This window comes from Flavobacterium sp. GT3R68 (assembly GCF_007109225.1).
Classification (GTDB): domain Bacteria; phylum Bacteroidota; class Bacteroidia; order Flavobacteriales; family Flavobacteriaceae; genus Flavobacterium.
The window spans coordinates 57,672-173,014 of the sequence record NZ_VJZK01000004.1 but is presented as its reverse complement, the minus strand read 5'-3'; the positions used below and the strand labels follow the sequence as shown (position 1 = coordinate 173,014).

110 protein-coding genes (2 of these 110 cut by a window edge) are annotated in these 115,343 nt (G+C 37.3%); 62 read left to right on the top strand and 48 right to left on the bottom strand.

The window, feature by feature from the left end; genetic code table 11:
- Positions 1–785 carry the 5' portion of a redox-regulated ATPase YchF gene (ychF, locus tag FNW07_RS09365; protein ID WP_126742669.1) on the bottom strand. Its footprint begins 310 nt before the window's first position, so only the first 785 of its 1,095 coding nucleotides appear in the window; the start codon lies at positions 783–785; its stop codon lies beyond the left edge, outside the window.
- Positions 786–932: 147 nt separating this feature from the next.
- Between ychF and FNW07_RS09360 the strand changes: the two genes are divergently transcribed.
- Positions 933–3,563 carry a TonB-dependent receptor gene (locus tag FNW07_RS09360; RefSeq protein WP_126742670.1) on the top strand — a complete coding sequence of 877 codons (2,631 nt, stop codon included), beginning with the start codon at positions 933–935 and terminating at the stop codon, positions 3,561–3,563.
- A gap of 222 nt (positions 3,564–3,785) precedes the next feature.
- Complete coding sequence (locus tag FNW07_RS09355; protein WP_126742671.1) at positions 3,786–4,322, top strand: hypothetical protein; 537 nt, start codon at positions 3,786–3,788, stop codon at positions 4,320–4,322.
- 76 nt (positions 4,323–4,398) lie between these two features.
- Here FNW07_RS09355 and FNW07_RS09350 read toward each other — a convergent pair whose 3' ends face one another.
- Positions 4,399–4,749 (bottom strand): 4Fe-4S dicluster domain-containing protein, encoded by a 351-nt coding sequence (locus FNW07_RS09350; protein ID WP_126742672.1) that lies wholly within the window; start codon positions 4,747–4,749, stop codon positions 4,399–4,401.
- Positions 4,750–4,876: 127 nt separating this feature from the next.
- Here FNW07_RS09350 and FNW07_RS09345 point away from each other — a divergent pair, with 127 nt between their 5' ends.
- The 6 genes from FNW07_RS09345 (at position 4,877) to FNW07_RS09320 (ending at position 9,718) form a co-directional block, all read left to right on the top strand.
- On the top strand, positions 4,877–5,935 hold the full coding sequence (locus FNW07_RS09345) for an acyl-CoA reductase (protein ID WP_126742673.1): 1,059 nt from the start codon (positions 4,877–4,879) through the stop codon (positions 5,933–5,935).
- A 91-nt stretch (positions 5,936–6,026) separates the two neighbouring features.
- Positions 6,027–7,097, top strand: coding sequence for a 3-phosphoserine/phosphohydroxythreonine transaminase (gene serC / locus FNW07_RS09340; protein ID WP_126742674.1), 1,071 nt, complete (start codon positions 6,027–6,029; stop codon positions 7,095–7,097).
- Positions 7,098–7,233: 136 nt separating this feature from the next.
- Positions 7,234–8,196 (top strand): D-2-hydroxyacid dehydrogenase, encoded by a 963-nt coding sequence (locus tag FNW07_RS09335; RefSeq protein ID WP_126742675.1) that lies wholly within the window; start codon positions 7,234–7,236, stop codon positions 8,194–8,196.
- A gap of 67 nt (positions 8,197–8,263) precedes the next feature.
- Positions 8,264–8,824 (top strand): hypothetical protein, encoded by a 561-nt coding sequence (locus FNW07_RS09330; RefSeq protein ID WP_126742676.1) that lies wholly within the window; start codon positions 8,264–8,266, stop codon positions 8,822–8,824.
- Between the two features lie 121 nt (positions 8,825–8,945).
- Positions 8,946–9,383 (top strand): DUF6146 family protein, encoded by a 438-nt coding sequence (locus FNW07_RS09325; protein WP_126742677.1) that lies wholly within the window; start codon positions 8,946–8,948, stop codon positions 9,381–9,383.
- Between the two features lie 32 nt (positions 9,384–9,415).
- On the top strand, positions 9,416–9,718 hold the full coding sequence (locus tag FNW07_RS09320) for a DUF6787 family protein (RefSeq protein WP_126742678.1): 303 nt from the start codon (positions 9,416–9,418) through the stop codon (positions 9,716–9,718).
- A 9-nt stretch (positions 9,719–9,727) separates the two neighbouring features.
- Here the strand turns inward: FNW07_RS09320 and FNW07_RS09315 are convergent, their stop codons facing one another.
- Both FNW07_RS09315 and msrA read right to left on the bottom strand, forming a co-directional pair.
- Positions 9,728–10,030 (bottom strand): hypothetical protein, encoded by a 303-nt coding sequence (locus FNW07_RS09315; RefSeq protein ID WP_126742679.1) that lies wholly within the window; start codon positions 10,028–10,030, stop codon positions 9,728–9,730.
- A gap of 41 nt (positions 10,031–10,071) precedes the next feature.
- Positions 10,072–10,620 (bottom strand): peptide-methionine (S)-S-oxide reductase MsrA, encoded by a 549-nt coding sequence (msrA, locus tag FNW07_RS09310; protein WP_126742828.1) that lies wholly within the window; start codon positions 10,618–10,620, stop codon positions 10,072–10,074.
- 246 nt (positions 10,621–10,866) lie between these two features.
- Between msrA and FNW07_RS09305 the strand changes: the two genes are divergently transcribed.
- The 12 genes from FNW07_RS09305 (at position 10,867) to FNW07_RS09250 (ending at position 24,014) form a co-directional block, all read left to right on the top strand.
- Entirely contained in the window at positions 10,867–11,529 is a 663-nt protein-coding gene (locus FNW07_RS09305) for an ABC transporter ATP-binding protein (RefSeq protein WP_126742680.1), read from the top strand.
- Between the two features lie 128 nt (positions 11,530–11,657).
- Positions 11,658–13,124: an FAD-binding protein gene (locus tag FNW07_RS09300; RefSeq protein ID WP_126742681.1), complete on the top strand. Its 1,467-nt coding sequence runs from the start codon at positions 11,658–11,660 to the stop codon at positions 13,122–13,124.
- Between the two features lie 22 nt (positions 13,125–13,146).
- Complete coding sequence (locus FNW07_RS09295; protein ID WP_126742682.1) at positions 13,147–13,911, top strand: TIGR02757 family protein; 765 nt, start codon at positions 13,147–13,149, stop codon at positions 13,909–13,911.
- 144 nt (positions 13,912–14,055) lie between these two features.
- Entirely contained in the window at positions 14,056–15,237 is a 1,182-nt protein-coding gene (locus tag FNW07_RS09290; protein ID WP_126742683.1) for a hypothetical protein, read from the top strand.
- 41 nt (positions 15,238–15,278) lie between these two features.
- Entirely contained in the window at positions 15,279–16,667 is a 1,389-nt protein-coding gene (locus tag FNW07_RS09285; protein ID WP_126742684.1) for a glycosyltransferase, read from the top strand.
- Positions 16,664–17,914: a YaiO family outer membrane beta-barrel protein gene (locus FNW07_RS09280; protein WP_126742685.1), complete on the top strand. Its 1,251-nt coding sequence runs from the start codon at positions 16,664–16,666 to the stop codon at positions 17,912–17,914. Before FNW07_RS09285 ends, FNW07_RS09280 begins: the two co-directional genes overlap by 4 nt.
- A 23-nt stretch (positions 17,915–17,937) precedes the next feature.
- Complete coding sequence (locus tag FNW07_RS09275; RefSeq protein WP_126742686.1) at positions 17,938–18,327, top strand: response regulator transcription factor; 390 nt, start codon at positions 17,938–17,940, stop codon at positions 18,325–18,327.
- A 68-nt stretch (positions 18,328–18,395) separates the two neighbouring features.
- Complete coding sequence (locus FNW07_RS09270) at positions 18,396–19,748, top strand: DEAD/DEAH box helicase (protein ID WP_126742687.1); 1,353 nt, start codon at positions 18,396–18,398, stop codon at positions 19,746–19,748.
- 99 nt (positions 19,749–19,847) lie between these two features.
- Positions 19,848–21,776: a BatA and WFA domain-containing protein gene (locus FNW07_RS09265; RefSeq protein WP_126742688.1), complete on the top strand. Its 1,929-nt coding sequence runs from the start codon at positions 19,848–19,850 to the stop codon at positions 21,774–21,776.
- Entirely contained in the window at positions 21,773–23,023 is a 1,251-nt protein-coding gene (locus tag FNW07_RS09260) for a dihydroorotase family protein (RefSeq protein WP_126742689.1), read from the top strand. Before FNW07_RS09265 ends, FNW07_RS09260 begins: the two co-directional genes overlap by 4 nt.
- Before the next feature lie 10 nt (positions 23,024–23,033).
- Positions 23,034–23,360, top strand: coding sequence for a hypothetical protein (locus tag FNW07_RS09255; protein ID WP_126742690.1), 327 nt, complete (start codon positions 23,034–23,036; stop codon positions 23,358–23,360).
- A 6-nt stretch (positions 23,361–23,366) separates the two neighbouring features.
- Positions 23,367–24,014, top strand: a complete 648-nt coding sequence (locus tag FNW07_RS09250; RefSeq protein ID WP_126742691.1) for an alpha/beta hydrolase — start codon at positions 23,367–23,369, stop codon at positions 24,012–24,014.
- Positions 24,015–24,040: 26 nt separating this feature from the next.
- Here FNW07_RS09250 and FNW07_RS09245 read toward each other — a convergent pair whose 3' ends face one another.
- Together FNW07_RS09245 and FNW07_RS09240 are read right to left on the bottom strand one after the other, a co-directional pair.
- Positions 24,041–24,556: a hypothetical protein gene (locus FNW07_RS09245; RefSeq protein ID WP_126742692.1), complete on the bottom strand. Its 516-nt coding sequence runs from the start codon at positions 24,554–24,556 to the stop codon at positions 24,041–24,043.
- 70 nt (positions 24,557–24,626) lie between these two features.
- Positions 24,627–25,391 (bottom strand): MBL fold metallo-hydrolase, encoded by a 765-nt coding sequence (locus FNW07_RS09240; RefSeq protein WP_126742693.1) that lies wholly within the window; start codon positions 25,389–25,391, stop codon positions 24,627–24,629.
- Positions 25,392–25,481: 90 nt separating this feature from the next.
- Between FNW07_RS09240 and FNW07_RS09235 the strand changes: the two genes are divergently transcribed.
- Entirely contained in the window at positions 25,482–26,942 is a 1,461-nt protein-coding gene (locus FNW07_RS09235; protein WP_126742694.1) for a TonB-dependent receptor, read from the top strand.
- A 44-nt stretch (positions 26,943–26,986) separates the two neighbouring features.
- On the opposite strand, the gene bcp is transcribed toward FNW07_RS09235, so the two are convergent.
- A complete protein-coding gene (bcp, locus tag FNW07_RS09230; RefSeq protein ID WP_126742695.1) occupies positions 26,987–27,439 on the bottom strand; it encodes a thioredoxin-dependent thiol peroxidase in 453 nt (150 codons plus the stop codon).
- Positions 27,440–27,525: 86 nt separating this feature from the next.
- Between bcp and nth the strand changes: the two genes are divergently transcribed.
- Complete coding sequence (gene nth / locus FNW07_RS09225) at positions 27,526–28,185, top strand: endonuclease III (RefSeq protein WP_126742696.1); 660 nt, start codon at positions 27,526–27,528, stop codon at positions 28,183–28,185.
- An 18-nt stretch (positions 28,186–28,203) separates the two neighbouring features.
- Here the strand turns inward: nth and FNW07_RS13795 are convergent, their stop codons facing one another.
- Positions 28,204–28,347, bottom strand: a complete 144-nt coding sequence (locus tag FNW07_RS13795) for a hypothetical protein (protein WP_185964636.1) — start codon at positions 28,345–28,347, stop codon at positions 28,204–28,206.
- Positions 28,348–28,403: 56 nt separating this feature from the next.
- A complete protein-coding gene (locus FNW07_RS09220; RefSeq protein ID WP_126742697.1) occupies positions 28,404–28,988 on the bottom strand; it encodes an RNA polymerase sigma factor in 585 nt (194 codons plus the stop codon).
- 285 nt (positions 28,989–29,273) lie between these two features.
- Between FNW07_RS09220 and uvrA the strand changes: the two genes are divergently transcribed.
- Positions 29,274–32,060, top strand: coding sequence for an excinuclease ABC subunit UvrA (gene uvrA, locus FNW07_RS09215; RefSeq protein ID WP_126742698.1), 2,787 nt, complete (start codon positions 29,274–29,276; stop codon positions 32,058–32,060).
- 49 nt (positions 32,061–32,109) lie between these two features.
- Here uvrA and FNW07_RS09210 read toward each other — a convergent pair whose 3' ends face one another.
- Together FNW07_RS09210 and FNW07_RS09205 are read right to left on the bottom strand one after the other, a co-directional pair.
- Positions 32,110–33,306 carry a M28 family peptidase gene (locus tag FNW07_RS09210; RefSeq protein WP_255512740.1) on the bottom strand — a complete coding sequence of 399 codons (1,197 nt, stop codon included), beginning with the start codon at positions 33,304–33,306 and terminating at the stop codon, positions 32,110–32,112.
- A 27-nt stretch (positions 33,307–33,333) separates the two neighbouring features.
- The gene (locus FNW07_RS09205) at positions 33,334–33,822 is read right to left on the bottom strand and encodes a low affinity iron permease family protein (protein ID WP_126742699.1); all 489 of its coding nucleotides are present in this window, start codon (positions 33,820–33,822) and stop codon (positions 33,334–33,336) included.
- Positions 33,823–34,141: 319 nt separating this feature from the next.
- On the opposite strand from FNW07_RS09205, the gene FNW07_RS09200 reads away from it, so the two are divergent.
- Positions 34,142–34,789 (top strand): hypothetical protein, encoded by a 648-nt coding sequence (locus FNW07_RS09200; protein WP_126742700.1) that lies wholly within the window; start codon positions 34,142–34,144, stop codon positions 34,787–34,789.
- A 137-nt stretch (positions 34,790–34,926) separates the two neighbouring features.
- Here FNW07_RS09200 and FNW07_RS09195 read toward each other — a convergent pair whose 3' ends face one another.
- The 4 genes from FNW07_RS09195 to FNW07_RS09180 all read right to left on the bottom strand — a co-directional run bounded on the left by FNW07_RS09195 (position 34,927) and on the right by FNW07_RS09180 (position 40,516).
- On the bottom strand, positions 34,927–36,381 hold the full coding sequence (locus tag FNW07_RS09195; protein WP_126742701.1) for a lipopolysaccharide biosynthesis protein: 1,455 nt from the start codon (positions 36,379–36,381) through the stop codon (positions 34,927–34,929).
- Position 36,382: 1 nt separating this feature from the next.
- Positions 36,383–37,663 carry a glycosyltransferase family 4 protein gene (locus tag FNW07_RS09190; RefSeq protein ID WP_126742702.1) on the bottom strand — a complete coding sequence of 427 codons (1,281 nt, stop codon included), beginning with the start codon at positions 37,661–37,663 and terminating at the stop codon, positions 36,383–36,385.
- A gap of 21 nt (positions 37,664–37,684) precedes the next feature.
- Entirely contained in the window at positions 37,685–40,165 is a 2,481-nt protein-coding gene (locus tag FNW07_RS09185) for a YfhO family protein (protein WP_126742703.1), read from the bottom strand.
- Positions 40,166–40,240: 75 nt separating this feature from the next.
- Positions 40,241–40,516: a DUF4834 family protein gene (locus FNW07_RS09180; protein ID WP_126742704.1), complete on the bottom strand. Its 276-nt coding sequence runs from the start codon at positions 40,514–40,516 to the stop codon at positions 40,241–40,243.
- Positions 40,517–40,637: 121 nt separating this feature from the next.
- Here FNW07_RS09180 and FNW07_RS09175 point away from each other — a divergent pair, with 121 nt between their 5' ends.
- Complete coding sequence (locus FNW07_RS09175; RefSeq protein WP_126742705.1) at positions 40,638–41,603, top strand: transporter; 966 nt, start codon at positions 40,638–40,640, stop codon at positions 41,601–41,603.
- Positions 41,604–41,609: 6 nt separating this feature from the next.
- Positions 41,610–42,728, top strand: a complete 1,119-nt coding sequence (locus FNW07_RS09170) for a GTP cyclohydrolase (RefSeq protein ID WP_126742706.1) — start codon at positions 41,610–41,612, stop codon at positions 42,726–42,728.
- Positions 42,729–42,757: 29 nt separating this feature from the next.
- Here the strand turns inward: FNW07_RS09170 and FNW07_RS09165 are convergent, their stop codons facing one another.
- Both FNW07_RS09165 and FNW07_RS09160 read right to left on the bottom strand, forming a co-directional pair.
- The gene (locus FNW07_RS09165; protein WP_148110486.1) at positions 42,758–43,246 is read right to left on the bottom strand and encodes a hypothetical protein; all 489 of its coding nucleotides are present in this window, start codon (positions 43,244–43,246) and stop codon (positions 42,758–42,760) included.
- A 63-nt stretch (positions 43,247–43,309) separates the two neighbouring features.
- Entirely contained in the window at positions 43,310–44,569 is a 1,260-nt protein-coding gene (locus FNW07_RS09160) for an aminotransferase class I/II-fold pyridoxal phosphate-dependent enzyme (RefSeq protein WP_126742708.1), read from the bottom strand.
- 211 nt (positions 44,570–44,780) lie between these two features.
- Between FNW07_RS09160 and FNW07_RS09155 the strand changes: the two genes are divergently transcribed.
- The 4 genes from FNW07_RS09155 (at position 44,781) to FNW07_RS09140 (ending at position 50,300) form a co-directional block, all read left to right on the top strand.
- Positions 44,781–45,563: an NYN domain-containing protein gene (locus FNW07_RS09155; protein WP_126742709.1), complete on the top strand. Its 783-nt coding sequence runs from the start codon at positions 44,781–44,783 to the stop codon at positions 45,561–45,563.
- A 1,156-nt stretch (positions 45,564–46,719) separates the two neighbouring features.
- Positions 46,720–47,298 (top strand): non-canonical purine NTP diphosphatase, encoded by a 579-nt coding sequence (locus tag FNW07_RS09150; RefSeq protein ID WP_126742710.1) that lies wholly within the window; start codon positions 46,720–46,722, stop codon positions 47,296–47,298.
- A 162-nt stretch (positions 47,299–47,460) separates the two neighbouring features.
- Positions 47,461–49,449, top strand: a complete 1,989-nt coding sequence (locus tag FNW07_RS09145) for a DEAD/DEAH box helicase (RefSeq protein WP_126742711.1) — start codon at positions 47,461–47,463, stop codon at positions 49,447–49,449.
- A gap of 86 nt (positions 49,450–49,535) precedes the next feature.
- Entirely contained in the window at positions 49,536–50,300 is a 765-nt protein-coding gene (locus FNW07_RS09140; RefSeq protein ID WP_126742712.1) for a carboxypeptidase-like regulatory domain-containing protein, read from the top strand.
- A 17-nt stretch (positions 50,301–50,317) separates the two neighbouring features.
- Here FNW07_RS09140 and FNW07_RS09135 read toward each other — a convergent pair whose 3' ends face one another.
- Positions 50,318–50,980, bottom strand: coding sequence for an RNA methyltransferase (locus FNW07_RS09135; protein ID WP_126742713.1), 663 nt, complete (start codon positions 50,978–50,980; stop codon positions 50,318–50,320).
- 55 nt (positions 50,981–51,035) lie between these two features.
- Here FNW07_RS09135 and FNW07_RS09130 point away from each other — a divergent pair, with 55 nt between their 5' ends.
- The 4 genes from FNW07_RS09130 (at position 51,036) to FNW07_RS09115 (ending at position 55,849) form a co-directional block, all read left to right on the top strand.
- A complete protein-coding gene (locus FNW07_RS09130) occupies positions 51,036–51,728 on the top strand; it encodes an NAD-dependent deacylase (RefSeq protein ID WP_126742714.1) in 693 nt (230 codons plus the stop codon).
- A 68-nt stretch (positions 51,729–51,796) separates the two neighbouring features.
- Positions 51,797–53,146 carry an adenylosuccinate lyase gene (purB, locus tag FNW07_RS09125; protein ID WP_126742715.1) on the top strand — a complete coding sequence of 450 codons (1,350 nt, stop codon included), beginning with the start codon at positions 51,797–51,799 and terminating at the stop codon, positions 53,144–53,146.
- A 221-nt stretch (positions 53,147–53,367) separates the two neighbouring features.
- On the top strand, positions 53,368–53,973 hold the full coding sequence (locus FNW07_RS09120; protein WP_126742716.1) for an NAD(P)H-dependent oxidoreductase: 606 nt from the start codon (positions 53,368–53,370) through the stop codon (positions 53,971–53,973).
- Between the two features lies 1 nt (position 53,974).
- The gene (locus FNW07_RS09115; RefSeq protein ID WP_126742717.1) at positions 53,975–55,849 is read left to right on the top strand and encodes a monovalent cation:proton antiporter-2 (CPA2) family protein; all 1,875 of its coding nucleotides are present in this window, start codon (positions 53,975–53,977) and stop codon (positions 55,847–55,849) included.
- Between the two features lie 65 nt (positions 55,850–55,914).
- Here the strand turns inward: FNW07_RS09115 and guaB are convergent, their stop codons facing one another.
- The 3 genes from guaB to FNW07_RS09100 form a co-directional block, all read right to left on the bottom strand.
- Entirely contained in the window at positions 55,915–57,387 is a 1,473-nt protein-coding gene (guaB, locus tag FNW07_RS09110) for an IMP dehydrogenase (RefSeq protein ID WP_126742718.1), read from the bottom strand.
- Between the two features lie 175 nt (positions 57,388–57,562).
- Positions 57,563–58,426 carry a hydroxymethylglutaryl-CoA lyase gene (locus FNW07_RS09105; protein ID WP_126742719.1) on the bottom strand — a complete coding sequence of 288 codons (864 nt, stop codon included), beginning with the start codon at positions 58,424–58,426 and terminating at the stop codon, positions 57,563–57,565.
- A gap of 52 nt (positions 58,427–58,478) precedes the next feature.
- Positions 58,479–59,498, bottom strand: a complete 1,020-nt coding sequence (locus FNW07_RS09100) for a quinone-dependent dihydroorotate dehydrogenase (protein WP_126742720.1) — start codon at positions 59,496–59,498, stop codon at positions 58,479–58,481.
- A gap of 408 nt (positions 59,499–59,906) precedes the next feature.
- Here FNW07_RS09100 and FNW07_RS09095 point away from each other — a divergent pair, with 408 nt between their 5' ends.
- From FNW07_RS09095 to FNW07_RS09045, 11 genes are all read left to right on the top strand, one after another.
- On the top strand, positions 59,907–61,520 hold the full coding sequence (locus FNW07_RS09095) for an FAD-dependent oxidoreductase (RefSeq protein WP_126742721.1): 1,614 nt from the start codon (positions 59,907–59,909) through the stop codon (positions 61,518–61,520).
- 96 nt (positions 61,521–61,616) lie between these two features.
- Complete coding sequence (locus tag FNW07_RS09090; RefSeq protein WP_126742722.1) at positions 61,617–61,811, top strand: hypothetical protein; 195 nt, start codon at positions 61,617–61,619, stop codon at positions 61,809–61,811.
- Positions 61,812–62,125: 314 nt separating this feature from the next.
- Positions 62,126–62,506 (top strand): hypothetical protein, encoded by a 381-nt coding sequence (locus FNW07_RS09085; protein ID WP_126742723.1) that lies wholly within the window; start codon positions 62,126–62,128, stop codon positions 62,504–62,506.
- Positions 62,507–62,543: 37 nt separating this feature from the next.
- Positions 62,544–62,756 (top strand): hypothetical protein, encoded by a 213-nt coding sequence (locus FNW07_RS09080; RefSeq protein WP_126742724.1) that lies wholly within the window; start codon positions 62,544–62,546, stop codon positions 62,754–62,756.
- A 73-nt stretch (positions 62,757–62,829) separates the two neighbouring features.
- Positions 62,830–62,982 carry a lmo0937 family membrane protein gene (locus FNW07_RS09075; RefSeq protein ID WP_126742725.1) on the top strand — a complete coding sequence of 51 codons (153 nt, stop codon included), beginning with the start codon at positions 62,830–62,832 and terminating at the stop codon, positions 62,980–62,982.
- 358 nt (positions 62,983–63,340) lie between these two features.
- On the top strand, positions 63,341–63,808 hold the full coding sequence (locus FNW07_RS09070; RefSeq protein ID WP_126742726.1) for a PA2169 family four-helix-bundle protein: 468 nt from the start codon (positions 63,341–63,343) through the stop codon (positions 63,806–63,808).
- A gap of 97 nt (positions 63,809–63,905) precedes the next feature.
- Positions 63,906–64,928: a pesticidal protein Cry7Aa gene (locus FNW07_RS09065; protein ID WP_126742727.1), complete on the top strand. Its 1,023-nt coding sequence runs from the start codon at positions 63,906–63,908 to the stop codon at positions 64,926–64,928.
- Positions 64,925–67,270, top strand: a complete 2,346-nt coding sequence (locus FNW07_RS09060) for a glycosyltransferase (RefSeq protein WP_126742728.1) — start codon at positions 64,925–64,927, stop codon at positions 67,268–67,270. The genes FNW07_RS09065 and FNW07_RS09060 overlap by 4 nt, the downstream gene beginning before the upstream one ends.
- A gap of 151 nt (positions 67,271–67,421) precedes the next feature.
- Positions 67,422–67,829: a hypothetical protein gene (locus FNW07_RS09055; RefSeq protein WP_126742729.1), complete on the top strand. Its 408-nt coding sequence runs from the start codon at positions 67,422–67,424 to the stop codon at positions 67,827–67,829.
- 121 nt (positions 67,830–67,950) lie between these two features.
- Complete coding sequence (pepT, locus tag FNW07_RS09050; protein WP_126742730.1) at positions 67,951–69,228, top strand: peptidase T; 1,278 nt, start codon at positions 67,951–67,953, stop codon at positions 69,226–69,228.
- Between the two features lies 1 nt (position 69,229).
- Positions 69,230–69,817: a YdeI family protein gene (locus FNW07_RS09045; protein ID WP_126742731.1), complete on the top strand. Its 588-nt coding sequence runs from the start codon at positions 69,230–69,232 to the stop codon at positions 69,815–69,817.
- A 45-nt stretch (positions 69,818–69,862) separates the two neighbouring features.
- Here the strand turns inward: FNW07_RS09045 and yajC are convergent, their stop codons facing one another.
- From yajC to FNW07_RS09025, 4 genes are all read right to left on the bottom strand, one after another.
- A complete protein-coding gene (gene yajC, locus FNW07_RS09040) occupies positions 69,863–70,135 on the bottom strand; it encodes a preprotein translocase subunit YajC (RefSeq protein WP_126742732.1) in 273 nt (90 codons plus the stop codon).
- Between the two features lie 21 nt (positions 70,136–70,156).
- Positions 70,157–70,651: a DUF1573 domain-containing protein gene (locus FNW07_RS09035; protein ID WP_126742733.1), complete on the bottom strand. Its 495-nt coding sequence runs from the start codon at positions 70,649–70,651 to the stop codon at positions 70,157–70,159.
- Positions 70,652–70,670: 19 nt separating this feature from the next.
- Entirely contained in the window at positions 70,671–71,582 is a 912-nt protein-coding gene (gene nusB / locus FNW07_RS09030; RefSeq protein ID WP_126742734.1) for a transcription antitermination factor NusB, read from the bottom strand.
- Positions 71,583–71,808: 226 nt separating this feature from the next.
- Positions 71,809–72,915 carry a Glu/Leu/Phe/Val dehydrogenase gene (locus FNW07_RS09025; protein WP_126742735.1) on the bottom strand — a complete coding sequence of 369 codons (1,107 nt, stop codon included), beginning with the start codon at positions 72,913–72,915 and terminating at the stop codon, positions 71,809–71,811.
- 202 nt (positions 72,916–73,117) lie between these two features.
- On the opposite strand from FNW07_RS09025, the gene FNW07_RS09020 reads away from it, so the two are divergent.
- Together FNW07_RS09020 and FNW07_RS09015 are read left to right on the top strand one after the other, a co-directional pair.
- On the top strand, positions 73,118–74,878 hold the full coding sequence (locus FNW07_RS09020; RefSeq protein WP_126742736.1) for an ABC transporter ATP-binding protein: 1,761 nt from the start codon (positions 73,118–73,120) through the stop codon (positions 74,876–74,878).
- Positions 74,879–74,949: 71 nt separating this feature from the next.
- Complete coding sequence (locus tag FNW07_RS09015) at positions 74,950–75,327, top strand: PUR family DNA/RNA-binding protein (protein ID WP_126742737.1); 378 nt, start codon at positions 74,950–74,952, stop codon at positions 75,325–75,327.
- Between the two features lie 76 nt (positions 75,328–75,403).
- On the opposite strand, the gene FNW07_RS09010 is transcribed toward FNW07_RS09015, so the two are convergent.
- From FNW07_RS09010 to FNW07_RS09000, 3 genes are all read right to left on the bottom strand, one after another.
- Entirely contained in the window at positions 75,404–75,730 is a 327-nt protein-coding gene (locus FNW07_RS09010) for a four-helix bundle copper-binding protein (RefSeq protein WP_126742738.1), read from the bottom strand.
- A 43-nt stretch (positions 75,731–75,773) separates the two neighbouring features.
- Entirely contained in the window at positions 75,774–77,105 is a 1,332-nt protein-coding gene (locus tag FNW07_RS09005; protein ID WP_126742739.1) for an erythromycin esterase family protein, read from the bottom strand.
- A gap of 97 nt (positions 77,106–77,202) precedes the next feature.
- A complete protein-coding gene (locus tag FNW07_RS09000; RefSeq protein ID WP_370511505.1) occupies positions 77,203–77,535 on the bottom strand; it encodes a tRNA-binding protein in 333 nt (110 codons plus the stop codon).
- A 111-nt stretch (positions 77,536–77,646) separates the two neighbouring features.
- Between FNW07_RS09000 and FNW07_RS08995 the strand changes: the two genes are divergently transcribed.
- On the top strand, positions 77,647–78,201 hold the full coding sequence (locus FNW07_RS08995) for a thioredoxin family protein (RefSeq protein ID WP_126742741.1): 555 nt from the start codon (positions 77,647–77,649) through the stop codon (positions 78,199–78,201).
- A 54-nt stretch (positions 78,202–78,255) separates the two neighbouring features.
- Here FNW07_RS08995 and FNW07_RS08990 read toward each other — a convergent pair whose 3' ends face one another.
- The 3 genes from FNW07_RS08990 to FNW07_RS08980 form a co-directional block, all read right to left on the bottom strand.
- Positions 78,256–78,567 carry a PLDc N-terminal domain-containing protein gene (locus FNW07_RS08990; protein WP_126742742.1) on the bottom strand — a complete coding sequence of 104 codons (312 nt, stop codon included), beginning with the start codon at positions 78,565–78,567 and terminating at the stop codon, positions 78,256–78,258.
- A gap of 12 nt (positions 78,568–78,579) precedes the next feature.
- A complete protein-coding gene (locus FNW07_RS08985) occupies positions 78,580–78,873 on the bottom strand; it encodes a cytochrome c (protein ID WP_126742743.1) in 294 nt (97 codons plus the stop codon).
- Between the two features lie 72 nt (positions 78,874–78,945).
- Complete coding sequence (locus FNW07_RS08980; protein ID WP_126742744.1) at positions 78,946–79,878, bottom strand: peptidylprolyl isomerase; 933 nt, start codon at positions 79,876–79,878, stop codon at positions 78,946–78,948.
- A gap of 242 nt (positions 79,879–80,120) precedes the next feature.
- Here FNW07_RS08980 and FNW07_RS08975 point away from each other — a divergent pair, with 242 nt between their 5' ends.
- The gene (locus tag FNW07_RS08975) at positions 80,121–80,396 is read left to right on the top strand and encodes a DUF4242 domain-containing protein (protein ID WP_126742745.1); all 276 of its coding nucleotides are present in this window, start codon (positions 80,121–80,123) and stop codon (positions 80,394–80,396) included.
- Here the strand turns inward: FNW07_RS08975 and FNW07_RS08970 are convergent.
- Positions 80,391–80,837: a GNAT family N-acetyltransferase gene (locus tag FNW07_RS08970; RefSeq protein WP_126742746.1), complete on the bottom strand. Its 447-nt coding sequence runs from the start codon at positions 80,835–80,837 to the stop codon at positions 80,391–80,393. The two genes, FNW07_RS08975 and FNW07_RS08970, sit on opposite strands and share 6 nt — an antisense overlap.
- Before the next feature lie 222 nt (positions 80,838–81,059).
- Here FNW07_RS08970 and trmD point away from each other — a divergent pair, with 222 nt between their 5' ends.
- From trmD to FNW07_RS08950, 4 genes are all read left to right on the top strand, one after another.
- On the top strand, positions 81,060–81,737 hold the full coding sequence (gene trmD, locus FNW07_RS08965) for a tRNA (guanosine(37)-N1)-methyltransferase TrmD (RefSeq protein ID WP_126742747.1): 678 nt from the start codon (positions 81,060–81,062) through the stop codon (positions 81,735–81,737).
- A gap of 159 nt (positions 81,738–81,896) precedes the next feature.
- Positions 81,897–82,247: a 50S ribosomal protein L19 gene (gene rplS / locus FNW07_RS08960; protein ID WP_126742748.1), complete on the top strand. Its 351-nt coding sequence runs from the start codon at positions 81,897–81,899 to the stop codon at positions 82,245–82,247.
- Positions 82,248–82,472: 225 nt separating this feature from the next.
- A complete protein-coding gene (locus tag FNW07_RS08955) occupies positions 82,473–83,696 on the top strand; it encodes an isocitrate dehydrogenase (NADP(+)) (protein ID WP_126742749.1) in 1,224 nt (407 codons plus the stop codon).
- Between the two features lie 90 nt (positions 83,697–83,786).
- Complete coding sequence (locus FNW07_RS08950; RefSeq protein WP_126742750.1) at positions 83,787–84,449, top strand: thiamine diphosphokinase; 663 nt, start codon at positions 83,787–83,789, stop codon at positions 84,447–84,449.
- Here the strand turns inward: FNW07_RS08950 and FNW07_RS08945 are convergent, their stop codons facing one another.
- Positions 84,450–85,319 (bottom strand): alpha/beta fold hydrolase, encoded by an 870-nt coding sequence (locus tag FNW07_RS08945; RefSeq protein ID WP_126742751.1) that lies wholly within the window; start codon positions 85,317–85,319, stop codon positions 84,450–84,452.
- Positions 85,320–85,460: 141 nt separating this feature from the next.
- Between FNW07_RS08945 and rlmF the strand changes: the two genes are divergently transcribed.
- From rlmF to FNW07_RS08925, 4 genes are all read left to right on the top strand, one after another.
- Positions 85,461–86,405: a 23S rRNA (adenine(1618)-N(6))-methyltransferase RlmF gene (gene rlmF / locus FNW07_RS08940; protein ID WP_126742752.1), complete on the top strand. Its 945-nt coding sequence runs from the start codon at positions 85,461–85,463 to the stop codon at positions 86,403–86,405.
- Positions 86,406–86,656: 251 nt separating this feature from the next.
- Positions 86,657–87,190: a sigma-70 family RNA polymerase sigma factor gene (locus FNW07_RS08935; RefSeq protein ID WP_126742753.1), complete on the top strand. Its 534-nt coding sequence runs from the start codon at positions 86,657–86,659 to the stop codon at positions 87,188–87,190.
- Positions 87,191–87,236: 46 nt separating this feature from the next.
- Positions 87,237–89,228 (top strand): excinuclease ABC subunit UvrB, encoded by a 1,992-nt coding sequence (uvrB, locus tag FNW07_RS08930; protein WP_126742754.1) that lies wholly within the window; start codon positions 87,237–87,239, stop codon positions 89,226–89,228.
- Positions 89,229–89,337: 109 nt separating this feature from the next.
- A complete protein-coding gene (locus FNW07_RS08925) occupies positions 89,338–91,518 on the top strand; it encodes a prolyl oligopeptidase family serine peptidase (protein ID WP_126742755.1) in 2,181 nt (726 codons plus the stop codon).
- A 48-nt stretch (positions 91,519–91,566) separates the two neighbouring features.
- Here the strand turns inward: FNW07_RS08925 and FNW07_RS08920 are convergent, their stop codons facing one another.
- Positions 91,567–91,968 (bottom strand): excinuclease ABC subunit B, encoded by a 402-nt coding sequence (locus FNW07_RS08920; RefSeq protein WP_126742756.1) that lies wholly within the window; start codon positions 91,966–91,968, stop codon positions 91,567–91,569.
- Between the two features lie 138 nt (positions 91,969–92,106).
- Between FNW07_RS08920 and FNW07_RS08915 the strand changes: the two genes are divergently transcribed.
- The 4 genes from FNW07_RS08915 to FNW07_RS08900 all read left to right on the top strand — a co-directional run bounded on the left by FNW07_RS08915 (position 92,107) and on the right by FNW07_RS08900 (position 96,315).
- Entirely contained in the window at positions 92,107–92,523 is a 417-nt protein-coding gene (locus FNW07_RS08915; RefSeq protein WP_126742757.1) for a DUF1456 family protein, read from the top strand.
- A 113-nt stretch (positions 92,524–92,636) separates the two neighbouring features.
- The gene (locus tag FNW07_RS08910; RefSeq protein ID WP_126742758.1) at positions 92,637–94,370 is read left to right on the top strand and encodes an FAD-binding protein; all 1,734 of its coding nucleotides are present in this window, start codon (positions 92,637–92,639) and stop codon (positions 94,368–94,370) included.
- Between the two features lie 10 nt (positions 94,371–94,380).
- Positions 94,381–95,241, top strand: coding sequence for a class I SAM-dependent methyltransferase (locus FNW07_RS13880; RefSeq protein WP_126742759.1), 861 nt, complete (start codon positions 94,381–94,383; stop codon positions 95,239–95,241).
- Between the two features lie 3 nt (positions 95,242–95,244).
- Positions 95,245–96,315: a hypothetical protein gene (locus FNW07_RS08900; protein WP_126742760.1), complete on the top strand. Its 1,071-nt coding sequence runs from the start codon at positions 95,245–95,247 to the stop codon at positions 96,313–96,315.
- Between the two features lie 92 nt (positions 96,316–96,407).
- Here FNW07_RS08900 and sucC read toward each other — a convergent pair whose 3' ends face one another.
- Together sucC and FNW07_RS08890 are read right to left on the bottom strand one after the other, a co-directional pair.
- A complete protein-coding gene (gene sucC / locus FNW07_RS08895; protein ID WP_126742761.1) occupies positions 96,408–97,601 on the bottom strand; it encodes an ADP-forming succinate--CoA ligase subunit beta in 1,194 nt (397 codons plus the stop codon).
- 75 nt (positions 97,602–97,676) lie between these two features.
- Complete coding sequence (locus tag FNW07_RS08890) at positions 97,677–99,260, bottom strand: FAD-dependent monooxygenase (RefSeq protein WP_126742762.1); 1,584 nt, start codon at positions 99,258–99,260, stop codon at positions 97,677–97,679.
- Positions 99,261–99,485: 225 nt separating this feature from the next.
- Between FNW07_RS08890 and lysA the strand changes: the two genes are divergently transcribed.
- Entirely contained in the window at positions 99,486–100,691 is a 1,206-nt protein-coding gene (gene lysA, locus FNW07_RS08885) for a diaminopimelate decarboxylase (protein WP_126742763.1), read from the top strand.
- 42 nt (positions 100,692–100,733) lie between these two features.
- Here the strand turns inward: lysA and pafA are convergent, their stop codons facing one another.
- The 12 genes from pafA to guaA all read right to left on the bottom strand — a co-directional run.
- Positions 100,734–102,347 (bottom strand): alkaline phosphatase PafA, encoded by a 1,614-nt coding sequence (gene pafA / locus FNW07_RS08880; protein ID WP_126742764.1) that lies wholly within the window; start codon positions 102,345–102,347, stop codon positions 100,734–100,736.
- Positions 102,348–102,458: 111 nt separating this feature from the next.
- Positions 102,459–102,887, bottom strand: coding sequence for a hypothetical protein (locus FNW07_RS08875; protein WP_126742765.1), 429 nt, complete (start codon positions 102,885–102,887; stop codon positions 102,459–102,461).
- A gap of 20 nt (positions 102,888–102,907) precedes the next feature.
- The gene (locus FNW07_RS08870) at positions 102,908–103,870 is read right to left on the bottom strand and encodes a nitronate monooxygenase family protein (RefSeq protein ID WP_126742766.1); all 963 of its coding nucleotides are present in this window, start codon (positions 103,868–103,870) and stop codon (positions 102,908–102,910) included.
- Between the two features lie 21 nt (positions 103,871–103,891).
- Positions 103,892–105,508 carry a S8 family serine peptidase gene (locus tag FNW07_RS08865; protein WP_126742767.1) on the bottom strand — a complete coding sequence of 539 codons (1,617 nt, stop codon included), beginning with the start codon at positions 105,506–105,508 and terminating at the stop codon, positions 103,892–103,894.
- Positions 105,509–105,534: 26 nt separating this feature from the next.
- Positions 105,535–106,755: a tRNA 2-thiouridine(34) synthase MnmA gene (gene mnmA / locus FNW07_RS08860; protein ID WP_255512751.1), complete on the bottom strand. Its 1,221-nt coding sequence runs from the start codon at positions 106,753–106,755 to the stop codon at positions 105,535–105,537.
- A gap of 106 nt (positions 106,756–106,861) precedes the next feature.
- Entirely contained in the window at positions 106,862–107,581 is a 720-nt protein-coding gene (locus tag FNW07_RS08855) for a toxin-antitoxin system YwqK family antitoxin (protein WP_126742769.1), read from the bottom strand.
- Positions 107,582–107,683: 102 nt separating this feature from the next.
- Positions 107,684–109,585, bottom strand: a complete 1,902-nt coding sequence (gene yidC, locus FNW07_RS08850; protein ID WP_126742770.1) for a membrane protein insertase YidC — start codon at positions 109,583–109,585, stop codon at positions 107,684–107,686.
- Positions 109,586–109,601: 16 nt separating this feature from the next.
- The gene (locus tag FNW07_RS08845; protein WP_126742771.1) at positions 109,602–111,215 is read right to left on the bottom strand and encodes a CTP synthase; all 1,614 of its coding nucleotides are present in this window, start codon (positions 111,213–111,215) and stop codon (positions 109,602–109,604) included.
- A gap of 140 nt (positions 111,216–111,355) precedes the next feature.
- Positions 111,356–111,586, bottom strand: a complete 231-nt coding sequence (locus FNW07_RS08840; RefSeq protein WP_126742772.1) for a DUF3820 family protein — start codon at positions 111,584–111,586, stop codon at positions 111,356–111,358.
- Between the two features lie 77 nt (positions 111,587–111,663).
- A complete protein-coding gene (locus FNW07_RS08835) occupies positions 111,664–112,065 on the bottom strand; it encodes an OsmC family protein (protein ID WP_126742773.1) in 402 nt (133 codons plus the stop codon).
- Positions 112,065–113,975 (bottom strand): LysM peptidoglycan-binding domain-containing protein, encoded by a 1,911-nt coding sequence (locus FNW07_RS08830; protein WP_126742774.1) that lies wholly within the window; start codon positions 113,973–113,975, stop codon positions 112,065–112,067. Before FNW07_RS08830 ends, FNW07_RS08835 begins: the two co-directional genes overlap by 1 nt.
- A 16-nt stretch (positions 113,976–113,991) precedes the next feature.
- On the bottom strand, positions 113,992–115,343 hold the 3' portion of the coding sequence (gene guaA, locus FNW07_RS08825; protein WP_126742775.1) for a glutamine-hydrolyzing GMP synthase. It continues 178 nt past the right edge of the window; only the last 1,352 of its 1,530 coding nucleotides appear in the window; the start codon falls outside the window, past its right edge; the stop codon is at positions 113,992–113,994.

Sequence of the window (115,343 nt, the reverse complement as noted above, 5' to 3'; positions counted from 1 at the left end):
AATCCCATGTCTTCCAAGAACACTTGACGCTCTTCATAGCTTTCCAATTCGGTGATATCCGCTTCAGCACCAACAGAAAGTACAATTACCTCAGCGTCTTCGTCTTTGACCAATTCACGAACCTGATCTACATATTTGTTTCCGTCTACGGCAGAAGCCTCATCGACATTACAAACATACAATACCGGTTTTGCGGTGATCAACTGGAAAGATTCCATCAACTCTTCTTCATCAGCATTTTGAGGAATAACTGTTCTGGCTGATTTAGCCTGCAAAAGGTTTTCTCTGATTCTATTTAACAAGGCTTCTTCGGCCTGTGCTTCTTTATTTCCGGTTTTAGCGGCACGTTTTACTTTTTCAAGACGCTTTTCAATGGTTTCCAAATCCTTAAGCTGTAGCTCAATATCAATGGTTTCTTTGTCGCGGATTGGATTTACATTCCCATCAACGTGAACGATATTATCATTGTCAAAACAACGCAATACGTGAATAATAGCGTTACATTCCCTGATATTACCCAAAAACTGGTTTCCCAGTCCTTCGCCTTTACTTGCTCCTTTTACCAATCCGGCGATATCCACGATATCCACCGTTGCCATTTGAACACGCTCCGGTTTAACCAATTCCTCTAATTTTTCAATTCTGGAATCTGGTACATTTACTACTCCTATATTAGGTTCGATAGTACAAAAAGGAAAGTTGGCACTTTGCGCTTTTGCATTCGATAAACAATTGAATAATGTTGATTTTCCGACATTTGGTAATCCTACAATTCCTGCTTTCATGGCAATTATTTTTAAAAGTGTGCAAATATAAGGTTTATATCTTTTGATAACTCGTTGATAACATTTTTTATGTTTTGTTAACAGGCTGTTAAAAGAATATTATATTGCCAACGATTTAACTAACTCAAAACAAACTAATATTTTATTATGAAAAAATTCACATTAATGTTTTTTTTACTCAACATTACCATTCTTTTTGCTCAAAAAGAAGTCCGCGGTGTTGTAATCGATAATTCCGGAGCACCATTAATCGGTGTGAATGTGGTCGAGAAAGGAACGTCCAACGGAACTGCGACTGATTTAGATGGAGCATACAAAATCAAGGTAAAAGAAAATGCTACTTTAGTTTATTCCTATATAGGATATTCGAATGTAGAAAAAAACACAACTGATGCTTCTGTGATAAATGTGACGTTATTGGCAGGACAAGAATTAAAAGAAGTCCAAATCGTAGGTTCAAGGAATACGAAAAGAACGGTCGTGAATTCGGCAGTTCCTATTGATATTATAAACGTAAAAGATGTAACTACACAAAGTGGTAAAATTGAAATTAATGAATTACTTCAATATATAGCCCCATCCTTTAATGCCAATAAACAATCGGGTTCAGACGGTGCGGATCACGTAGACCCTGCTTCTCTAAGAGGTTTAGGACCTGACCAGACTTTGGTTTTAATCAACGGAAAAAGAAGACACCAATCGTCTTTGGTAAATCTTTTTGGAACTCGTGGAAGAGGAAATACCGGAACCGATTTAAATGCCATTCCTGCAAGTGCCATTAAAAGAATTGAAATTTTACGGGATGGTGCAGCCGCCCAATATGGTTCTGACGCAATCGCGGGAGTGATTAATATTGTTCTGAATGATAATATAAATGAAGTAACAGGAGCTATAACCTATGGCGTTTACAATGCTAAAGCAAAAGGCGATTTTCTGCCTGGAACACCAAATACTGACGGGGCTTATTTAGACCCAAATGGAAACGGGAATTCTATTGGAAAAGACAGGGACTTTGATGGTGGTTCCGTAAAAGCAGCGTTTAATTACGGTGTGGCTATTGGTGATAAAGGTGGTTATGCCAATATCACAACCGAATATCTTAGTAAAAACAAAACGTTACGTCCAGGGTATGATTTCAGAAAAGGCTTTGGAGAAGCTTCAATTGTAGGCTTTAACGTAATGGCTAATATGGCTATTCCGGTTACTACAAACACAGAATTCTATGCCTTTGGAGGTAGAAATTACAGAGACACTGATGCTTATGCCTTTACCAGAAATGATGGAGAAAGAGTTGTAGAGTCTATTTATCCCGGAGGTTATACACCAAGAATTACTTCAAACATTATTGACAATTCATTTGCTGCAGGATTTAGAACAAAAACCGCTAACGGGTGGAAAATTGACATGAGCAATACTTTTGGGAGTAACCTTTTCCATTACTATATTAAAGGAACCATCAATGCTTCTTTGGAAGATGCCTCGCCAACAGAATTTGATGCTGGTGGACACAGTTTAAGCCAAAACACTACCAATTTTGATTTTTCTAAAAATTACAGTTCCGTATTGAACGGAATGAATCTTGCTTTTGGAGCAGAATTCAGAACCGAAAACTTTATCATTTTTGCCGGAGAAGAAGGTTCTTATGCAACGTATGATACTAATGGAATGGTTATTACTGATCCTAATACGCAATCTGCTCCCATAGATCCTGTAACCGGAGAGCCAAGACCAGGAGGTTCTCAAGGTTTTCCTGGATATAGCCCGGCTAATGAAGTAAATCAAAGCCGTACCAATTTATCGTTATATGCAGATGCTGAATTTGACATCACAGATAGTTTCTTAGTAAGTACAGCAGCACGTTTTGAAAATTACAGTGATTTTGGAAGTACACTTAATGGGAAATTAGCAGCCAGACTAAAAGCCACTAATAATATTAATTTCAGAGGATCTGTCAGCACTGGTTTCAGAGCCCCGTCATTGGCACAAATTTATTATAATTTGAAATTCACCAATTTTAACAGCAGTGGAGCAACTGAAGTGGTGCTTTCCCCAAATAACAGCCCGGTTACCAGAGCTTTTGGTATTCAAAAACTCAATGAGGAGAAAGCAGTCAATGCATCTTTAGGTGTTACAGCTACTTTTGGAAGCTTTACCGCTACAGTAGATGGTTATATAATCAATGTAAAAGATCGTATTGTTTTGACAGGTTATTTTGATGCATCAGCACTAAACATTGGTGTTTCAGAAGCCCAATTCTTTACCAATGGTGTAGATACTGAAACCACGGGCGTGGATTTAGTTTTAGCCTGGAAGAAATCATTTGGTGATTCAAGATTCGGTGCCACATTTGTAGGTAACATTAACAAAATGGAAATCACAGATGTAAAAAATGGCTCTTTAGACGAACAGACTTTCTTTGGCGATCGTGAAAAAGCATTTTTATTGGCTTCTGCCCCGGAAAGTAAATTTGGATTGAATTTCACTTATGCAAAAAATAAATTTGATGCAGGTTTAGCGTTTACACGTTTTAGCAAAGTGGTTTTAGTTGACTACTCCGGCGAAGATGATGTTTATAACGCGAAAACTATTACCGATGTAACAGTAGGTTATAAATTGACTAAAAATTTAAAATTAAGCCTTGGTAGCAATAACCTATTCAATATCTATCCGGATCAACAAGATGAAGTTGGTGATACAGAAGCGGGAGGATACTGGGACGCTGTGCAGATGGGTTTCAGCGGTGCTTATTATTACGCCAGACTTGGATTTAATTTCTAACTTATTATTTTAAAAATTTATAAATCCTGATTGCGTTAATGTAATCAGGATTTTTTTTTCATTTCATCTCTGAAAAGGCATGTGTGAATTATGTAACAAATTGATTCTTTTGTGTAAAATTTTAAATTATAAGTAATTTTAGAATAATTTTAATAATTTTTAGTAGTCATTTTAACATTTTGGCTTTATATTTGTAATATACTAATCCTAAAAATTAAATATATGAAAACGATAATTCTAGGAATGTCTGCATTTTTATTAACATTAAACATTCAGGCGCAAAATCAAAATGTGAAAACAGAAGTTAAAACCACCACCACCACTGTTAAGGATTCCGAAGGTGAAAAAAAATTGGTGAAAAAAGAGGAAATTAAAGAAGTTCAGAATATTGAGTTGCAGGATGCGGATTCTAAAGTGTTGAATAAAGACATGAAAGAAACCCCGGTTCAGGTTACCGCCACTACTGCAGTTACTGCGAATGGGGTTACCAGAGTAATTGATGTTGACCGCTCCGCTTATTATAATTATAATGGTGGAAAATATCAGGTAGCGGTAGATAAAACCGGTTATACTATGTTCTCCCCAAGCGGAAAAAAAGCTGCTATCTTAAGAAGAACATCCAACAACAACTATATTTATAAAACAAAAAACAATACGTCATTTGGTTATTTTGATGCCAATGGGAATCTGGTTTTAGAAACTTATGATGACAAAACCGATAAAGTAACCGTTACGACTTATAATGTTATTAAAAACTAATAAGTAGTCTTAAATACCAATAAAAAATCCTGAACGATATGTTCAGGATTTTTTTTATTTCATGTTTTTACTAAACCTATTCGTTATGCAAAAATGCCTGTCTGTTTAATAATGTCTCGTCGCTTTCCACATGATCCGAATCCGGTATACAACAGTCTACCGGACAAACTGCAGCACATTGTGGCTCTTCATGGAAACCTTTACATTCGGTACATTTTCCCGGTACGATATAATAGATATCATCGGAAATCGGCGTTTGTGCATCCTCAGCGTCCACTTCGGTGCCATTGGGTAAAATTACCTTTCCGGATAATCTTGTACCATCTTTATACCTCCAGTCGTCAGCTCCTTCGTATATTGCTGTATTCGGGCATTCCGGTTCGCAAGCCCCGCAATTAATACATTCGTCCGTGATTATAATTGCCATCTTTATTGTTATTTTAATGTTTTAAGTATAACAGCAGTGTCTTTTCCTGTTCTGTTTTGACTTATAACTTATTATACCTTATTTTTGCACAAAATTACGTCCAAAACTCTTCATAAGCAAATCCACTATGACTTTAGAACACAAAAAAAGCGTTTTCATTGAACTCGGGAAATTTTTATCCCAATTTTCCGAAAATGCCAGCGTTAAAAACCCAGCTGTTTTAAACAATGATGTGTTTTTTGATACCTTTCAGGATTTGATTCAGCTTTCGCAATCACATAATGGGTGGTATACGCCTGAAAACGTATATTTTTCGGTGCAATCGTGGGCAATCGCTTTAGCAAAGGAGAATTTAGACCAATGGCTGGCTCCTTATGATTTGAATGTAACCGAGCCTAAAACTGTGGGTTTGATCCTCGCGGGAAATATTCCGCTCGTTGGATTTCATGATTTTCTTTCTGTTTTGATTGCCGGTCATAAAGTACTTTTAAAAACCTCATCAAACGATCAGCATTTACTTCCTTTTCTGGCCAAATATATGATTTCGGTCGAGCCGGAATTCGGACATTACATCACTTTCGTGGAAGGAAAACTCGAAAACTTTGATGCAGTAATCGCTACAGGAAGTAACAACACCGCCCGATATTTTGAATATTATTTTAAGGATAAGCCATCAATTATCCGAAAAAGCAGGAATTCTGCTGCGGTTCTGAACGGTCAGGAATCAAAGGAACAAATGATTGCATTGGGTGAAGACATTTTCCGTTATTTCGGATTGGGATGCCGTAATGTATCCAAGATTTTCATCCCGAGGAATTATAATTTTGATTTCTTTTTCAATGGAATGTTTCCGCATCAGGATGTGATTAAATATGAAAAATACGCAAATAATTATGATTACAATAAGGCAGTGTTCCTGATGAGTAATTTCAAATTATTGGATAATGAATTTTTAATCATCAAGGAAGATGCAAGTTATGCATCACCAATATCCAGTGTTTTCTATGAATATTACGATGATTTGGAAGTACTGAAAACCCGATTAAAAACAGAACAGGAACAGATTCAGTGCATTGTTTCGAATGGTTTAATCGAAAACAGCATCGATTTTGGCCAGACCCAGAAACCAAATTTATGGGATTACGCCGATAATGTGGATACCTTGGATTTTTTGTTAAAAATATAATGAAATAAATATGTTTTTTTAGTGCGGTTTTGGTTGGAATTTTGGAAATTTACTCCATAATTTTTGAACACAACACAACTACTACCAAACGATGAGGAAACACAACTACAGCGCAGGCCCCTGCATTTTACCACAGGAAGTCTTTGAGAAATCGGCACAAGCAATCCTAAATTTTAACAACTCCGGATTATCCCTTTTAGAAATTTCACACCGCAGTAAAGATTTTGTTGCCGTGATGGAAGAAGCCCGTGCCTTAGTTTTGGAACTTTTGGGCCTTGAAGGCAAAGGATATCAGGCCTTGTTCCTTGGGGGTGGTGCCAGTCTGGAATTCCTGATGGTTCCCTATAATCTGATGAAAGAAAATGGAAAAGCCGCGTATCTCGATACCGGGACATGGGCCAGCGGAGCCATAAAAGAAGCCAAATATTTGGGAGAAACAGTTGTTGTCGCTTCGTCAAAAGAAGAAAACTACACCCATATTCCAAAGAATTATACTGTTCCGACTGATGCTAATTACTTCCATTGCACCAGTAATAACACTATTTTTGGTACACAAATGCAGGAATTCCCGAATTTGGATATTCCTACGGTTTGCGATATGAGTTCGGATATTTTTTCGCGTCAGATGGATTTTTCACAATTTGACCTGATTTATGCCGGAGCCCAGAAAAATATGGGTCCAGCCGGAACTACTTTGATTGTGGTGAAAGAAGAAATCCTTGGAAAAACCGGAAGACATATTCCAAGCATGCTGGATTATGAAAAGCACATTAAAGCGGACAGCATGTACAATACGCCGCCGGTATTTCCAATTTATGCTTCATTGCTGACCTTGCAATGGCTTAAAAAACAAGGAGGCATCGCTGCTATTGAAAAAATAAACAATGCCAAAGCCGCTTTGCTATATGCTGAAATAGACCGAAATCCCCTTTTTAAAGGAACTGTCAATCCAGAAGACCGTTCCCCGATGAATGCCTGCTTTTTATTGGAAAATGAAGCCCATGCCGAAACATTTGATGCGTTATGGAAAGCTGTCGGAATCTCCGGATTACCGGGACACCGTTCGGTAGGTGGTTACAGGGCTTCGATGTACAATGCGTTGCCTTTGGAGAGTGTAAAGGTTCTGGTGGATGTGATGAAGGATTTGGAAAACAAAATATAGTCTTACAGTAACTAGCCCTGATAGAAACGGCATCCCACGCTTTTTTGCGTGGATATAGTGGATAGCAGGAATAGCTTCAAAAAAAATAGAGTACGATTGGATTGATTTCCAGTCTTTAAATTTTAAAATGCAAAAAATGAAAGTATTAGCCAATGACGGAATTTCTAAAAGTGGAATTCAGGCTTTAGAAAAAGGCGGGTTTGAAGTGATCACCACCAAAGTGGCTCAGGAACAGGTCATCAATTTTATCAATGCCAATGATGTGAGCGTTTTGCTGGTAAGAAGCGCGACAAAAGTCCGTCAGGATATCATAGACAGTTGTCCGAGCCTGAAAGTGATTGGTCGTGGCGGCGTGGGAATGGATAATATTGATGTGGAATATGCCCGTGAAAAAGGAATCCACGTCATCAATACCCCGGCTTCCTCCTCTGAATCGGTAGCCGAACTGGTATTTGCCCATTTGTTCACCGGAGTTCGCTTTTTACATGATGCCAACAGGAATATGCCTCTGGAAGGAGACAGTAACTTTGAAGCGCTGAAAAAAGCCTATGCTAACGGTATTGAACTTCGTGGAAAAACGTTGGGTATTATCGGTTTTGGACGTATCGGTAAAGAGGTAGCTCGAATCGGATTGGGATTGGGAATGAAAATTATCGCTTCGGATAAATTCGTTGGGAAAGCAGAAATTAAAGTGGATTTCTATAATGGCCAGTTCATCAATGTTGAAATTGAGACCGAACCAATAGATGATATTTTAAAACATGCCGATTTTATCACGCTTCACGTTCCGGCTCAAAATGGATATGTGATTGGGAAAGAACAATTTGATTCCATGAAAAATAATGTGGGTATCGTAAACTGTGCCCGCGGTGGGGTGATGGATGAAGTGGCGCTGGTAGAGGCTTTGGATAATGGAAAAGTATTGTTTGCGGGTTTGGATGTTTATGAAAATGAACCAAAACCGGAAATTCCGATTTTGATGCACCCAAAAATTTCGCTTACACCGCATATCGGAGCTGCAACATTGGAAGCTCAGGACAGGATCGGAACAGAATTGGCAGAGCAAATCATCAGCTTATTAAAATTAGAGAAACAATAATCTACTGATTTTCAATATTTAAGCTTATTTTTTATTAAATTTATGTTCAATTTAAAATCCGATAGCTATGTTTGAAGAGTTAACGCATTTAGTAGAACGATTTGGTCAGGACTCGATAGTGAACAATCAAGAAGTTCCAAACGAACACAATGAGGCCGTAATGAATGAAACCAGCACATCCATTCTTTCCGGTCTTCAGGCAATATTGGCAGCGGGTGGCGTGAAACAGCTTGCCGGTCTATTTGACGGAAATAATGCACAAGATAGCTCGAACCCTGTTGTGCAGCAATTAACACAACAGCTTTCCGGAAATTTAGGTCAGAAATTTGGTTTGAACGATGCAGCAGCAAACAATTTAGCGGGAGGATTGATTCCGAAAGTCTTAAGTTCCCTTATAGGAAATGCCAAAGACCCCAATTACAAAGGTTTCGGAGTATCGGATTTGGTGACTGCCATTTCAGGAGGTAATGGAAACTCGGGACTTATGAATGCGATCTCTAAATATGGCGGACAATTTGGATTGGATCAAAATGCAGATGGTCAGGTCAATATGCAGGATGCCATCACCGCGATAAGTAAAAAAAGCGGTGGACTGGGCGGACTGCTTCGAAAAATATTCGGAAGATAAACATCAATACTAAGAGACTAAAAGCCATTCTGCATTTCGTAAAATGGCTTTTTTTTATACATATATCTCCAAATCAGGCTTTTATTTTGTAACTTTAAAGTTAAATCATACTGTTTATGCCATGAAAAATTCAGTTTACATCGTTTTGTTCATTATTTCCATTCTGGTGGGTTGTACTACTTCAAAAACAACTACAGCTGCTCCGAGTAAACCTCTGACTACGACTAAAAGCGACACCATCCGCATAGCGAATGAAGAATTGAAATATGAGGTAATTATTGTGGATCCGGGCTTTAGCTCTTGGATTTATTCGAAAGCACATCCCCGTGGCTATCATTCTCAGAGTTATCTCGAAAACAAAAACCGTCTTTATGTGAGTGAATGGAATAATAGGGTAATGCAACCCTCACGCTACAATCCTAGTCTCTATGAGATGAACATTAATTACGACTATAACGTTAATTATGGTTATGAGGTGAATTATCTGATTTACAATTACATGATTTATTTTCAAAATACCTATAAACAAAAACTCAGCGGCTATGTTCCCATCCGATAATGTTAGTACCTTTGTAATCATTATTCACACAGATGAAGGAACTAAAGAAGCGTTGGGGAATTGAATCCAATTTTCAGCTTACCATGATTTTTATCGTTTTTGCAATTACCGGCTCCTCTTCGGCATGGTTGTCTAAGCCTGTCTGTACATGGTTGGGCATTTCCAAAGATGATTTGGGATTTTGGTTTACTCCTATTCGTTTACTATTAATTTTCCCCTTATATCAGGTCCTTTTGGTAGTCATTGGATTTCTTTTTGGACAGTTCAAATTCTTTTGGGCCTTCGAGAAAAAAATGCTGAAAGGTATGGGTTTGGGATTTCTACTCAAACAATAAAAAAACGCCCTATTGGGCGTTTTTGTTATTTATTACATATTTGTAAACCCACATCAGGGTAAAACTCGGAATAAAATCCGAAAACGGAAATATCTCCTCCACAAAGGAGAAAATACCCCCTAATTTCCCTAATGTGCCTTTGTACATTCTTGTCATCAGATAGGCTGAAACCGGAGCCCAAATCACATCTGAAAACTCTCCTAATAATGGAATCGTAAACGATAACATTCCAATTAAATCAAAAAGTAATCCGAAGATTAGATTCATTCTCTTGGTTTGGAGATGGCTGAGTTGTAATTTATCCTGTATCATCTTTCACTTCATTTTTATTATAAATACAAATTTAATGCCAACTATTTTTTGAGCTTGTCTTTATAGACCTTTTTCAATTTTTCAATTTTTGGCGTAATTACATACGAGCAGTAACTCTGCGTTTTATTTTGGTTGTAATAATTCTGGTGGTATTCTTCCGCTTCATAAAATTTAGGGGCTGCGGATACCTTAGTCATTATGCGCTTGCCGAAGGTATTTTCACTGGTCATCAAGGCGATGTACTCTTCCGAAAGCATTTTCTGTGCTTCATTGTGATAAAAGATTTCGCTTCTGTACTGCGTTCCTACGTCATTACCCTGACGGTTTAAAGTGGTCGGGTCATGCGTTGCAAAAAATATTTCCAGCAATTCTCCAAAACTGACTTCTTTAGGATCAAACGTTATCTGAATGGCCTCTGCATGGCCTGTTTCGCCAGTGCAAATGTCTTTGTAAGTTGGATTGATTGTTTTTCCGCCAATGTATCCAGAAACCACGCTTTCCACTCCGTCCAATTCCAAAAAAACGGCTTCGGTACACCAAAAACAACCGCCTGCAAACGTCGCTACTTCCATTCCTTTTTGTACATCCATTTTGATTGATTCATTAATTTTTGGCAAAGTCATCTCTTTTTCCTTTGATTGGCATGAAAAAGAAAACAAAGCCAATAAAATTCCGATTATTTTATTCATAATAATTAGTTTACGTTCAAATTTATCAATTAGTCAAGAACGAATTTTCATTCTTAACTTAAGTTTATAATTATATATACGAAAATTCTATTGCCAGGGATTTAATAATCCTCAAAATCTTTGTTTCTTTGTCAAAACCGTTCCAAAATGATACACGCAAAAAACATCCATAAATATTACGATCAGCTTCATGTCCTCAAAGGTGTTGATCTGCATATTCAAAAAGGCGAAATCGTTTCCATTGTAGGGGCATCGGGTGCCGGTAAAACGACGCTTTTGCACATTCTTGGGACTTTGGATAAACCGACGATCGAAAACACCATCGAATTACGTATCAACAATCAGGACATACTGGGAATGAATGACAAAACCTTATCAAGGTTCCGAAACCTGAATCTGGGCTTTATCTTTCAGTTTCATCAGCTTTTACCGGAATTCACTGCATTGGAAAACGTTTGTATTCCTGCTTTTATTGCCAACAAACCCAGACAGGAAACCGAAATCGAAGCAAAAAGATTACTGGATTACCTCGGACTTTCACACAGAATGGACCACAAACCCAATGAACTTTCCGGTGGAGAGCAGCAGCGGGTGGCCGTGGCACGGGCATTAATCAACAAGCCTGCGATTATTTTTGCCGATGAACCATCAGGAAATCTCGATACGCATTCGGCCGAAAACCTGCACCAGTTGTTTTTTAAATTGCGTGACGAATTCGGGCAGACTTTTGTTATCGTAACGCATAATGAAGAATTGGCTAATATGGCCGACCGGAAATTAGTTATGGTCGATGGCTTAATCAGTAATTAGGAGCTATTTCCAGCTATTCACTTGTATCTTTTCCTGCTTAAAGAAAGCAGAAAAAGGATACCGTTTCTATCTGGGCTAGTCCTGGTAACAATAAAAACACTGTCTTGTCAATTTACCGAATCATTACAATGAAAAAAAAACATTTTTGGCTAGTAGGAATTCTGACGATTATAGTTTTTATATCGTTTCCGATAATCCACATTTTAAAAACGAAGTGGAATGAAACGGACCATAAAACGGAAATTCCTGTTGGTTACACTAATGATGCCAGCCAACTCAATCTGACCAAAGTTGATACTACCATTCAGGTACCCAATGATAAAATTGAAATCCAAAAGCAATTAAGAAGCATTTTAAAATATGCTAAAGAAAATAATTTAAAAATCTCAATTGCAGGGGCTCAGCATAGTATGGGCGGTCATACGATTTATCCTGATGGCATTGTTCTCAACATGCTTAGTTACAAACAAATGAAATTGAATCCCGACACCAATATTCTGACAATTGGTTCGGGCGCACTCTGGGAAGACGCTATTAAATATTTGGACAAGTACGGTAAATCAATTGCAGTAATGCAGGCATTCAGCTCTTTTTCTGTAGGCGGCTCCATTAGCGTGAATGGACATGGATGGCAGAAAGACTCACCTCCTATTTCATCAAGTGTAGTTTCATTTACTTTAATGAATGATAAAGGAGAAATTATAAACTGCAGCAGAACTGAAAACAAGGAATTATTCAAATTGGTTATTGGTGGCTATGGGCTTTTCGGGATCATTTTAGATGTCAAACTCAAGGTAGTGGACAACGCGGCTTTACAATACAAATATGTTCGCCTTAATGCTGAAAATTACGTGACCAATTATAAAAAATTTGTTTCAAACAATCCAAATGTAGGATTGGTTTTTGGGCGGTTACGCATTTCAGATAAACTTTTTCTAGAAGAAGCTTCGTTAAACTTTTTTGAAAAGGTAAACGGCAAGCCTTTATTATTGCCGCAACAAGACCAGAAAGAAGAAACGAAACGATTGGTTTTCAGAAGTACCGTCAACAGTGAATATGGGAAAAGATTGCGTTGGGATTTAGAAACAGGAATGGATAAAGTCTCAAGAAATACTGTTTTTACAAGAAATGAACTGTTGAATGACCATGTCTCGTTAATTGAAAATAGAGAATCTAATTCAACCGATATTTTACAGGAATATTTCATTCCGGAAAAAAATTTCACTCAATTTATAAAAGACATGAAACCTATATTACGAAAATCTGAAATAGACTTGCTTAATATCACTATACGAGGTGTAAAAAAAGATGATGACAGTTACATGAATTATGCTAGAGAGAGTGTTTTTGGGTTTGTATTACTCTTTAATCAAAAGAAAACGCCGCAACAAGAAAATGAAATGAGAAACTTAACTAACCGGTTGGTTGACATAACGATAAAAAATCAAGGCACTTTTTACTTACCCTACCGATTACATATCGACAGAGAGAAAATGAGAAAAGTCTATACACAGGCAGACACTTTTTTTGCGCTGAAGAAAAAATATGATCCCAAGGAAATTTTCAATAATAAATTTTACCAACATTACAAGTAAAAAGTAATTATCTGTCCCGCTCATGACGAACTCCGAATTAAAATCCTTCCTAGACGAAAAAGTTGTTCTTTATAACAACCCAAATTTCATTGAAAGTGACCCGATTCAGATTCCGCATTTATTTTCCCTTAAAGAAGACATTGAAATTGCCGGCTTTCTGAGCGCTACGATTGCTTGGGGAAACCGCACGATGATTATCAAAAATTCGCATCGCATGATGGAATTGATGGGAAATGCACCGTATGATTTTGTGATGTCCCATAGCGAAGAAAATCTCAAACAGCTCGAATCTTTTGTTCACCGCACTTTCAACGGGCAGGATTTTACGAGTTTCATCAGAGGACTGCAACACATTTACAAAAATCATAATGGGCTGGAAGATGTTTTTACCAAATACCAGGAAGCGGATTCGATGCAAAAAAGTATTTCCGAATTCAAGAAAACATTTTTCGAAATTCCGCATCAGCAAAGAACGCAAAAACACATATCAGATCCGATGAGCGGTTCGGCTGCAAAGCGCATTAACATGATGTTACGGTGGTTTTGCCGAAATGATAATCGGGGTGTTGACTTCGGAATCTGGAAAAATATCTCACCTGCAATACTTTCGTGCCCGTTGGATGTTCATTCGGGGAATGTGGCCCGGAAATTAGGATTACTGACCCGTAAACAAAATGATGGAAAAGCGGTAAATGAACTCGATTTAAAACTTCGGCAACTGGACCCAAACGATCCGGTAAAATATGATTTCGCATTATTTGGATTGGGTGTTTTTGAGCGGTTTTAATTTTTTTCGTGATTTAACCCATTCTTTATAAGAATTTTATATATTTGTGACCCCAAAGAATAATATTACCTACGTTTACATTCAAATACCACAATTGAATTTTTATTAACAAACGTTAGTTTCATACTCGTACATTTTTTCTAAATGACGTCCGTATTATTATATTATATTTTAAGAATAGACACGTTCTACAAAAACATTGAATCCGGAGTCATCTCTATTTTCGATGACGGGCCGAACGCTGCTTTCATCTATAATTTACTCAAATATTTCGCAATTCCGCTCTTACTTTTAATAATAACTGTTTTTATTATTTCGCTGCTTATCACCAGGTATTTATTTGAAAAAAACATCATTCCTAAGGAAACTCTCGAAATAAAGATTGATACCTTCCTTACCGAAATCATCTTTTCCGATTACAGTATTCCTCTTATTAAGTTGAAAATTAAATCATTTATCGATGAGGAGCAGATTCCTTTTGAAAAGAAATGGTGCCGGGAATCGATCCTTTCGAAAATTATTACCGTAAAACAAAACATCAATAGTGTTAATCCGCATCAGTTATTGTTAGTTTACAAATATTTCGGATTCGAATTTTACAGCAAAAAACTCATTCTGAGCAGAAAATGGCATCGGAAATCAAAAGGTATCTATCATTACCAAATGTTGGATTACAAAATCAAAAAAGGATATATTAAACCTTATATTAACGATAAAAACAGATTTTTAAAATCAAATGCATTGATTGCGTTGATTTCGCTGTCGGATGAAAAATTTGATATATTAAACAATTATCAGGACAAATTATCCAAGGCTGACGAATTAAAAATTCTGGATATCATTTATCAAAAAAAGTCAACGATACCAAAAAGAATTGGCCATTGGCTTACCAATGAAAATACCTCGATTGTGATTCTGGCAGTCAAGCTGATGATTCAATACCGTGAAACATTGACAATTCCTCAAATTTGCAGTCTGTTGGCCAATCAGGATCTATTAGTGCGAAAGGAAACCATATTGGCGATCCGGGAATTAGTGACTGTGGAAGCGAATGATTGTTTAATGGCCCATTATCCCCATGAAACTGACAAAAGAAACAGAATTTCGATATTAAAGACTTTTGGCATCATCGGTAATATGCAAACGAATCGTTTTGTTTCCGGTTTATTATCCGAGGAAGAAGATTTGGAAATAAAGTTCGAAATCATCCACTGCCTTCTCAAAATTGACCGTACGTATTTCGAGGGTTATTCAGTAGAAGACCAAACAGAGGGCGACATTATCAACAGAATTGTTTTGCATGTCAATAATCCATATCTGATTTGAAAACTGTAGAGAATTTCATTAAAGCCTATGAAATATTTACTATGTACTATGCAATTAGTTATATAGCAATCTATTTTTTGCTCGCAATACTTTCTTACGTGGCTATCAAACATTACTTTAATGCAAAATACTTCTTACTTAAGGAAGTTCTTGTAAAATCAAATCATACTGTGGGAGTTTCAATTATCGCACCGGCATTTAATGAAGCTGCCACAATTGAATACAATGTCAAATCGCTGCTTTCCCAGGAATATCCCAAATTTGAGGTCATTATAATTAACGACGGGAGTTCCGATGCAACACTCGAAATCATGATTCAGGTTTTTAGTCTTGTAAAAGTGGATTTCTTTTATCAGGAAAAAATCCCTACCCAAAAAGTCCGGGGACATTATAAATCCACCAATCCCATTTATTCCAAGCTTATTATTATTGATAAAATCAACGGTAAAAGTAAAGCGGATGCTTCAAATTCCGGTATCAATTCTGCGAAATATGGTCTTTTTTTATGCACCGATGTAGACTGCATCCTTCGTAGGGACACTATTTCCATGTTGGCAAAACCTTTCATTGAAAATACAGAAAAAGTGATCGCAACTGGTGCTGCTATCCGAATTTCGAACTCGTGTGAATTCAAAGATGGCATGCTTCACAAATCACATTATCCTGATAACTTTTTTGCAAGGTTCCAGGAATTGGAATACATCCGCGCTTTTTTATTTGGAAGAATGGCTTGGAGCCAGACGAATTCTCTGCTCCTGGTTTCGGGCGGTTTGGGAATGTTCGATAAGGGAACTGTCATAGAAGCCGGTGGCTATTGGCATAAATCAATGGGAGAAGATATGGAACTGATTACCCGGATGCGAATATTAATGCATGAGAAAAAAGAAAAATTCCTCATTATTTATATTCCGGAAACACTCTGCTGGACAGAAGTCCCAAATACTATGGAACTGTTCATAAGACAGCGCACGCGTTGGGCCAGAGGGTTAGTACAGACGCTCTGGTTGCATAAAAAACTAATTCTGAATCCAAAATACGGAAGAACCGCATTTATAATTTTTCCTTATTTCATCATTTGTGAATTTGTTGTGCCAATACTAGAAGTAACCGGATTGATTGTTTTGCTTGTCGATTATTTATTTTTCGCAATCAATTATGACTTTCTATTAATTGTTAGCGTATTTGTTTATTTATTTTACACGTCCATAACGCTGATTTCTGTTTTTCTGGATCAATTCATTTATAAGCATTATGCCAATATGAGTCAGGTCACCACACTGATTATCATGATTTTTCTGGAACCTTTTCTATATCATCCCATCAATGTTTTCGCCTCGCTAAAGGGCTATTACTTCTTTTTCAGAAAAAAAGAGCAAAAATGGGGCACCATGCCAAGAAGTGGATTTAAATACGCCATTACTAAACCATGAGAAAAGTTTCCCTTTTTATTCTTTTAAATATATTTATGAACCTGAATCTATCGGCCCAGAAAATAGATTCCGACAGTTTGTTGGTACAGACTTTACACGAAATGAATTCGGCTAATAATTATTTAAAAGCGATTCAGATGGCAAAAAAAGGAATTCAGATTGCCCCTGATTATCTGGATTTTCATTTGGCTTTAGGCCGAAGTTATCAACTGATAAATGAAAATGACAGTGCCCGTGTTTCTTTCAATTATGTCATCAATAAAAATCCATCTTACAGAGATGCATTTGAGTATTTGGCGGAACTTGAAATAGAAGAAAAGAACATTCTGAATGCCAATACAATATTGGATAAAGCACTACTGCACTATCCTGAAGAAAAAGATTTCCATTTCTTAAAGTTGCAGGCAATAGAGTTGGAAAATGATGATGAAAAATTGATTGCCTATTTACTATCATTAATCCAAAAATACCCGGAGGACCAGAATATTAAACAGCAATTAACGGAATTACAGGCCAAATCAGTTTCAGATCGCGTGGGAGTAAATTATAACCACACTACTTTCGAAAGGAATGGATTCGGTCCGTGGCATTTAATGGGACTACAATATGTCCGGGAAAGAAAGAAATTTACAGCAATCGGGCGAATAAACTATGCTGACAGAAGAGCTTTAGGTGCGAGCATCAATACCGGGATTCAATATGAAATGGAGACTTATTTTGTGAACAGTAACAAAGGTTACTCATTTGTAAATGTGGGATATAGCAATGCTATAGTATTTCCTAAAGTCCGCTTTTCCTATTCTTATTTTCGTACATTGGCCAAAAGTTGGGAAGGCGAAATGGGAATCAGATATACAAAAACGGGAGCTTCTGATTTGTATGGCGGTGTGTTGGGAATTGGAAAATACCTGAACTCGTATTGGATTAATTTCAAATCCTATATAAATATAGATAAAAGTAATCTTTATCCTGCTTTTTCAGGAACGGTACGTTATTATTTTGGCACCAAATATGATTACGCCACTATTCTTGGGGGTTATGGAACGTCACCGGATGAAAAAGTTACCTTGGGGCAATTGGATCAAAGAGCGGCTTTGGATTCCTATAGAATTGGTGCCGGTTATTATAAACTTTTCTGGGAACATTACTTCGGCGGGATTCAGGCAATGTATAACCATCAGGAATATACGCCCGGTTCTTTTCAAAATGAACTGGACCTGTTTTTATCGATTCACTATAAATTTTAACAACCATACACAATAGCAAGCTAATGAAAAGAATTTTACTTATTGAAGATGACAAAATAATCATCAACATCATTGATTTCCTCTTAAAGAAAGAAGGATATGAAACCTTTATCGCCAGAGACGGCAATGAGGGCATAGAAAAAATATTTTCCCTTGAACCAGACTTAATTATCACCGATATTATGATGCCGTACAGATCGGGTTTAGAAATAACTGCTTTTTCGAAGAAAAACTACCCAAATATTCCTGTAATAATAGTCTCCGCTTTAGGAAAAGAAGAACAAACAGTGATTGAAGCTTTCAAACTTGGGGTGGATGATTTTGTCACTAAACCATTCAATCCTACCGAGTTAATTTTAAGGGTCAAACGTTTTTTTATCGAAAAAGAAACGCTAAGTCTTTATCACATATAGAGATAACCTATCGCCCGTAATGACTAATCCTCATAAAAAACCGTATCTTTGCACAAAATATACGTTTTATGACCACTTTCGAGCAATTCAATCTTCCAAAATCAGTCCAAAAAGCAATAGATGATTTGGGATTTGTAACACCTACTCCTATACAGGAAAAATCTTTTGCCGTGATTATGTCTGGGCGCGATATGATGGGAATTGCACAAACAGGAACCGGTAAGACCTTTGCTTATCTGTTGCCACTATTGAAGTTATACAAATTTACACCTACTAATACCCCAAAAATTGTTATCCTGGTACCAACGCGTGAACTTGTAGTTCAGGTAGTTGAAGAAATTGAAAAACTGACTAAATACATGTCGGTTACCACACTTGGTATATTTGGTGGTGTCAATATCAATACTCAGAAAAAAGCTGTCTATGAAGGAATCGACATCTTGGTGGGAACGCCTGGACGCGTCATGGATTTGGCATTGGACAGCGTAATACGTTTTGACGAAACCCAAAAATTAGTAATTGACGAATTCGACGAAATGTTGAATTTAGGTTTTCGTGTTCAGTTGACATCAATTTTGGCGATGATGACCCGTACCAAACGTCAAAATATATTGTTTTCGGCAACCATGACCGATGAAGTGGATGCCATTTTAAATGACTTTTTTGATTTTCCTGAAGAAGTTACCCTTGCTGCTTCCGGTACACCGTTGGAAAACATCAAACAAATTACCTATAACGTTCCAAATTTCAACACCAAAATAAATCTGCTAAAGCACTTGCTTGAAACGGATGAAACGATGGAACGCGTGTTGGTCTTTGTAAACAATAAAAAGATTTCTGATATGCTTCATGAGCGTATTGAAGAAGATTTTGAAGGACAATTTGGCGTAATCCACTCCAATAAATCCCAGAATTACCGTTTAAGTACTATGGCTTCATTCCAGGAAGGCAATCTAAGAGGAATTATCACCACGGATATTATGGCCAGAGGTCTGGACATTTCCAATATCTCCCATGTTATCAATTTTGAAGTTCCTGAATTTCCGGAATTATACATGCACCGAATTGGCCGTACCGGTCGCGCCGATGCTACCGGAACAGCGATAAGTTTCATCACACCTCGAGAGGAAGAATTCAAAATTCAGGCAGAATTATTAATGGACAGGGAATTGCCTACAGCACCGTTTCCGGAATCTGTAGAAATTTCGCTGAAATTAATTGAACCTGAAAAAGACAAACAGCCTATTAAGTTTTTAATGAAAAAACCAAAACTGGACGGTGATGGTGCTTTCCATGAAAAAGCTAAGAAAAATAAAAAAGTGAATCTTGGAGGACCGTCAAAAACCAAAAAGAAAATCTCAGGATCTGTCAACAGGAACATGCTGAAAACAAGAGACAAAAAACGGAAGGATAAGAAATAATTGATAATTGATTGATAATTGACAATTGATTGTTATTTTTGAACAATAAGCCAGTGAACGCGGTTTAATATTGACTTTTGAAGTAAACAAAAAATCGGAATGCAATTCAAACACCCAGAAATTCTTTATTTTCTTTTCTTGCTGGTCATTCCAATTTTGGTTCATTTATTTCAATTACGACGTTTCAAAAAAGAGTATTTCACGAATGTCCGTTTCCTCAAAGAACTTTCCATTCAAACCCGAAAAAGCTCCAAACTTAAGAAATGGTTATTATTAGCCACACGATTACTGATTTTAGCGGCCGTTATTTTTGCTTTTGCCCAGCCTTTTTTTGCAGCAAAAGATAATAAAAGCAGTGCCAATGAAATGTATATTGTTTTAGACAATTCATTTTCGATGCAGGCCAAAGGCCAAAAAGGAGAACTTCTGAAAAGGGCCGTTCAGGAATTATTGGAAAACACACCGGAGCATCAAAATTTTTCGCTGATTACCAACTCGGAGACTTTTTGGAATACCGATATCAAATCCATCCAAAAAGAATTACAAAACCTCAAGTACAGCGCTTCGCCATTTTTATTGGAAAGTGCCATGGCAAAAATAAAATCCAGAAAATCTCCGTTCAATAAAGACGTAGTTGTCATAACGGATGCTATCGGGTTGGAACCAAAACATCTGAAGAGTGTCGACAGTACTTTCAATACCTACTTCATTACCCCCAAAGCAGAACAAAAAAATAATGTCTCGATTGATAGCGTTTTTATTCACCAGACTTTAGAAGATTTCTATGAAATTGGCGTAAAATTATCCGCTTATGGTGAGAAAACAAATGATCTTCCGATTGCTTTATACAATCAGAACAAACTTATTGCCAAAACCCTTACTAAATTTGAAGGCAAAATAAAAACCATCAACTTTACCATTCCAAAAAAGGATTTTCATGGCTATGTTACCATTTCCGATAATGGGTTGACATATGATAACATCTTGTATTTCAGCATTTCAAAACCGGAAAAAATTAATGCAATCAGCATTGGTGCACCGGAAAAAAGCGATTTTTTATCGCGTATTTACACCAGTGAGGAATTCAATTACAACAATTCGGCGCTGGCATCTTTAGATTATAATTCCCTTGACAAGCAACACGCGATAGTTTTGAATGAACTTCCGGAAATTCCTCAGGCATTGCAAACTACCTTGAAATCTTTTGTTCAAAAAGGAGGTAATTTAATTGTAATTCCAAGTGCTGAAAATCCTGTGTCAAATATCAACAGTTTCCTGTCAAACTTTGGAAAAATACAATTTGGTTCCATTCAGAATAACGAAAAATTAGTTACCGAAATTAGTTTTCAACATCCGTTATTCCGTTCGGTTTTTGAGAAAAAAATTGATAATTTTCAATATCCGAATACAAAAACATCTTTTGCTATAAACAGTTCCAACGCATCCATATTGGGTTATGAAGATCATAGTATTTTCCTAACTTCATTGCAAAACCAACTGTCTTCAGTTTATGTATTTTCAGCTCCCATCAATAAAACGAATTCTAATTTCCAGAATTCGCCCTTGATTGTTCCGACTTTTTATAATATGGCCCAAAACAGTCAGAAGACCGGCGTGGTGGCACTGACTATCGGTAACAATCAGCCTTTTTTGGTAGATGCCAAGCTATCGAAAGATGAAATTGTCAATATAAAAAACCCTACTGAAAAGTTCATTCCGGTACAGCAATTACTAAACACGAAAGTCAAACTTACGTTTAATGATTATCCGGAACAAGCCGGGAATTACGGAATATTTAAACAGGACCAATTTCTGAAAAACATCAGTTTCAATTACAACAGAACCGAAGGAAATTTAGCTTTGGCCGATGATAATATCCTTAACGATTATAAAGTAATCGACAGTATCGAAACTGTTTTCAATACCTTCCAAACCGACCGGACCAACAATGAAATCTGGAAATGGTTTGTTATTTTAACCTTATTATTTTTAGTTACCGAAGTATTCATACAAAAATTTGTAAAATGAGCCTAATCATCAGAGAAGCTAAAATTATTGACTCCGCAAGTCTTTTTCACAACCAGATTGTAGATTTACATATTGCTGAAGGAAAGATTGCAAAAATCGGTACCCATTTACCCAATTTCGAGAATATTAAAGAAATCAGGCTTGATAACCTCCATCTTTCGGAAGGTTGGTTTGACAGCAGCGTTTCGCTTGGGGAACCAGGTTTTGAAGAAAGAGAAACCATTGCTAACGGATTGGAAATTGCGGCAAAAAGCGGCTTTACAGCAATCGCTTTACAACCCAACTCCCACCCTATTATTGATAATCAGTCGCAGGTGCATTTTGTAAAAAACAAAGCCAATAACGCCGCAACAGAATTATTCCCAATCGGTGCATTGACCAAAGGAAGTGAAGGAAAAGACCTAGCTGAATTGTTTGACATGAAAAATTCGGGAGCCATTGCTTTTGGGGATTATAATAAAAATATGGACAATGCCAATCTGTTAAAAATCGGATTGCAATATGTGCAGGATTTCGACGGATTAGTGATCGCTTATTCGCAGGATACCAATATAAAAGGAAATGGTGTTGCAAATGAAGGTGTGGTGTCAACTCGTTTGGGACTGAAGGGAATTCCTACTCTTGCTGAAGAATTACAGATTGCAAGAAACCTGTTCTTATTGGAATATACCGGCGGGAAACTACATATTCCAACCCTTTCATCAGCAAAATCCGTCCAACTGATTAAGGAAGCTAAAGCCAAAGGACTAAAGGTTACCAGTAGTGTAGCGGTACACCATCTGGTTATGACTGACGAAAAACTGGATGGATTCGACACCAGATTTAAGGTTTCACCTCCATTACGTGCAGAAGAAGACAGAAAAGCATTAATTGCCGGAATCCTCGACAATACCATTGATATGATTACTTCCGATCATAATCCGATGGATATTGAGCACAAAAAAATGGAGTTTGATGGTGCCAAAAATGGTACAATAGGATTGGAAAGTGCTTTTGGAGCGTTGCTATCAGTATTACCATTAGAGACAGTAATTGAAAAATTAACAGCCGGCCGGAAAACATTCAACATCAACAGTAATACTATCTCAGAAGGAAAAAATGCAGGTTTTACGCTTTTCAATCCTGATGGAAATTGGACCTTTACAAAAGAAAGCATTTTGTCAAAATCAAAAAACTCAGCTTTTCTGGGAATGGAAATGAAAGGAAAAGTATACGGAATTTACAATCAGGGAAAACTGGTTTTATAAATAAAAACACATGAACAATACAGTAGAAGAGGGAAAAACAGCCGCAATAACCAGTTATATTTTAATTGTTGGAGTTTTTATAGCCATGTCGATGAATGGGGAAACCAAGAATCCGTATGCGTCGTTCCATATCCGTCAGGCTTTGGGTTTGTCGATTACCTTTATTTCCTTGGGCTTGATCATCAGTAATTTTGACAGCATACTGATCTCCGCACCAATGTGGTTGTTTGTTTCCGTTTTATGGACTTACGGCATATTTACGGCAATAAGAGGCGAGACAAAACCAATTCCGTTATTGGGAGATTTTTTTCAGAAATGGTTAAAAAACGTAGCATAATTATATATGAATTTATCCTTACAACATCTTGTTAGAGAACCGAAAATAAAACTAGACAAAAATCCATTATTGCTTTTATTACATGGGTATGGCAGTAATGAAGCGGATTTATTTTCATTTGCCAGTGAGCTTCCGGAGCATTATTATGTGATTGCAGCCCGTGCTCCCTATGATTTACAATACGGAAGCTACGCGTGGTACGCCATCAATTTTGATGCTGATGAAAATAAATTTTCCGATCATGAGCAAGCGAAGGTTTCACGGGATCTGATTATCCATTTTATCGATGAACTGATTGCCAATTTCCCTATCGATCCTAAAAATGTAACTTTGGTGGGCTTTAGCCAAGGCTCCATTCTGAGTTATGCTGCCGCGCTTTCCTATCCTGAAAAAATTCAAAAAGTCGTAGCCATGAGCGGTTATTTAAACACCGATATTATGTTAGATGGCTATGAGAAAAATGACTTCAGTAATTTAAAAATATTTGCTTCCCACGGCACATCGGATCAGGTAATTCCAGTTGACTGGGCCAGAAAATCCCCTCCAGCTTTGGAAAAAATGGGAATCAACACAACTTATAAAGAATATCCGATTGGTCATGGAGTATCCCCGCAAAACTTCTATGATTTTAAAAATTGGCTGTCAGAGCAATAAAAAAGGTTCCAATTCGGAACCTTTTTTTATTTTAAATGTTGTTGTTTTTGGTAAATGATACTTTGATTTACTTCAAAAGAAATACTTTCATCTTCGTTGACGAAGTATTTCAATAATACTTCCCCCCAATATTCCCCGTCGCTGAAATCAGCAATTATCCATCGGTGATTCAAAACTTTCACTTTATTAATGATAAACTTATTAGCCCCTAATTTCTCCTGCCCTGTATAGGGATTCCCATTGGGATCAGCGTTAAAATCCTTTAATTTTTCGGTAACAAATGGAATCAGTTTTTCATATTGGATAATTTTATCTCCACTTAAAGACTCGAAGTAGTTCTGGGCATTATCATTGTTCTCCAATGAAAAATAATTGGCATCAGCAAATCTACTGTTAAGTGAAGCTATGCTATCAGTCAATTTTTTGTTTTTAATCTCAAGTCTCGATTTAACATCTGCTGAAGATTTAGTGTAATACATATAAGTAAACACATTGAACAATAAGGCTAAAATAAAAAGATAGAGTAATAATGATTTTTTCATATGGAGTTTGCATTTGTTTTTTGGTCACTTTGGAAATAAGAACTTTTGGATAATATGCTTCATTTCATATTTAAAAATTTATTTCTAAATTATCGTAAGCTAAATAAACATTGGCAGGTAATTTTCGCTGCACTTCATCATGTAATCCCAAAATATGACTAATATGTGTCAAATAGGCTTTTTCAGGACGGACCAAAGCTATGAAATCTATGGCTTCCTGCAAATTAAAATGACTGTGATGCGGTTCTTCACGCAAGGCATTCACAACCAGAACTTTTAATCCTTTTAGTTTTTCCAATTCCGATTCCTCAATTGTTTTCACATCGGTGAGGTACGCAAAATCATCAATCCGATACCCGAAAACCTGAAGATTGCCATGCATCACATTAACCGGAATAACAGTCTTGTCGCCGATGACAAATGGATTGTTATTTTTAACTTCAATTGGTGTTACCGTTGGTGCGCCAGGATATTTATTTTCGGTTTCAAAAATATAATCAAAGCGTCTTTTCAGATTATCAATCACTCTTTGATGCGCATAAATAGGCATGTGCCCCTGCCTGTAATTAAATGGTCGGATATCATCCATCCCCGCGGTATGATCCGAATGTTCATGCGTATATAAGATGGCTTCCACTTTCTGACATTTGGATGTCAGCATCTGTTGGCGAAAATCAGGACCGCAATCAATCACAAAGGAATGATCATCCCAGGAAACCCAAACCGATACCCGCAATCTTTTGTCTTTTGGATTGGTACTTTGACATACGGAGTGATGGCTTCCAATTACTGGAATACCTTGTGAAGTTCCTGTACCTAAAAAATATACTTTCAACTGAGTTCTTTTTTACAAAAATAAGATTATTTATCTTTTATTGAAGCCCTATTTTGTTAACTTTGTAAACTAGTATAGCGATATATCAAAATGGACACGGAAATAAAGTTAAAAGGTGACAGAGTCATCGAACAAATACCATCTACAAAAGACAAAGCACTTCGTATCAATCTGAACGAAAACATCTATGGTACCTTTGCCGAAATTGGCGCAGGCCAGGAAACGGTGCGACATTTTTTTAGATCTGGAGGTTCTTCTGGAACAATTGCTAAAGCCATGTCAGCTTATGATAAGGATTTTAGTGATGCTATTTATGGGATTGAGGAAGATGGGCGTTACGTAACTGAAAGCCGATTGAAAAAGATGCTTTCGCATGAGGTTAATCTAATTGAGGAGCGTCTGAAAAGAGATAAGCATCCAAGCAAAATGTTTTTCAGTTATGCCAATACGGTTGCCACAATTGATTTTGCCAAGCAATTCAAAGGTCATGGTTGGGTTGGAATCCGCTACCAAATAGAACCTGACGAAGACTACAATGAAATTATCATCCATATCCGTTTCAAGGAAACTGATGCCCGTTTGCAACAGGAAACATTGGGTATTTTAGGTGTAAACCTGATTTATGGAGCCTATTATAAATACAACGATCCGAAAAGAATATTACGTTATTTATACGACCACCTGGATAAAGACCAGTTTGAAATTGACACCATTAATTTCTCTGGGCCTCGTTTTGCGAATGTAGACAATCGTTTGATGAGTCTGCAATTGGTTAAAAACGGAATGACCGATGCGGTAATGTTTGATCCAACCGGAAATAATATTTTACCGGCAGCCATACTGTACAAGAAAAATATATTGGCGCTGCGCGGAAGTTTCCGTCCGGTAACCAAAGTAAATATGGACATGTACGAGAAATCGTTGAAAATGTTCCTTAACGAAAGTAAAGTGGACAAGGATAACACCTTGGTTATTTTTGAAATTACGCTTTCCAACTTACGTTCCGACGGAGAAATTGACGAACGCGATTTTATGGACCGGGCCGAATTGCTTTGTTCTCTGGGCCAAACCGTAATGATTTCTAATTTCCAGGAATATTATAAAGTGGTTGAATATTTTTCTAACTATACCAAGGCCCGTATGGGATTGGCGATGGGTGTGAATAACCTGATTGATATATTTGATGAGAAATACTACCGTCATTTAAGTGGAGGTATTTTGGAAGCATTCGGAAAATTATTCTACCGCGACCTGAAAGTTTTCCTATATCCGATGTTAGGAGAAAACGGAGAAATTATCAATTCTGAAAACCTGAAAGTTCATCCTCGAATGAAAGAGTTGTATAAATTCTTTAAATTCAACGGAAAAGTAATTGATATTGACGACTTTGACCCTCACACTTTGGAAGTTTTCTCCCGTGAAGTACTTAAAATGATTAACAACGGTAAACCAGGATGGGAAGAAATGCTTCCTCCCGGAATTGCCGAACTGATAAAAGAACACCGTTTATTTGGTTTTGACCCCAGTAAAATGTTGGAACAGACGAACTAAACAAACATTATAAAAAAGCCAGGATGATTTTCCTGGCTTTTTATTCATTGCAATATCTGATTGGCGTGCGCTTTTGTTTTTACGTCTGTAATCACATCCTCGATTATTCCGTTTTCATCAATAACAAATGTTGTTCTGTGGATGCCATCATACTCTCTTCCCATAAATTTTTTCGGACCCCAAACACCAAAAGCTCCTATCACCGATTTATCCTCATCAGCCAATAACGGAAAAGGAAAATCGAACTTATCCTTAAATTTGCTTTGTGCTTTTTGAGAATCTGCACTCACCCCCAATAAGGCATAATTATTAGCCTGAAACCTTTCAAAATTATCCCGTAAGTCACATGCTTCCGTTGTGCAGCCTGGCGTACTGGCTTTTGGATAAAAGAAAACCACTAATTTTTTACCATTATAATCAGCCAAAGTATGTGTTTTTCCGTCCTGATCTAGTGCTGAGAATGAAGGTGCTTTATCTCCTTTTTTTAATTTTGTCATTGTCTGTCGTTTCAAATTGAAAATCAAAGTTACAAAATTAAAATCCGTACTTTCGTAATCCTAATTTCCAATTCGCATCCAAAAAAATGAACAAAGAAGAAAAAGTTCAATTTGTAATTGATACACTGGCCAAGTACTATCCCGAAATTCCAATTCCGCTTGACCACAAAGATCCCTACACCCTATTGATCGCGGTTTTATTATCAGCCCAATGCACGGATGTTCGGGTGAATCAAATCACACCATTACTTTTTGCAAAAGCCGATAATCCGTATGATATGATTAAATTGTCTGTTGGAGAAATTCAGGACATTATTCGCCCATGTGGTTTATCACCAATGAAATCGAAAGGAATCCACGGATTGTCACATATTTTAATTGATAAGCACGAAGGATTGGTTCCTCAAAGTTTTGAGGCCTTGGAAGCGCTTCCGGCTGTGGGACATAAAACGGCAAGTGTGGTAATGTCACAGGCATTTGGAGTTCCTGCGTTCCCCGTTGATACGCACATTCATAGGCTGATGTATCGCTGGAATCTGACTTCTGGCAAAAATGTAACAAAAACGGAAAAGGATGCCAAACGGATTTTCCCAAGAGAAATATGGAATGATTTGCACCTACAGATGATTTGGTATGGCAGGGAATATTCGCCTGCGCGAGGTTGGGACCTCGACAAAGATATTATCACAAAAACTATTGGAAGAAAAACAGTTTTGGAAGAATATTATAAAAAAACATCCCGATAAATAATACCGGGATGTTTCCTAATTAGCAATATTCTCGAAAGTCATGTTTCCAACTTTTACAATATTCAAGGCTTTTGAATAATTGAGCAAAAAACTTATCGTTTCTTTTTGTGGTAACATTTTTGGAGTTGCTAATGTTTTTTTAGAGTAAATTTTGGCCATAATTGATATACATTTTAGTTTATATCATTTATAACGCAGCAAATTCCAAAATAGTATTAATTGGTTAATATTATTTGATGTTTTTCAATAACTTTCCTCAAATTCATTAATGCATATCGCATTCTGCCAAGAGCGGTATTAATGCTAACGCCTGTTATATCTGAGATTTCCTTAAAACTTAAATCCTGGTAAATACGCATCACTAAAACTTCTTTCTGATCATTTGGAAGTTCTTCAATCAATTTTTTCAAATCATTTTCAACCTGGCTGATAATCATTTGGGTTTCTACGTTGGGCACATTATCGGTCATAATCGAAAATATCGAAAACTCCTCTGTTTCGCGAAACAATGGCATTTTTTTAGTTTTTCGGAAATGATCGATAATCAGATTGTGTGCAATCCGCATTACCCAAGGTAGAAATTTACCTTCTTCATTATAGGAATTTGATTTTAAAGTTTTGATAACTTTAATGAAAGTGTCCTGAAATATATCATCCGAAACATCCCTGTCAGAGATTTTGGAATAGATAAAACCATAAATTTTCGATTGATGCCTATTGATTAATGTAGCCAAAGCGTTTTCATCACCTGCTACATAACTTTTTACCAATATCGCGTCTGGGGTTTGTACATTAGCCATAAAAATACCTTTTAGTTTTGGTTTAAAATTTGAGAATTTCTCTAAAAAGTAGTTTTCTGTTTATAGGCAAATGTTAAATTAAGATTAATTAATACCCAAATGTAGTACAATTTTTTTTTACCGCCCAAAAAAAAATCAAAAAATTAACACATTAAATGCAATAAGTACTATTTTTAGTATGATATATAGAGTAAAATGAGGCGTTTACCTCTCATTAAAAACAGCTTTCAAAACCAAAATTGTCTGTTTAGATTTGATTATCTTTGTGTAAAGACACTTTTTTATATGCAAGTTGACATATCTACATTAGATCCCAAACGAAATATCATCATCAAAGGAGCACAGGTTCACAATTTAAAGAATCTGGATGTGGCAATTCCACGCAATAAACTAGTTGTGATAACCGGACTTTCCGGTTCTGGTAAATCCAGTTTAGCATTTGATACCTTATATGCCGAGGGGCAACGAAGATATGTGGAAAGCTTGTCTTCGTATGCAAGACAATTTTTAGGACGTTTAGACAAACCTAAAGTTGAGTATATCAAGGGAATAGCTCCAGCTATTGCAATTGAGCAAAAAGTAAACACTACAAACGCCCGTTCCACCGTGGGTACTTCAACAGAAATATATGATTACCTCAAATTGCTTTACGCCCGAATCGGTAAGACCTACTCCCCTGTGTCAGGTCGTGAAGTAAAGAAAGACACTGTTTCAGATGCGATCAATGACATCAAATCATTTGAAATCGACAGCAAATGGTTACTTCTTGCGCCGATCCACCTGGAAAATGGCAGGGCTTTGGAAGACAAATTAAAAGCATTATTACAGCAAGGGTTTTCGAGGATTTTGGTAAAAAATGAAATGATCCGGCTGGATGAAATCGACGGCCATTCACTTGACAACAAGGACATTCTTTTGATTATTGACCGAATTGTTGTCAAAGAGGAAGAAGAATTCTATAATCGTTTGGCCGATGCAATCCAGGCCGCATTTTATGAAGGCAAAGGAATCTGTTATCTACAGGAACTGAATAGTGACAAACGATTTACTTACAGCAGTAACTTTGAATTGGACGGGATTTCGTTTTTGGAACCCAATGTCCATTTATTCAGTTTTAATAATCCATACGGAGCCTGTCCCGTTTGTGGCGGTTATGGAAATATCATCGGAATTGATGAAGAGCTTGTGATTCCCAATACTGCTTTGTCTATTTATGAAAATGCCGTGTTTGCCTGGAGAGGCGAGAGCATGGGCTGGTATCGCGATGAATTAGTAAAACACGCTTATAAGTTTGACTTCCCGATACACAAACCGTATTTCGAACTAACACAAAATGATCGGGCTGTACTTTGGGAAGGCAATACCTATTTTACAGGACTGAATGATTTTTTCAAGGAATTGGAAGAAAAAAATTATAAAATCCAAAACCGTGTAATGTTATCGCGCTATCGCGGAAAAACCAAATGTTATGCCTGCAAGGGAAAACGTCTGCGCGAGGAAGCATCTTACATTAAAATTGAAGGCAAGACTTTATCGGATTTGGTTGATTTGCCTATTAAAAACCTGACGGCCTTTTTTGCTTCGATGCGTTTATCGGAATTTGACCAAAAAGTAGCGAAAAGACTTTTGTTAGAAATCAATAACCGTCTTAATTTCCTGGTGGAAGTAGGTTTGGATTACCTGACCCTTAACCGAAATTCAGCTACATTATCTGGCGGGGAATCCCAGCGCATCAATTTAGCAACATCGCTCGGGAGCAGCTTGGTTGGTTCCATGTACATTTTGGACGAACCGAGCATTGGATTGCATCCCAAAGATACAGAACGCCTGATTAAGGTATTGCTTTCGCTCCGTGATTTAGGAAATACGGTTATTGTCGTTGAACATGATGAAGATATCATGAAAGCAGCTGATATGATTATTGATATTGGGCCCGAAGCCGGAACGCATGGTGGAGAATTGGTTGCACAAGGAACGTTTGAGGAAATCTTGCAATCCGATTCACTGACTGCAAAATATTTAAATGGAGATCTGGAAATTAAAGTCCCCAGAACCCGGAGAAAATCGTCAACCTACATTGAAATTTTAGGCGCACGCGAAAACAATCTGCAAAATGTTGATGTCAAATTTCCTTTGGAGGTGCTTACTGTTATTACCGGGGTTTCCGGAAGCGGAAAAAGTACGTTGGTAAAAAAAATCCTGTTTCCCGCCATGCAAAAACAATTGGATGGTGTTGGTGAAAAAGCGGGACAATTCACAGAAATGCGCGGATATTATCATAAAATTCAGCATATTGAATACGTAGACCAAAACCCAATTGGACGAAGTTCCCGGTCAAATCCTGTTACCTATATCAAGGCATATGATGACATCAGGGATTTATTCGCAAAAGAAAAATTATCAAAAATCAGAGGTTACCAACCCAAACATTTTTCTTTTAATGTCGATGGCGGCCGTTGCGAAACCTGTAAAGGAGAAGGTTCCATCAATGTCGAAATGGTTTTTATGGCCGACGTGCAATTACCTTGTGATACCTGTAATGGTAAGCGGTTTAAGAAAGAAATCCTGGAAATTTATTTTGAAGGAAGAAATATTGATGACATCCTGACGATGACCATTGATGATGCGGTAAGCTTTTTTGTGGAAACCAAACAAACTAAAATCTCCCAAAAACTTCAGCCATTACAGGATGTCGGTTTGGGTTATGTTCAACTGGGACAGTCATCGTCGACACTTTCCGGCGGAGAAGCGCAGCGTATCAAACTCGCTTCCTTTCTGGTAAAGGGAAGTACCAAAGACAAAGCGCTATTCGTTTTTGATGAGCCTACCACAGGACTTCATTTTCATGATATCAAGAAACTTTTAACCTCTTTCGATGCATTAATAGACAAAGGACATTCCATTATCGTAATTGAACACAATCTAGACCTGATCAAATGTGCCGATTATGTAATAGATTTAGGGCCGGAAGGCGGAGAAAACGGCGGACAGATTTTAGCTGTCGGAACGCCGGAAGAAGTCGTAAAAAATAAAGCTTCGGTGACCGGTAAATATTTAAAAGAAAAACTATAATCCGTAAAAAAGCCTTCATCAACTGAAGGCTTTTTTAATCTTATTCTAACTAATTCAGGACTATTTTCTTAGTAATCCTTTTACTTGTTGTTTCCAATACCCCAAGATACATTCCTTTACTGCATTCATTTACGGTAATTGACTCGATCTGTTTAGCCTGTTGAACCGTTTTTGAGAATACTGTTTTACCTTGCAAATCGACTAATTTAAACGTATAGCTTTCTTCACTTAATGTTCCTATATTGATATTCAACAACTCTTTCGTTGGATTCGGAAAAAAACTAACCTGAAAGTCATTAGCAAAATCATTAGTAGCTAAAACTGTACTCGCTTTTGCAAAATGCATCGCAGCGCCCACTGTTGCTTTTGCAATGTTGTAAACGTATGTGGGATCCATATTTACCAATAAATCATTAGCAGTATGTCGGTACGGGCTTTCGTTTTTTTCAAAAAAACCGGTAATTATCTCATTATTGTCTTCAAAAGGCATATAATCTGAAGCATACGCATAGTTCAAATACGTGCTCAACGGAGAATATAAGCCTACACACGCAATCAATTCGTTAGTAATCGTATTAGAAGCGGCATTATTGGTGGTTGGACTCCCGGTATCACGTTCACAGGTAATGGTGTTATTGGTCATTCCGGCCACCCCACCTACTTCATCGATATTCAGTACCAACCGGATATCCATCTTTGGGGTCGTCCCGTTTACAACAGAAGATACATAATGCTGGCTTCCATACAGCCCATCTTCTTCCCCGCTAAAATTGATAAATTTTATAGAATACTCGGTGGAAACATTTTGCAATAAACGGGCAGTTTCCAAAAGAATAGAAGTCCCGCTACCATTGTCATTTGTTCCCTTTCCGGTAATTGAATCATAGTGGCCACAAATGATAACATAAGTATTTGGATAAAGTGTTCCAATTTTGGTAAGAATCAGATTTTTACAGGCTGAAGTAGAACCCGAATATGTGTAAGAGTCTTCGACAATTTGTCCGGCAGTGTATCCGTAGCTTAAATATTTATTTTTAATCCAAGCCAACGTATTTGCCAATGAAGTTGTTCCTCTACGTTTTACACCCAAGGCTTCAAATTCGGTCAGGCTGGTCAGAACATTGGAACTCGAGCATTGCCCGACGACGGAACCATAAGCTGGGACGTAGGTTTGTCCATTCGCAGTACCATAACACATTAAAGCGATACAACTGTATATTGAAATTTTAAAAAGAATTGATTTCATGAGTAGGTTTAGGGGTTATGCATATTACTATTTTTTTCTGGTCTTTTTTTCCGGTTTATTAATTTTTTCTTTTTTAATCATATTGAGCTCTTCAGCTTCGTCTATCGAGTGTGAAATCCGCAGGCTGTCCTCTTTTTTACTCAAACGGCTTAACATTACATAATATTTCTGCAATACCTGCATCTCTTCTTCAGTCAAATCTTCCACATCTACCAAGCGGTTACTGGCATATTCATGAGAAGCAACCAATTCATTCAGTTTTAATTGTACGGCAAGTGAATCTTTATTTTGGGCTTTCTGAATCACGAACACCATTAAAAAGGTGATAATCGTTGTTCCCGTATTAATCACCAGCTGCCATGTTTCCGAATAATCAAAAAATGGCCCGGTGGCTGCCCAAACAAGTACGACTCCCAAGGCACAAAGAAAAGCAGGCGTGCTACCGGTAGCTTTCGACACTTTGGAGGAAAATCTATCAAAAAAATGAGGTTTACCTGCTTTCGTTTTTTTCAACATGATAATTTTTTTGTTTTAAAAGTTTAAAGATACATAAATTTTAAAAAAAGTAAAGTATTTATATTTTTTTGGTAATAAAAATAAGAAATACCATCATGAAAACCGCGTATTAATGAACGAATCATAATTTAAAAATCAAAAAGTCAAAAATAAATTAAATTATTAAACACGCAACTGTTTTATTATCAAATAATTATACCGCCATTATAAAAAACGCTCCTCAGACTTTGTTTTTTTGGCACGCTACTTGAATATACCAAATCAAATAAAGCGGAAGCCGAAAAGCTCAAGAGTAGGCAAAACTCAAATTATATTGATTATGAAAAAAATTACCCTTTTAGTAGCTAGTATCTTTCTGGTAGGAAGTGTAGCGAATGCTTCAGAAATAATCAATTTTTCTGATGAGAGAAGATTACCTGTAGATTTTAGAGATGCAGATCCAATCGTATTTACAGAAAGAGGAATTGAGTTCTTTGTTTTTCCTGACGGCCAATTCGATTTCAATACACGCCCTTCAACTGGCGATATTTACTATAAAGCAAACCGAAGAGGAGCTGTAAATGCTACTCATGGGGCTCCTGCACAAGTACAAAACGGCAACTATGGTGTGCGTGTGGAGCATGATAATTTTGGACGCGTAAGACGTGTCGGGAATGTATTCATCAACTATGACGGAAATGACCGAATCAAAAGAATTGGTTCTGTTTATATGACCTACAACCGGATTGCCTTGACTCAGGTAGGCGGCTTACAGATTATTTACAACCGTCACGGTCAGATCATCGACATGGTGGGCGATGTAAAAGGACGCAGAAGCAACGGTTGCAGCCAAGGCTATTACAGCAATGAATACGAAAACAATTCTACTTCAAACGACCAGGATTACTATTACTACAAAACCGATGGTACCAAGGTTAAAGTGGAAGACGATGCACAAAAATTAGAAATCAAAAAAGATAAAAAATAGTTTGTTTGGTTAAATGGTTTGAAGAAAGGCCCGTTGATATTCCTAATCAGCGGGTTTTTTATTGGGAGCTTTTTCCTGCTGTCCACTATATCCACGCAAAAAAGCGTGGGATGCCGTTTCCATCAGGGCTAGGGAATTTACTTTTTGATATACTTCCGGATGACCTGATTCACCTCAGCAGAAACAGCCATTTTATAATTGGCAACAACATACACTAATGTAATGAGAACTGATTTCAGGACAATATTTACAATCGGCTGAAATGGGAAATCCCAAAAATAGAACGCTAAAAAAACGGCAATAATAATCCCGAAAGATTTAGCCGTGTTGGATGTAAATGGATATAGTTTCATTTTCTTAACCACAAACACAAGTTTTATCGTATTGTAAACCATCACCGAAATTAATGTTGCCCAGGCTGAACCCACAATTCCATACGGCGGAATCAATATCATATTCAAGACAATCATCATAAAAACCAATAAAAGCCCAAAAAACAAAACCATCCGGTAATATTTGGTATTCAGGATGATCGCATTATTATTTCCCAAAATGACGTCATAGAACTTGGTTAATCCAATGATGAAAACCACAATAACCCCACCAGTATAATCACCCGGAATCAATTTATACAATTCCTGGATGTTCAGAAAAATACCCAGCATGACCAATCCCCCAAAAACCTGTAAGTTGATGGCGCTTTTCTTGTATAAATCATCCAGTTCTTCGTGCTTATTTTCGTTCATCAATTTAGCAGTAATCGGATAGATAATCTGCAGCATCGCCCGACTGGGAACTGCAATTACCGTTGCAATGAATATAGCTACCGAATAAACCGCATTATTTTCAATCTTAATGTAAAGAGGAATCATCACTTTATCAAAATCCATCAATAAGACTGCCACGCTTCCGGATAAAATGATAAAAAAGGAATATCCAACAATCTCCTTTATATTATGCGGAATATGGAATTTTAAAACCGGCGCTTTTATATACATCGCATACGTTTTCATCGCAACAAGCTGCAAACCGTAAGCCCCCGAAAGCGCATAAATGAAAGTGTCTTTCTCAATCCAGTCCCAATGCACGGCGAAAAGCAAAATCATGACCACAATCCGGACTACGACTTCACTGATGAAATTCCCAAAAACGGACTTCATATGCACTTTTACCCACGCATAATACACCTCAAAATAACCCATACAGATTCCTATTATCGGAATCAGCCATAAGAACGGACTTATTTCAGGGTTTTTCCGAAGGATGAAAAAAGCAATCTGATCGTAACAAAAATAAGTGATTGCGGAAATAGGAACAATTAAAAGCAACGGCATCACGAGCATAAAACTCAGAAACTTTTCCCGTTCTTCCTCAGAGTTGCATTTCGAATAAAATCGGATCAATGTACTGTGTACCCCAAAAGCCATCAACGGCATCATAATATTGGCTGCAGAAAGCAAAAAGGCCACCATTCCATAATGAGTTTTTCCCAAAAAATTGGTGTATAAAAACAATGCATTAATCGCCCCGATCCCAAAACCGAAATAGGTAATGACTGTGTTTTTAATGGATTGATTTAATACAATTCCCATATTATCGTTTTAATAAATTGGCGAGTTTTTCCGTCAGGTTTTTTCTGGAATATTGTTGAAGTCCTACTCCGTGCGATTGTAATTTCCCTTCTAAATACTGACTGTAATAGGACAATAGGGTGTTTTTCAATCGCTCCTTTTCATCGTACTGAACAAACACACCCGTATTGGTATTTTGGATAATCTCGGCGAAATCAGAATCCTTCGGGCCTACAGCAATAATGGGTCTTTCGGAAACCATATATTCAAATAATTTCCCCGGAATAATACTTTTAGTTTCTTCCGAATCGATTTCAATCAATAATAAAACCTGTGACTTTTTTTGGTGTGTAATTGCTGCATCGTGTGAAACAAGTCCCAAATTATTCAAATATGAAGTTAGTTGAAAATTTTCAATGGTGTCCAAAACTTCCTGGCTTACCGTCCCTATTAATTTCAACTGAAAATTGGCCGCGAATGAATCATTCTCTTCAATTAATTCAGCCAATGACTGCCATAAAATTCTCGGATTTCTTTCCGATAAAAAAGAACCGATATGGGCTATTGTAAATTTTTCGTCCAAAGCCTGCTTTCCAATTTTCTCCACATCAAAACCATTTGTAATGATCTCAATCGGTTTGGAAGTTAGTGTTTGGAATTCGGCTTTAGTTGTTTTGCTGGTCACTAAAATAGTGTCGGCAGTATTTAATACCTGGCTTTCTAATTTCTTATGTTTTTTTTCTGCAAAAGATGATAATTTCAACGCTTTATGATAACCAATCGTTGTCCATGGATCGCGAAAATCAGCAAACCAGGTAATCTTTAATTTTTGCTTTAATTCGAATCCAATCAAATGCAGACTGTGTGGTGGACCCGATGTAATGATAGTATCGATATCATGCTCCTGAATGTATTTCTCCAGAAAAGACACGGAAGGCTTTACCCAAAAAACCCGGGCGTCCGGAATAAAAACATTCCCTCGTATCCAAAGCAGTGACTTCTCTAAGAAAGATTGTTTCTTTTGATTGGGAATAATCCCGGAACTGATTTCTCTGGCTTTATTTTTTGAAAAAATCGACGCCCATTGGTAGGGTTCAACAATTTTTCGTTTCACAATAATCGCTTTTTCAGATACTTCCGAAAGCAACCCAATATCCATTATCGGATAGGTTGGATTTTCAGGAATATACACAATCGGCTGAATGCCAAAATCAGGCAGGTACTTCACAAACTTCAACCACCGCTGAACTCCGGGTCCTCCCGCTGGTGGCCAATAATAAGTGATGATAAGTACTTTTTTCATTATGATGGATTCGGTTAAAATTTAAACGTTAACCTTCTTCTTATTTTCAAAATAAATACCACCTGCCAATAACAATATCATTGCTATGGAGCTGAACAAAGCTATGGCACTTCCGGTCTTCACCACTTCTGGTTCAAATTTGAATTCGATGGTGTGTTTTCCTGCCGGTATCTGTAACGCTCTCAAAACAAAATCGGCTGAAAAATACTCGGTAGCTTTTCCGTCAATATAAACATGCCATCCTTTTGGATAATAGACTTCAGAGAAAACTGCCATACCTTCATTGGTATTGTTGGATGTATATTTGATGTAATTGGGTTTGTAGGTATCTACCGTTATGGTCGCCAGACTGTCCGCCTGAATAGCATTTACTTTTATTGTCTTTTTCCAGCTTTCATTAACGATTGCGACTTTCTTAGAATCAAAACTGCTTAAAGCTTTCATTTCAGCATCAGGCGAATTAACAAATTTTACTGAATCGACAAACCATGCATTTCCGTTGGCATTTGGATTCGTAATAGGTACGCTTTGTCCATCTTGTGTTTGCAGCAGTAGATATTTTACATTCAATGCATTCAGAATCGGAATATTTTTGGTCAGACTCATTGTTTTTGGATCCACGTTTTCTCCGATATTACCCAACTGCTGATCAACCTGATAATCAAAAACCTGATTGTAACGTCTCGGTCTCACCGCACTGTAACCTCCCACCGATTTATGGAAATATGAGGTTCTACCCTGTAATCTTCCCTGAATTTCATAAACCCTGAAAATCGATTTGTCTTTTAAAATTTCAACATCTGCCGGAGTTTCCTGGAATGGAACATCCACTTCGTAGGCGCTTTTAAATTGTTCAGGCGTATTGCTCACATATTTTTTATCAACAAAAAACAAGTCCCCCACCATAAATACTCCTATAATAATGATAGCCGTATTCTGAGCCAATCGTCCTTTAATATGAAACCACAGCGCAATAAAAGCTACAATCATAAAAAACCCGGAACGTAATAAATCAGCAGTATACAAACTGATGCGGTCTTCTTTCAATACATCCAAAAAGGCTGATCCGGCTTCTTTTCCATAGGTCTGAATAAAATATTCATCATTCTCGGTCGAAAACGAAAACATGCTTTTTGCCAAAAACAACAAAACAACCAAACCAATTGCTGTTGCGCCTGTATAAAGCAAGGATTTTTTTTGATTTTCATTCTCTTTAAAAAACGATTGCAGTCCCATTACAGCAAGCACCGGTATGCATAATTCCAACAGTACTTGTATTGACGAAACCGCTCTGAATTTGTCATACATCGGAACATATTGAATAAAGAAATCTGTTAAGACAGGAAAATTTTTACCCCATGAAAGCAGCAAAGACAGAATTGCTCCCGCGAGAAATGCATATTTAATAGTACGTTTATCATGAAATAAAGCTAAGATACATAAGAAGAAGACAATAGCGCCAATGTAAGCTGGCGCTGCAACCATGGGTTGCGATCCCCAATACGTCGGTCCATTTTCGGCAAATTGTTTCGCCTGTTCATCCGTAGCACCCTGGCCAACCATAAATTCATACAATTTACTGTCGGTGCCCACATTTTCAGAACTCGAACCACCAAAAAGACGGGGCGCGATCAGGTTCAGACTTTCGGCGACACCATAACTGTATTCGGTGATATAATCATTTGACATGGCAGCCGTCGTAGTATTTTTGGAACCATCAGGATTAAAAGACAATTCGCTTTTTCCCCGCATACTGAAATCCGCATATTCCTTAGTAGCCAACAAACTTGTAGCATTTACGCCGACGGCCAAAATGATGGCAACCAGAAATGTTCCTGCTATTTTCGGCAAAGAAGCTGCCTCTCTATTTTTTATTATTTCATACAAAAAGTAACAACCCAAAACCAATAGCAGCAATAGTAAGTAGTACGTCATCTGGAAGTGATTCGCATTGATTTCCAATGCAACCGCCAGCATGGTCAGTAATCCGCCTTTTATATATTTTTTATTAAAAACAAGAATAAAACCGGCAATTACTAATGGCATATAAGCAATGGCATGCGCTTTGGCATTATGTCCAACACCAATAATTACGATAAGATAAGTGGAAAGCCCAAATGCCAAAGCACCAAAAAATGCTTTCAGCGGATCCGTTTTCAATACCAATAATAAAGCATAAAAACCTAGGAAATAAAGAAATAAATAATCAGCAGGACGAGGAAGAAAACGCAACATATCGTCCAGTTTCCCAACATAATCATGTGGATAATTAGCTCCCAACTGATACGTTGGCATGCCACCAAAAGCGGAATTGGTCCAATACGGTTCTGCATGTTCAACAGCACGGAAATCGTTTTGCTCTTTGGCCATTCCGGTATATTGAACAATATCGGATTGAGAAATTTTCTTGCCCTGAAGGACCGGATAAAAATAAATTAAGGAAATTAAAACAAAACCCAATAAGGCTAAAGCATGAGGATAAAACTTCTGAAGTGTTTTCATTTTTTATTTTTAGTAGGATGTAAAAGTAAAAAATAAATAGTACAATTCTGAAATTTAAAAACAGCAATTAATGCCTTAATCTAATTCCTCAAAGTCAACATATTCACCGACTTTTTTGGTCTCCCGGGGTTTGGTTGCATTGGAAGTATCAATAACAATCTCCTCACGATTAGAGGTCGTATGAGAGGTATGAGTGTTTTGATATTGCTGCTGAAAATTCTGTCCGGCTTTATCAACTACTTTTTTAACAACAATTGGAAGAAAGATACGGGCCAAGAATTTGAATATATAATAAAAGGCTACAATGTAAACCAGTGTTTTTAGAAATCCGTTGAAAGAGGCTGTTTCCATGATTAGAAATATTTTGACAAAAATAATAAATCCAAAGGTCATAATTAAAATATCAATCTTAAATAAATAATAAAATATAGTACATTTGAACTGCGTTTTAGTGTTATTTAAAAGATAAAATATGATTCCTACCAAGTCAACCGTACTGTTTTTTGCCCTGCTGACAACGACTTTAAATTACGGCCAGTTTACCGATGTCATTAATTCAAATCGTCCCGGTGAGTCATTAGCTGCTTTTTCTGTAGGAAAAACAGTTATTCAGGCAGAACTCGGTTTTTACGGAATCCGCGAGAATCACGACCTTTTGCATTATGAAGCGGACGGTTTTGGGTCGGATTTGAGTATACGTTATGGCGCTCTATTGGAACAATTGGAATTCAGCGTAGACTTCCAATATCAAAAAGACTGGTATAAGTCCGCCGACTTACATGAAAAAAGAAGCGGCCTGAAACAAACTACTATAGGAGCCAAATTCCTTTTTTATGACCCGAACAAAAAACCGGAAGGCAAACCTGATCTGTACAGTTGGAAAAAAAATCATAAATTCAGCTGGAAAAGTTTCATCCCAGCAGTGGGCCTTTATGCCGGTTTGAATTTAAATATTGGAGATAATCCTTTTGCATTTCCGAACGAACCAAAAATGAGCCCGAAAGCCGTATTGTTAACCCAAAATCAATTTGGAAGATATGTATTGGTTGGGAACGTCATCGCAGATAAAATCGGAACGGATTACTCATCCTATGCCTACATCATAACTTTAACCAGAGGATTTAACGAAAGATGGTCCGGATTTGTGGAAAACCAAGGAATTATGGGCGATTATTATTCAGATGTTCTTGTTCGTGGTGGAGCTGCGTACCTGATTATGGAAAATGTTCAGCTTGACGCTTCCATTGGAACCAATTTCAAAGACACTCCTTCCTTATTGTTTGCAGGTGTAGGACTTTCATGGCGTTTTGACGAAAATTACAGCGAGGTAATGCTTCGTGTCCCTAAGAAAAAAAGCAAAGAAGACAAGAAAAAAGAGAAAAAAGGAAAAAAAGATAAAAGCAAAAAACGTTTAGACGAAGTAGAAGGCGATAAATAAACACAAATGATTACAATTAAAGAAGCAGTTACAAAAAGCGAATTATTAGATTTTATAAAATTTCCTTTTACATTATACAAAAACAATCCGTATTGGGTTCCGCCGCTGATCAGCGATGAGCAGGAAACTTTTGACAAAAAAAAGAATACCGCTTTTGAAAATGCGGATGCTCAATTTTACCTAGCTTACCATGACAATCAAATTGTAGGCCGGATTGCCGCAATCGTAAATTGGAGTGAGATAAACGACCAACAAAAAAAGAAAGTCCGTTTTGGATGGTTTGATGCTATTGATGATATTGAAGTGACCAAAGCCCTTTTGGAAAAAGTCTATGAATTAGGCCGGAAAAACAATCTTGAGTATGTTGAAGGCCCGATGGGTTTCTCCAATTTAGATAAAGTAGGTGTGCTCACCGAAGGCTTTGATCAGGTTGGAACTATGGCAACCTGGTACAGTTATCCTTATTACAAAGCGCATTTTGAGCAGTTGGGTTATGTGAAGGAAAAGGAATATATCGAAAGCAAATTCCCTTTTTCAAATGTTAAACCGGAATTTTTTGAGAAAGCGAATGATCTCGTTAAGAAAAGATACCAATTAAAACCCATCAATTTCAAAACGACAAAAGAAGTGTTGCCGCTGGTGGATAAAATGTTCGACCTATTCAATGAATCCTACGCGCCGTTAGCTTCATTCGTAGCAATAACCGATAAGCAAAAGGAATATTTCAAGAAAAAATACATTCCGTTTATAAACCCCGAATATATCAAATTTGTTGAGGATAAGGAGCATAATATTGTTGCTTTCAGTATTGTGATGCCTTCCTTTTCTCAGGCGCTTCAAAAAGCCAATGGAAAATTATTTCCTTTCGGATTCATCAATTTACTGAAAGCTAAAAAAAACAGTAAAGACGTGCTTTTCTACCTTATCGGAGTTCATCCGGATTATCAGAACAAAGCCGTTACCGCAATCATTTTTAAGGAGTATTATGAGACTTTCACAAAGAAAGGAATTATTAATTGTTTTAGAACTCCCGAATTAGCTGACAATGCAGCCAGCATTAATATGTGGAAACATTTTGACCCGGAAATCAACAAGCGCAGATGTACGTATCGAATAGATTTATAAAAAATGGCTCCAAATGGAGCCGTTTTTATTTACATCTTACATTCCACTTTGGACAGCGGCTTTCCATCAAAATGTAATTGCTTCGTGTCTCTAAATTTTGTTTTTCCATTATCATCCATAACATCGCCATAGCCTTCAATAAAAGTGTTCCCCTTTTTCAAAAAAGCAACCTGCCTGATTGAGGTTTGCCCTTCGGACTGGAACGTATACTCCGCTATAAGTGTATTGCCTTTCATTGTTCCGGATATTATTCCTGAATTGCTGTCCTTTTCAAAGAATTTATAGCTTAATTCTCCCGCTACTTTATTTTTATTTATACTTATAGTGAGTGAGATGGTATCTCTTTCAAGAACTCCGACATAACATTCTGAAATCGGCCTAACGATTACTGAAGTTTCATTTTCAGGAATGATTTCTGCTGCTTTATCCTTTTTACAAGAGACCAAAAGACTCACTAAAACCAAGTTGATAATCATTACTTTTTTCATAGACTTCAGGTCTTTAAATTGATTTGACATAAATGTAAACAAAAAACCCATCCGCCGCGGCGGATGGGTTTTTTATATAATTAACAGTTTGCATTAAGAAACATCGACAGTAGTTCTTTCTGCAATTTCCTTATAAGTACCGTTTTCTAACTTTTCACGAATTGCTTCAAAAGCCGTTAAGGTGTCCTCAATATCAGAAAATGTATGAGAAGATGTAGGTATCATTCTCAATAAAATAATCCCTTTTGGAATTACCGGATAAATCACAATTGACAAGAAAATACCATAATTTTCTCTCAAATCATTTACCATAATCATCGCTTCCGGTACACTTCCTTCCAGATAAACAGGGGTAACGCACGTATTTGTATCGCCAATATTGAAATTTCTTGAGCGTAATCCGTTTTGCAACGCATTAACGTTCTCCCAAAGTTTGTCTTTCAATTCTGGGTGATTACGCAACAATTCCAATCGTTTTAATGAACCGATTGTCTGGATCATAGGTAATGCTTTAGCAAACATTTGAGAACGTAAATTGTATTTTAGATAATCGATAATAGCAGCATCTGCAGCAACGAATGCTCCAATATTGGCCATCGATTTTGCAAAAGTCGAAAAATAAACATCAATATCATCCTGAACCCCTTGCTCCTCTCCCGCTCCTGCTCCTGTTTTTCCAAGTGTTCCAAAACCGTGTGCATCATCTACAAGTAAACGGAAATTGTATTTTTGCTTCATAGCAACAATTTCTTTCAGTTTTCCCTGCTGTCCTCTCATACCAAAAACCCCTTCAGTGATAAACAAGATTCCGCCTCCGGTTTCTTTGGCCATCTTGGTTGCACGCTGGAGGTTTTTTTCCATACTTTCCACATCATTGTGTTTGTATGTAAAACGTTTTCCCATATGCAGACGAACGCCATCAATGATACAGGCATGCGAATCCACATCATACACGATAATATCATTTTTGGTAACCAGGGCATCAATGATAGATACCATTCCCTGATATCCGAAATTCAATAAATACGCCGATTCCTTCATTACAAAAGCAGCCAATTCTTCCTCTAATTGTTCGTGGTATTTGGTATGTCCGCTCATCATACGTGCACCCATCGGATATGCTGCACCATATTGAATCGCTGCATCAGTATCTGCCTGACGCACTTCCGGGTGATTTGCTAAACCGAGATAATCATTAATAGACCAGTTTAATATCTCTTTTCCACCAAATTGCATTCTAGGACCAAGTTCTCCCTCTAATTTAGGGAAAACAAAATAACCCTCCGCTTGTGAAGCCCATTTACCTAAAGGCCCTTTATTGTTCTGAATTCTTTCGAATAAATCTTTTACCATGATATGTTCAGTACTATTATTTTATACAATAAGCCGCAAAAATAATTATTTAAAATGTATTATGGTATTGAAAGCAAAATTATTTTCAGGAGCTGTTTCCTGCTGTACACTGTATCCACGCGAAAAGCGTGGGATGCCGTTTCCATCAGGGCTAGGTCATTTTCCACAATAAAACTTTGTATATTTGGAGAACCATTTCAATAAAGAGTCTATGTCGCCTAATACAAAAGAATTAAAACTTGCCGTCCTCATTGACGCCGACAACGTTCCGTATCGGAATGTAAAAGGAATGATGGAAGAAATTGCCAAGTTCGGAACACCAACCACAAAACGGATTTATGGGGATTGGACCAAGCCAAATGCTGCCGGTTGGAAAAGCGTTTTATTGGAACACGCCATTACGCCAATTCAGCAATACAGTTATACAGTAGGAAAAAACTCCTCAGATTCTGCCTTAATCATTGATGCGATGGATTTACTCTATTCCGATAAACTGGATGGATTTTGCATTGTTTCCAGCGACAGTGATTTCACCAGATTGGCCATCCGCCTTCGGGAATCCGGAATGAAAGTCATCGGAATTGGCGAAAAGAAAACCCCAAATTCCTTTATCGTTGCCTGCGATCGGTTTATTTACATTGAAGTACTGGATGGCGCCACCAGCAAAAAATCACCCAAAAGAGCCGCATCAAATACTGCAATTGTTATGGGTACTAAAAAAGAAGTCCCAAAAACATTGAACAAAGTGGATCTGCCAACCATTGAACTAATTGAATCTACTATTGAAGATATTGGAGATGATGATGGCTGGGCATTCCTGGGCGATGTAGGAAATCTTATCGTGAAGAAAAAACCCGAATTCGATCCGCGTAATTATGGTTTTAACAAACTGACCCCGATGCTGAAATCCCTGACCGAAATACTGGAAATCGACGAACGCGATTCCGACAAAAAAGGAATCAAACACGTGTACGTCCGACTACGCTTCAGCTGATTTCCTTGAAAGTATTAAATAAAAAAGGAGGCCGTTTGACAGACCTCCGATTTTGATAAATTTTGATTCACTATTAATTTCTTTCTTTTGACAGATTGATATATTAGATAATTAATCAAAAATCTACACTCAAAGATACAATAATTTTTTGATTAACAATCTATAGTTCAGTATTTTAACTATTTATTAGCATTTTTGATTCCAAACAAAAAAGACAACAAAAAAAAGAGGCCTTTTAACAGGCCTCTCATGTCAATTTTGATTCGTTCAGTAAATAATCTTTCTTAAAAAACAGATTGATAAATTAAAGCAATAATCAAAACCTACACTCAAAGATACAATAATATTGAATTCACGGTATTGAAAATTAACATTTTAACTATTAATTAATAGATTTCAAATTTTTATGGAAATGCATAAAAAAGAGGCCCTTATACAAGGCCTCTAGTTGTCATTTTGATTTACAATTATCACCTTATACCTTTCAGTATAGCTGACTATTGAATATCTTCCCTTATACAGATGAATACTCAAGTAATTAATCAAAACTACATCATAAAAGTACAATATTTTTTGCTGTATAAAAATATAATCCAGCACTTTAACTAATTTTTATAGCATAAAAAAAGAGGCCCTTTCAGACCTCTTCAGTTGTGGTTTTGATTTACTATTATCAACTGCACCTTTCGGTTGGCTGACTATTGAATATTTCCTAATGCAGATTGGTATATTCAAGTAATTAATCAAAACTACACTTCAAAGATAAAAAAAAATTTACCTAACTTATTGTAAATGAATTTTTTAATTATTATTTAACGAATCTGCCATTCAAATAATACATTAAAACAGCTTTCCTCAGATGCCATACAAAAAAAAGCCAAAATTACTGTTAGCTTTTTTTTAAGTACAATCAGAACCAAAATAATCAGCAGAATTACCTACAGCAGCTTTAAATGCTACGAAATCTTTTGTACATCCAGTTTAATTAATCTTTTTCCCGAGAAACATCTGAACCACTAACAACCACAAACTAATTTAATCTAGTCTCTAACATAAAATTGAAAAACAATTATGTATAAATAATTTAATAATTACACTTTCTCAAATATTGTTTAAAACAAGTAACTTTGTCTCTTTGTAACAAAAAAAATAAATTATGCAACTCGTCTTGGCCTCCAACAATAAAAATAAAATCCAGGAAATTCAGCAATTACTTCCGGAGAACATCCAAATCTTAAGCCTTGAAGACATTGGATGTTATGAAGATATTCCCGAAACCGCCGATACTATTGAAGGAAATGCCATTTTGAAGGCCAACTATGTTACTCAAAAATACGGTTACGATTGTTTTGCAGACGACACTGGGCTCGAAGTTGAAGCTTTAAATGGTGCTCCTGGAGTATACTCGGCACGTTATGCAGGTGAACAAAAAAATGCCGACGATAATATGGATAAACTTCTTGTTGCGCTTTCGGAAGAATCCAACAGAAAAGCCCAGTTCAAAACCGTCATCGCATTAAATATAAACAACCAACAGCACCTTTTTACGGGCATAGCCAAGGGTGAAATTACTGCTGCTAGGAAAGGAAGTAAGGGTTTCGGATATGATCCCATTTTTAAACCAAAAGGATATCATGCAACTTTCGCAGAATTGGACATGGCCGAGAAAGCAGCCATCAGCCACAGAGGGATTGCTATTAACCTATTGCTGAAACATTTGAATTCGGCACTATAACATCGCTTATCTGACAGTTTTACACGCGTTGAACCGGTACAAATAGCAATTATAAAACATAAAAAGCTGACAGTCAATTCATCATCAATATTTAAAACTGTTAAAAGCATTAGTTTATCACAAATATAAGGTGTACTTTTGCAAAATATTTTAAAATACAATATGAATAAATTTGAACAATTAGGATTGAGTGAATCGTTACTGAAGGCGATTTTAGATCTAGGATTTGAGAATCCGACTGAAGTACAGGAGAAAGCGATTCCCCTATTATTGGAAAAAGATACTGATATGGTTGCGTTGGCTCAGACAGGGACAGGGAAGACGGCAGCATTTGGTTTTCCGCTAATTCAAAAAATTGATGCCAACAACAGAAATACACAAGCATTAATTTTATCTCCAACACGTGAACTTTGTTTACAGATTACCAACGAAATTAAAAATTACTCTAAATACGAAAAAGGTATTAATGTAGTAGCAGTTTACGGTGGTGCAAGTATTACAGAGCAAGCCAGAGACATTAAAAGAGGCGCACAGATTATCGTGGCCACTCCGGGTAGAATGCAGGACATGATTAACAGAGGATTGGTAAACATCTCTCAGATTAATTATTGCATTCTTGACGAAGCAGATGAAATGTTGAACATGGGCTTCTACGAAGACATCGTAAACATCTTATCTACCTCTCCGGACGAAAAAAGCACATGGTTGTTCTCTGCAACTATGCCACAGGAAGTAGCACGTATTGCAAAACAATTCATGCACGATCCTTTAGAAATTACAGTTGGAACTAAAAACTCGGGTTCTGCAACCGTTTCTCACGAATTTTACTTAGTAAATGCACGTGACCGTTACGAAGCTTTGAAACGTTTAGCCGATGCTAATCCAGACATTTTCTCAGTAGTTTTCTGTCGTACCAAAAGAGATACACAGGCTGTTGCTGAAAAATTGATTGAGGACGGATACAGCGCTGCCGCTTTGCACGGAGATTTATCTCAGGCGCAACGTGACGGTGTAATGAAATCTTTCCGTGGAAGACAAATCCAAATGTTGGTAGCTACCGATGTTGCTGCACGTGGAATTGACGTTGATAATATTACTCACGTAGTAAACTATCAATTACCTGATGAAATCGAAACTTACAATCACCGTTCAGGACGTACGGGAAGAGCCGGGAAACTTGGAACTTCTATCGTAATTGTTACTAAAAGTGAATTGCGTAAGATTTCTTCTATCGAAAGAATCATCAAACAAAAATTTGAAGAAAAAACTATTCCATCAGGAATCGAAATCTGTGAAATCCAATTGTTGCACCTTGCAACTAAAATAAAAGACACAGAAGTAGATCACGAAATTGACAACTACTTACCTGCAATTAATCAAGTTTTAGATGGTTTAACCAAAGAAGAACTGATTAAGAAAATGGTATCGGTAGAATTCAACCGTTTTATTGCTTACTACAAGAAAAACAGAGACATTTCCAATCAATCTTCAGGTTCAGACAGACGTGAGCGTGATGATAGGGATGGAGCTCCAAGAGAAAACAACAACAATGGCGCAACACGTTATTTTGTAAATATTGGCTCGAGAGACAATTTCGACTGGATGCAATTGAAAGATTACCTTAAAGAAACTTTAGACTTAGGTCGTGACGATGTATTTAAGGTTGATGTAAAAGAAGGTTTCTCTTTTTTTAACACAGACCCGGAACACACCGATAAAGTAATGGAAATATTGAACAACGTACAATTAGAAGGACGTAGAATCAATGTGGAGATTTCTAAAAACGATGGTGGCGGAAGCGGAAGAAGAGATCACAACGGAAGAAGTTCCAGTGGTGGATTTGGAGGCGGAAGAAGCTCAGGTGGCGGCGAGAGAAGAAGTTCCGGAGGCGGCGGATTTGGTGGCAGAAGTTCTGCTCCAAGAGAAGGTGGTTTCAGAAGCGAAAGAAGCTCAGCTCCAAGAGAAGGCGGATTCGGAGGAAGAAGCTCAGCACCGAGAGAAGGTGGTTTTGGCGGAAGAAGTTCAGCTCCAAGAGAGGGTGGATTTTCACCAAGAGAACCAAGAACAGAAGGTTCTTCAGACAGAGCTCCAAGAAGATCAGAAGGCTTCAGCAGTGATGCACCAAAAGCAAGAAGACCAAGAAAAAGCTAATACTTTTAGTTAATTTTCTTATAATTATACGAAGACTGCACAATATCTTATCGGGTTTTATTACTTTTAAAGTTTTAAAGCCACATATGAGATATTTTGTAGTCTTCTTTTTAGTATTACTTTCCACATTTACTGTAGCACAGACTACAGAATCCCAAAAAGTTACAGGAACTATCATTAACGACAACAACATGTTGCCGTTAGCCAATGTCAATATCATTAATCTAAATAAAGTAAAAGGGACCATCTCGGATTCGAAAGGTTTTTTTGAACTTGAAATTGCCGTAAACGATACCTTACACCTTTCCCTCATTGGATTCAAATCCTTGACTATACGAGTGACCAACGACTGGGTCAAAAATAAAACGACCCGCATTCAGATGACCGAAAAAGCCATCGCACTTGAAGAAGTTGTCGTACGCCCTTATGATTTAACCGGGTATCTTGAAATCGACTCCAAACTGATTCCAACAAGAGAAAATTATCGTTATAGTATTTCAGGTCTTGACACGGGTTATGAGGCAGGCGAATATTCTCCGGGTGCTTTTGGAAGGGTCATGGGATCTTTATTCAATCCTGCGGATATGCTCTATAATTTCTTTGGCAAAAAACCGAAAGAGCTTAAAAAAATAAAGGAAATGCGCAAGGACGATACTGTTCGTAATTTATTGGCCTCCAAATTTGACCGCGAAACAATTTCTGTACTTCTTGGAGTCGATAAAAAAGAAATTGCCGAAATTCTAGAACGTTGCAATTACTCCGAATCCTTTGTAAAAACTGCGAACGATCTACAAATCATGGATGCTATCAGTGAATGTTACGAAGAATATAAGATTCTGAAGAAGAAATAAATTTCATCAAAAGACAATCAATCTACTTTTTCTGAATAATACCGCGCTTCAATTCTTTTGATATCCTTAATGGAATTCTTGGCCCAGGCCAATCGCTTTTCCAGAATTTCTTCATCAGACAAATGCCAGTCTATATCCGAATGGCGCAATCGGTTCATCAAATTCTGAATGATTATTGCCGCCGAAACGGAGATATTCAGGCTTTCGGTAAAACCAACCATCGGTATTTTTAAAAAACCATCCGCCTGTTTCAATATTTCTTCTGATAATCCGTCTCTTTCGGTACCAAAAAATAAAGCACTTGGTTTGGAAATATCAAAATCTTCAAGCAGACAGTCATTATCGTGCGGTGTGGTTGCAATAATCTGATATCCTTTTCCTTTCAGACTGGCAATGCATCCGGAGACACTGTCGAATTTATTGATGTCCACCCATTTTTGGGCGCCCATCGCAATTTCCTTATCGATGCTTTTTCCGTAACGCTCTTCAATAACATTCAGTTCCTGAATCCCGAAAACCTCACAGCTGCGCATCACCGCACTCGCATTGTGCATCTGAAAAACATCTTCAATGGCCACCGTAAAATGATGGGTTCTGTTTTGCAGCACTTTCAAAAATTTCTCTTTCCGATTTTCAGTCAATATGTTTTCCAAAAAAGCCAGGTATTCGAGATCCACCATTATCAATATTTTTTGGTAAATTTAAAAACAATTACGAGTTTAAAATAATTTAAGAATGAAAAGAAAATTAGTGGTTCTGACCGGTGCAGGAATCAGTGCCGAAAGCGGCATTAAAACGTTCCGTGATTCGGACGGGCTATGGGAAGGACATGATGTAATGGAAGTCGCTTCGCCGGAAGGCTGGAATAAAAACCCGGAATTGGTACTGGATTTTTATAACAAACGAAGACAACAACTAAAACAGGTTCAACCCAATGCCGGACATCAGATTCTTGCCGAACTGGAAACTGATTTCGATGTATACATCATCACCCAAAACGTCGACAACCTACATGAGAAAGCCGGAAGCACAAAAGTCTTGCATCTTCACGGGGAACTATTAAAAATCCGAAGCACGAAAGATGAGAATTACATTCTGGATTGGCATGACGATTTAATTTTAGGGGATTTTGACAACAACAACCATCAAATGCGTCCACATATTGTTTGGTTTGGTGAAGAAGTTCCGGCTTTGGAGCAGGCTTTAGAGTTAACAAAGCAGGCGGATATTTTTGCGGTCATCGGCACATCGTTACAAGTCTATCCGGCGGCGGGATTAGTGCAATATACGCATCCCGACACACCCGTTTTTTATATCGACCCCAAACCTGTCCAAATTCACAATCTGCCCAATCTGCTCGATGTGATTCCGGAAGTCGCTTCCGAAGGAATGAAAATACTTAAAAAGAAGCTTTTAGATTTTATTTAAAAAAGTAATCCTTTTCAAAATTGTTTCTAAAGGTTTATATTTGTGCCTTTCGAACAAACAACACAACAATGACTACTTTAAACGAATTGAATGCTATATCTCCAATTGACGGCCGATATAGAAACAAGACTATTTCCTTAGCTCCTTTTTTCTCTGAAGAAGCCTTAATCAAATACCGTGTATTAGTTGAAATTGAATATTTCATCGCACTTTGTGAAGCTCCTTTACCACAGTTAAAAGAAGTCAATACCAATTTATTTGAAAGTTTACGGAATATCTATAAAAATTTCTCTACAGAAGATGCACTTTGGATTAAAGAAACCGAGAAAACAACAAATCATGATGTAAAAGCAGTTGAATATTTCATCAAGGATGCTTTTGAAAAATTAGGGTTATCAGCACATAAAGAGTTTATCCATTTTGGATTAACTTCCCAAGATATCAATAATACGGCGATTCCACTTTCGACCAAAGAAGCTTTCGAAAAAGTATATATGCCGTCTTTGATAACATTGACATCGAAACTGAAGGATTTAAGCATTGAATGGAAAGACATACCAATGCTGGCCCGTACCCACGGACAACCTGCTTCCCCTACCCGCTTAGGCAAAGAAATTGGTGTGTTTGTAGAACGTTTGGAAGAGCAGATGCGTTTGTTGTTCAACATTCCGTTTGCCGCTAAATTTGGTGGCGCTACAGGGAATTACAATGCCCATCATGTGGCTTATCCGCAGATTGACTGGAGAAAATTCGGAAATAATTTTGTGGAAGAAACTTTAGGATTACATCATTCATTCCCAACGACACAGATTGAGCACTACGACCATTTTGCGGCATTTTTCGATGCTTTGAAAAGAATCAATACCATTATCATTGATTTGGACCGTGATATCTGGACCTACGTTTCGATGGATTATTTCAAACAAAAAATCAAAGCTGGCGAAATTGGTTCTTCCGCGATGCCTCATAAAGTAAATCCAATCGATTTTGAAAATTCGGAAGGGAATTTAGGGATAGCAAATGCTATTTTCGAGCATCTTTCGGCTAAATTACCATTATCAAGACTTCAGAGAGATTTAACTGACAGCACCGTCTTAAGAAACATTGGCGTTCCGATTGGACATACATTAATCGCTTTTGAGGCTACTTTAAAAGGATTGAACAAACTGCTATTGAATGAACCGAAATTTGCGGAAGATTTAGAAAAAAACTGGGCTGTGGTTGCGGAAGCTATTCAGACTATTTTAAGAAGAGAAGCGTATCCAAATCCATACGAAGCATTGAAAGGCCTGACCAGAACCAATACAACAATTGACAAAAATGCGATCCAGGATTTCATTGCCACATTGGAAGTTTCGGACGAGATAAAAACAGAATTGATGCAAATTACCCCAAGTAATTATTTAGGGATCAACTAAATACTACATCAAAATCCCATGCAACCCGCTAATAATTTTAGCGGGTTTTTTTATTTTATTTTATAAAAATATCATAAAATTTGAATTTCTGCTGAGATTGGATTTCCGAAACTCCGCTTTATTTTATATCTTTCACAATGAACGGAAGCGTTCGGGACAGTTAGCACGTAATGCATTTTTTAGCTGGGTCAAAAACATATATATTCAGTAATCTAACGTCCATGCCACAAAATAAAATCTTAATTATATTTTCTCATCCTTTATTTGAAAAATCGCATGCTAATAAAGCATTGGTTAAAAATATTCCCGAATCAGAGAATATCACTTTTCATGATTTGTACGAGGAATATCCAGATTTTGATATTGACGTAAAACACGAACAATGGTTATTGACACAGCATGATATAATCATCTGGCACCATCCTATGTACTGGTATAGTTGTCCGCCGTTGATGAAACAGTGGATTGATATGGTTTTGGAACATGGCTGGGCCTATGGCAGAAAAGGAAAAGTACTTCAGGATAAAATTGTTTTCCAGGTAATTACCACCGGCGGAGACAAAGAAAACTATTGTGAAACGGGACGAGACCGGTATACGATCCCCAATTTACTGGAGCCCTTCAATCAGACGGCAAAAGTATGCAATATGCAGTATCTACCTCCGTTTGTAGTCCATGGAACCCATAATATGACCGAAGAGGATTATCATAAGAATGGATTGATTTATGGCTATTTTTTGGAATATTTAGAAAATAATGATTTAAACATTGAAGAAATTTTGGAATACCATTATATGAACGAATGGTTTGCAACAATACAAATATAAAATGGATACTAATTTTCTACTTCAGGCAATCATCTATTTATCGGCAGCAGTGATTTGTGTTCCCATTGCTAAAAAAATGGGATTAAGCTCGACCTTGGGCTACTTATTTGCCGGTATGATCATTGGGCCATTCGTATTGGGATTCATTGGTCATGAAGGCCAGGACATCATGCATTTTGCGGAATTTGGTGTAGTAATGATGTTGTTCCTTATTGGCCTTGAAATGGAGCCGGAGAAATTTTGGAAAATGAAGAGATTCATTCTCGGGATGGGTAGCATGCAAATGATTGCTACAACCATTGTTTTATTTATAGGCTGCCTCATTTTCATGGAATGGAATTGGAAAGCAACGTTGGCTATTTCGTTATCTTTGGCACTTTCCTCCACAGCAATCGTATTGCAAACCATTAAGGAAAAAGGACTGTCTAAAACCTCGATGGGACGTTCCTCATTTGCCATACTTCTTTTTCAGGATATTGCGGTAATCCCAATTCTTGCTTTTTTACCTCTATTGTCTTCTGTAAATCCTGAAACCGTTAATGAAATTCAGCCCTCGTTAATTTCAGGTTATGCCAGTTGGTTACAGACACTTATCGTTTTAGGAATCATCTCCCTAATATATTTTGGTGGCCGTTTTGTGTTTGTTCCTCTTTTACATATCATAGCAAAAACCAGACTCCAGGAACTTTTTACTGCCTCCGCCTTGCTTCTTGTTGTCGGCGTTTCGTACCTCATGCAGTTAGTGGGGTTAAGTCCGGCGCTTGGTGCATTTATGGCAGGTGTCGTACTGGCCAATTCCAAATTCAGACACGAATTAGAAGGAGATATTGCCCCGTTCAAGGGACTATTATTAGGGTTGTTTTTCATTGGCGTAGGCGCCTCGATCAACTTCAGGCTGATCAGTATCAATCCGTTGTTTATTTTTGCTTTTGGGGCCATTTTAACGATGGTTAAATTTGTGGTTCTTTTGGCTATAGGCAAATTTTACAAAAAGAGAAAAGATCAGAATATCTTAATGTCATTGAGTTTGAGCCAAGCGGGGGAATTCGGCTTTGTGATTATGAGTTTCTCGATGTTATTGAATATTATTCCGAGTATGCTGGCCAATCAGATTATGGCAGTCATCGCTTTGAGTATGGTGGCCACACCGTTTTTATTACTTATTAATGAACGACTGATTTACCCCAATACCCGGGCTAAAGTAAAAGAGCGCAAAAATGACAGCGATTACATTAACGAAAACAATCCTGTTATCATCGCGGGTTTTGGTCATTTTGGAAGTACCGTTGGAAGGCTACTCCGAGCTAATAATGTCAAAGCTACCATTTTGGATTATGATTCAGATCGAATTGATTTGCTTCGGAAAATGGGTTTCAAGGTTTATTATGGCGATGCTACCCGTTTGGAATTATTAAAAGCAGCAGGATGCGAAAATGCCAAATTATTTATTGCCGCCATTGATAATCCCAGTGTAAACCTGCAGGTGATTGAATTGCTGCAAAAACATTTTCCGAAACTAAAGATCATGACCAGGGCCCGTAACCGTATCGATGCCTATGAACTGATAGATCATAAAGTAAATCATATTTATCGCGAAACTTTATACAGCGCCGTTCATATGGGCGTGGATGCTTTAGTGGAACTGGGACATCGGAAATATACCGCCAACCGCCAAGGCCAGCAGTTTATTAAATATGACGAAATCAACATCCGTAAACTGGCCGAAAAACGGCATGATAGAATGGCTTATCTGGTGTCAGTGAAAGAAGAAAATGAAATGCAGGAACAATTACTGAAAAGTGATATTCATGCACAGATAGCCGCCACCAATCACAGTTGGGATAGTGAACATTTAAAGAAGGATTTACTAGAATAAATTCATCAAAAAAGGCATAAATATAGCAATGAAGTTACATTTATGCCTTAAAATATAGCTAATAATTATCTCGAATAATTCGGAGCTTCTTTAGTAATGGTCACATTATGAGGATGACTTTCATTAATTCCGCTAGCGGTAATGCGAACAAAACGACCGGTTTCCTGTAAAGTCTGAATGTCTTTAGAACCGCAATATCCCATCCCGGCCCGTAAACCGCCGATAAATTGTAACATGCTTTCGTTAAGTTCTCCTTTATAAGGTACACGGCCAACAATTCCTTCCGGAACCAGTTTCTTGACATCATCTTCTACATCCTGGAAATAACGGTCTTTTGACCCGCCTTCCATTGCTTCAACAGAACCCATTCCGCGGTAGGATTTGAATTTTCTTCCTTCAAAAATAATGGTTTCTCCCGGCGATTCTTTGGTTCCTGCCAGAAGGGAACCCAACATTACGCAATCAGCACCTGCGGCGATTGCTTTTGGAATATCACCCGTATAACGGATTCCACCATCAGCAATTACAGGAACACCGGTACCTTTTATCGCAGCAGCCACTTCCAACACTGCTGAAAATTGCGGAAAACCAACACCCGCCACAATACGAGTGGTACAGATGGACCCCGGTCCGATTCCGACTTTCACACCATCAGCACCATTTTCCACTAAGAATTTGGCAGCTTCAGGAGTGGCGATATTTCCAACGATAACATCTATTTGGGGGAATTTACTTTTTACTTCTTTCAACACATTGACAACACCTTGCGTATGTCCGTGGGCCGTATCTATAATAATTGCATCAACACCTGCATTCACCAAAGCTTCAGCTCTCTGAACCGCATCACCGGTAACTCCGATAGCGGCAGCAACACGCAAACGTCCGAAAACATCTTTGTTGGCAATTGGTTTTTGGGTTAACTTGGTGATATCTCTAAAGGTAATCAATCCCACTAATTTATAGTTGGCATCGACAACCGGAAGTTTTTCGATTTTGTTTCCTTGCAGGACAACTTCGGCTTGTTCCAATGAAGTTCCTTCCGCTACGGTAACCAGATTTTCGCTGGTCATCACCTCAACAATTGGTCGGGCATTGTTTTTTTCGAAACGCAAATCCCGATTGGTAACAATTCCTTTTAGTATTTTGTTTTCATCCACAATTGGAATACCACCAATACCAAATTCCTTCATGGCACTTTTGGCATCAGCAACGTTAGAAGTCAACGGCAAAGTTACCGGATCGATGATCATACCGGACTCGGCACGCTTTACTTTACGGACTTTCGCAGCCTGTTGCTCGATGGTCATATTTTTATGTAAAACACCTATTCCGCCTTCCTGAGCCATAGCAATTGCCATAGCACTTTCGGTCACGGTATCCATAGCTGCGGATACAATGGGAACATTAAGCGTTATATTTCTTGAAAATTTTGATTGGATACTCACTTCGCGAGGAAGCACATTGGAGTAGTTGGGAATCAGTAGGACATCATCGTAAGTTAAACCTTCGCCGATAATCTTTGTGTTGTGTGCTATCATTGCAATTTGTAGTTAAATTGCGTGCAAATATAAGGAATTTATCATTAAAAATGGAATTGAAATAACATTATATTAAGAATCCGTATTTGGAATCCAAAATCCCTAGCCCCGATGGAAGCAAGTATCCTTATTATTTTTTTTATAATAAGATACTGTGAACAGCGGGAAAAAGCTCCTAATGAAACTCGCCAAATAATTTGGTCGCTTCATTGTAACTGCTTTCAAAGCTCATTGGACTGGTATTGGTGTTTTCTTTTTGAGTCGTAAAGTAAGACAATAATTTTTCGGTCGGCATGTTCCCGGTCAAATCGTCTTTGGCCATCGGACAGCCTCCAAAACCCTGAATGGCACCATCGAACCGGCGGCACCCTGCTTTATAGGCAGCATCTACTTTTTCGAACCATTTTTCGGGTATTGTATGCAGGTGCGCTCCGAATTCTATTTTGGGGTATTTCGGAATCAGGTTGGAGAATAAATACTCTATCATTGCCGGGGTGGAACTTCCCACCGTATCAGAAAGAGAAAGGATTTTGACACCCATTTTAGACAATTTCCCGGTCCAATCCCCCACGATATCCACATTCCATGGGTCACCATAAGGATTTCCAAAACCCATTGAAAGATAGGCTACGACCTCCTTATTACTTTTATCGGCGATTTCGAGAATTTCCTGCAAGGTAACTAACGACTCCGCTATCGTTTTGTGGGTATTCCGCATCTGAAAATTTTCAGAAATGGAGAAAGGATAACCTAAATATTGAATTTCAGAATGTCCTGACGCTGTGACGGCGCCTTGCGTATTGGCGATAATGGCCAGTAATTTACTTCGGGTCTGCGACAGGTCCAGCTGCGCCAGAACCTCAGCGGTATCCTGCATCTGCGGAATGGCTTTCGGGGAAACAAAACTACCAAAATCGATAGTGTCAAAGCCCACACGCAGTAAAGACTGGATGTAAGCGACTTTTTTTTCGGTAGGAATAAATGCCTTAATGCCTTGCATCGCATCACGTGGGCATTCAATTATTTTTATAGGTTCCATAGAAATTCAAAGATAGAAAACAATTGTGAATTGTAAATTACGAATTTCGAAATTAATAATTCTCTAAAATCTTTTTGTTTATGGCTTTCACCAAAGCGGGTCCCTCGTAAATAAACCCGGTGTACAATTGAATCAGACTCGCTCCGGCTTCTAATTTCTCTATCGCGTCTTCTGCAGAATGGATTCCTCCCACTCCAATGATTGGAAATGCTTTGTTACTTTTTTCAGAAAGGAAACGGATGACTTCGGTGGACCTCTGGGTCAATGGTTTACCGGAAAGACCACCCATTTCAGATTTATTTGAAGATTGCAACCCTTCACGGGAAATGGTGGTATTGGTTGCAATTACGCCTGCAATTTTAGTCTCCTTAATAATGTCGATAATATCCAACAACTGTTCATCGGTTAAATCGGGTGCTATTTTTAACAGGATTGGCTTTGGATTGGGTTTGGCCGAATTTTTATTCTGTAACGTCTGCAGCAATTTTGTCAACGGCTCCTTATCCTGCAAAGCCCGAAGATTGGGCGTATTAGGCGAACTCACATTGACTACAAAATAATCTACATGATTATACAAGGCATCAAAACAGATTTCATAATCGGAAGTGGCATCTTCATTGGGCGTCAGCTTATTTTTACCGATGTTTCCACCAATCAAAACCCCGTTGTTTTTCTTCAGTCTTTCTACTGCTTCCAGAACTCCGCCGTTATTGAATCCCATTCGGTTGATGATGGCGCTGTCTTCTTTGAGACGAAACAAACGTTTTTTGGGATTTCCTTCCTGGCCTTTTGGAGTTAATGTTCCTATTTCAATGAATCCGAATCCAAAATTGGATAATTCCTGATATAATTTGGCATCCTTATCAAAACCCGCTGCTAATCCTACCGGATTTTTAAACTTGAGGCCGAAAATTTCTGTTTCCAGTCTTTTGTCATTGACTACATAAAGAGATCTGAAAATGGATGAGAATCCGGGAATATTGGATAAAGAGCGAATGAGTGAAAAGGTGAAATAATGTACTTCTTCCGGATCAAACCAAAAAAGTATCGGGCGGATAATCAGTTTATACATGTTTGCGTTATGTTGTGTAGCGCAAAAATAGAGTTTCTCCGTATAATTAAAAAATGAGTACGCTAATTAATTCCATTTTGGCGAAATTGAAAATTTTCAACCAATACTACTTTTTTAAAAAAAAATTTTTAATTGCGAGACTCCGTTTTTATTGGGATAGTGAATTATCGCATTTAAAAATTTGTAAAAATTTACTGAATTAATTCACTGGTAATCATAATATTAAAATTTATTTCGTAAATTTAAATATTCAAAAATTACAATTTTAGCTACAATTATTTTCAATTTATATTGCTTTGGGGATGCCATCCTTAAATTTTATGCGGTATTAAATAAAGAAGTTTAGTAGTAAAATGCTTTCTCCATACAATTTACAACAACGAATTAACTGAATCAAAATTAACTGATATGGCGACACGGACTGTAAAAACTAAATCTATTAACGACGAAATTTCCGGAGAAGGAATAATTACTTCAGGCGAAAACCTCTCTTTTTGGCATTCATCTTTTACTCAACCTTTGCAATATAGTAAACTGATTGCTGACACTAACACTGATATATTGGTTATTGGTGGTGGAATTGCCGGCCTTACAACTGCTTATTGTCTTGCAAAAGAGGGCCGAAAGGTTATTATAGTTGAAGATGGATTCATTGGAAGCGGAGAGACAGGAAGAACAACAGCTCATATTACCTGCGCTTTGGACGACCGTTATTTTGAATTGGAGAAAATTTTTGATCAGGAAACGGCTCAGTTGGCGGCAAACAGTCATATGGCGGCCATAGAATGGATCGCAAATACAGTCAAACATCATAAAATTAACTGTCATTTCAAAAGAGTGGACGGGTATTTGTTTTTACACCCGACTGATAACAAAGAAAATCTGGAGAAAGAATACGAGGCTACGAAACGTCTTGGGCTGATTACGGAAATGGTAAAATCGGTACCGTTTATTGCAGCTGAGAAAGGCAAATGGGCCATCAGATTCGCTGACCAGGCCCAATTTCATGTTCTTATGTACCTCAAGGGACTTGCGAATGCTTTTATAAAATTAGGCGGCAAAATTTACACCGAGTCCAAAGCGGAGAATATTACCAAAGAAGGCGCTACTGTAAATGGATTTAAGATAACTGCCAATCACATCGTGGTGGCCACGAATACTCCGGTCAATGACTGGGTGACGATGCACACGAAACAATGGCCTTACCGTACGTATGTTATAGGAGCTAAAATTCCCAAAGGGAAACTACCGTATGCGCTATGGTGGGACACAGGGAACCTGGATTCCAAATGGCTATCCCAACCCTATCATTATGTACGTTTGGAAGAATTTGACGAAGACTACGATATTTTAATTTCCGGAGGAGAAGATCATCGAACCGGTCAGTCAGAACAGGAACATATTAAGGAAGAGGACCGGTATGAGCGATTGGCTAAGTGGACTAAGAAACATTTTCCCGATATCCAGACTATTGAATACAAATGGTCCGGACAGGTTATGGAACCATTGGATTCATTAGCCTATATAGGACGCAATCCCGGTGACGAAAACATCTACATTATTACAGGCGATTCAGGAAATGGCATGACGCACGGAACACTTGGCGGAATGATCATTACTGACCTGATCACCGGAAAAGAAAATCCATGGGCTAAAATATATAGTCCTTCCCGCATTACTTTAAAAAATACCGGTGACTACCTGCATGAAGTCGGCAACATGGTCGTACAATATGGAGATTGGTTTACCAAGGAAGATGTAAAGTCGGCTGAAGATTTAAAACCAGGACAAGGAGGAATAGTGTCGGCAGGAATGAAAAAAATTGCCGCCTATTGCGACGAACATAATGTCCTTCACACATGTACCGCAATTTGTCCACATTTAGGCGGCATTTTGCATTGGAATGCCGATGAAAAAACATTTGACTGTCCGATGCATGGTTCCCGTTTTACCTATGACGGCAAGGTGATTAACGGTCCCGCCACATCAGATTTGAAGAAAATTGAACGCTCAAATTCATAAGAATTTATAAGAATAAACAATTTTAATGTAAAATAACACGTTATAACAAGAACTATCTTACGGTATTGAAAAACAAACCTTTAAAAACAAATTATCATGAATTTAAAAAGAATCTTTGGGGCCTTACTTACGGCCCTGGGAATAGGCGGATTAATTTACACCGCAGTTATTTTTGCAAGCACAGCGGGTGATACACGAGATATCAAAACACTTATTATTTACGGAGTGTTGGGGATTATTTTTTTCATTTCAGGAATCAGTTTGGTACGTACAACGAAAGACGAATCATAAGTTTTTATTTATTAATTTTAAATCCCTTTTAAACTAAGTGATGTAGGAAAACATTTGAGATATAAGTTAATAAAATACTGCAATTATAAAATTATTTTATTGCTGCATATCAATTATTCGCAATATTTTATTAACTTTATGTCACACCAAATCATTAAATAACAATTATTTATGCGTTTTAAATATTTTTTTTAACAAATGTCAGAATTGCAATTTTAGAAAAATCTAATGATATTTTTAAATTCTTTTGATAGTTAAAACGGAAGAATAGCTCCAGATGTCTTGAAATTTTTATAAAATTAAAATTGGCAGCAATGGCAGAAAAAAAATTAGGCATTTGGATGGATCATTCAACTGCACATTTGATGAAATTTATTGGCGGGTCCATTGAAACAGAGATCATCGAATCCCGATTAATCGATCTGGAAAACGTAAATAGGTTGTGGAATAACGTAGGTCGTTTTATGAGCTACGAAAAACAACAACGATGGGCCTATTTTTCAAAACTGAATGAGATCATTAAAGATTATAAGAAAATAATCCTATTTGGTCCATCGGATGCAAAAATCGAACTATTTGATATTTTAAGTGAAGATGAGCGGTGCCTGAAAATTAAAGTAGAAATTCAGCAGGCAGACCCAATGACTGAGAATCAGGAACAAGCATTCGTTAAAGAGTATTTTTCAAAGAACTAAGTCAGCTTCGCTAGTTTATAAATTTAAAAAATCAAATATGAAAACAGTAGGAATAGTAGTGATTATAGTAGGCGTTATTATGATGATTTATACCGGATTCACGTATGTTACGAAAGAAAAAGTCGTAGACATTGGGCCAGTAGAAATTAACCAGGAAAAGAGCCATCCTGTGCAATGGTCTCCCATTATTGGCGGAATACTTATTGTCGGTGGCATTCTGTTAGTTGCTGCTGATAAAAAAGGGAAATAAAATCTATGAATAAGGTTGAATACGAGTAAACAGATTTATACTAATAATAAATAATCATTTAAAACCAAACAACATGAGCAATCTTCTTTACACCATCGCAGTTATTTTAATTATTTTTTGGGCAATCGGTTACTTCGCATATAGTGCCGGTGGATTGATCCATATCCTACTTGTAATAGCTGTTATCGCTATTGTTTTAAGACTTATCCAAGGAAAAAGATTATAAAAAAGAACTCTTTCTTTTGATCTTTGATCCAAAATCCATTTAAAACTGAATTAAGGCAGCTACGTGTTGCTTTAATTCAGTTCATAAAATGAGATTCACCTTAAATATTACCACCATTTTATACCGTTTTTTCGAATCCAAATACATCTGTATTAGTGGATCAAATTTATATTTACTCCATTTAACTAGTTAAAAATCAATAAGTTATTTGTAAATAAGTTTGAATTTATAAAGTATTTGCGTAAATTTGAAAAACCTCCTACGAATGAAAAATTGATTCATAGAAATCCATACAAGTACCCAAATTGCTTTATAAAATGTGAGCTTAATTAATTTTTAATATTTAAAATCAAAAAAGATGAACACAGAAAAATCCATTGACGTACTGAATTCGCTAATTGAAATCAACAATGACCGTATTAATGGTTATGAAACTGCTTCAAAAGAAGCGGAAGAAGGTGATTTGAAGGCATTGTTTTCACAATTTAAACAAACCAGTTTAAGATGCAAATCCGAACTTGTAGCAGAAGTGACAAGATTAGGAGGAAAACCAACAGAAGAAACAACAACCAGCGGTAAATTTTACAGAGTTTGGATGGATATAAAAGCTGCCGTTTTGGGCCATGACAGAAGAGCAATATTAAGTTCCTGTGAATTTGGAGAAGATGCAGCATTGGAAACCTATCACCAGGCTCTGACCGATAGCATCGAAGATCTTACAACCGAGCAGCAAACAATGGTGAAAGAACAGCATTCACTCATAAAAGCCGATCATGACAGTGTAAAAAGATTGCGTGATCAGATGCTGGAAAGCAGTAAAAAATAATGTTCGACGATCTTATAAAATATGCGGATTAAAATTCTTTTCCGCATATTTTCTTTTTATAATAAACCCTGATTTATAAGATAAGCAATCGTTTATTATGATAAAAGTTAAAAAAGAAGGAATCCTATTAGAGAAAACTGCGCTTGACTTTGAAAATGATGGTGTTCTGAATCCAGGGATAATTAAGGAAGGGAATACCGTTCATATGTTTTATAGAGCGGTAACCACAGGAAATTTTTCCACTATTGGATATTGTGAATTGGAAGGCCCGTTAAAAGTCAAAAAACGGTGGGAAATGCCTATTATTAGTGTCAGCGAATCTTATGAATCCCATGGAGTGGAAGATCCAAGAATCGTGGAAATCGATGGTACATATTATTTAACCTATGTGGCTTTTGATGGTGTAAATGCCCTTGGAGCGTTAGCGACTTCAACAGATTTAATGCATTTTGAAAAAAAAGGATTGATAGTACCGCAATTGGCTTTGGATGAATTTAAAGCGCTGGTATGTTCGTTCCCGGAATTGAATCCCAAGTATATTAGATATGCCAGACATTTTAAACAGGAAGAAAAAGTCTATATGTGGGATAAAGATGTTATTTTTTTTCCAAGAAAAATAAACGGGAAATTTCATTTGCTTCACCGCATACATCCCGGCATACAGATAGTTTCGGTAACCAATTTAGAGGATTTGACAAAAGAATTTTGGGACAATTATTTCACCGACCTACCAAAACACATAGTTCTGGATCCGATTCATGAACTTCATGAATCCAGTTATATCGGAGGTGGATGTCCCCCCATTGAAACAGAAGACGGTTGGCTTTTAATCTATCATGGGGTCCACGATACCACTCAAGGATTTGTTTACTCCGCCTGTGCCGCCTTACTGGATTTAAATGATCCTCAAAAAGAAATCGCACGACTTCCCGACGAGTTATTTAAACCGGATTTAAAGTGGGAACTGAAAGGCGTAACGGATAATGTGGTTTTCCCGACAGGAACTGCCCTATTCGATGATACTTTGTATATCTATTATGGTGCTGCCGATAAATACATTGCCTGTGCGTCAGTACAGCTTTCTGAATTATTAACTGAATTAAAACTTTATAAAAAATGATAACTGATAAAGCCCAGATAGATTCAAGAAAAAGAAATTCAGTAAATGAAAACACTCTTCCAGAAATCTTATTCATCACTTCATACCCTCCAAGAGAATGTGGTATAGCAACTTATTCTCAGGATTTGATTACGGCTTTAAATGAAAAATTTGGCCAATCAGTCAAAATCAGAATTTGCCCGCTGGAGTCGGAAAATGAAAAGCACAGTTATTCGGATGAAATCAAATATGTTCTTACAACTGATGACGCGGAATCATACACTGGATTAATCCAGAATATCAATAATAGCCCAAACATTCAACTGGTTTTGATCCAGCATGAATTCGGTTTATTTAAAAATGACGATTATTTCAACCAATTTTTATATGCATTAACAAAGCCGGTAGTAATTGTTTTTCATACGGTTTTACCACATCCGAATGAAGCATTCCAATTAAAGGTGCAGCAATTAAATGATGCAGCAGAGTCCATTATTGTTATGACACATTCATCAGCCGAAATATTAACACGGGATTATGGTGTTGCTCCCGAAAAAATAACGATTATTTCACATGGAACCCATCTTGTCAAACACATGGATAAGGATGCTCTGAAGGAAAAATACAACGTTTCAGGAAAAAAAATCCTTTCCACCTTTGGATTAATCAGTTCGGGGAAAAGCATCGAAACGAGCCTGAATGCCTTACCGGCTATTATTAAGGAGCATCCCGACATCTTATTTCTCATTATCGGAAAAACCCATCCTTCAGTGATTAAAGAACAGGGAGAACAATATCGAAAAATGTTAGAGGATAAAATTGAAGCTTTGGGGATCCAGGAATATGTTCAGTTCAAAAATTCATTTTTACCCTTACCACAATTGCTTGAATACTTACAACTGACCGATATTTATTTATTTACTTCCAAAGATCCCAATCAGGCCGTTAGCGGAACTTTTTCGTATGCTATCAGTTGTGGTTGCCCCGTGGTATGCACTCCGATTCCACATGCGGTTGAAGTCATAAAAGATAATGCCGGAATAAAAATTGATTTTGGAAATTCCAAACAACTTGCAGAAGCAGTAAATCGGTTGTTGAATGACGAACATCTGATGCAAAGCCTCAGTTCGAATAGTTTGCACCGGATGGCTTCAACTACCTGGGAAAATTCCGCTTTAGCTCATGCCTCGCTATTGGAACAAATAACCCACAATAAAATTTCATTATGTTATACCATGCCGGAGATCAAGCTCCATCACGTAAAAAATATGACAACCAATTTTGGAATCATCCAATTCTCTAAAATGAATCTGCCGGATATTGATTCCGGCTATACCTTAGATGACAATGCAAGAGCTTTGATTGCTGTGTGCATGTACTATGAAATGACGCATGACGATGAAACTTTAAGGCTCATTAATACCTATTTCAAATTCATAAAATACTGTCAGCAGCCCGAAGGCTATTTCCTCAATTACGTAAACGATGAAAAGAAGTTTACCTCTGAAAACAACTCAGCCAATCTCGCTGATGCCAACGGTCGGGCCATTTGGGCTTTGGGATTTATGATTTCGATGCAGGACATCTTGCCGGAATCATTGATTTTCGAAGCAGAGGATGTCATGCAGCATGCGTTGGTAACTATTAATAAAATCCACTCTACACGAGCGATGGGATTCATCATAAAAGGATTGTATTATCACAACCTCCACCATGAAACCGAAAAAGACATTTCCGTTATAAAAGAGCTTGCAAATCGCTTAGTCCAAATGTACAAACACGAATCTGATAAAGACTGGAATTGGTTTGAAAGTTATCTTACCTACGCCAATAGTCTTTTATCCGAAGCGATGATTTGCGCCTGGCTGGCAACCAACGAACCTATTTACAAGGAAATTGCAAAATCCTCCTTTGATTTTCTGTTATCACTGACCTATAAAAAAGATACTTTACAGGTAATTTCAAATAAAACATGGCTGCACAGAGGAGAAAATCCCATAAAGGAAACTTCTAATGCTGCTGGCGGTGAACAGCCAATAGATGTTGCATATACCATTCTTGCGCTTAGTAAATTTCATGATGTCTTTCAGGATGATGGTTATTTGAATAAAATGGAAATGTCTTTCAATTGGTTCCTGGGGAACAATCATCTGAATCAAATCATTTATAATCCGTGCACCGGAGGATGCTATGACGGACTCGAAGAAAATTATGTAAATCTTAATCAGGGAGCCGAATCCACAATTAGTTACCTAATAGCACGACTCACAGTTGAACAGGCATTAAATAAGGAACAAAAAAGTATTCCTTATTCCATCCGAAGCAAAAAAAGACATTATTTGGCGTTAAATGAATACCATTAAAGGTTTTAGCAATTGGTATATTACTCGCTGATTTTCAGTTGCTTAAATTTTTTATACGCATAATATAACTGATACTATGTTACAGTTTCCGACCTTTTTTTTGTAAATTTATATACTGAAAAAAATCTGCTTTAACATAAAAATTCAACACATGAAAAAACAAACTGGTATCTGGATTGACACCTCAAAAGCATTGATTGTGACACTTGAAGGTGGTAAAGAAAAAATAACCGAAATTGAATCTGATATTGAAAATCACATCTATCACGAAAAGGAAGGCAGCAAGGGAACATTCTCCGGAAGTCACCATGGCAGCAGCGAACATACATTTGACGAACGAAAAAAAAATCAGATGAATGTCTACCTTAAGGACGTTATAGCCCATGTAAAAGAATCAGATGAACTTTATGTATTTGGACCGGCTGAAACCAAAACAAAATTAGAGCATAAAATATATGATGAGAAATCATTTGATGCTGGAAAACTAAAATCCGTACAGACCGCATCGAGTATGACACCTAATCAAATTGTTGCAAAAGTCAAACAATTTTATAAATAGTGTCACTATTTTTTATCATTCATTACTGCTACCCTAGCCGAAACTTTCTGTTTTAGCTGGGGTAGTTTACGTTTTATTAAATAAAATGTATATTTGTGTTTCATTAAAAAAACTCACTTTTATGCAACATATTATTGACCGTTTCATCAGTTATGTAACCATTGATACGGAATCAGACCCGAACTCTACCACCACTCCCAGTACTGAGAAGCAATGGGATTTAGCCAACAAATTAGTGGACGAATTAAAAGCTATCGGGCTGAATGACGTTACCATTGATGCAAACGCCTATATCATGGCAACCTTGCCCAGTAATGTGAAACATGATGTACCAACTATTGGTTTTGTGTCTCATTTTGATACCACTCCGGATTTTACCGGTGCCAATGTAAAACCGCAAATCATAACTAATTATGATGGTGGGGATATCGTGCTTAATGCCAAAGAGAATATTGTTTTATCACCAAGTTATTTTAAAGATTTACTACAATACAAAGGTCAGACCATTATTACAACGGACGGGACAACATTGTTGGGTGCAGATGATAAAGCAGGAATAACCGAAATTGTTACCGCAATGGAATATCTGATCAACAATCCGGATATCAAACACGGAAAAATCAGAATTGGGTTTACACCGGATGAGGAAATCGGGCGAGGCGCACATAAATTTGATGTCAAGAAATTTGCAGCGGACTGGGCTTATACAATGGACGGAAGTCAGATTGGTGAATTGGAATTTGAAAACTTCAATGCAGCCGGAGCCAAAATTACTTTCAAAGGAAAAAGCGTTCATCCCGGTTATGCCAAAGGAAAAATGATTAATTCGATGTTAATTGCCAATACCTTCATCAATGAATTGCCAAAAGGCGAAATTCCGCAGGAAACCAGGGGTTATGAAGGTTTTTTCCATGTGCATCATTTAAACGGTGGAATCGAAGAAACCGTATTGGAACTTATCATTCGTGACCACAGCGCAAAACAATTCAAGAAACGTAAGGAAGTTATCCAAAGCATCGCTAAAAAAATCAACAAGAAATTCCAGAAACAATTTGGTGGTGATATCTGTGTTGCAGAAATAAAGGATCAGTATTACAATATGAAAGAAAAGGTAACTCCTGTGTTTCATATCGTGGAGATTGCTGAAAAAGCGATGATGGAATTAGGTATCAAACCTATCATTAAGCCAATTCGTGGTGGAACTGATGGCTGTCAGTTATCGTACATGGGATTGCCGTGCCCGAATATTTTTGCAGGAGGACATAACTTTCACGGAAAATACGAATACATCCCGGCTGAAAGCATGCAAAAAGCAGTGGAAGTCATTGTGAAAATTGCAGAATTAACTGCTTCAACTGATTTTGCCCAAGAAAAGGAAAAATCTAAAAAGACAAAGTAAATTGGAATCCGGGAAAGACAAACCATCTAATTGGAATAAAGGAAATCTGTGGCCTGAAGAGCTCGACATATTGCACTCCGTAATCGCTAAAACAGAACTCATTGAAACTGTCAAGTGGGGCGGACCTATTTTTACCGCTCATGGAAAGAATGTTTTGGGAGTTGGAGGTTTCAAAAATTTTTTTACAATTTGGTTTTTTAATGGTGTTTTCCTGAAAGACGAACAGAACGTACTGGTTACTGCCCAGGAAGGGATTACCAAATCATTGCGGCAATGGCGTTTTTATTCCAAAGAGGAAATTAATGAGCCTTTAATTTTATCATATATTAAAGAAGCCATAGAAAATGAAAAAGCCGGTAAAATAATTAAACCGACAAAAAAAGAAGAAATTGTTTCGGAACTTTTTCAAAAGGAATTGGATATAGATAAAGCCTTGTCGGAGGCATTTCATAAATTTTCCCTATACAAACAGCGGGAATTTTTAGAGCACATTGAAAGTGCCAAACGCGAAGAAACCAAGTTAGCACGAATAGAAAAACTCAAACCATTGATTCTTGATAATATTGGTTTGAATGACAAATACAGATAAAAAAAAGTCCCGAAAATTTCGGGACTTTTTTTATGTATCAAATACTTATTTTTTAGCTGGTGCAGCGCTCATTTCCATTGAAATTGAAGAACGCTCCATTTTTAATTTACCTGACATTGTTTCGATAACAATTGTCGTTTCTGCTAATTCGGAAATTTTACCGTGAATCCCGCTTTTAGTAACGATTTTATCCCCTACTTTAAGCTCACTTTCGAATTGTTTTTCATTTTTGGCTCGTTTTTGTTGCGGTTTGATCATAAAAAAATAAATCACCACAAACATTAAAATAAAAGGGGCAAACTGCTGTAATTGTTCCATAATTGTCTTCTTGTCTAAAATTTATTTTTTTTCGTTTATTGATGCTTTAATTGTCAATGATTCGGTTCCTTTTTCGGTATTGGTAATAATGGTAACGGTTTTTTGTTGCTGTCCGTGTTTACCCGCAGAATTGAAAGAAACTTTCATTTTAGCTGACTCCCCTGGTTTAATAGCTTCTTTTGGATATTCCGGAATTGTACAACCACAAGAACCTACGGCTCTGGTGATAATCAAATCCGCTTCACCTGTGTTTTTAAAATTGAATGAATACTCAACTTTATCACCACTATTAATCATTCCGAAATCATGCTCCGTTTTATCAAATGTCATTACCGGATATTTCCCGTCAACCGCAGCTACTTTTCTGGTAGGCTCATAATTTTCAGTCGAATCCATTTTCTGAGGCGTCGGATTCATGATTTTATCCTGCTCTTCTTTACTCTGTTCCTTTTTTTGACATGAAACAGTCAATACTAATGATGCAATAACTAATAAACAAACAACTTTTTTAATCATAATTGTATAAATTTAAGTTCTACATTAAACCTCTTCCGGTCTTATTTAATTTTTTATTGATCTCAAATTCCTTCACAAGATTATCCAGAATTCCGTTGATAAAAATACTACTTTTTGGAGTAGAATATTCTTTCGCAAGTTCTAAATATTCATTGATGGTGACTTTTACGGGAATGGATGGGAATTTCAAAAATTCGCAAATAGCCATCTTTAAAATGATGGTATCTATTTCGGCAATACGTTCCGTGTCCCAATTCGGTGTTTTATCGATATATTCTTTGGCCAATTCCGTTTCATTCAAAACGGTTTTTCGGAACAGATTCGACACGAATTCTTTGTCTTCCTGGTCTTTGTATAATTTCGGCACTTTGAAAGACTCATCATTAGCCGATTTCAATTGCTTCAACTGCTTGACGATTTGGGTATTTACTACCGGAATATCATCAACCCACGTAAGCTTGTTGTCTTCTAAATATTCATACAGTTTTTCATTAGGCGCAATCACTTCCATGAAGATATCGACAACAAATTGTTGATCTTCCGCAAAAGCGTTGGTCGAGTTACTCATGTAATTCTCATACAATTCGCTTTTTTTGATTTCATCCAAAAGAATTAAAATATAATCATCATTCAATGACCAGTTATTAATTTTCCGGTTTTCCAAAGCAATGCTTAACGAATTATTTTCAGTAAGAAGCTTGAAAATACTGTTGTTGACAAACTTTTTGTTGGGATTGCGTTCTTCTGCAGTTGCAAGATGTTTCTGGCTTGATTTCTCAATATATACTTCTTCTTTTTTACTGATTTCGATTAGCGAAGAAAGCATGATAAGGTATAAATCTAATATATTATCGATACTGTAAAGCAGGAATTTTTCTTCTTTTTCCAAACTATCAGATCCATTTTGATGCATCGCGTAGATCGATTGCATTACTTTAACACGTATATGTCTTCTGTTTAACACCTTGTAAGAACTTTTAAAAATTAAGAGAGCGAAAGAAAATCTTTCGCTCTGCAAAAATAGTAATAATATTGAAACCCACATCAAAAAATGTCCCTTCTGATGAAATAAAAGTGGGTTCGCTTGGCCTGCTCGCTATAGCTATAGCTCGGGTCTGATAACGAAATTTAAATAATTTTTCGGAAGAAAATGCTCCTTATTTGGCCGCGTTTTCTTTTTTTCTTTGATCGATTCTGCTCTGAGCAACTGACATTGCTGCCTGCTGAGTAGTGATTTTATTAGTATCGGCAAAGTTGAAAATTTCTAATGTCGTGTTGTAGATATTTTCGGTTCTTTTCATTGCCTCCGCACTGTCATAACCTACAATCTCTGCATAAACATTTATAATTCCACCAGCATTAATCAAGAAATCCGGCGCATAAGCAATACCTCTTTCTTTCAAAATCTGACCGTGAATTATATCGTTTGCCAATTGGTTATTTGCCGCTCCGGCGATAACTTTAGCTCGAATTTTATTTACTGTATCATCATTAATAGTAGCTCCGAGCGCACATGGAGAATAAATATCCACATCCGCAGTATATAAATCTTCACCTGTAAAAATAGAAGCACCATATTTAGCTCCAACTTCTTCCAATCGTGCCTGATTGATATCGGCAATCTGAACAAGAGCACCTTCTTTCACTAAATATTCCACTAAAGTTTCCCCTACGTGACCAATTCCCTGAACCAATACTTTTTTACCGGCTAAATTATCTGTTCCGAATTTATATTTCGCAGCAGCTTTCATTCCCATATAAACTCCATAAGCAGTAACAGGAGAAGGATTTCCGGATCCGCCGATGCTTTCAGAAATTCCTGTAACATGTTTGGTTACCTGACGGATTAAATCCATGTCAGCAGTAGTGGTTCCTACATCTTCAGCAGTGATATATCTTCCGCTAAGCGAATTAACATATTCTCCAAATTTAGTAATCATTTCTGGAGTTTTGTCAGTTTTAGAATCCCCGATGATAACCGCTTTTCCCCCACCAAGGTTTAATCCTGTGATAGCAGATTTATATGTCATTCCGCGAGAAAGTCTTAAAACGTCATTCAATGCTTCCCATTCGTTAGCATATTTCCACATTCTTGTACCACCTAAAGCAGGTCCTAAAGTTGTGTTATGAATCCCTATTATTGCTTTTAAACCAGTATCTTTGTCATTGCAAAAAACGATTTGTTCATGATTATCAAAAGATAATTGACCAAAAACCGGGTCAACTTTATGAAGTTCTTTTGCATTGATGATTTCTGTAGTCATAATTTATAATTTTAAATATTTGATTTGCGACTTTATCAAAAAGACAATGCAAATTTATGATTTAAATCAAATCATCACGTTTTTTTTACCTCAAATTATTGAATTGTTAATAAAATTGGAGATAATCGAATATTCATTAAAAACATATTTTTAAATAAATTAACATATTAATTATAATTTAAATACCAACTATCATAATAATATGAAAGAATTACAATATTTAAATAAATATTTCATAAAATACAAATACAGTTTCCTGATAGGTATTTTCATCACAATAATTGCACAAATCTTCTCTTTGTTTACTCCAAAGCTGATAAATAAGTCATTTACTGCTATTGAAATCTATTTTAAAAGTGGCTCTGCCGACATTTCAATGGTTCGCAATGATTTGATACACAACATCTTGTTGATTATTGCCACGACGTTGATTTCGGGTTTTCTTACTTTTTGGACAAGACAGTCATTAATTGTAATGTCTCGTCATATTGAATTCGATTTGAAAAATGAAGTTTTCCGCCAATACGAAGTCCTTACGCAAAGTTTTTATAAAAAGAACCGCACCGGCGATCTTATGAACCGTATCAGTGAAGATGTTGGTAAAGTCCGCATGTATGTTGGCCCGGCGGTGATGTACTCCATTATGACTATAATTCGTTTTATTGTGGTAATCATCTTTATGTGGAATGTATCACCGAAATTGACATTTTATACATTACTGCCTTTGCCCCTTCTCTCTTTTGTCATTTTTAAATTGAGCACCGAAATTAATAAACGAAGTACCGTTTTTCAGCAATATTTATCTAAAGTTTCGAGCTTTACACAAGAAGTCTTTTCAGGAATCAGGGTAATCAAAGCCTATTCACTTGAAAGCCAACAACAAAACAACCTGGTCAATTTATCCATTGAAAGTAAGGTAAAAAGCATGAGCCTTGCTAAAGTACAGTCGTTATTCGGCCCGTTAATGCTTGCCCTGATTGGAGTGAGCAACTTAGTTGTGATTTATTTTGGAGGAATGATGTATATCGACGGAACAATAACCAGTATCGGGACGATTGCCGAGTTCATCCTCTATGTTAACATGCTTACATGGCCAGTTGCCTCACTGGGCTGGGTTTCATCGATGGTTCAGGAAGCGGAAGCCTCCCAAAAACGTATTAACGAGTTCCTTAAAATTGAACCGGAAATCAAAAATACCGCAAAGGAGCACACCATCATTAATGGATCAATTGAATTCAAAAATGTGAATTTTACCTATCAGGATACTAATATCGAGGCCTTAAAGGATATTTCATTTACCGTAATCAAAGGCCAGACTTTAGCCATTTTAGGAAAAATAGGTTCTGGAAAATCTACTATTATTTCATTACTCAGTCGGTTGTATGATGTCACGAATGGCGGAATACTTATTGACGGGAAAAACATTCATGATGTGAACTTATTTGATTTGAGAAACAGCATCGGTGTAGTTCCGCAGGATGCATTCCTATTCTCGGATTCCATAAAAAACAACATCAGATTTGGGAAAGAAAACGCCACCGAAGAAGAAGTGATTGAAGCAGCCAAAAAAGCCGTCGTTCACGATAATATCATCCATTTTAACAAACAATACGAAACCGTTCTGGGCGAACGTGGTATTACGCTTTCGGGTGGTCAGAAGCAACGTGTTTCGATTGCTCGGGCGATTATCAAAGACCCGGAAATTCTACTTTTAGATGATTGCCTGTCCGCGGTCGATACGGAAACCGAAGAAGCCATTTTAAATAATTTATTGGAATTCTGTAAAAACAAAACCACCATTATAGTCACCCACAGGGTCTCCTCAGCTAAAAATGCCGATAAAATCATCATTCTGGATCAAGGAAGAATTATACAACAAGGTTCTCATAATCAATTGGTAACCGAAGATGGGTATTATAAAGAACTTTATTTAAAACAACTTTCGGAAAAAGAATTAAGTTAATTGTTTGTTTTGTAATACAATTTTTATCATTTTTGAAATGGAATTAACACAACAAAATTGATAGAACGATTATGAGAGAAAATGATATGTTAGAAAAAGAGGAAATTTTTTCTAAGGTTTTAAGAGCAGGAAGGAGAACTTATTTCTTCGATGTACGAGCGACAAAAGCAGATGATTACTACATTACCATTACAGAAAGTAAAAAATTTACCGAAGAAGATGGTTCATTTCATTTCAAAAAACACAAAATTTATTTATACAAAGAGGATTTTTCCGCTTTTGCAGAAATCTTAGAGGAAATGACCTCTTACGTCCTGAACCACAAAGGTGAAGAAGTAATTTCTGAAAGACACCAAAAGGATTTCAAAAAAGAATATGCTTCTGAAAAAACAGAAGAAGATATGCCGAAAATATCCACTTTTACCGATATCAGTTTTGATGATATTTAATATCGTTTAGACAAAAACGTAAAGCCTGAAGGTCTATAAGATTTCAGGCTTTTTTATTGGTATCAAAAGATTCTAATTAATGTGCCATTTCTTGCTCGTGACACATCGCTGCACATTTACGGCACGCTTCGGCGCATTTTCTGCAATGTTCCATGTGTCCGTGTTTGTCGCATTCGGCGGCACATCTTTCACACATTTCTCCACATAATTTCAAAAAGATATCCGCATTCTCGGAATTTCGTTCCAATAATTGCGCGGTAACCCGACAAATATCAGCGCAATCCTGGTCATTCATCATGCAGTGACTCATATCATTTTCTTTTTCCAAATGACAGGCATCATAGCAGTGTGTACATTGCGCAGCACAAAAATGCAATACTTCAATTATTTTTTGCTTTTCCATTTTACAAATATTTAAGTTTATAATCCATTCTTTTTATTAAGTCCTAAATTCCAAAAGGAAACGTTTCCGGCATTTTGTGTCCATCAGGTTTTATCTGAATTGGATGTAGTGCCGTTGTATCATCGAGATAAATAAACGCGTTATACCGATACGGCATTTTACTTGGGACATAATTTCCATATTTCTCGTATTTAGGACGATACACAACACCAATAGCGCGGTGGTCAAATTCCTTTTTTCCAATACTTTCTTTCATGAAATCATTCATAAAAACAATCCGGTCTTTCGCATCCAGTTTATGCAGTTCATATTCCCAACTGTGTTTTACAGCTTCGGGGATTTGCATGACTTGCATCACATCACCCCATTCCCGACCTGCAATGACGGTACCTTTATACGATCCGAAACCAACCGCAAACACTTCTTCCGATGAATGACATTCATTTAGTAGCTGACCTACATTTATACTTCCTTCATCAGCCATAGGAGTGGCTCGCGCATCACCAATATGTGTGTTGTGTTCCCAGATAATTGATTTGGCATTATCGCCATGGAATTTCATCAGATTATCTAACGTATCCACCATGTGGGTGTCCCGGATATTCCATGATTTTGGACCGGATCTTATCATCGCCCGATAATAGCGTTCGGCATTGACAATCACCTGAGCGTTCTGTTCTACATTCATCGCCGTTTCCGCATCTGAATCATAAGTTGGGATAGTCATTCTGATTTTTGTCAACAATTCTATAACGTCCTTTTCACAACTGACAGATACCAGACGAGTGGCATGGGCATAACCCTGACTGTCATCATTGTAGGGCTCAAAACACTCTAAAGCTTTCAGGGCAAATTGCTTAGCTGAAGGGTCATTCTCATCGAGATATTTAATGACCATATCCAAAGATTCCCAAAGACTATACACATCCAGACCATAAAATCCAATTTTGGATTTTTTGCCCACATTTTCATTGTGCTCCCGAAGCCATTCTATTAATGCTACGGTTTCCCAATTGGCCCACATCCAGGTCGGCCAACGATTGAAAGACTGAACAACTTCCAAAGCGCTAGTTCCGGAATCATTGTAATGTTTAATATATCGGTTCAAGCGATAACAATCCGGCCAGTCACCTTCCACCGCAATAAATGAAAATCCTTTCTGTGTAATCAGTTTTTTACTGATTTTTGTCCGCCAAGTGTAGTATTCATGTGTGCCGTGGGTGGCTTCTCCCAACAATACATATTTTGCATTCCCAATTGCTTCTACCAGTTTATCGAGATCGTGTTCGTTATTCAACTCGATAGAATTTTCCAGAATCAACTGACGGACATCAATGGTTTCGTCCCTATTAAAATTTAAATAAGACGCTTTCATCTGAATTATTTAAAATTAGCTAATTAAAGTACTCTTGCAAATTTACGATATTTAACCAACTGATAATAAGCTATTAACATTAATATAATTTGAAAAACTATGCGATTCGCTGGCCATTTTCCACCTTAAAGTCAGGCTGTAAAAGGACAATATCGTTAGCATCTCCCATTGCACCTAAAACCAGGCATTCACTCATGAATTTGCCAATTTGTTTTTTGGGAAAATTTACTACGGCAATAATCTGACGGTCCTTTAAATCTTCTTTTGAATAGCGGTTGGTGATTTGTGCAGATGATTTCAGTATCCCGATATTAATTCCAAAATCAATGGTGAGTTGGTATGCCGGTTTTCTGGCTTCTGGAAAATCAGTCACTTCGATAATAGTCCCAACACGCATTTCCACATTTTCAAAATCTTCAAATGTCATCATCATGTATTTAATTTTAAAGTTTTATGGCTTACTAAATTACGAATTAGTTCCATTTTGTGGAGTTTTTCCTTAACTTTAACCTGCATTTAATTAATTTAAAAAAACAAAAAAATGGCACAAACCCCATCCACCATGGTAGCTTTAGGAACTGTCGCTCCCGAATTTAATCTGAAAGACACCATTTCGGGCGATTGGTTTTCTTTTTCCAATTTGAAAGGCGAAAAAGGGACTGTCGTAATGTTTATTTGCAATCATTGTCCGTTTGTGCATCATGTTCTCGAAGAAATTCTGATGATAGCCAATGATTATCGGGTACAGGGAATTGGATTCATCGCCATTTCCAGTAATGATGCTGTAAAATATCCTCAAGATGGGCCGCAATTGATGGCCGAATTTGCTTTTGAAAACGATTTCAGGTTTCCGTATTTTTATGATGAATCGCAGGAAACCGCAAAAGCTTACGATGCTGCCTGTACGCCCGATTTCTTTTTATTTGACAATCAGGATCGGTTGGTTTATCGCGGACAATTGGATGATAGCCGGCCAGGTAATGGAATCCCATTGAGCGGCAGTGATTTGCGAGGTGCCATTGATGGCGTCATTTACAACAGATTAATTTATCCGAAGCAAAAACCAAGCATTGGCTGTAATATTAAATGGAAGTAAATTTTAATAAAAAAGCACTCTGATGAGTGCTTTTTTATTATGTTTTATCTGAGTTTAGGAAATTTCTTTTGGCTTTTGCTCAACCACTGTTTTTCTACCGGACAGTAAATAAATTAGGCCTGCCACCGTTGACATAACGAGAAACCCCATAACCCACAATATTTTTTCACCGGTATCGATACGCTTTGATGTAACAATTTCTGCAATAGCCAAAACCATAAATAGTAGACTGGAAAGCAATCCGACTTCTAATAATGATAAATAAGGAGCATCCCAATGATTGATTTTGAAAATAACACCTGTCAATATTAGGATTAGGGACAGAATATAACACCCAATGAGTATCGTTTTTTTATTAATTTTCATTTTAAAAATGTATTATAAAGCATACGTTACATAGTTGTAAATACTGGCCGTTTGAACATCATCAATTTTAGATTTTTTCTGCATTCTAGTAACAATCGGTTTCCATTCCTCCTTGGTATGACTTGAGGGTTCAAATAATTTATGGCATCGGGCACAATTACTTTCGTAGAGGCTTTTCCCCTGAGCCAATTCTTCACTAAGAGCAACGTCTTTAACAGGTGCAGGAGTTGTTTGCACTACCGCCTTCGGAGCACAGGAATAAATTATTGCCCCTAATGCCAGCGTACCGATTATTTTTGTTTTCATATTGTAGGATTTAAAAAGTAAATATAAAAAAAGCTCCCAAAACGAGAGCTATTTTATTAGGTTGACGAGAAATTATTTCACATCCATCAATTCAACATCAAAAATCAACGTAGCGTTCGGGGGAATTGCTCCGCCAGCACCGCGAGATCCGTAACCTAAATGTGCCGGAATAACGAAACGTGCTTTGTCACCTACTTGCAACAGAGCGATACCTTCGTCCCAACCTTCGATTACATTTCCTTGTCCTAATGGAAATTCGATTGGTTTTTTTCTTGGATATGAACTGTCGAAAACTTTTCCGTCTTCTAATTGTCCAGTATAATGAACCGAAACTGTTTTACCGTTTTGTGCTTTTTTACCATTCCCTCTTTGGATGAATTGGTAACGCAAACCGCTATCCGTTTTTTCGAAACCGGCAGCCAATTTTTCCATTTTAGCTTCCGCTTCCGCTATTAACGAAGCATCACGTTTATTACGTTCTCCTTTAAAGCTGATGAATGCCTCAATTGCATTCCAATTTTTGGCTTCGTCTCCTACCCTTACGATTTCAAGATTTTCCAAAACATCACCTTGCTCTATAGCGTCAACAATTTCCTGGCCTTCCACCACATGTCCGAAAACAGTATGTTTGTTATCCAACCAATCCGTTGATACGTGTGTAATGTAAAATTGAGAACCATTTGTATTTGGACCTGAATTAGCCATGGCTAAAACTCCCGGTTTATCATGTTTCAAAGTTGGGTGAAATTCATCATCAAATTTGTAACCCGGATCTCCCGTTCCTGTTCCTTGTGGGCAACCGCCCTGGATCATAAAATTAGGAATCACCCTGTGGAATTTCAAACCGTCATAGAATTTTACTCCTTGTGGTTTTATTTTGTTTTCCAAATTACCTTCTGCCAGAGCTACGAAGTTCCCAACAGTTCCCGGCGTTAAATCGTGAGCCAGTTTTACTAAAATTGCCCCTTTTGTGGTATTAAATTTAGCGTATATTCCGTTTTCCATGATTGTTTGTTTTTATAAAAGGCAAATTTACGAATTAAATTATAGAATGGCCCAATGTGTAAATTATAAAATTGACAATGCAGAGCAACTTTACTATTGATTAAATCAGTACCTAAAGATTCCGATTAACCGAATTTTTTTTAATTATGGCTCAAGGTATTAAGTGTTAAATATTTAAAACCGTTTTATTTTTACCCATTTTATTTTTGTAAATTTAAAGTACAAATTCAAATTTTAAAACCATGCCACAATACGTAATAGAACGGGAACTTCCCGGCGCCGGTAAATTAACACCGGAGCAGCTAAAAGAAATAGCACAGAAATCCTGTGGAGTATTAAAAAATATGGGGCCTGCAATAGAATGGGTCCACAGTTATGTTGCAACTGACAAGATTTATTGTATTTACAATGCGGCCAATGAAGACATGGTTCGCGAACACGCAAAAGAAGGAGGATTTCCCGCAAACGTTGTCACAGAAGTTTCAGCGGTTATTGATCCTGCCACCGCAGAATTATAACTCTTTTCTGAAGCAAACACTATTTTCCACTTCGGCGTAGTTGCCGTAGTTTGGGATAATGGCATAGTTATTCTTTCTATAGAGTTCAATGGCCTCGGGTTGGTTGTGACCGGTTTCCAATATACAGGTATGAAAATGAAGTTCTGTAGTCCAATTTTCCAATTCCTTCAGGATTATGGATTCGATGCCTTTTCCGCGTTGAGCGCGAACCACAAACATTCTTTTCACTTCCATCGTATCGTCGGAGAACTGTCTGATGGCGCCACAGCCTACCGCTTCATTTTGGTCATAAGCAACTACAGCATATTTTATCGTGTCGATAGTATTGAATTGGGCATAAAAATCATGGGCATCCCCATCACGGATTTTTAAATCCACATCCAATTGCTTTACCAGTTGTTGAAAATCAAGGTCTTCCGAATTTGTTCTTTTGATTATCATTCTTCTTTGTAATAGTTAGATATGCTAATATTGAAAAATGGTAATATCTTCAATATGGTATTCAAATTGAATGCGATTTCCCTAGCCCCGATTGCAACGGCATCCTTTTGCTGCTTTCTTTAAGCAGGAAAAGATAGAGTGGAAAGCGGGAAACGGCTCCTGAACATAAATATACCTGAAACTTTGTACCTTTGCCGCTCAGATAAACTTAGAAATAAAATTATGCGCATTGATATTGTTACCGTTTTGCCCGAATTACTGCGAAGCCCATTTGAAGCTTCGATTATGAAACGGGCGATTGACAAAGGGATTGTGGAGGTTCACTTTCACAATCTTCGGGATTATACGACCAACAGACAAAAAAGTGTCGATGATTATCCGTTTGGCGGTGGTGCCGGAATGGTGATGACGGTGCAGCCGATTGATGCCTGTATCACGCATCTGAAGAGTGAAAGGGAATACGACGAAATCATCTATATGACTCCGGACGGCGAAACCCTGAACCAGAAAATGGCCAATACGATGTCGATGTACGAGAATATCATTATTCTTTGCGGACATTATAAAGGTGTAGACCAACGGGTGCGCGATCATTTTATCACGAAAGAGATTTCGATTGGTGATTATGTTTTATCCGGCGGCGAATTGGGTGCTTTGGTGTTATCCGATGCATTGATCCGTTTGATTCCGGGAGTTTTGAGTGATGAGACTTCGGCACTGACCGATAGTTTTCAGGACAATTTACTTTCGCCTCCTATTTATACACGACCTGCCGATTACAAAGGCTGGAAAGTTCCGGAGGTATTGACCAGCGGCCATTTTGCCAAAATAGACAAATGGCGTGAAGACATGGCCTACGAACATACGAAGAACAGAAGACCTGATTTATTGGAGGAATAAAATTAGTTTTAAGTTGGAATTACAAGTTTCGATAAACTTTAAACAAGAAAAATTTTAAACTTTAAACATTTTTTCTATCTTTGCACCCTAATTTGGACCAACCTCTGGCGAAATCCGCGTATGTTGCTCTAATTCAAAACCATAATTAAAAAAATTATCATGGCAGATTTAATGAAATTCGTTCAGGACGAATTCGTAACAAGAAAAGATTTCCCTGTATTCGGAGCTGGTGATACTATCACTGTATTCTACGAAATTAAAGAGGGTGAAAAAACTAGAACTCAGTTTTTCAAAGGTGTAGTTATCCAAAGAAGAGGTTCTGCAAATACTGAAACTTTTACTATCCGTAAAATGTCAGGTGCTGTAGGAGTTGAACGTATCTTCCCGGTAAACTTGCCTGCTTTGCAAAAAATTGAAATCAACAAAAAAGGTGCAGTTCGTAGAGCTAGAATTTTCTACTTCAGAGAACTTACTGGTAAGAAAGCAAAAATTAGAGATAAAAGAAGATAGTCTACTATCCCTTTATTATAAAAGTCCTGACATTGTCGGGACTTTTTTTTTGATAAATATTAATTCCGAAAATTACCACATTCGGAATTAAGTACTCGAAAAATATCAATTCATTAAAAGATTGTTTGCAATCAAAACTAAATTAGATAACATTTACTAATGAACTTTGATTTTTTTATATTTGCGAACAAGATTGCAAATTCAACAAAATAACACACCAATAGTATGACAAAAATTAAAGTAGCTAATCCGGTTGTAGAACTGGATGGTGATGAAATGACAAGAATTATCTGGGCCTTCATTAAAGACAAATTAATTCTTCCTTATCTTGAATTGGATATTAAATATTATGATTTAGGCATTGAAAGCAGAGAAGCGACCAAAGACCAAATCACTGTTGATTCGGCTGAAGCCATCAAAAAATACAATGTGGGTATCAAATGTGCCACCATTACTCCTGATGAAGACCGTGTAAAAGAATTCAATCTTTCTAAAATGTGGAAATCACCAAACGGAACGATTCGTAATATCGTTGGTGGAACCGTTTTCAGAGAGCCAATTATCATGAGCAACGTACCGCGTTATGTTCAGGGCTGGACTAAACCAATCGTTATTGGTCGTCACGCTTTTGGAGATCAATACAAAGCAACGGATACCGTGATTAAAGGAAAAGGAAAATTAACCATGACTTTTGTTCCTGAAGAAGGTGAAACACAAACTTGGGAAGTGTATGATTATGAAGGAGATGGCGTTGCAATGGCAATGTACAACACAGATGAAAGCATCTACGGTTTTGCACATTCATCATTCCAAATGGCTTTGACAAAAAAATGGCCTTTATACCTTTCTACAAAAAACACGATTTTGAAAGCCTATGATGGTCGTTTCAAAGATATTTTTGAGGAAGTTTACCAAAAGGATTACAGAGCAAAATTTGAAACTTTAAAAATTACATACGAACACAGACTAATCGACGACATGGTTGCTTCGGCAATGAAATGGAGCGGTGGTTTTGTTTGGGCTTGTAAGAACTACGATGGGGATGTACAATCGGATACCGTAGCGCAAGGATTTGGTTCTTTGGGGTTAATGACTTCGGTTTTGGTTACTCCTGACGGAAAAACGGTTGAAGCAGAAGCGGCCCACGGTACAGTAACCAGACACTTCAGACAACACCAACAAGGAAAGGCAACTTCAACCAACCCTATCGCGTCAATTTTTGCGTGGACCAGAGGATTGGAACACAGAGGTAAATTGGACGGTAATAAGGAATTAATTGATTTCTGTTTAACCTTGGAACAAGTATGTATCGATACGGTTGAAAGCGGAAAAATGACGAAAGATTTAGCGATGTTGGTAAAACCGGAAGGTCTTACAAGCGCCGATTATCTGACTACAGAAGATTTCTTAGCTGCAATTAAAGTAAACCTTGACGCTAAATTAGCATAAGCTTTTTCAATATCTACATTAAAGACGGCTGGAAACAGTCGTCTTTTTTATTTTAAAAATGCTTAATTTTGAAACGATAAACTTCAACCTATGTCTTCACACCATATCGTTCGCGATGATCAGGAACCTGCCTTAATCATTGCCAATGGCGCAGCCTGCAGTAATGAATTACTCGGACAATTATTGGAATGGTCACCATTAGTTATTGTTCTGGATTCTGCTATCGAACGGGTGTTGGAATTGGGCATAAAAGTCGACGTGTTATTGGGGGATTTCGACCGTGGTTTTGATGCCAGTCATTATAGGGAAATGCAGTATCCTATTGAGATCGTACACACGCCGGACCAGAATAAAACCGATCTGGAAAAAGCTTTTGATTACCTCTACGAAAGAAATATTCCTGCGGTGAATGTGGTTTGGGCAACCGGAAAACGGGCCGATCATACAATATCCAACTTAACAAATATGGTGCAGTATCGCGAACAGCTGAAAATCGTTATTCTCGATGATCATTCCAAAGTCTTTTTATTACCTAAGAAATATGAAAAATGGTATCCGGTCAATACTCCAATTTCTTTAATTCCTATTGGACATGTAACGGGAATCCATTCCGAGAATTTATTTTATCCTTTAACCAATGATAGCCTGACAATTGGTTACCGAACCGGGAGCAGCAACCATGTAGCCGCAGACGGTATCGTAAAAATTGAACACGACGAAGGCGATTTATTGCTAATGGAGTGTTTTGATTGATTATAATTTCAATTCCAGTAATGCTTTCCGGATCGTTTCAAAATCACTCCACGGAATAAAATGATCAGCATCCTGAATTGAAATAATATCGATGGATTTGGCATTTACAAACACTCTTTTCATAAAAGCGACATTACTGTAAGGAACCAATCGGTCTTTTGTCCCATGAATAATGGTCACATCACAGGTAATATTTTTAAGGAAAGGTTCCATATCAACCAAATCCTGTTTCAGCCACCATAATTCGTCATTCGCCGGACGCATTGCACCCGGAATCAAATATCGGATGGGTTTCATTTGTATGACGTAACGCCACTTTTCAGGTTTCTCTGCATTGGGGTCAATCGAACCAGCCAAAATGATTAAATGTTTGTATTTAGAAGGTTCTTCTGTTGCCATTTTGACGATTAACGGTCCACCCATGGAATGACCTACCAGAGCAATCGATTGTTTATTATCAATCGTTTTCAAAAAACCAACAAGTAATCGAGATTGGGTTTTCAAATCTTGGGCTTCGCCAAATTCACTATTTCCAAAACCGGGACGGTCTATTGAAATCATCCGGTATTTTTGAAGTAATAATGTATCAATCAAATAGTTTTTATAAGCATCCCAACTTCCGGGAGAACCATGGATAAAAACCAAAGTAGGTTTGTTTTCGGTTCCTGTCTGGACATAGTGGAGCTTATGTCCGTCAACAATTATTTTCTTATCTACAAACCCAATTTGCGCTTTATCGAAAAATTTTTTGGTCTTTTTAGGTGACGTGCGCATCATCATACAGGACTGACAAAAAATGACATAGGAAAACAATACTCCAAAAAGGATGTATTTTATTTTACACCGAAATTTAAACCCTTTTCTTGTCATGAAGTCACATTTTGTTTATCTCTTAAAAGTACATAATTTTTAATTCTCCAATACGAAACCGCACTAAATCCTTCGAATCATTTCATAAACTCCTGATTTTGCCAAAAATGGATTGCTTATCTTTGCAGTGAAATGAAAGAAATGAAACCGAAAGAAATTATAGAAAAAACGAATATGCACCCAAAAAATCTTCACCGATCGGGTTATGACTTCAAACAATTAATATTGAGTAATCCCCAATTGGAAAAATTTGTAGGGATTAATCAACACGATATCGAAACTATAGATTTTAGTAATCCTGATGCTGTTAAGGCTTTAAACAAGGCACTGCTTATTGAATATTACGACATCCAGGATTGGGATATCCCGCAAAATTATCTGTGTCCACCAATCCCCGGAAGAGCCGATTACATCCATTATATCGCTGATTTACTGGCTTCGACCAATAACGGAATCATTCCCGAAGGCGAGACTGTCCAAGGGTTGGATGTCGGTATTGGTGCCAACTGCATTTATCCTATTATTGGAAATTCAGTGTACGGATGGAGTTTTGTCGGAACCGACATTGATGAAGCTGCGATTCAGAATTGCAAAAAAATCATTGAAGCCAATCCCAAACTGATTGACGCCATCAGCCTGCAATTGCAGATTGAATCCCGTTTTATCTTTAAAAACATAATGGAACCCGAAGACAAATTCGCTTTTACGATATGTAATCCTCCTTTTCATTCCTCTCAGGCGGAAGCAACAAAAAGTACGATACGGAAAATCAATAATTTGGAAAACACCAAAACCACAAAACCTGTGCTGAATTTTGGAGGTCAAAATGCTGAATTATGGTGTGAAGGAGGTGAACTGGGTTTTATCACTCAAATGATATATGAGAGTGCGAAGTATCCGATGCAATGTTTATGGTTTACCACTTTGGTATCCAAAAAAGACAATCTTTCCAGCATCTACAAAACGTTAAATAAAGTCAATGCTGTTACCGTCAAAACGATTGATATGGCTCAGGGCCAAAAGACCAGCCGAATTGTGGCATGGACTTTTCTGAGTGAAATCCAGCAGAAAAAGTGGCAATATTAAAAAAAAGTAGTTCATTTTGCGTCTTTTTTGGAAATCTAAAGTCTTATGTATATAACTTTAAATTTTTAACGAAATGAAAAATACCGAAGAGAATACCAAAAAATGTACTTGTAAATGTACCGAATGTCAAAATGGACAATGTGCCAGCTGCACTTGTGAAAATTGTGACTGTGGCGATTGCAAATGCTAAATAAATCCAAAACCCAAAAGCAATCTTGTTTTTGGGTTTTATCTTTATATGAAATTAGATTATGGAAACACATAATATATGGGAGGATTTTTCCGGAATGCTGAAAAAATACATCTTCAGTAAAGTAAAGGATGAGTATATTACCAAAGATATCCTGCAGGAAGTTTTTATAAAAATCCACCTGAATGTAAATAAAGTAAAAAATACGGAAAGCCTGAAATCTTGGCTTTACACAGTCGCGCATAATGCGATTATGGATCATTTCAAAAATAGTTCTAGGCAGCCACCATTATTGGAACCTGCAGAAATCGAAGAAAATTATGACCATTCGGCTAAAAACTGCATCTTGCCCATGATTAATTCGCTTCCGGATAAATACAAAGAAGCATTACTATTGAGTGAAATCAATGGTAAAAAACAAAATGAGGTAGCTGAGATATTACACATTTCACTTTCGGGTGCCAAATCCAGAATCCAACGCGGACGTAAATTGTTGCAGGAAGGTTTTATGAGTTGTTGTGACTATAAGTTAAACTCCAAAGGACTTCTTATCGGGGAGCACCAAGAAAAAGAAAATTGTAAGGTTTGCAAATAAACCAAACTTCGTACTTTTGTAGATTCCACAGTAATAAACAATATAAATGAAATTCAAAGTAGTATCTGATTACCAACCAAAAGGCGACCAGCCGCAGGCGATTGAAAAATTAGCTCAGGGTTTGGTTGATGGCGAACGTTTTCAGACATTACTAGGCGTGACAGGTTCCGGAAAGACATTTACTGTGGCTAATGTCATTGAAGAAGTACAGCGGCCTACTTTAGTATTGGCTCATAATAAAACATTGGCGGCCCAATTGTACTCCGAATTCAAACAATTCTTTCCCGATAATGCGGTTGAATATTTTGTATCCTATTACGATTATTACCAACCCGAAGCTTTCATTCCGACAACCGGTGTTTTCATTGAAAAAGATTTATCTATCAATGAAGAACTTGAAAAGATGCGTTTGAGCACAACCTCATCCCTGCTTTCGGGGCGGCGGGACATTATTGTCGTTGCTTCGGTTTCGTGTTTATACGGTATTGGAAATCCGGTGGAATTTCAAAAAAATGTTATTTCGATTGCCAAAAACCAAGTCATATCGCGAACCAAATTGTTGCAGCAATTGGTGCAAAGTTTGTATGCCAGAACAGAAGCCGATTTCTCAGCGGGGAATTTCAGGATTAAAGGCGATACGGTAGAGGTATTCCCAAGCTATGGTGATGATCCGTTCCGGATTCATTTCTTTGGTGATGACATTGAGGAAATCGAATCATTTGATATTAAAAATTCGAAAGTAGTTGAGAAATACGATAAGCTAAATATATATCCGGCCAATATGTTTGTGACTTCACCGGATGTGCTGCGAAGTGCTATCTGGGAAATCCAACAGGATTTGGTCAAACAAATGGATTATTTCAAGGAAATCGGTAAACATCTGGAAGCCAAACGTCTTGAAGAACGCACCAATTTCGATTTGGAGATGATTAGGGAATTGGGTTATTGTTCAGGAATTGAGAATTATTCACGATATCTGGACGGCCGTTTGCCCGGAACAAGACCTTTCTGTTTATTGGATTATTTCCCAAAAGATTATTTGATGGTGGTCGATGAAAGCCACGTCACATTGTCTCAAGTACATGCAATGTATGGCGGAGACCGAAGCAGAAAAGAAAATCTGGTGGATTATGGATTTCGTCTTCCTGCAGCAATGGACAACCGTCCGCTGAAATTTGAGGAATTTGAAGCGATGCAAAATCAAGTCATTTATGTATCGGCGACACCCGCAGATTATGAATTGCAGAAAACCGATGGTGTGTATATCGAGCAAGTTATCCGTCCGACTGGATTGTTGGATCCTGTGATTGAAGTGCGCCCGAGTTTGAACCAAATTGACGATCTTATTGAAGAAATTCAATTGCGCTGTGAGGTGGACGAACGGGTTTTGGTTACAACCTTAACCAAAAGAATGGCCGAGGAACTGGCAAAATACTTAACAAAAGTCTCGATACGTTGCCGCTACATCCATTCAGATGTGGATACTTTGGAACGAATTGAAATCATGCAGGATTTGCGTAAAGGGATTTTTGATGTGTTAATTGGGGTGAATCTACTGCGTGAAGGATTGGATTTACCGGAAGTTTCCCTGGTTGCGATTTTGGATGCCGATAAGGAAGGTTTCTTAAGAAGCCATCGTTCCTTGACCCAAACTATTGGCCGGGCTGCGAGAAACCTTAACGGAAAAGCGATAATGTATGCAGACAAGATTACTGCCAGCATGCAAAAGACAATTGATGAGACGAATTATCGCAGAAGCAAGCAGATCAATTTTAATACTGTCAATAATATTACACCGCAAGCACTGAACAAGAAAATCGAAAGTGCCTTTACCAAAAACCCGTTGGTGGAATACGAACTGGGCCATACATTCAGCAAAGCTGCAGAACCGGATACCGCCTATATGTCCAAACCTGAACTCGAAAAAATCATCCGAGAAAAACGCAAAGCCATGGAAAAAGCAGCCAAAGATTTGGATTTTATGCAGGCTGCCAAACTTCGGGACGACATTAAAAAACTTCAGGGACAATTAAGTTAAAATTTATAAACAACTATTAATCAGTTATTTGAAATAAATACTTAATTTTACATTGCTCTACACGTCTACCTAGTCTTTCAATTTTTGAATTTAATTAAAATCAATTGATATGAAAACTAGATTCACTCTCCCCTTTGCGTTTTTGATTTTTGGCATCTTTTCACTACAGGGCCAAATAAAACCACAGTTGACACCTGTAAAAATGGTGACCGACGAGTATTACGGCATCAAAGTAAATGATCCTTATCGGTACCTGGAAAACCTAGAAGATCCACTGGTTCTGGATTGGATGAAATCCAACGCCAATTATGCCAGAGCTACGTTAGATGCGATTCCGGAAAGACAGGCATTGCTCAATAAACTGTTAGAATTGGATAAAAGGGAAGGCGCCATAATATACAATTTGAGGATTTTGGAAAATGACCATTACTTTTATCTGAAAGTCAATCCAGAGGATGAGACCGGAAAATTATACCATCGGCAAGGATACAAAGGTGAAGAGAAACTACTATTCAATCCGGAGGAATATAAAAAAAGCAGTGGTATCCATTACACCATCAGTTCTATAAGCCCAAATGACAAAGGAGATTTAGCCGCATTTGAAATAGCTGCTAATGGTTCCGAGAGTTCCGATTTAATTATTATTGACATTAACGGGAAAATTTATCCGGAAATCATTGATCGATGCTGGTTCAGTTCGGCTTCCTGGCTTCCTGACGGCAAATCATTTCTGTATAACAGGTTATCTTCCGCTGACGTCAAAAACATGAATCGGGAATTGAATTCCAAAACATACATCCACAAAGTAGGTGATGATCCCAAAAATGACATCGATTTTTTTTCCAATACTACCAATCCGGAGTTGAAAATCCTCCCGGAAGAATTTCCTATGGTTTATTTCCATAAAAATTCGAACACTCTTTTTGGAATGGTCATAACTGTCGATAAACGCTATAAAGTATATGTCGCACCATATCCTAATAATCAGGGGCCAACGACCTGGAAAAGTCTGATCCAACAAAGTGATGAAGTCACCGATTTTAAATTCAGTAAAGAAAATATCTATTACTCCACGTTCAAAAATGCTCCGAATTATAAAATCATCAAAGTCCCTTTCAGTGATTCCAATATTAAAAATGCCAAAACGGTCATCAAGGAACCTAAAAAAGGACATATTACGAATTTCGCTGTAACGAAAGACGGACTTTATTACAGCATCACTGAAAATGGTGTTCAGGCAAAAGTCTTTTTTCTGGAAAATGAAAAAACAACACCCGTGGAATTAAAACTACCATTCGCAGCCGGTTCCGCTTTTTTTGAAACCAAAGACGAACGATTCAGCGATATCTGGATTACCGTTACAGGCTGGACCTCTCCTACCAAGCGATATCTGTACAGTCCCGAAACGAATAGTTTTGAATACCAACCACTGTCAAAAGCAATTGAATATCCCGAATTTAATAATTTGGTGGTCAAAGAAGTGATGGTACCTTCTCATGATGGAGTAATGGTTCCGGTTTCTATTATTTCGAATAAAAGAACCGAAATGAAAAGCAATAATCCTGTCTTGATGTTCGGTTATGGAGCTTATGGAGCATCGATGGATCCTTATTTCAGTTCTTCTCTTTTAACGTATTGTACCTATGGTGGTATTTTGGTCATTCCACATGTTAGGGGTGGTGGTGAAATGGGTGATGCGTGGCATAAAGCGGGTCAAAAGACGACCAAGCCAAATACTTGGAAAGATTTGATTGCTTCCGCAGAATATCTCATCGCCAATAAATATACTTCCCCAAAGAAAATCGCCATTGCCAGTGGTAGTGCAGGAGGAATACTTATTGGACGAGCCATAACGGAAAGACCTGATCTTTTTGCAGCAGCGGTTCCATTGGTGGGTTGCCTGAATCCGGTGAGAATGGAAAATTCCCCCAACGGACCTGTCAATACACCCGAATTTGGAACTGTCAAAAATGAGGAAGAATTTCAAGGGCTGTTAGCCATGGATTCCTATTTACATGTGAAAGACGGTGTAAATTATCCGGCGACATTAATTACCGCCGGAATGAATGATCCGAGAGTGATTGCATGGGAACCAGCCAAGTTTGCCGCCCGACTACAGGCAGCCAATGGTTCCGACAAACCAATTTTGTTTTACACCGATTTTGAAGCCGGGCACGGTATGGGCAATTCAAAAACCAAGTCAATCGAATCACTTGGAGATTTAGTCAGTTTTTCATTATGGCAAACCGGACAGGAAAAATTCCAGCCGGCAAAAAAATTAAAAAACTAAAATTCATATAAAATAAAAAAAGACTATCAATTGGTAGTCTTTTTTAGTTTAATTCAGCTGCTCCTGAAAAGCAGTAATTAATATTTGGGGTTCTATTATCTGATTTGGTGACTCTTTCATTATTTGGAGAATTTTTTTCATAGCGGCGGGATTGAGTCCCATTTTGATACCGATTTCTTTTATGGCAATAATTTCATTTTCATGTAAAACCTCATCCACATGCATTAATAAAGCCAAACGGTAAAAATGCAGGATTCGGGTAAATTCATCCTTTATGACCGTCAATTCATCCCTTTTTCGGAACAAATCCAAAAAGGTTTCCTTTTCAATTTGCAATTCGGTCGAAACCAACAAAAGAAAATCATATTCATAATCATGTAGTTCGCCATCTACAATTGCAAACGCAATCATTTCAGAAAGTAGGCTTATTTTATCTTCGCGTGTCGACATGTCATTTCTATTTTTAACAAAAATAACACAATTTAAAATACAAATGCAAACAAGAGGACGCTATCCTACAGATTCTAAAAAGGGAATACTATCAAAATCCTTTTCAAAATGTGTACCTTTGCACTTTAAAATACAATTATGACTAACAACGATATCCTTAAAAAACTCCGTGTGGCTTTAATGTTGCGCGATGACCAAATAGTAGAAATTTTAGAATTGGTTGATTTCAGAATTTCCAAATCAGAACTGGGCGCTTTTTTCCGTGCGGAAGACCACGAAAATTATGTGGAATGTGGCGACCAAGTCTTGCGTAATTTCCTGAACGCATTAGTGATTCACTTACGTGGAACAAAGGAAAACCCTAAAAATCCCGCTGATGTTTTGAACAAAAATAAAACAGCAATAAAATCAGCAAGTCAGGATCCCGAAAAAGCAAGAGGCGACAAAGAGCCGGCGAAAAAACCATACAAAAAACAAGCACCAAATAAGGCTACCCCAAAAATTCAGGTCGTCGAAAAAGTGCGTTATAATAATGGTAAGAATAAAAAATCCTAAGTTAAACCTTAGGATTTTTTTATATATATTTGAGAACTGAATTAAAAATCCCAATTTATTGGCTTCCATTTCTTATTCATTCAAGATTTATTAAAATCAATCCAAATATCTAAATGGCATTTAAAGATAAACTCCCTGTAAGTTATTTGCTTTTTACAAACAGAGGTAGAATCAATAGACGGAGTTATTGGACTGTATCAATATTTATTTGGACTTCTTTCTACATCCTTTTTACTCTTCTTACCTACACTATTTCTTATTCTGCAACGTGGTTTATTTATCCGTTATTGTTTTGGGCATTAATTGCCACGGCAACAAAACGTCTTCAGGATAGTGACAGAAGTATCTACTGGCTTTACTCAGTGCTTATTCCTGTATTTGGTCCCATTGTACTCATTTATTTTTTAGGATTTAAAAAAGGAAATGTTTCTTCAAATCGGTACGGGAATGTTCCTGGTTCAGCATCTGATTATTTTAAAAATGGAAATGCACAAGAAATTCCACATTTGAAAACCGAGGAAAGAATTATAAATGACATAACACAATTGAATCCCGTACTTGTTTCAAAAGTTGCAATACCTGCTACGATAGAAGAACTGCAAAACCTGATTAAAAATTCAGAAATTCCAATTTCAATTGGCGGAGGAAGATTCAGTATGGGAGGACAAACGGCCAGTTCAAATAGTCTTCATATTGATATGAGAAAATTGAATGCCATTCTTGATTTTTCAATAGAAAACAGAACAATTACAGTACAAGCCGGAACCCGATGGTGTGATATCCAACAATACATTGACCAGTATAATTTGAGTATTAAAATCATGCAGACATATGCCAATTTTACCGTAGGTGGTTCCTTAAGCGTCAATGTCCATGGACGATATATTGGTATGGGTGCCGTTATATTATCCGTAAAATCATTGAAAGTGATTTTAGCAAACGGAGAACTCATCAAAACTTCCCCCACTGAAAATCCGGAACTTTTTTACGCTTCTATTGGCTGTTATAATGCAGCTATGGTAATTGCAACTGCAGAATTTGAGTTAGAAGAAAACATACTGGTTAAGCGGATTCAAAAAAAGATGAAACGCGAAGAGTACAAAAAATATTTTTTTGAAAATATACGGGAAAATGAAAAAGTGATTTTTCATAACGGAGATATTTATCCTCCTCATTACAAAAACATCAGAGCAGTAAGCTGGATGAAAACGGATGAAAAGCCTACCGTAAAAACCAAACTCATGCCTTTGGCTGCCGCCTATCCAATAGAGCGGTATTTCATTAGTGCATTTAGTAGAAGTAAATTTGGAAAATGGCGGAGAGAATATATTATAGATCCACTTTTATATTTGAGTAAAAAAGTACATTGGAGAAATTACGAAGCAGGTTACGATGTTGCAGAATTAGAACCCGAATCAAGAAAAGACAGCTCGTATATTTTGCAGGAATATTTCATCCCGGCGATTAAATTTGATGAATTTTCCACTCAAATGTCCGAGATTTTCATCCGATATAACGTAAATGTCCTTAATGTATCAATACGTCATGCAAAAGCAGACCCCGGTTCTTTATTAGCTTGGGCAAAAGAAGAAGTTTTTGCATTCGTAATCTGGCACAAACAAGGAACAATTGCGGCCGAGAAGAATAAAGTAGCCGTATGGACTAGAGAATTAATCGATGCCGCAATCGCATTGAATGGCTCATACTATCTGCCCTATCAGGCTCATGCTACAAATGAACAATTTCATAAAGCCTACCCAAATGCACAGAAGTTATTCGAAATAAAAAAACAACTGGACCCGGAATTCAAATTTAGAAATGTAATTTGGGATACATATTATAAATAAAACTAAGAAAATGAATACACCAATATCAGAATTCAAGACAGTTTTTGCAGACACCACATTAAGCGATTCATTTTATCGTTTTCTGCAAGTAATTTTTCATTTGTATCCGGAAGACAAATTCCATCATCTTATTATAGAAAAAACAAAACAAAAAAATTCCGATGAAGAAATTTACAAAGCCATACAAACTGATCTTTCAACGATAAAACCTTTTCTTTCAGAGATAACATATGCTCTTCCTGCATTAAAGAAACAGAAAAAAGAGATGGCAAAGCAAGTATTGCAGCTTTTGGGAAATAAGAAAAAAATTGACGGGTATTTGGAAATCGGTTCCACCGGAAGATATCTAAGTGAATTAAAAAAACATATTACTATAACCGGTAATGTAGTGCTTACAAATGATATTGCACCAAACTCTTCTTTGGCAGATATTTTTGAAAGAGGACAAATTAATAAGCTCGGTAAATTTATCCCATTGAACAATTATCAACCGATAAGTCAAGAAGAAATTGCTGACGAAAGCATTGATGTGGTAGCTTGCCATATCGGCCTGCACCATTGTCCAACAGCATTATTAGATGGATATATAAAATCAATTCACCGAATTTTAAGAAAGGGAGGGCAGTTTATCATGAGAGACCATGATGTAAAAACTCCTGAAATGGCAACATACGTTTCGTTGGTGCATACTGTCTTTAATTTAGGTTTAAATGAAACATGGGAAAAAGACAATTCCGAATTCAAATCATTTAAATCAATTGATGAGTGGAGTACTATTATTACGTCTTATGGCTTTTCAGATAGTGGAAATAGGATTATACAGGAAAAAGATCCCACTGATAATACGCTACTTTCATTCATCAAATTGTAATTCATGAAACGGCTTAGGATATTAACTTTTTTCTCAGTTCTGCTGGCAGGATCGATTTTCTTTTTGAAAAAAACAAGTCCAACTACAATTGTAGAAAATGAGGGATTGACCATCAAGAAAGAATGGTTATCCATCAATAAGAATTCCATAACACCAAAAAAAGATGTCCGGCCTGCAGATCAGACGTTCTTGACTTTTACTGAATGGTACCTAGTTTTCAGTCCCGAAGAACAAGCCAACTATTTTAAACATCATACTGCGAGCAGTTTTCCATTTATGAGTCATACCGCCCAGATCTGGGAAGGTTATAACGTTATGAACGACCAGATTAAAGGCAATTTCCCACCTAATGAAGGCTATCAATTTATGATTTGGGTAATTGGTACCAGTGCATCAGTTGAATATTCAATTAAGGCATGGTATGAAACTATAATAGGCAGGATAACCGATACTGATAAAGTATTTACTGATGAAGACCAGTTAAATGCTAAGTTCACCCAAGACTATGTTGATTTTATCAAAGACAGGCCCTGGTATGAATTTGACTTTAAAAGCCGCCTTAAATCTTTATGGGGTTCAACTTCTATTTTTGATAATCATTTTGCCAGAAAAATGGAACGCAAATATATCCTCACTTCAGAATTACTTGTAAAGATAGCCTATGGCAAACTTATTGGATTAGGAACAGAAAAAGTCTATGATGAAACCTTACCTACTACTTTAGTGGCATTGGATTCACCTTCAACACAAAATTTAATGGCTGAAAAACGGAACCAGACATTAGTAGACCTTCCGAGATATGATAAATTCAACGGAGCAATTTGCAAATTAGCTTATAAAGGTTACCGGTTTAAGGAAATTGCCGGAAATAATTCCGCTATCCTAGTTACTGTATTGTCACCGATAAATAAAACCCTCAATCTAGGAAATGCTCAGATTGTTTTTGAACAGCCTATTTCTTCAGATTTAAAAATGCAGCGGATTGCAGTTGCCATACCAGTACCTGAATTAAACACATTGCTCATCCAATTGAATAAAGATCATATTAAAGTGGAACACATATTTGACTTCTAGGAAAAAGAATATTTCGGTTTCAAAACTAATCAATTAAACAAAAAAATCCTGAGCTTTCACTCAGGATTTTCTAATATATAACTATTTTCTAATTAAGAAAGAGCTGCTTTTACCTGATCGGCTGCTTCCTGGAATTCCACTGCAGATAAGATTGGCATACCTGAATTATCAATTAATTCTTTTGCAATCTCAGCATTGGTTCCCTGCAAACGAACGATGATTGGCACTTTAATAGCATCGCCCATGTTTTTGTATGCATCAACAACACCTTGAGCTACACGGTCGCAACGAACGATACCTCCAAAAATGTTAATCAAAATTGCCTTCACGTTTTGGTCTTTCAAAATAATACGGAAAGCCAACTCTACACGTTTTGCATCTGCTGTTCCACCAACGTCAAGAAAGTTAGCAGGCTCGTAACCAGCATATTTAATCAAATCCATAGTGGCCATTGCAAGACCTGCTCCGTTCACCATACAACCTACAGTTCCGTCAAGATCAACATAGTTTAATCCGGCAGCTTTTGCTTCAACCTCAATAGCGTTTTCCTCACGGATATCACGCATTTCAGCTAATTTCGGGTGTCTGTATAAAGCATTGTCATCCAAATTAACTTTGGCATCAACAGCAATAATTTTGTTATCCGAAGTTTTTAAAACCGGGTTGATTTCAAACATCGAGGCATCAGAACCAATGTAAGCTTTGTATAAAGCATCAACAAACTGCACCATTTCTTTAAAGGCATTTCCTGACAATCCTAAATTGAAAGCAATTCTTCTTGCCTGAAAACCTTGTAATCCAACTGAAGGATCAATTTCTTCGGTAAAAATCAAATGAGGAGTATGTTCAGCCACTTCTTCAATATCCATTCCACCTTCAGTAGAGTACATAATCATGTTACGACCTCTTCCTCTATTCAATAATACAGACATATAAAATTCTGAAGTTTCACTCTCACCTGGATAGTAAACATCCTCAGCAACTAAAACTTTATGTACTTTTTTACCTTCTGCAGAAGTTTGGGGAGTTATCAATTGCATTCCGATGATTTGTTCTGCAATTTCTTCTACCTGCTGCAAGTTTTTTGCAAGCTTCACTCCTCCACCTTTTCCACGACCACCAGCGTGAACCTGTGCTTTAATAACGTGCCATCCTGTTCCGGTTTCGGCAGTTAATTGCTTTGCTGCAGCAACCGCTTCCGTTGGGTTGTTGGCAACATAACCACGTTGAACTTTCACACCATAACTGGCTAATATTTCTTTTCCTTGGTATTCGTGTATATCCATAATGAAGTATTTGACTTTTTTAAAAGTGCAACAAAAATAACAAATTTATCTAATGGGCGAAAGGATTTTAGATTTTTATTTGGCTCTGATTTTACTGGTTTCGGTTTCCATTTGAGGATTATGAAAATAGGGGCGTAAATAATTTTCAATTTCTGTTTTCTCAAAAGAATCAAATATATAAGCGATGTAATTATCCGGGCGGATTAATACAAAAAGTTCCTTAAGAACACCCAATTTCTTCCAGCTATCCGTAAGTTGGCATTCTACTATTTTTAATGGAAATGGAAATATTGTTTTTATTTTGGTACACATTTCATTCTCTAATGGGGTGTTTGCCAGATGCAGCAAATGAAAGGAGGCTTTCGTAAACAATTCGTAGAAAGGAGTTTGGGAATTTTTTGTCGGCATGTAGGGCAATCGATCTCCGGCATGAAAAAGTAATTTTTGCTTACTGGTAGATAATGACAACGATTTTCCATTATAGTGGTACCAAATCTGCGAAATGGTTCTAAATAAGATGGGACGTACTTTTTCGAAAGTGAAAATTTTAGAAATCAGTTTGAGGACAATATGCTTTCTTAATTTTGCAATAAACCAGTTATCACTCGTCATCAAATTAAACATCCTGTCCGTAAACCGCATCAGCCATTGCGCAAATGGCAATCGCTCTTCATTGTAGGTGGTCAGCAAATCACTTTTAGCCTGTTTTTTTAAAACCAATGCCAGTTTCCATGCCAGATTATAAACATCCTGTAAACCTGTATTCATTCCCTGTCCTCCGGCCGGACTGTGAATATGAGCGCTATCGCCGGCTAAATGTAATCTCCCGGAACTGAAATTATCCACACAACGATGATGCAGATTGTAAACAGAAAACCAATTTACCTTTTCAAAATCAATGGGAATACCGATGGTTTTAATAACTTCTTTTTCGATATCCTCAAAACCGATATCTTCCTTATCAAAATAAGCCTTAGGTAAACTTCCTAAAACACGAAAATTCCGATCACCTTTTAACGGAAAAAAGCCAACGAAATTTTTATCCGAAGGCGAAATAACGAGATTATCATGAGGCAATTTCCAATTCATAATAACATCTGCCACAAAAAACTTATTTTCATACGTTCCCCCATGAAAATTGAAATTCATTTGGTGTCGGATTTTGCTTTTAGCACCATCACATCCAATGCAGTACTCGGCTTTAATTTCAAAAGTCTCGTTACTCTTTTTAGCTAAAATAATAATTTCGTTTTGATGCTCTTTTATGGAAATAAATTCGGTTTCCCATTGCACTTCTCGTCCATTATTTTTTAAATTTTCATAAAGCAATGTTTCATTTTGACTTTGTTCATAAGCCAACAAATATGAAAAATCAGTCATCCCCTTGCCTATTTCGCCTATTTTAATCGACGCTTTCCTTTTCCCTTCAGAAAACAGATTAAAAGAATTCATTTCAATACCATTTTCTACAACAGTATCCGAAAGCCCCATTTGTTGGTAAATTTCCAGACTTCTTGCCGTGACTACAATTGCCCGCGACTCAAATGTTGGCCCTGATTTGGTATCAATAACGACGCAATCAATTCCAAATCGGAGCAGTTGATTGGCGGCCATTAGTCCTGTGGGCCCGGCTCCAACTATCAGTACTTGTGTATTCATGATATTTTTATTAATTGAATTTTAAACACTAAAGCCTTTCACTAAATTACTGAATTTAAAGCCAATTCGATTCACATTGTTAGACTTTAAAAATCCAATCCATTTCAACTTCTTTACATTATATTATTTGTTATATTTATAACATTTTGTTACAATTTGTTAATCTTCACGAAATCATTTGGATACCATAATTTTCTACAATAGTTTTGTATAAAAATTCAGACCATGGAATCCCATCAATTACTTGCAGTAGCAGAAGAATTTGGCAGCCCGGTATATGTATACGACGCCGCAAAAATTCAGTCCCAGTACCAACGTTTAACCAATGCTTTTTCCAAGGTGGAAAGATTACGCATCAATTATGCAGTAAAGGCATTGTCGAACTTATCGGTCCTGAAGCTCCTGAAACAGATGAATTCGGGATTGGACACGGTTTCAATACAGGAAGTACAGTTGGGATTACACGCGGGATTTTCACCAGATAAAATCATTTATACTCCAAACGGCGTTTCCTTGGACGAAATCGAGGAAGTGGCCCGATTGGGCGTTCAGATTAATATTGATAACCTTTCCATTTTAGAACAATTTGGAACCAAACATCCACAGATTCCCGTTTGCATCCGTATAAATCCACATGTTATGGCGGGAGGAAACTCGAATATTTCTGTCGGACATATCGACAGTAAATTTGGAATCTCAGTACACCAATTACCTCACGTATTACGCATAGTGGAAAATACGAACATGGACATCAACGGAATACACATGCATACCGGATCGGATATTCTGGATATAGAGGTCTTTTTGTATGCATCAGAGATTTTGTTTGATGCAGCCAAAAATTTTAAAACACTTGATTTTATCGATTTCGGAAGTGGCTTTAAAGTTCCATACAAAAAAGGAGATATTGAAACCAACATTGAGGAATTGGGTAAAAAACTAAGCAAACGCTTCAATGCTTTTGAACGGGAATATGGCCGTGAATTGACTCTGACATTTGAGCCTGGAAAATTTTTAGTGAGTGAAGCCGGTTACTTTTTGGCAAAAGTGAACGTCGTAAAACAGACCACATCGACTGTTTTTGCAGGTATTGATTCGGGTTTCAACCATTTGATTCGTCCTATGTTGTACGGTTCGGAACATCAGATTGAAAATATTTCCCATCCTAAAGGAAAAGAACGTTTTTATACGGTGGTTGGTTATATCTGCGAAACCGATACGTTTGCAAGCAACAGGAGAATTACCGAAATTAAGGAAGGTGATATTCTGTGTTTCAAAAATGCCGGAGCGTATTGTTTTACAATGGCTTCAAATTATAATTCCAGATGCAAACCCGCGGAAGTACTTTGGATGAATGACAAAGCGCACCTGATTACTAAAAGGGAAACTTTTGAAGACATTATTCGGAATCAGATAGAAATAGATATGTAAAAAAACGCACGATGAGAATCGTGCTTTTTTTGTGGTTAAAGTTTAATTATTTCTTAAAATTTCCAAAAGAACATTAGATCTCGTTCCGTTAGGTAAAGGAATTTTTATCTTTTGTGAGATTGTTGGCGCTATTTGCGTGATTACTTTCTTGTCGCTGGTTTCGCCCTTTGGAATTTTCCAACCGTAAAAAATTAACGGCACATGCGTATCATAACTGTAAGGTGTGCCGTGAGAAGTACCGGTACCGTGATATTCAATATACCCGGGTTTGTCCAAAATTACCAAATCACCATTTTGTGTGGCGTCATAGCCGTTGGAGATAGAATTAAGGAAATAATCATTACCCGAATTGCTCAAAATTTCTTCTTCAGTATATACCCGTTTTACATATTCCTGCATCATCAGATATTCCTTGAAACTTTGCTTCACTTTTGCCAGCTCCAATCCTTTGGATTTAATCGCTTCTTTATTAAAGAACAGGTTAAAATCGGAATAGTTCAGTATCAGATCGGCTCCAAAAGTATCGTTCGAATATTTTTTTAATCCGGATCGGATATCATTAGGATTGATACTTTTCACATTGTATTTATTATCCTTCAAATAATTCACGTTCTCCGCACCGGCATGATCTGCGGTTAAGAAAAGGAGGTAATTATTCTTGCCTACCGTTTTATCCAAATAAACCAAAAAATCAGCAATAGTCTGATCCAAACGCAAATAGGCGTCCTGTATTTCCATCGAACGTGGCCCTAAAAGATGTCCGACATAATCAGTGGAAGAAAAACTTACCGTTAGAAAATCGGTGACATCATCTTTACCTAAAGATTCATTTTCTATAGCCTTCATTGCAAATTCGGCCAAAAGATCATTCCCGAACGGCGTCGATCGCAAAATTCCCGCATCATTTTTAGCATACATATTATTCAGATCGTATGGAAAAACCGGTGCATCACTTTTATACAATTTCCCTTCATACGGATTATCATCGGCAAGGCTTTCATTATAGGTTTCTTTCGGTTTAAATAAATCCCAGCCTTTGGTGATATACGGCATATAATGTTTCTCCTGATTGAATTGGGTAACCCAATCCGGTAATTTTTCTCCATAAAAAGTACTCGAAATAAATGCGCCTGATTTACTATACCAAAATGCCCAATTGGCAAAATGCCCGGCCGGAAGGATGGCTCCACGATCTTTAAGACTCATGCCGATTACCTTTCCTTTGAAGTTGGTCGCCAAACGCAATTCGTCTGTAATAGTGGTTGTCTGAAGGTTTTTAGGAGACATTTTCCCTTCCGAAGAAGTACCGTCGCCAATAGTGGTTACCGCATTATCATCAGTACAGTACATATCTTTGCCCAAGGTGCGGCTAAACCACTCATTACCTACAATTCCATGAGTGGCTGGAGTGGTACCGGTATATATTGATGCATGTCCCGGACCGGTATAGGTAGGCATATAATTATAATGCATGTTTTGGAATGTATATCCATTCTCCATCAGCCTTTTGAAACCATTGGCAGAGAAATCATCTGAAAATCGATACAAATAGTCCATCTTCATCTGATCCACAACAATACCCACAACCAATTTTGGGCGCTGCTGGGCCATTACAGTAGAGGATATAATAGTTAAAAATAAAATTATCTTTTTCATACGTTTTTTATCTAAAGCAAAAATACACATTAGATTTGAAATCAAAATCTGCAAGTAGTATAAAATATGTGAAATAAAAAAAACCGCTGAAGAGCGGCTTAAATGTACTTTCTATTTATCTTCTTTTTCAATAAAATTGACAATGTTATAAACGATTATCGTATTTTTTTGATTGATATACATTTGCTTACGGTTGCTCTGGTTTTTACGTGTGATGATTGAAATGGTAAATTTTTCCCCATCAACATCCGTGCAAGTGAATGGGTAAATTTCATCGCTATCACTTTCCTGCTTGTCTTCGTAATTCACAATTTCGTACAGCTGGATTTCCTGAGAGTAAACTACTATCCTGTTTTTATTAGTATCCAGTGTCACAATTAGATTGACATTTGCCAAATCAGACCATTTTCCCCATTTTCCTTTGGAATCTTTTTCCAAAACACTGAATCCGGTAGTCTGAAATTTATAGACCTGACTATAGGATTGCTGTAGTCCCAGCATCAGTACTAATAAAATCAATATCGTTTTTAACTTTGTCATTTTCATAATTTTATTCGTAATTAAATCTTGTTGGCAATTTCCAATTGTGATTTTATTACTTCTTTTTGAGCTGCTTCAAATTCATCCATCATATCCTTAACAATTTGAGCGGCGGGTTTTATATCGTGAATCAACCCTGCAATTTGACCGATTTCTAGTTCACCTTCGATTAAATCGCCTTCAAACATTCCTTTTTTAGCTCTGGCCCGACCTAATAAATTTTTCAGTTCTTCGGTAGTGGGACATTTTTTATATAACTCCTGTACATCGTCATAAAATTTATTTTTAATCAATCGGACTGGTGCCAGTTCTTTCAGTGTTAACTGCGTATCGCCTTCCTGGACATCAACGATGGTTTGTTTGAAATTATTGTGCGATGATGATTCCACCGAAGCAGCAAAACGGCTCCCAACCTGCACTCCATCAGCTCCAAGAACCATCGCAGCAAGCATTCCTCTGCCCGTTGCAATTCCCCCTGCAGCAATCAATGGAATGGAAATCTGCTCCTTTACCATTTGGATTAAAGTAAATGTAGTCGTTTCATCCCTTCCGTTATGGCCTCCGGCTTCAAAGCCTTCTGCGACAACTGCATCCACTCCAGCTTCTTGTGCTTTAATAGCAAATTTCGAACTGCTGACAACATGAACAACAATAATGCCATTTTCTTTCAGGAACGAAGTCCAGGTTTTTGGATTTCCGGCAGACATAAAAACAATCTTCACGCCCTCTTCCACAATAATTTTAATGATTTCCTCAATATTCGGATAAAGCATAGGCACATTTACCGCAAAAGGTTTGTCGGTAGCTTTCTGGCACTTTTGGATGTGCTCCCTTAAAATTTCAGGATACATGGAACCTGCTCCGATTATTCCCAAGCCGCCGGCATTACTAACGGCGCTGGCTAATTTGTAACCACTATTCCAAATCATTCCAGCCTGGATAATCGGGTATTTAATATTGAAGAGTTGTTTGATTCTATTCATGAAATTATTAGATCGAAGATTTTATTGTTTTATTAATTTACCCGTTTTAACTGTATTGGCAGCATCAATTTTATAGAAATAAATTCCGCTGGGTAATGCCTGTAAAGAAATATTCTGGATACTATTATTGCTGTTTTGGGTAAAAACATTTTGTCCTATACTATTATAAAATTGAATACTGAATGTGTCGATATTTTCCGGAACCGAAATTGTAACTGACTCTTTTACAGGATTTGGGTAGACCTTAATGTTGGTGACACTGTTTTGGTTTACTTCCAATAACGCCATATTCAATGCCAGCTGAAAATCGGGAATTCCATACCCATACATATTATCGGGTATAGTAAAACGGTCGGCCGACTGTTTGACAAGCTGAATTACTTCTGCATTGGTAAACCATGGGAAAGCCGACCAAAATGATGTCAATGCCCCTGCTAAAATAGGTCCTGAAAATGACGTACCACTGTTAGTGGTTATTACTCCAGTTTCTGTGGCTACCGTAGCTGCCACTCCCATTGCCATGACATCTGGTTTAATACGCCCATCGGATGTTGGTCCTATGGAACTGAAACTACCCCGTATTTCACTTCCCGTGACAGCACCAACGGTAAGTGTTGTCAAAGCATCCGCGGGCACCCCAATGAAGGGGTCAGAGGTTCCACCCGAATTCCCTGCAGAAGTCACACAAATCATTCCGCGGCTAAACGCAATATTGGCACCTCTGGAAATAAATGAAGTGACACCATTCATGTCGGTATACGTATAATTATATGCCGGGTTATCGTATTCAAAGTAGCCCAATGAGGTATTGATTACATCGACACCCAGACTGTCGGCGAGTTCCGCGGCTTCGACCCAGTTGCTTTCTTCAATAGGATTCTCTGTGGCGGCATCTTCAGTACGGAATAAATAATAGGAAGCATTTGGTGCTGTTCCAACTAGTTGTCCGTCAACAAAACCGCCCATGGTAGACAAAACCTGAGTTCCATGCTGGAAGCCTACATACGGATTGTTAGTCCTTGCCACAAAGTCATAACCTCCCAAAATCAAATTATTACTAAATAATCGTTGAAAAGGTGCCGCGGTATTAACACCAGGAAAACCGGCATCCATAATTGCAATTATTTTGCCGGTTCCGGTATAATCCTGCTGATGCAAAATATGCCCATTTAACATTTGAATTTGTGTAGCGGAAGTTCCGTAGTTGTAATTGACTAATATGTTTTGGAATTTCTTTTGGCTATTTTTATTAATATCCGGACCGACAGCAATTCTGAAATTTAAGGAGTGGTTTGCATATTCAATATGATCAACAAATAACAATCCTGCCAAAGCGGCAATATCCGCCTGAGTTCCACGAATATGCAAGGCGTTCATCCATTTTGATTGAGCCTTTACGGTGATTCCAAAAGAAGCCGTAATTTGATCAATATAGGGCTGATGGATTGGAACATCTTTTATATCTAATGAAATGTTTTGAGTGGTTCTTCGATCCAAAGCTCTTTGGGAAAGCATTTGAAGTGGATTGTCAAAATAGAATTGAGAATTTGGCTTATCATTAAAATATATCCACGCATCCTCCTGAGAATACCCGAGATAGGAGATTAAAAAGATGATTATTACTATTCTGAATCTCATACATTCCAGTGTTAGAAACTACTAAATTACGAAATTACCCCGGAACCAACTAATTCGTCATCAAAATACCAGGCAACGAACTGTCCCTCAGTGATTGCAGATTGCGGCTCCTCAAAAGAAATATACATTCCGTTTTCAAACTGCTGCAATGTTGCTTTCTGTAAAGGTTGGCGGTAACGGATTCTGGCCATAACGTCCATCGTTTTCCCATTGGTTAAAGCCAAATCTTCGCGAATCCAATGTACTTCAGACTTTTCTACAAACAATGCCTTTTTAAACAAGCCGGGATGCTGGCTGCCTAATCCGGTATATACAGTATTGGTGGTGACATCCGTAGCGATAATAAATAGCGGTTCTACAGTTCCGCCTACGCCCAAACCTTTTCGCTGGCCATTGGTAAAATAGTGGGCTCCCTGATGTTTTCCGACCATTTTACCCATTTCCGGAGAGTAGGAAATGCTTTTGGATTCAAATTCCAATGCTTCCACTTCTGAATTGAAGACTGGTTTCTCTGAATTGTATATGGGGTTATTTTTATCAATCTGTATGATGGAACCTTCCTTTGCCTGTAATTTCTGTTGCAAAAATTCAGGTAAACGCACTTTTCCGATAAAACACAATCCCTGGGAATCTTTCTTTTCGGCTGTGACCAAATCCATTTCGGCTGCGATGGCACGGACCTCAGGTTTGGTTAATTCACCAATTGGGAATAATGATTTTGCCAATTGCTCCTGCGATAATTGACAGAGAAAATAGGATTGATCCTTGTTACCGTCCGCTCCCGCAAGAAGTTGGTATACTTTCTTACCATCTACATCAATTTCGCCTTTTCTGCAATAATGTCCTGTAGCCACATAATCTGCGCCAAGGCTGAGGGCGATTTTCATAAAAACATCAAATTTGATTTCGCGGTTGCACAATACATCGGGATTTGGAGTCCGTCCTTTTTCGTATTCGCTGAACATATAGTCCACAATTTTTTCCTGGTACTGTTCGCTCAAATCGACCGTCTGATACGGAATCCCTAATTTCTCAGCAACTAAGAGTGCATCGTTGCTATCTTCCAGCCAAGGGCATTCATTGGAAATAGTCACGGAATCATCGTGCCAATTTTTCATAAAAAGACCAATAACCTCATATCCCTGCTTTTGCAGTAAATAAGCAGCAACACTGGAATCAACACCACCGGAAAGCCCTACAACAACACGTTTCATTTCTTTAAATTTGACTGCAAAGGTATCACTAATTTTGTTTTCTAAAGTTAATGCTTTTGTAAATTTGGATTTCCACAAATTCTGCTGACCGAAAAAAAAACACACATCGATTGATGTGTGTTCTTTATCTTATTTAAATTTAATATTCTTCTGGCTTCACAACAGTTGTTTTTTGAAATTTCTTTCTGGGCTTGTTGAAATTATCCTTGCCTGTTAATTTTCCGTTTTCATAAAATTCCCAAACACCCACTTTTTTTCCGTCTTTATACAATCCTTTGGCTACTACCTTCCCCTCCGGATCTTTATAGACTGCTTGTCCGTGGAATTGTCCGTTTTTGTACAACGCATCTTCTAATACAATGCCAGTTTCGGTATACTTTTTATAAACCCCTTCTTTGATTCCGTTTTTATATCCCGTCTCTTCGGCAATTTTTCCATTCGGAAAGTAGATTTTTTTAATTCCTTCCAGTTTTCCTTTTTTATAATTCTCGAGTGTCATGATTATTTTGGAAGACTCGTGAAAATATTTCCATTCTCCTTCATGGAGTTTGTTGACCACTTTCCCTTCACTTACTTTGTTACTGTTCTGATTGAAAAAAATAGTGTAAGCCGAATTGTCTTTAGGATTAAACTCTCTAGTTGCCAACACCGATTGCGCTTTTGTATCATCATAATACTTAAACACGCCGATTTCTTTTCCGTGATTGAAAGTGCCTTCATAACGCGGTCTTTGGGATACTTCATAAACGCCTTTCCAAAGTCCGTGCTTATCGCCATTTTCGTCCAGTTTATTGAATTCAGTCTGCGCAAAAGACGCAAAACCAAACAAACTAATGAATAATAAAAATGTGTTCTTCATATAAATTGTAATGTCAATTTTTATAACTCTAAATCTACCCTTTTATTTTATCAAAAAATAAGCCGTTTATTAAAAAAGCACCCGATAAGAGTGCTTTTAGTTTTATTTTTTCTTTTGTAGTGCTTTCTGAGCTTCGGCCTGCTCCATCATTTCCTGCATTTTACGTTGAAACTTACCTTGTTTCTTCGGCTCTTTCAATTTATTTTCCTGAATCTGGGCGTGAATTTTATTTTCATCCACAACATATTTCTTAATTACAATCATAATACCGATAGTAATTAAATTTGAAATAAAGTTATACAAACTCAATCCCGCTCCGTAAGTATTGAAGAAAATCAACATCATTATTGGAGATACATAAATCATGATTTTCATCATTTTCGCCATATCCGGCATTCCTTCCTGTTGAGGCGCTGCCATTTGTTGGTCACCGGAAGTCATTTTCATATAAAAGAAAATTGCTATCGCTGCCAATATCGGAAACAAACTCACGTGGTCCCCATATAATGGAATGTGGAAAGGTAATTTTGCAATTTGGTCAAAGGAAGATAAATCATCTGCCCAAAGGAAACTTTTCTGACGCAATTCAAATGCCGACGGGAAAAACTGAAACGACGCATACATAAAAGGAATTTGAATCAAGGCGGGTATACAACCAGCCATCGGATTCACTCCTGCCTTGGTATATAATTTCATTGTTTCCTGCTGCTTTTTCCCTGGATCTTTTTTATACTTTTCTCCCAATTCATTAATTTCAGGACGCAGAACCTTCATTTTAGCCTGCGACAAAAATGATTTATACGTAATAGGCGACATTGCTATTTTTATTAGTATCGTAAAGACGATAATAGCAATTCCGTATGCGATGTACGAGCTTAAGAATCCAAATAATGGAATAAATATGAATTTATTGATCCAGCCGAAAATTCCCCAACCTAATGGGATGATTTTGTCAAGATTTTTATCGTATGCTTTTAAAGTCTTATAATCTGATGGTCCGAAATACCAATTCATTTTATAATCCACTTCACCATTATTGAACGCTAAAGGAACATTGGCTCTGAATTGTTTGGTAAAAACAGTATCTTTTTCTTCATCAACAATCAACTTCGTAGAGTACAATTCGGCAGTCTTAAAGGATGTTTTTGTCAAAAGTATCGAGGCGAAGAAATGCTGTTTGAAAGCAATATAAGATACTTCTTCGACAGTTTCTTTTTTGTCGTTTCCGTCTCCTACATTATCATATTTGCCCTCTTCATGTTCATATCTAAGATCGGCATAACGGTTTTCATAAGAGATGCTTTTCTCATTTCTGTAAGCTTTCAGGCTCCATTCTAAATCCAATGGTTTTGAAGTGTTCAATACTTTGCTCAAACCTTGCGAACGAACATCAAAATCAAGCATGTAATCGTTTGGCTTCAATACATATTTGTATTCCAAAAACTCATTTGCACCCGCTTTCAGGCGCATGGTAAGAATTTGGTTCTCACCTACTTTTGTCACGGTCGGTTCAAAAAACAAGTCTTTTGTATTTAACGTACGGTTGTCCTGTGTCTGAAGCTGGATATTAAGATGGGAATTGTTGTCTTTTATCAGTTCCACCATTTGGCCCGAACCTCTTTTGAATCTTTCAAAATTTTTCAATTTTGCTTCAACAATGTATCCCCCTTTATTGGCTACTTTAATACTTACCAATTTATTTTCAATAGTAGTAAACGTTTCTTTAGCCGAAGGTAATGTCGCGGAGTATGCAAAGTTTCCTAATGACCCTTTCAATTTTGCCAATTGCAATGAATCTCCGGAAGTGGTATCAATGGCTGCAATAACCGATTCTTTTGCTGGTGCAGTTTTCGCTTTTTCAGTTTGGACTACTTGTTCTTTCTTTGCTTTTTCAGCATCAATTTCTTTTTGAGAAGGTTGGTTTCGATATAGCATCCAAATCAAAATTCCGAAAATTAACGCAAAACCTATAATTGAATTTAGGTCTAATTTTTTGTCTTTCATTGTACTCTTTTCTGTTTTATTTTTTCTTTGCTTTTACCGTTGCACCAACAAAATTCACGAATAACGGATGTGGATTGGCAACAGTACTTTTGTATTCCGGATGGTATTGCACGCCAATAAAAAACGGATGGTTTTCTATTTCCACAATTTCTACCAAACCGGTGTCCGGATTGCTTCCCGACGCTTTTAAACCTGCTTTTTCCAAAACTTCCAAATAATCGCCGTTGAATTCATAACGGTGACGGTGACGCTCTAAAATACTGGCTTGTCCATATATTTGATACGCTAATGTATTCTCTTTTATATCGCATTTCCAGGCACCCAGACGCATGGTTCCGCCTTTATCGGTGATGGTCTTTTGTTCTTCCATTAAATCAATAACCGCATTGGCAGTTCCCTGATTCATTTCGGTGGAATTGGCATCTTTTAAATCCAGTACATTTCTGGAATATTCAATTACAGCCATTTGCATTCCAAGACAAATTCCTAAAAACGGAATGTTATTTTCACGCGCATAACGCACGGTTTCGATTTTTCCTTCTATTCCTCTTCCACCAAAACCTGGCGCAACAAGAATTCCATCCAAATCCTTTAATTTTTCTTCTACATTTGAAGCATCCAAATATTCCGAATGCACTGAAACAACATTTACTTTAGTTTCATTAGCAGCACCGGCGTGAATAAAAGCCTCCAAAATAGACTTATACGAATCCTGCAATTCAACATATTTACCAACCAAACCAATATTTACCGAATGTTTCGGGTTTTTCAGACGGTGTAAAAAAGTATTCCATTGCATTAAATCGGGAGTTGCTTTTTCCGGCAAAGCTAATTTCTTCAATGCAACGGTATCAAGGCCTTCTTCCAACATTAAATTTGGCACTTCATAAATCGTAGAAGCATCAATCGACTGGATAACAGCTTCTCTTTTAACATTACAGAACAACGCTAATTTTTGTCTCAATTCATCAGACAATTCATGTTCGGTTCTGCAAACCAAAATATCTGCTTTGATTCCGCTTTCCATCAATGTTTTCACGGAGTGCTGCGTTGGTTTTGTTTTCAATTCTCCTGCAGCAGCCAAAAATGGCACTAATGTCAAATGAATCACAATTCCGTTATTTTCACCTAATTCCCATACCAACTGACGTACGGACTCAATGTAGGGTAAGGATTCAATATCCCCCACCGTTCCACCGATTTCGGTAATCACAATATCATAATCGCCAGATTTTCCAAGCAATTGCATGCGTTCTTTAATTTCGTTGGTGATATGAGGCACAACCTGTACCGTTTTTCCCAGAAATTCCCCTCTTCTTTCTTTCTCAATTACCGAAAGATAAACTCTCCCCGTAGTGACGTTATTTGCCTGAGAGGTTGGCACATTCAAGAAACGTTCATAATGACCCAAATCCAAATCCGTTTCGGCCCCATCATCAGTCACATAACATTCTCCGTGCTCGTATGGGTTCAAAGTCCCCGGGTCAACATTGATATATGGATCGAATTTTTGGATTGTTGTCCGATAACCTCTTGCCTGTAATAATTTTGCTAAAGAAGCAGCAATGATCCCTTTCCCTAAGGAAGAAGTCACACCACCAGTAACAAAAATATATTTCGTTTGATTCATTGTGTTGTTTGTGTTGTAGTTGTGTAAAAAACTTGGCAAAAATACGAATTTAATTGGACTTTTAGATTTTTGAACTGGTCGATTTTAAGAAAATAACGTCTTTATAACATTCTAATAATCTGCCTGTCCTATTTGCCTAATCAGCGTTTTGGATATCGCTTTTTAATATTGCGGATCAGTTCTTCCAAACCGTTCAGTTTTAACTCATAAATCAGTTGAAGCTGCGTCCCTAATTCGCCTTTCGGGAAACCTTTATTGCTATACCAGACGATGTAATATTCCGGGATATCAATGAGATACCAACCTTCATATTTACCGAAGGGCATTTTAGTATGGGCCAATTTTATGAGCTGTTCCTGATTTTTGTCCATCTTAAAAGTGAGAAAAAGAGAAAGAGTATAGACTTTTTTAAAACCTATACCCTTTAACAGTATCTTATAAAACTATATTATTTCCAGTTAAAAGTAATCTTCTTGTCAATTTCCGGATTCAGGCTCAAAAAAACGGGACATGTCATCGCGGCTTTTTCCAGAATGGTTTTGTTTTTATCGTCAGCCGAAACACTCATATTAAATACGACTTCAATCGCACCAATTCTCCTTGGCTCGGCCTGCATAATTTTTACAACAGAAGCTGTTGAACCTTTCAGGTCTATGTTCATATCCCGGGATTTTATTCCCATGATGGTCATCATACAGGTGGCTAACGCATTCGCTACAGTATCTGTTGGGGAAAATGCTTCCCCTTTTCCATTATTGTCTGTGGGCGCATCCGAAATAATTTCACTCCCGGATTGGATATGAATTGACGATGTTCTTAAATCTCCTAAATACGTTACTTTTGAGGTCATTAGTTGGCTTCTTTTATGGTTAAGTCCGCATCATAATATAAGATATAAACTCCACTATTGGTATATCCTTCAGATACTTTTTTGTTGTAATCAAATTTGTTTTCTACTTGCTTTGTTGCTACATTCTCAATGGTTTCTGCAAAACTGGTATTTTGCGACAACCGCAGCATCGTATCAAAAGTCACGTCAAATCCACGGGTGGCAAATTGACTTGGGAAAATTTTATTTTTTCTTTTATAGGCATTTTCAAACATCAATGCTTCCGGCGTTTCATTGTCGCAAATCAATGATGGATACAGCATTTTCAATTTGGTCAGGCGGCTTAAAGGAATTTCCTCGAAATCCAAAGTTGGATTTGCTTCTAAAATAACTAATTGTACTCTATATTCAGACATGGCATTTAACAATGTATTCGTAATGGCCAGAATAGTTCCTGTTTTTTCAGATTCCATGATAACGTAATTCACTTTATCCTTCACCAATAATTTTTTCAAACTATCCGCTACAAAATTTCCATTACTGTCCAATCCGGTCAATCTGACCCCTTTCTGATTTTCAATAATGTATTGTTTAATTGCTGTTTTCTTTGCAGCAATCACGGCAATGATATTCCCGTCTTTCGTCTCAAGATAATCAAACATGGCCGTTCTCAGGAAATCATTTGTCGGCATCGACTGGTATAAGTTCGGGAATGATTTTACGGTTTCTTTCGATAAAGGAGAAATTACCGGAACATTATCTTTACTGACCAATTCGGCAACTTTTTCCACATTTGTCTGGTAGAATGGTCCGATAATAGCATCGGCATTTTCCAGTTTATATTGTTGAACTAATGAAGCTGCATTCGATGAATTTTTAGTTTCCTGCGAATCCAGAATTTTGACATTTATATTTAACCCTAATGTTTTTGCAGAATCGATTGCCATCAAAGCTCCTGCGTAGAAATCCAGCGTCATATTCAGAAACTTATCTTTCTTCAAACGTGCGGCAGTTGAATTGATTGTGTCGCTCTCTAATTTTGAAATATTAAAAGGCAGTAATAAAACCAGTTCTTTTCTTTTTTGAGTGGTTATGCTTTTTGATAAATCAGCAATCGCATTTTTTTCGGTTTTAGAAATGGAAACTGTGTTTGGAATTTTCAAGATCATTCCTTCCTTAACTCCATCAGTCAATTCCGGATTAATCGCCACTAAAGCTTCGGTACTTAAACCGAACATTTTTGTCAGGCTGTACATCGTTTCCTTAGCTTTTACCTCATAATTGACATATTCAACTATTTTTGCTTTTTTAGGTTCTTCTATTTTGGTGACTTTAACTCCGCTTTGTGGTGGAGTTCCGCTTATCAACAATTTATAACCCACAGGCAATCCTCCAACAGTATCCGGATTTAGTTTTTCCAATTGCTCAATGGTTATTCCATATTTTTTGGCTATCGAAAATTTGGTTTCCTTGGCCAATACCTCATGATAAACCACTTTCCCAGTTTTCGTATCAAGCGATTTTGACAAGCTTTTACTTGGAATAGTAATCATTCCGCCCACCTTCAAGCCTTCTTTCAAAGCAATCGGGTTGGCTGCTTCCAAATCACCAATACTGACATTGTATAATTTAGCGATGCTGTACCACGTTTCTTTGGTGGCAACCTGATGGGTTTTCGCTTTTGAATTTAAGGCACTTTCCTTTGCTTTTGAAGTTGGCGAAGGAATCAATAAGACCGTATTAGGCTGAACACCATTTTTGGAATCCGGGTTCAGTTTGTAGATATCAAAAGGCGTGACGTGGTATTTTTGAGCAATTTGGGTTACTGTTTCCCCTTTGACAACTGTATGTTTCAAATATTTTCCTTGTTGTGAAAAAGCACTGCAAGAGATAAAAAAAACCGTAACACAAACTGCTAAAAAATACTTCATCTTTATAATTTAAAAATTATTCCCATTCTATTGTTGCAGGTGGTTTTGAACTGATATCATAAACCACTCTGTTGACACCTTTTACTTTATTGATAATATCATTAGACACTTTCATCAGAAACTCGTAAGGCAAATGTACCCAGTCCGCAGTCATTCCGTCAGTAGATTCTACTGCCCGAAGCGCGACTACCTTTTCATACGTACGTTCGTCACCCATTACTCCTACACTATTCACAGGAAGCAAAATGGCTCCGGCCTGCCAAACTTTATCATACAATCCCCATGATTTCAATCCGTCAATAAAAACAGCATCTACATCTTGCAGGATCTGCACTTTCTCGGGAGTGATATCGCCCAAAATACGAATCGATAATCCTGGTCCCGGAAAAGGATGCCTTCCTAACAACGCAGCATCTATCCCTAATGTTGCCCCTACCCGACGAACTTCATCCTTAAACAACATTCGAAGCGGTTCAACAATCTTCAATTTCATATAATCCGGCAAACCACCCACATTGTGATGTGATTTGATGGTCGCCGATGGTCCTTTTACGGAAACCGATTCGATTACATCCGGATAAATGGTTCCTTGCGCCAACCATTTAACATCCTCAATCCGGTGGGCTTCGTCATCAAAAACTTCAATAAAAACCCTGCCTATTGCTTTCCTTTTTAATTCCGGGTCTTCAATACCTGCCAACGCATCCAAAAAGCGTGCCGAAGCATCCACTCCTTTTACGTTCAGCCCCATTCCTTTGTATTGTTCCAATACTTGTTCGTATTCATTTTTACGAAGCAGCCCGTTGTTTACAAAAATACAATACAGGTTTTTCCCAATAGCCTGATGCAATAAAACTGCAGCTACCGTTGAATCCACACCTCCTGAAAGTCCAAGGACAACTTTATCATCCTGTACTTTTTCCTTTAACTCACCGACCATTTCTTCTACGAAAGCATTTGGTGTAAAATTTTGGGGAACATGAGCAATTTTTACTAAAAAGTTCTCCAGCATCTGCTTTCCATCCGTTGAGTGAAAAACTTCGGGATGGTATTGGATGGCGTAGGTTGTTTCACCCTCAATTCTATAAGCGGCAAATTCCACATCATGCGTGCTTGCTAATTTTACTCCATTGGTCGGTAAAGCTTTGACACTGTCGCTATGGCTCATCCAAACCTGGGAATTCTCAGAAACGCCTTCAAAAAACACTTCATCTTCTTTAATAAAAGACAAATTGGCCCTGCCATATTCCCTTGTATTAGAAGCCGCTACTTCTCCACCACTAAAATGAGCTAAATATTGCGCTCCGTAACAAACGGCCAGTACAGGCAATTTTCCTCTGATTTGAGACAAATCAGGATGTGGCGCAT

Bases quoted from the DNA above. Each gene is read 5' to 3' on its own strand.
- FNW07_RS08845 (WP_126742771.1), bottom strand. From the start codon at position 111,215: ATGAATCAAACGAAATATATTTTTGTTACTGGTGGTGTGACTTCTTCC.
- FNW07_RS09205 (WP_126742699.1), bottom strand. From the start codon at position 33,822: ATGTTGAAAAAAACGAAAGCAGGTAAACCTCATTTTTTTGATAGATTT.
- FNW07_RS09265 (WP_126742688.1), top strand. From the start codon at position 19,848: ATGCAATTCAAACACCCAGAAATTCTTTATTTTCTTTTCTTGCTGGTC.
- FNW07_RS13880 (WP_126742759.1), top strand. From the start codon at position 94,381: ATGAATACACCAATATCAGAATTCAAGACAGTTTTTGCAGACACCACA.
- FNW07_RS08915 (WP_126742757.1), top strand. From the start codon at position 92,107: ATGACTAACAACGATATCCTTAAAAAACTCCGTGTGGCTTTAATGTTG.
- FNW07_RS09060 (WP_126742728.1), top strand. From the start codon at position 64,925: ATGATAACTGATAAAGCCCAGATAGATTCAAGAAAAAGAAATTCAGTA.
- FNW07_RS08975 (WP_126742745.1), top strand. From the start codon at position 80,121: ATGCCACAATACGTAATAGAACGGGAACTTCCCGGCGCCGGTAAATTA.
- guaB (WP_126742718.1), bottom strand. From the start codon at position 57,387: ATGATAGCACACAACACAAAGATTATCGGCGAAGGTTTAACTTACGAT.
- FNW07_RS09195 (WP_126742701.1), bottom strand. From the start codon at position 36,381: ATGGGAATTGTATTAAATCAATCCATTAAAAACACAGTCATTACCTAT.
- FNW07_RS09135 (WP_126742713.1), bottom strand. From the start codon at position 50,980: ATGGTGGATCTCGAATACCTGGCTTTTTTGGAAAACATATTGACTGAA.
- FNW07_RS09245 (WP_126742692.1), bottom strand. From the start codon at position 24,556: ATGAAAAAATCATTATTACTCTATCTTTTTATTTTAGCCTTATTGTTC.
- FNW07_RS09295 (WP_126742682.1), top strand. From the start codon at position 13,147: ATGACGAACTCCGAATTAAAATCCTTCCTAGACGAAAAAGTTGTTCTT.
- msrA (WP_126742828.1), bottom strand. From the start codon at position 10,620: ATGGATGTACAAAAAGGAATGGAAGTAGCGACGTTTGCAGGCGGTTGT.
- FNW07_RS09345 (WP_126742673.1), top strand. From the start codon at position 4,877: ATGACTTTAGAACACAAAAAAAGCGTTTTCATTGAACTCGGGAAATTT.
- FNW07_RS09035 (WP_126742733.1), bottom strand. From the start codon at position 70,651: ATGATTAAAAAAGTTGTTTGTTTATTAGTTATTGCATCATTAGTATTG.
- serC (WP_126742674.1), top strand. From the start codon at position 6,027: ATGAGGAAACACAACTACAGCGCAGGCCCCTGCATTTTACCACAGGAA.
- FNW07_RS08935 (WP_126742753.1), top strand. From the start codon at position 86,657: ATGGAAACACATAATATATGGGAGGATTTTTCCGGAATGCTGAAAAAA.
- FNW07_RS09190 (WP_126742702.1), bottom strand. From the start codon at position 37,663: ATGAAAAAAGTACTTATCATCACTTATTATTGGCCACCAGCGGGAGGA.
- FNW07_RS09010 (WP_126742738.1), bottom strand. From the start codon at position 75,730: ATGGAAAAGCAAAAAATAATTGAAGTATTGCATTTTTGTGCTGCGCAA.
- FNW07_RS09290 (WP_126742683.1), top strand. From the start codon at position 14,056: ATGACGTCCGTATTATTATATTATATTTTAAGAATAGACACGTTCTAC.
- FNW07_RS09000 (WP_370511505.1), bottom strand. From the start codon at position 77,535: ATGATGACATTTGAAGATTTTGAAAATGTGGAAATGCGTGTTGGGACT.
- FNW07_RS08835 (WP_126742773.1), bottom strand. From the start codon at position 112,065: ATGACCTCAAAAGTAACGTATTTAGGAGATTTAAGAACATCGTCAATT.
- FNW07_RS08970 (WP_126742746.1), bottom strand. From the start codon at position 80,837: ATGATAATCAAAAGAACAAATTCGGAAGACCTTGATTTTCAACAACTG.
- FNW07_RS09085 (WP_126742723.1), top strand. From the start codon at position 62,126: ATGGCAGAAAAAAAATTAGGCATTTGGATGGATCATTCAACTGCACAT.
- sucC (WP_126742761.1), bottom strand. From the start codon at position 97,601: ATGGATATACACGAATACCAAGGAAAAGAAATATTAGCCAGTTATGGT.
- yidC (WP_126742770.1), bottom strand. From the start codon at position 109,585: ATGAAAGACAAAAAATTAGACCTAAATTCAATTATAGGTTTTGCGTTA.
- rplS (WP_126742748.1), top strand. From the start codon at position 81,897: ATGGCAGATTTAATGAAATTCGTTCAGGACGAATTCGTAACAAGAAAA.
- FNW07_RS09275 (WP_126742686.1), top strand. From the start codon at position 17,938: ATGAAAAGAATTTTACTTATTGAAGATGACAAAATAATCATCAACATC.
- FNW07_RS08955 (WP_126742749.1), top strand. From the start codon at position 82,473: ATGACAAAAATTAAAGTAGCTAATCCGGTTGTAGAACTGGATGGTGAT.
- rlmF (WP_126742752.1), top strand. From the start codon at position 85,461: ATGAAACCGAAAGAAATTATAGAAAAAACGAATATGCACCCAAAAAAT.
- FNW07_RS08990 (WP_126742742.1), bottom strand. From the start codon at position 78,567: ATGAAAATTAATAAAAAAACGATACTCATTGGGTGTTATATTCTGTCC.
- FNW07_RS09140 (WP_126742712.1), top strand. From the start codon at position 49,536: ATGAGATATTTTGTAGTCTTCTTTTTAGTATTACTTTCCACATTTACT.
- FNW07_RS09105 (WP_126742719.1), bottom strand. From the start codon at position 58,426: ATGGAACCTATAAAAATAATTGAATGCCCACGTGATGCGATGCAAGGC.
- pafA (WP_126742764.1), bottom strand. From the start codon at position 102,347: ATGAAAAAGATAATTTTATTTTTAACTATTATATCCTCTACTGTAATG.
- FNW07_RS08950 (WP_126742750.1), top strand. From the start codon at position 83,787: ATGTCTTCACACCATATCGTTCGCGATGATCAGGAACCTGCCTTAATC.
- FNW07_RS09210 (WP_255512740.1), bottom strand. From the start codon at position 33,306: ATGAAATCAATTCTTTTTAAAATTTCAATATACAGTTGTATCGCTTTA.
- FNW07_RS09150 (WP_126742710.1), top strand. From the start codon at position 46,720: ATGCAACTCGTCTTGGCCTCCAACAATAAAAATAAAATCCAGGAAATT.
- FNW07_RS09330 (WP_126742676.1), top strand. From the start codon at position 8,264: ATGTTTGAAGAGTTAACGCATTTAGTAGAACGATTTGGTCAGGACTCG.
- FNW07_RS09175 (WP_126742705.1), top strand. From the start codon at position 40,638: ATGATTCCTACCAAGTCAACCGTACTGTTTTTTGCCCTGCTGACAACG.
- FNW07_RS08900 (WP_126742760.1), top strand. From the start codon at position 95,245: ATGAAACGGCTTAGGATATTAACTTTTTTCTCAGTTCTGCTGGCAGGA.
- FNW07_RS09120 (WP_126742716.1), top strand. From the start codon at position 53,368: ATGCCACAAAATAAAATCTTAATTATATTTTCTCATCCTTTATTTGAA.
- bcp (WP_126742695.1), bottom strand. From the start codon at position 27,439: ATGACAAAATTAAAAAAAGGAGATAAAGCACCTTCATTCTCAGCACTA.
- FNW07_RS08925 (WP_126742755.1), top strand. From the start codon at position 89,338: ATGAAAACTAGATTCACTCTCCCCTTTGCGTTTTTGATTTTTGGCATC.
- uvrA (WP_126742698.1), top strand. From the start codon at position 29,274: ATGCAAGTTGACATATCTACATTAGATCCCAAACGAAATATCATCATC.
- FNW07_RS08980 (WP_126742744.1), bottom strand. From the start codon at position 79,878: ATGGAAAACGGAATATACGCTAAATTTAATACCACAAAAGGGGCAATT.
- FNW07_RS09015 (WP_126742737.1), top strand. From the start codon at position 74,950: ATGAGAGAAAATGATATGTTAGAAAAAGAGGAAATTTTTTCTAAGGTT.
- nth (WP_126742696.1), top strand. From the start codon at position 27,526: ATGAACAAAGAAGAAAAAGTTCAATTTGTAATTGATACACTGGCCAAG.
- FNW07_RS08865 (WP_126742767.1), bottom strand. From the start codon at position 105,508: ATGAGATTCAGAATAGTAATAATCATCTTTTTAATCTCCTATCTCGGG.
- pepT (WP_126742730.1), top strand. From the start codon at position 67,951: ATGCAACATATTATTGACCGTTTCATCAGTTATGTAACCATTGATACG.
- FNW07_RS09160 (WP_126742708.1), bottom strand. From the start codon at position 44,569: ATGGTAAAAGATTTATTCGAAAGAATTCAGAACAATAAAGGGCCTTTA.
- FNW07_RS09025 (WP_126742735.1), bottom strand. From the start codon at position 72,915: ATGACTACAGAAATCATCAATGCAAAAGAACTTCATAAAGTTGACCCG.
- uvrB (WP_126742754.1), top strand. From the start codon at position 87,237: ATGAAATTCAAAGTAGTATCTGATTACCAACCAAAAGGCGACCAGCCG.
- FNW07_RS09170 (WP_126742706.1), top strand. From the start codon at position 41,610: ATGATTACAATTAAAGAAGCAGTTACAAAAAGCGAATTATTAGATTTT.
- FNW07_RS09185 (WP_126742703.1), bottom strand. From the start codon at position 40,165: ATGAAAACACTTCAGAAGTTTTATCCTCATGCTTTAGCCTTATTGGGT.
- FNW07_RS09130 (WP_126742714.1), top strand. From the start codon at position 51,036: ATGAAAAGAAAATTAGTGGTTCTGACCGGTGCAGGAATCAGTGCCGAA.
- FNW07_RS09180 (WP_126742704.1), bottom strand. From the start codon at position 40,516: ATGGAAACAGCCTCTTTCAACGGATTTCTAAAAACACTGGTTTACATT.
- FNW07_RS09235 (WP_126742694.1), top strand. From the start codon at position 25,482: ATGGACACGGAAATAAAGTTAAAAGGTGACAGAGTCATCGAACAAATA.
- FNW07_RS09155 (WP_126742709.1), top strand. From the start codon at position 44,781: ATGTCGCCTAATACAAAAGAATTAAAACTTGCCGTCCTCATTGACGCC.
- FNW07_RS09005 (WP_126742739.1), bottom strand. From the start codon at position 77,105: ATGAAAGCGTCTTATTTAAATTTTAATAGGGACGAAACCATTGATGTC.
- FNW07_RS09020 (WP_126742736.1), top strand. From the start codon at position 73,118: ATGAAAGAATTACAATATTTAAATAAATATTTCATAAAATACAAATAC.
- FNW07_RS09360 (WP_126742670.1), top strand. From the start codon at position 933: ATGAAAAAATTCACATTAATGTTTTTTTTACTCAACATTACCATTCTT.
- FNW07_RS09325 (WP_126742677.1), top strand. From the start codon at position 8,946: ATGAAAAATTCAGTTTACATCGTTTTGTTCATTATTTCCATTCTGGTG.
- FNW07_RS09280 (WP_126742685.1), top strand. From the start codon at position 16,664: ATGAGAAAAGTTTCCCTTTTTATTCTTTTAAATATATTTATGAACCTG.
- FNW07_RS09080 (WP_126742724.1), top strand. From the start codon at position 62,544: ATGAAAACAGTAGGAATAGTAGTGATTATAGTAGGCGTTATTATGATG.
- FNW07_RS09355 (WP_126742671.1), top strand. From the start codon at position 3,786: ATGAAAACGATAATTCTAGGAATGTCTGCATTTTTATTAACATTAAAC.
- FNW07_RS08855 (WP_126742769.1), bottom strand. From the start codon at position 107,581: ATGAAGAACACATTTTTATTATTCATTAGTTTGTTTGGTTTTGCGTCT.
- FNW07_RS08870 (WP_126742766.1), bottom strand. From the start codon at position 103,870: ATGAATAGAATCAAACAACTCTTCAATATTAAATACCCGATTATCCAG.
- FNW07_RS08995 (WP_126742741.1), top strand. From the start codon at position 77,647: ATGGCACAAACCCCATCCACCATGGTAGCTTTAGGAACTGTCGCTCCC.
- purB (WP_126742715.1), top strand. From the start codon at position 51,797: ATGACTACTTTAAACGAATTGAATGCTATATCTCCAATTGACGGCCGA.
- FNW07_RS09270 (WP_126742687.1), top strand. From the start codon at position 18,396: ATGACCACTTTCGAGCAATTCAATCTTCCAAAATCAGTCCAAAAAGCA.
- FNW07_RS09350 (WP_126742672.1), bottom strand. From the start codon at position 4,749: ATGGCAATTATAATCACGGACGAATGTATTAATTGCGGGGCTTGCGAA.
- FNW07_RS09200 (WP_126742700.1), top strand. From the start codon at position 34,142: ATGAAAAAAATTACCCTTTTAGTAGCTAGTATCTTTCTGGTAGGAAGT.
- FNW07_RS09165 (WP_148110486.1), bottom strand. From the start codon at position 43,246: ATGTCAAATCAATTTAAAGACCTGAAGTCTATGAAAAAAGTAATGATT.
- FNW07_RS09260 (WP_126742689.1), top strand. From the start codon at position 21,773: ATGAGCCTAATCATCAGAGAAGCTAAAATTATTGACTCCGCAAGTCTT.
- FNW07_RS09300 (WP_126742681.1), top strand. From the start codon at position 11,658: ATGAAAAAAAAACATTTTTGGCTAGTAGGAATTCTGACGATTATAGTT.
- FNW07_RS09095 (WP_126742721.1), top strand. From the start codon at position 59,907: ATGGCGACACGGACTGTAAAAACTAAATCTATTAACGACGAAATTTCC.
- FNW07_RS09315 (WP_126742679.1), bottom strand. From the start codon at position 10,030: ATGATACAGGATAAATTACAACTCAGCCATCTCCAAACCAAGAGAATG.
- trmD (WP_126742747.1), top strand. From the start codon at position 81,060: ATGCGCATTGATATTGTTACCGTTTTGCCCGAATTACTGCGAAGCCCA.
- FNW07_RS08945 (WP_126742751.1), bottom strand. From the start codon at position 85,319: ATGACAAGAAAAGGGTTTAAATTTCGGTGTAAAATAAAATACATCCTT.
- FNW07_RS08875 (WP_126742765.1), bottom strand. From the start codon at position 102,887: ATGACAAAGTTAAAAACGATATTGATTTTATTAGTACTGATGCTGGGA.
- FNW07_RS13795 (WP_185964636.1), bottom strand. From the start codon at position 28,347: ATGGCCAAAATTTACTCTAAAAAAACATTAGCAACTCCAAAAATGTTA.
- FNW07_RS09320 (WP_126742678.1), top strand. From the start codon at position 9,416: ATGAAGGAACTAAAGAAGCGTTGGGGAATTGAATCCAATTTTCAGCTT.
- FNW07_RS09285 (WP_126742684.1), top strand. From the start codon at position 15,279: ATGTACTATGCAATTAGTTATATAGCAATCTATTTTTTGCTCGCAATA.
- FNW07_RS09220 (WP_126742697.1), bottom strand. From the start codon at position 28,988: ATGGCTAATGTACAAACCCCAGACGCGATATTGGTAAAAAGTTATGTA.
- FNW07_RS09055 (WP_126742729.1), top strand. From the start codon at position 67,422: ATGAAAAAACAAACTGGTATCTGGATTGACACCTCAAAAGCATTGATT.
- FNW07_RS09305 (WP_126742680.1), top strand. From the start codon at position 10,867: ATGATACACGCAAAAAACATCCATAAATATTACGATCAGCTTCATGTC.
- yajC (WP_126742732.1), bottom strand. From the start codon at position 70,135: ATGGAACAATTACAGCAGTTTGCCCCTTTTATTTTAATGTTTGTGGTG.
- FNW07_RS08890 (WP_126742762.1), bottom strand. From the start codon at position 99,260: ATGAATACACAAGTACTGATAGTTGGAGCCGGGCCCACAGGACTAATG.
- FNW07_RS09255 (WP_126742690.1), top strand. From the start codon at position 23,034: ATGAACAATACAGTAGAAGAGGGAAAAACAGCCGCAATAACCAGTTAT.
- FNW07_RS09065 (WP_126742727.1), top strand. From the start codon at position 63,906: ATGATAAAAGTTAAAAAAGAAGGAATCCTATTAGAGAAAACTGCGCTT.
- FNW07_RS09090 (WP_126742722.1), top strand. From the start codon at position 61,617: ATGAATTTAAAAAGAATCTTTGGGGCCTTACTTACGGCCCTGGGAATA.
- FNW07_RS08920 (WP_126742756.1), bottom strand. From the start codon at position 91,968: ATGTCGACACGCGAAGATAAAATAAGCCTACTTTCTGAAATGATTGCG.
- FNW07_RS09115 (WP_126742717.1), top strand. From the start codon at position 53,975: ATGGATACTAATTTTCTACTTCAGGCAATCATCTATTTATCGGCAGCA.
- FNW07_RS08910 (WP_126742758.1), top strand. From the start codon at position 92,637: ATGGCATTTAAAGATAAACTCCCTGTAAGTTATTTGCTTTTTACAAAC.
- FNW07_RS09100 (WP_126742720.1), bottom strand. From the start codon at position 59,498: ATGTATAAACTGATTATCCGCCCGATACTTTTTTGGTTTGATCCGGAA.
- FNW07_RS08985 (WP_126742743.1), bottom strand. From the start codon at position 78,873: ATGAAAACAAAAATAATCGGTACGCTGGCATTAGGGGCAATAATTTAT.
- FNW07_RS08830 (WP_126742774.1), bottom strand. From the start codon at position 113,975: ATGAAGTATTTTTTAGCAGTTTGTGTTACGGTTTTTTTTATCTCTTGC.
- FNW07_RS09070 (WP_126742726.1), top strand. From the start codon at position 63,341: ATGAACACAGAAAAATCCATTGACGTACTGAATTCGCTAATTGAAATC.
- FNW07_RS09145 (WP_126742711.1), top strand. From the start codon at position 47,461: ATGAATAAATTTGAACAATTAGGATTGAGTGAATCGTTACTGAAGGCG.
- FNW07_RS09250 (WP_126742691.1), top strand. From the start codon at position 23,367: ATGAATTTATCCTTACAACATCTTGTTAGAGAACCGAAAATAAAACTA.
- lysA (WP_126742763.1), top strand. From the start codon at position 99,486: ATGGAATCCCATCAATTACTTGCAGTAGCAGAAGAATTTGGCAGCCCG.
- FNW07_RS08840 (WP_126742772.1), bottom strand. From the start codon at position 111,586: ATGGACAAAAATCAGGAACAGCTCATAAAATTGGCCCATACTAAAATG.
- FNW07_RS09335 (WP_126742675.1), top strand. From the start codon at position 7,234: ATGAAAGTATTAGCCAATGACGGAATTTCTAAAAGTGGAATTCAGGCT.
- nusB (WP_126742734.1), bottom strand. From the start codon at position 71,582: ATGCAATCGATCTACGCGATGCATCAAAATGGATCTGATAGTTTGGAA.
- FNW07_RS09075 (WP_126742725.1), top strand. From the start codon at position 62,830: ATGAGCAATCTTCTTTACACCATCGCAGTTATTTTAATTATTTTTTGG.